This is a genomic window from Aidingimonas halophila, from assembly GCF_900106955.1.
GTDB classification, from domain to species: Bacteria; Pseudomonadota; Gammaproteobacteria; order Pseudomonadales; family Halomonadaceae; genus Aidingimonas; species Aidingimonas halophila.
In genome coordinates this window covers 1-115010 of the sequence record NZ_FNNI01000008.1, presented here as the reverse complement: position 1 = coordinate 115010, position 115010 = coordinate 1, and the positions used below count along the sequence as shown (strand labels likewise).

General features: G+C 60.5%; 108 protein-coding genes, 2 pseudogenes and 1 CRISPR repeat array (1 of these 111 running past the window's edge). Of the genes and pseudogenes, 57 read left to right on the top strand and 53 right to left on the bottom strand.

Annotated features, from left to right (window positions below; genetic code table 11):
• From BLW01_RS15845 to BLW01_RS15820, 6 genes are all read right to left on the bottom strand, one after another.
• Positions 1–247: the beginning of a TRAP transporter large permease gene (locus BLW01_RS15845; protein WP_092571468.1), read on the bottom strand. Its footprint begins 1034 nt before the window's first position; the window shows 247 of its 1281 coding nt (coding positions 1–247); its start codon is at positions 245–247; its stop codon lies off the left edge, out of view.
• Entirely contained in the window at positions 247–861 is a 615-nt protein-coding gene (locus BLW01_RS15840) for a TRAP transporter small permease (protein ID WP_092571466.1), read from the bottom strand. Before BLW01_RS15840 ends, BLW01_RS15845 begins: the two co-directional genes overlap by 1 nt.
• A gap of 83 nt (positions 862–944) precedes the next feature.
• Positions 945–1913 carry a TRAP transporter substrate-binding protein gene (locus BLW01_RS15835; protein ID WP_092571464.1) on the bottom strand — a complete coding sequence of 323 codons (969 nt, stop codon included), beginning with the start codon at positions 1911–1913 and terminating at the stop codon, positions 945–947.
• A gap of 68 nt (positions 1914–1981) precedes the next feature.
• Positions 1982–3004 carry a Zn-dependent oxidoreductase gene (locus BLW01_RS15830; RefSeq protein ID WP_092571463.1) on the bottom strand — a complete coding sequence of 341 codons (1023 nt, stop codon included), beginning with the start codon at positions 3002–3004 and terminating at the stop codon, positions 1982–1984.
• A 15-nt stretch (positions 3005–3019) separates the two neighbouring features.
• Positions 3020–4231: a D-mannonate dehydratase ManD gene (manD, locus tag BLW01_RS15825; protein WP_092571461.1), complete on the bottom strand. Its 1212-nt coding sequence runs from the start codon at positions 4229–4231 to the stop codon at positions 3020–3022.
• Positions 4228–4959, bottom strand: coding sequence for a GntR family transcriptional regulator (locus tag BLW01_RS15820; RefSeq protein ID WP_092571459.1), 732 nt, complete (start codon positions 4957–4959; stop codon positions 4228–4230). The genes manD and BLW01_RS15820 overlap by 4 nt, the downstream gene beginning before the upstream one ends.
• A 292-nt stretch (positions 4960–5251) precedes the next feature.
• On the opposite strand from BLW01_RS15820, the gene BLW01_RS15815 reads away from it, so the two are divergent.
• The 3 genes from BLW01_RS15815 to BLW01_RS15805 all read left to right on the top strand — a co-directional run bounded on the left by BLW01_RS15815 (position 5252) and on the right by BLW01_RS15805 (position 6819).
• On the top strand, positions 5252–5929 hold the full coding sequence (locus BLW01_RS15815; RefSeq protein ID WP_092571457.1) for an HAD family hydrolase: 678 nt from the start codon (positions 5252–5254) through the stop codon (positions 5927–5929).
• A gap of 61 nt (positions 5930–5990) precedes the next feature.
• On the top strand, positions 5991–6365 hold the full coding sequence (locus BLW01_RS15810; RefSeq protein ID WP_092571455.1) for a translation initiation factor Sui1: 375 nt from the start codon (positions 5991–5993) through the stop codon (positions 6363–6365).
• A gap of 25 nt (positions 6366–6390) precedes the next feature.
• Entirely contained in the window at positions 6391–6819 is a 429-nt protein-coding gene (locus BLW01_RS15805; protein ID WP_092571454.1) for a YbaY family lipoprotein, read from the top strand.
• A gap of 25 nt (positions 6820–6844) precedes the next feature.
• On the opposite strand, the gene BLW01_RS15800 is transcribed toward BLW01_RS15805, so the two are convergent.
• Positions 6845–7702, bottom strand: a complete 858-nt coding sequence (locus tag BLW01_RS15800; protein WP_092571452.1) for an NAD-dependent protein deacetylase — start codon at positions 7700–7702, stop codon at positions 6845–6847.
• A 102-nt stretch (positions 7703–7804) separates the two neighbouring features.
• On the opposite strand from BLW01_RS15800, the gene BLW01_RS15795 reads away from it, so the two are divergent.
• Complete coding sequence (locus BLW01_RS15795; RefSeq protein ID WP_092571450.1) at positions 7805–8719, top strand: nuclease-related domain-containing protein; 915 nt, start codon at positions 7805–7807, stop codon at positions 8717–8719.
• A gap of 10 nt (positions 8720–8729) precedes the next feature.
• On the opposite strand, the gene BLW01_RS15790 is transcribed toward BLW01_RS15795, so the two are convergent.
• The 6 genes from BLW01_RS15790 to glnA all read right to left on the bottom strand — a co-directional run bounded on the left by BLW01_RS15790 (position 8730) and on the right by glnA (position 15672).
• Positions 8730–9488 (bottom strand): ribonuclease T2 family protein, encoded by a 759-nt coding sequence (locus BLW01_RS15790; protein ID WP_092571448.1) that lies wholly within the window; start codon positions 9486–9488, stop codon positions 8730–8732.
• A gap of 3 nt (positions 9489–9491) precedes the next feature.
• The gene (locus BLW01_RS15785) at positions 9492–10829 is read right to left on the bottom strand and encodes a deoxyguanosinetriphosphate triphosphohydrolase (RefSeq protein ID WP_092571446.1); all 1338 of its coding nucleotides are present in this window, start codon (positions 10827–10829) and stop codon (positions 9492–9494) included.
• 87 nt (positions 10830–10916) lie between these two features.
• Entirely contained in the window at positions 10917–12332 is a 1416-nt protein-coding gene (glnG, locus tag BLW01_RS15780; protein WP_092571444.1) for a nitrogen regulation protein NR(I), read from the bottom strand.
• Positions 12325–13395 (bottom strand): nitrogen regulation protein NR(II), encoded by a 1071-nt coding sequence (glnL, locus tag BLW01_RS15775; protein ID WP_092571442.1) that lies wholly within the window; start codon positions 13393–13395, stop codon positions 12325–12327. The genes glnG and glnL overlap by 8 nt, the downstream gene beginning before the upstream one ends.
• A 183-nt stretch (positions 13396–13578) precedes the next feature.
• On the bottom strand, positions 13579–14163 hold the full coding sequence (locus BLW01_RS15770; protein ID WP_092571440.1) for a DUF4124 domain-containing protein: 585 nt from the start codon (positions 14161–14163) through the stop codon (positions 13579–13581).
• 102 nt (positions 14164–14265) lie between these two features.
• On the bottom strand, positions 14266–15672 hold the full coding sequence (gene glnA / locus BLW01_RS15765) for a glutamate--ammonia ligase (protein WP_092571438.1): 1407 nt from the start codon (positions 15670–15672) through the stop codon (positions 14266–14268).
• 580 nt (positions 15673–16252) lie between these two features.
• Between glnA and BLW01_RS15760 the strand changes: the two genes are divergently transcribed.
• The 11 genes from BLW01_RS15760 (at position 16253) to BLW01_RS15710 (ending at position 29286) form a co-directional block, all read left to right on the top strand.
• Positions 16253–16792: a glycosyltransferase family protein gene (locus BLW01_RS15760; protein ID WP_092571436.1), complete on the top strand. Its 540-nt coding sequence runs from the start codon at positions 16253–16255 to the stop codon at positions 16790–16792.
• Between the two features lie 71 nt (positions 16793–16863).
• A complete protein-coding gene (locus BLW01_RS15755; RefSeq protein WP_092571434.1) occupies positions 16864–17853 on the top strand; it encodes a polysaccharide deacetylase family protein in 990 nt (329 codons plus the stop codon).
• A gap of 100 nt (positions 17854–17953) precedes the next feature.
• On the top strand, positions 17954–19783 hold the full coding sequence (gene typA / locus BLW01_RS15750; protein WP_092571433.1) for a translational GTPase TypA: 1830 nt from the start codon (positions 17954–17956) through the stop codon (positions 19781–19783).
• Positions 19784–19966: 183 nt separating this feature from the next.
• The gene (locus BLW01_RS15745; protein WP_092571431.1) at positions 19967–21082 is read left to right on the top strand and encodes an efflux RND transporter periplasmic adaptor subunit; all 1116 of its coding nucleotides are present in this window, start codon (positions 19967–19969) and stop codon (positions 21080–21082) included.
• Between the two features lie 7 nt (positions 21083–21089).
• Complete coding sequence (locus tag BLW01_RS15740; protein ID WP_092571429.1) at positions 21090–24185, top strand: efflux RND transporter permease subunit; 3096 nt, start codon at positions 21090–21092, stop codon at positions 24183–24185.
• Between the two features lie 4 nt (positions 24186–24189).
• On the top strand, positions 24190–24816 hold the full coding sequence (locus BLW01_RS15735) for a CerR family C-terminal domain-containing protein (protein WP_092571427.1): 627 nt from the start codon (positions 24190–24192) through the stop codon (positions 24814–24816).
• An 84-nt stretch (positions 24817–24900) separates the two neighbouring features.
• Positions 24901–25218 carry a hypothetical protein gene (locus BLW01_RS15730; RefSeq protein WP_092571425.1) on the top strand — a complete coding sequence of 106 codons (318 nt, stop codon included), beginning with the start codon at positions 24901–24903 and terminating at the stop codon, positions 25216–25218.
• A gap of 212 nt (positions 25219–25430) precedes the next feature.
• Positions 25431–26207 carry an ABC transporter ATP-binding protein gene (locus BLW01_RS15725; protein ID WP_092571423.1) on the top strand — a complete coding sequence of 259 codons (777 nt, stop codon included), beginning with the start codon at positions 25431–25433 and terminating at the stop codon, positions 26205–26207.
• Positions 26208–26272: 65 nt separating this feature from the next.
• Positions 26273–26977, top strand: coding sequence for an ABC transporter ATP-binding protein (locus tag BLW01_RS15720; protein ID WP_092571421.1), 705 nt, complete (start codon positions 26273–26275; stop codon positions 26975–26977).
• A 24-nt stretch (positions 26978–27001) separates the two neighbouring features.
• Positions 27002–28006, top strand: a complete 1005-nt coding sequence (locus BLW01_RS15715; protein ID WP_092571419.1) for a branched-chain amino acid ABC transporter permease — start codon at positions 27002–27004, stop codon at positions 28004–28006.
• A complete protein-coding gene (locus tag BLW01_RS15710) occupies positions 28006–29286 on the top strand; it encodes a branched-chain amino acid ABC transporter permease (RefSeq protein WP_092571417.1) in 1281 nt (426 codons plus the stop codon). Before BLW01_RS15715 ends, BLW01_RS15710 begins: the two co-directional genes overlap by 1 nt.
• Positions 29287–29356: 70 nt before the next feature.
• On the opposite strand, the gene BLW01_RS15705 is transcribed toward BLW01_RS15710, so the two are convergent.
• Positions 29357–30556, bottom strand: coding sequence for an ABC transporter substrate-binding protein (locus tag BLW01_RS15705; protein ID WP_092571416.1), 1200 nt, complete (start codon positions 30554–30556; stop codon positions 29357–29359).
• A 149-nt stretch (positions 30557–30705) separates the two neighbouring features.
• Here BLW01_RS15705 and BLW01_RS15700 point away from each other — a divergent pair, with 149 nt between their 5' ends.
• Together BLW01_RS15700 and BLW01_RS15695 are read left to right on the top strand one after the other, a co-directional pair.
• A complete protein-coding gene (locus tag BLW01_RS15700; protein WP_092571414.1) occupies positions 30706–31491 on the top strand; it encodes a dienelactone hydrolase family protein in 786 nt (261 codons plus the stop codon).
• A 2-nt stretch (positions 31492–31493) separates the two neighbouring features.
• Complete coding sequence (locus BLW01_RS15695; RefSeq protein WP_092571413.1) at positions 31494–32522, top strand: C45 family autoproteolytic acyltransferase/hydrolase; 1029 nt, start codon at positions 31494–31496, stop codon at positions 32520–32522.
• On the opposite strand, the gene BLW01_RS15690 is transcribed toward BLW01_RS15695, so the two are convergent.
• Entirely contained in the window at positions 32497–32745 is a 249-nt protein-coding gene (locus tag BLW01_RS15690) for a hypothetical protein (RefSeq protein ID WP_092571411.1), read from the bottom strand. The two genes, BLW01_RS15695 and BLW01_RS15690, sit on opposite strands and share 26 nt — an antisense overlap.
• A 184-nt stretch (positions 32746–32929) precedes the next feature.
• On the opposite strand from BLW01_RS15690, the gene BLW01_RS15685 reads away from it, so the two are divergent.
• From BLW01_RS15685 to BLW01_RS15670, 4 genes are read left to right on the top strand one after another with little or no spacing between them, the layout of a single operon-like run.
• A complete protein-coding gene (locus BLW01_RS15685; protein ID WP_175529870.1) occupies positions 32930–33373 on the top strand; it encodes a GtrA family protein in 444 nt (147 codons plus the stop codon).
• Positions 33370–34548: a sulfotransferase domain-containing protein gene (locus BLW01_RS15680; protein ID WP_092571407.1), complete on the top strand. Its 1179-nt coding sequence runs from the start codon at positions 33370–33372 to the stop codon at positions 34546–34548. The genes BLW01_RS15685 and BLW01_RS15680 overlap by 4 nt, the downstream gene beginning before the upstream one ends.
• Positions 34545–35678 (top strand): glycosyltransferase, encoded by a 1134-nt coding sequence (locus BLW01_RS15675; protein ID WP_092571405.1) that lies wholly within the window; start codon positions 34545–34547, stop codon positions 35676–35678. The genes BLW01_RS15680 and BLW01_RS15675 overlap by 4 nt, the downstream gene beginning before the upstream one ends.
• Entirely contained in the window at positions 35675–36373 is a 699-nt protein-coding gene (locus BLW01_RS15670; RefSeq protein ID WP_092571403.1) for a DUF2334 domain-containing protein, read from the top strand. Before BLW01_RS15675 ends, BLW01_RS15670 begins: the two co-directional genes overlap by 4 nt.
• Here BLW01_RS15670 and BLW01_RS15665 read toward each other — a convergent pair.
• The 10 genes from BLW01_RS15665 to BLW01_RS15620 all read right to left on the bottom strand — a co-directional run bounded on the left by BLW01_RS15665 (position 36366) and on the right by BLW01_RS15620 (position 51149).
• The gene (locus BLW01_RS15665) at positions 36366–36839 is read right to left on the bottom strand and encodes a TspO/MBR family protein (protein ID WP_092571402.1); all 474 of its coding nucleotides are present in this window, start codon (positions 36837–36839) and stop codon (positions 36366–36368) included. The genes BLW01_RS15670 and BLW01_RS15665 overlap by 8 nt on opposite strands.
• Positions 36840–36915: 76 nt before the next feature.
• Positions 36916–38340 (bottom strand): APC family permease, encoded by a 1425-nt coding sequence (locus BLW01_RS15660; RefSeq protein WP_092571400.1) that lies wholly within the window; start codon positions 38338–38340, stop codon positions 36916–36918.
• 443 nt (positions 38341–38783) lie between these two features.
• Positions 38784–41861: direct repeats of the CRISPR family, unit length 29 nt; unit sequence CGGTTGAGCCCCGCGCCTGCGGGGATCGG.
• A 110-nt stretch (positions 41862–41971) separates the two neighbouring features.
• Positions 41972–42265: a type I-E CRISPR-associated endoribonuclease Cas2e gene (gene cas2e, locus BLW01_RS15655; protein WP_092571398.1), complete on the bottom strand. Its 294-nt coding sequence runs from the start codon at positions 42263–42265 to the stop codon at positions 41972–41974.
• A 2-nt stretch (positions 42266–42267) separates the two neighbouring features.
• On the bottom strand, positions 42268–43188 hold the full coding sequence (cas1e, locus tag BLW01_RS15650) for a type I-E CRISPR-associated endonuclease Cas1e (protein ID WP_092571396.1): 921 nt from the start codon (positions 43186–43188) through the stop codon (positions 42268–42270).
• A gap of 8 nt (positions 43189–43196) precedes the next feature.
• Entirely contained in the window at positions 43197–43889 is a 693-nt protein-coding gene (gene cas6e, locus BLW01_RS15645; protein ID WP_092571394.1) for a type I-E CRISPR-associated protein Cas6/Cse3/CasE, read from the bottom strand.
• The gene (gene cas5e / locus BLW01_RS15640) at positions 43889–44641 is read right to left on the bottom strand and encodes a type I-E CRISPR-associated protein Cas5/CasD (RefSeq protein ID WP_092571392.1); all 753 of its coding nucleotides are present in this window, start codon (positions 44639–44641) and stop codon (positions 43889–43891) included. Before cas5e ends, cas6e begins: the two co-directional genes overlap by 1 nt.
• Before the next feature lie 10 nt (positions 44642–44651).
• Positions 44652–45725 (bottom strand): type I-E CRISPR-associated protein Cas7/Cse4/CasC, encoded by a 1074-nt coding sequence (gene cas7e / locus BLW01_RS15635; protein WP_092571390.1) that lies wholly within the window; start codon positions 45723–45725, stop codon positions 44652–44654.
• Positions 45726–45770: 45 nt separating this feature from the next.
• Positions 45771–46430 (bottom strand): type I-E CRISPR-associated protein Cse2/CasB, encoded by a 660-nt coding sequence (casB, locus tag BLW01_RS15630; protein WP_092571388.1) that lies wholly within the window; start codon positions 46428–46430, stop codon positions 45771–45773.
• Complete coding sequence (gene casA, locus BLW01_RS15625; RefSeq protein ID WP_092571386.1) at positions 46427–48118, bottom strand: type I-E CRISPR-associated protein Cse1/CasA; 1692 nt, start codon at positions 48116–48118, stop codon at positions 46427–46429. The genes casB and casA overlap by 4 nt, the downstream gene beginning before the upstream one ends.
• 343 nt (positions 48119–48461) lie before the next feature.
• The gene (locus tag BLW01_RS15620) at positions 48462–51149 is read right to left on the bottom strand and encodes a CRISPR-associated helicase/endonuclease Cas3 (RefSeq protein ID WP_092571384.1); all 2688 of its coding nucleotides are present in this window, start codon (positions 51147–51149) and stop codon (positions 48462–48464) included.
• 145 nt (positions 51150–51294) lie between these two features.
• Between BLW01_RS15620 and BLW01_RS15615 the strand changes: the two genes are divergently transcribed.
• The 5 genes from BLW01_RS15615 (at position 51295) to BLW01_RS15590 (ending at position 56784) form a co-directional block, all read left to right on the top strand.
• The gene (locus BLW01_RS15615) at positions 51295–52161 is read left to right on the top strand and encodes a WYL domain-containing protein (protein WP_092571383.1); all 867 of its coding nucleotides are present in this window, start codon (positions 51295–51297) and stop codon (positions 52159–52161) included.
• 79 nt (positions 52162–52240) lie between these two features.
• The gene (locus tag BLW01_RS15610) at positions 52241–53194 is read left to right on the top strand and encodes a glycerophosphodiester phosphodiesterase (protein WP_092571382.1); all 954 of its coding nucleotides are present in this window, start codon (positions 52241–52243) and stop codon (positions 53192–53194) included.
• A 119-nt stretch (positions 53195–53313) separates the two neighbouring features.
• Positions 53314–53997, top strand: a complete 684-nt coding sequence (locus tag BLW01_RS15605) for a hypothetical protein (protein ID WP_092571380.1) — start codon at positions 53314–53316, stop codon at positions 53995–53997.
• Positions 53998–54143: 146 nt separating this feature from the next.
• On the top strand, positions 54144–55625 hold the full coding sequence (locus BLW01_RS15600; protein WP_092571378.1) for a PAAR domain-containing protein: 1482 nt from the start codon (positions 54144–54146) through the stop codon (positions 55623–55625).
• 775 nt (positions 55626–56400) lie between these two features.
• A complete protein-coding gene (locus tag BLW01_RS15590; protein ID WP_092571375.1) occupies positions 56401–56784 on the top strand; it encodes a hypothetical protein in 384 nt (127 codons plus the stop codon).
• A 251-nt stretch (positions 56785–57035) separates the two neighbouring features.
• Here BLW01_RS15590 and BLW01_RS15585 read toward each other — a convergent pair whose 3' ends face one another.
• The gene (locus BLW01_RS15585; protein WP_092571373.1) at positions 57036–57524 is read right to left on the bottom strand and encodes a PIN domain-containing protein; all 489 of its coding nucleotides are present in this window, start codon (positions 57522–57524) and stop codon (positions 57036–57038) included.
• Positions 57505–58572, bottom strand: coding sequence for a helix-turn-helix domain-containing protein (locus BLW01_RS15580; protein WP_092571371.1), 1068 nt, complete (start codon positions 58570–58572; stop codon positions 57505–57507). The genes BLW01_RS15585 and BLW01_RS15580 overlap by 20 nt, the downstream gene beginning before the upstream one ends.
• Positions 58573–58874: 302 nt before the next feature.
• Here BLW01_RS15580 and BLW01_RS18520 point away from each other — a divergent pair, with 302 nt between their 5' ends.
• The 11 genes from BLW01_RS18520 (at position 58875) to BLW01_RS15530 (ending at position 69627) form a co-directional block, all read left to right on the top strand.
• Positions 58875–59024, top strand: coding sequence for a hypothetical protein (locus BLW01_RS18520; RefSeq protein WP_175529869.1), 150 nt, complete (start codon positions 58875–58877; stop codon positions 59022–59024).
• Positions 59024–59749 (top strand): metal ABC transporter ATP-binding protein, encoded by a 726-nt coding sequence (locus BLW01_RS15575; protein ID WP_092571370.1) that lies wholly within the window; start codon positions 59024–59026, stop codon positions 59747–59749. The genes BLW01_RS18520 and BLW01_RS15575 overlap by 1 nt, the downstream gene beginning before the upstream one ends.
• Positions 59749–60639, top strand: a complete 891-nt coding sequence (locus BLW01_RS15570) for a metal ABC transporter permease (RefSeq protein WP_092571368.1) — start codon at positions 59749–59751, stop codon at positions 60637–60639. Before BLW01_RS15575 ends, BLW01_RS15570 begins: the two co-directional genes overlap by 1 nt.
• Before the next feature lie 43 nt (positions 60640–60682).
• Positions 60683–61666 carry a metal ABC transporter solute-binding protein, Zn/Mn family gene (locus tag BLW01_RS15565; protein ID WP_092571366.1) on the top strand — a complete coding sequence of 328 codons (984 nt, stop codon included), beginning with the start codon at positions 60683–60685 and terminating at the stop codon, positions 61664–61666.
• A gap of 133 nt (positions 61667–61799) precedes the next feature.
• A complete protein-coding gene (locus BLW01_RS15560) occupies positions 61800–62906 on the top strand; it encodes an SMP-30/gluconolactonase/LRE family protein (protein ID WP_092571364.1) in 1107 nt (368 codons plus the stop codon).
• A gap of 104 nt (positions 62907–63010) precedes the next feature.
• Complete coding sequence (locus BLW01_RS15555) at positions 63011–63676, top strand: ABC transporter ATP-binding protein (RefSeq protein ID WP_092571362.1); 666 nt, start codon at positions 63011–63013, stop codon at positions 63674–63676.
• On the top strand, positions 63673–66165 hold the full coding sequence (locus tag BLW01_RS15550) for an FtsX-like permease family protein (protein ID WP_229806524.1): 2493 nt from the start codon (positions 63673–63675) through the stop codon (positions 66163–66165). Before BLW01_RS15555 ends, BLW01_RS15550 begins: the two co-directional genes overlap by 4 nt.
• Entirely contained in the window at positions 66162–67349 is a 1188-nt protein-coding gene (locus BLW01_RS15545; protein WP_092571360.1) for a lipocalin-like domain-containing protein, read from the top strand. The genes BLW01_RS15550 and BLW01_RS15545 overlap by 4 nt, the downstream gene beginning before the upstream one ends.
• A 36-nt stretch (positions 67350–67385) precedes the next feature.
• A complete protein-coding gene (locus tag BLW01_RS15540; RefSeq protein ID WP_092571358.1) occupies positions 67386–68291 on the top strand; it encodes a LysR family transcriptional regulator in 906 nt (301 codons plus the stop codon).
• A 120-nt stretch (positions 68292–68411) separates the two neighbouring features.
• Positions 68412–68831, top strand: coding sequence for a DoxX family protein (locus tag BLW01_RS15535; protein ID WP_229806525.1), 420 nt, complete (start codon positions 68412–68414; stop codon positions 68829–68831).
• Between the two features lie 58 nt (positions 68832–68889).
• On the top strand, positions 68890–69627 hold the full coding sequence (locus BLW01_RS15530) for a DODA-type extradiol aromatic ring-opening family dioxygenase (protein WP_092571354.1): 738 nt from the start codon (positions 68890–68892) through the stop codon (positions 69625–69627).
• 27 nt (positions 69628–69654) lie between these two features.
• Here BLW01_RS15530 and BLW01_RS15525 read toward each other — a convergent pair whose 3' ends face one another.
• On the bottom strand, positions 69655–70461 hold the full coding sequence (locus BLW01_RS15525; protein WP_092571352.1) for a helix-turn-helix domain-containing protein: 807 nt from the start codon (positions 70459–70461) through the stop codon (positions 69655–69657).
• A gap of 161 nt (positions 70462–70622) precedes the next feature.
• Here BLW01_RS15525 and BLW01_RS15520 point away from each other — a divergent pair, with 161 nt between their 5' ends.
• From BLW01_RS15520 to BLW01_RS15510, 3 genes are all read left to right on the top strand, one after another.
• Positions 70623–72098, top strand: a complete 1476-nt coding sequence (locus BLW01_RS15520; protein WP_092571350.1) for an alanine/glycine:cation symporter family protein — start codon at positions 70623–70625, stop codon at positions 72096–72098.
• 79 nt (positions 72099–72177) lie between these two features.
• Positions 72178–73578, top strand: coding sequence for an aspartate ammonia-lyase (locus BLW01_RS15515; RefSeq protein ID WP_092571348.1), 1401 nt, complete (start codon positions 72178–72180; stop codon positions 73576–73578).
• A 2-nt stretch (positions 73579–73580) separates the two neighbouring features.
• Positions 73581–74597 carry an asparaginase domain-containing protein gene (locus tag BLW01_RS15510; RefSeq protein ID WP_092571346.1) on the top strand — a complete coding sequence of 339 codons (1017 nt, stop codon included), beginning with the start codon at positions 73581–73583 and terminating at the stop codon, positions 74595–74597.
• 16 nt (positions 74598–74613) lie between these two features.
• Here the strand turns inward: BLW01_RS15510 and gloA are convergent, their stop codons facing one another.
• The 3 genes from gloA to BLW01_RS15495 all read right to left on the bottom strand — a co-directional run bounded on the left by gloA (position 74614) and on the right by BLW01_RS15495 (position 77428).
• Positions 74614–75147, bottom strand: coding sequence for a lactoylglutathione lyase (gene gloA, locus BLW01_RS15505; protein ID WP_092571344.1), 534 nt, complete (start codon positions 75145–75147; stop codon positions 74614–74616).
• Positions 75148–75253: 106 nt separating this feature from the next.
• Positions 75254–76834 carry a GMC family oxidoreductase gene (locus tag BLW01_RS15500; protein ID WP_092571342.1) on the bottom strand — a complete coding sequence of 527 codons (1581 nt, stop codon included), beginning with the start codon at positions 76832–76834 and terminating at the stop codon, positions 75254–75256.
• Positions 76835–76846: 12 nt separating this feature from the next.
• Complete coding sequence (locus BLW01_RS15495) at positions 76847–77428, bottom strand: tat (twin-arginine translocation) pathway signal sequence (protein WP_092571340.1); 582 nt, start codon at positions 77426–77428, stop codon at positions 76847–76849.
• A gap of 258 nt (positions 77429–77686) precedes the next feature.
• On the opposite strand from BLW01_RS15495, the gene BLW01_RS15490 reads away from it, so the two are divergent.
• Together BLW01_RS15490 and BLW01_RS15485 are read left to right on the top strand one after the other, a co-directional pair.
• The gene (locus BLW01_RS15490; protein WP_092571338.1) at positions 77687–78001 is read left to right on the top strand and encodes a ribbon-helix-helix domain-containing protein; all 315 of its coding nucleotides are present in this window, start codon (positions 77687–77689) and stop codon (positions 77999–78001) included.
• Positions 78001–78513 (top strand): C40 family peptidase, encoded by a 513-nt coding sequence (locus BLW01_RS15485; protein ID WP_229806526.1) that lies wholly within the window; start codon positions 78001–78003, stop codon positions 78511–78513. Before BLW01_RS15490 ends, BLW01_RS15485 begins: the two co-directional genes overlap by 1 nt.
• Positions 78514–78520: 7 nt before the next feature.
• Here BLW01_RS15485 and BLW01_RS15480 read toward each other — a convergent pair whose 3' ends face one another.
• The 3 genes and pseudogenes from BLW01_RS15480 to BLW01_RS15470 form a co-directional block, all read right to left on the bottom strand.
• A complete protein-coding gene (locus tag BLW01_RS15480; protein WP_092571333.1) occupies positions 78521–79396 on the bottom strand; it encodes a DMT family transporter in 876 nt (291 codons plus the stop codon).
• 118 nt (positions 79397–79514) lie between these two features.
• Positions 79515–79781 (bottom strand): annotated as a pseudogene (locus BLW01_RS15475) (metal ABC transporter solute-binding protein, Zn/Mn family); the annotation flags it as partial.
• Positions 79769–80290, bottom strand: a pseudogene (locus tag BLW01_RS15470) (GTP cyclohydrolase, FolE2/MptA family); the annotation flags it as partial. The pseudogenes BLW01_RS15470 and BLW01_RS15475, both read right to left, overlap by 13 nt.
• A gap of 185 nt (positions 80291–80475) precedes the next feature.
• On the opposite strand from BLW01_RS15470, the gene BLW01_RS15465 reads away from it, so the two are divergent.
• Positions 80476–81339, top strand: a complete 864-nt coding sequence (locus BLW01_RS15465; protein ID WP_092571331.1) for an SDR family oxidoreductase — start codon at positions 80476–80478, stop codon at positions 81337–81339.
• 30 nt (positions 81340–81369) lie between these two features.
• Here BLW01_RS15465 and BLW01_RS15460 read toward each other — a convergent pair whose 3' ends face one another.
• The gene (locus BLW01_RS15460; RefSeq protein WP_229806527.1) at positions 81370–82782 is read right to left on the bottom strand and encodes a D-alanyl-D-alanine carboxypeptidase; all 1413 of its coding nucleotides are present in this window, start codon (positions 82780–82782) and stop codon (positions 81370–81372) included.
• 141 nt (positions 82783–82923) lie between these two features.
• Here BLW01_RS15460 and BLW01_RS15455 point away from each other — a divergent pair, with 141 nt between their 5' ends.
• Positions 82924–83508 carry an NADPH-dependent FMN reductase gene (locus tag BLW01_RS15455; protein ID WP_092571329.1) on the top strand — a complete coding sequence of 195 codons (585 nt, stop codon included), beginning with the start codon at positions 82924–82926 and terminating at the stop codon, positions 83506–83508.
• A 122-nt stretch (positions 83509–83630) separates the two neighbouring features.
• On the opposite strand, the gene BLW01_RS15450 is transcribed toward BLW01_RS15455, so the two are convergent.
• From BLW01_RS15450 to BLW01_RS15440, 3 genes are all read right to left on the bottom strand, one after another.
• Positions 83631–84062 (bottom strand): hypothetical protein, encoded by a 432-nt coding sequence (locus tag BLW01_RS15450; RefSeq protein ID WP_092571327.1) that lies wholly within the window; start codon positions 84060–84062, stop codon positions 83631–83633.
• 80 nt (positions 84063–84142) lie between these two features.
• Complete coding sequence (locus tag BLW01_RS15445) at positions 84143–85861, bottom strand: methyl-accepting chemotaxis protein (protein ID WP_139243943.1); 1719 nt, start codon at positions 85859–85861, stop codon at positions 84143–84145.
• Between the two features lie 240 nt (positions 85862–86101).
• Positions 86102–87577 carry a DNA recombination protein RmuC gene (locus BLW01_RS15440; protein ID WP_092571324.1) on the bottom strand — a complete coding sequence of 492 codons (1476 nt, stop codon included), beginning with the start codon at positions 87575–87577 and terminating at the stop codon, positions 86102–86104.
• A gap of 111 nt (positions 87578–87688) precedes the next feature.
• On the opposite strand from BLW01_RS15440, the gene BLW01_RS15435 reads away from it, so the two are divergent.
• The 3 genes from BLW01_RS15435 to BLW01_RS15425 all read left to right on the top strand — a co-directional run bounded on the left by BLW01_RS15435 (position 87689) and on the right by BLW01_RS15425 (position 89547).
• Positions 87689–87898 (top strand): hypothetical protein, encoded by a 210-nt coding sequence (locus BLW01_RS15435; protein WP_092571322.1) that lies wholly within the window; start codon positions 87689–87691, stop codon positions 87896–87898.
• Between the two features lie 172 nt (positions 87899–88070).
• Positions 88071–88826: an ABC transporter ATP-binding protein gene (locus BLW01_RS15430; protein ID WP_092571320.1), complete on the top strand. Its 756-nt coding sequence runs from the start codon at positions 88071–88073 to the stop codon at positions 88824–88826.
• Positions 88819–89547 (top strand): ABC transporter ATP-binding protein, encoded by a 729-nt coding sequence (locus BLW01_RS15425; RefSeq protein ID WP_092571318.1) that lies wholly within the window; start codon positions 88819–88821, stop codon positions 89545–89547. The genes BLW01_RS15430 and BLW01_RS15425 overlap by 8 nt, the downstream gene beginning before the upstream one ends.
• Positions 89548–89559: 12 nt before the next feature.
• Here BLW01_RS15425 and BLW01_RS15420 read toward each other — a convergent pair whose 3' ends face one another.
• The gene (locus BLW01_RS15420; protein WP_092571316.1) at positions 89560–90405 is read right to left on the bottom strand and encodes a helix-turn-helix transcriptional regulator; all 846 of its coding nucleotides are present in this window, start codon (positions 90403–90405) and stop codon (positions 89560–89562) included.
• Between the two features lie 105 nt (positions 90406–90510).
• Here BLW01_RS15420 and BLW01_RS15415 point away from each other — a divergent pair, with 105 nt between their 5' ends.
• From BLW01_RS15415 to BLW01_RS15390, 6 genes are all read left to right on the top strand, one after another.
• On the top strand, positions 90511–91740 hold the full coding sequence (locus BLW01_RS15415; protein ID WP_092571314.1) for an ABC transporter substrate-binding protein: 1230 nt from the start codon (positions 90511–90513) through the stop codon (positions 91738–91740).
• Positions 91741–91824: 84 nt separating this feature from the next.
• On the top strand, positions 91825–92709 hold the full coding sequence (locus BLW01_RS15410) for a branched-chain amino acid ABC transporter permease (protein ID WP_092571312.1): 885 nt from the start codon (positions 91825–91827) through the stop codon (positions 92707–92709).
• Positions 92710–92711: 2 nt separating this feature from the next.
• Entirely contained in the window at positions 92712–93707 is a 996-nt protein-coding gene (locus tag BLW01_RS15405) for a branched-chain amino acid ABC transporter permease (RefSeq protein WP_092571310.1), read from the top strand.
• Position 93708: 1 nt separating this feature from the next.
• On the top strand, positions 93709–94536 hold the full coding sequence (locus BLW01_RS15400) for a phosphoenolpyruvate hydrolase family protein (RefSeq protein WP_175529868.1): 828 nt from the start codon (positions 93709–93711) through the stop codon (positions 94534–94536).
• Between the two features lie 20 nt (positions 94537–94556).
• Positions 94557–94991, top strand: coding sequence for an SRPBCC family protein (locus BLW01_RS15395; protein ID WP_092571307.1), 435 nt, complete (start codon positions 94557–94559; stop codon positions 94989–94991).
• A gap of 72 nt (positions 94992–95063) precedes the next feature.
• The gene (locus tag BLW01_RS15390; RefSeq protein WP_092571305.1) at positions 95064–96269 is read left to right on the top strand and encodes a Tm-1-like ATP-binding domain-containing protein; all 1206 of its coding nucleotides are present in this window, start codon (positions 95064–95066) and stop codon (positions 96267–96269) included.
• Positions 96270–96341: 72 nt separating this feature from the next.
• Here BLW01_RS15390 and BLW01_RS15385 read toward each other — a convergent pair whose 3' ends face one another.
• The 8 genes from BLW01_RS15385 to BLW01_RS15350 all read right to left on the bottom strand — a co-directional run bounded on the left by BLW01_RS15385 (position 96342) and on the right by BLW01_RS15350 (position 104520).
• Positions 96342–96752 (bottom strand): PDZ domain-containing protein, encoded by a 411-nt coding sequence (locus tag BLW01_RS15385; RefSeq protein WP_092571303.1) that lies wholly within the window; start codon positions 96750–96752, stop codon positions 96342–96344.
• Positions 96753–96994: 242 nt separating this feature from the next.
• Positions 96995–97891: a CopD family protein gene (locus tag BLW01_RS15380; RefSeq protein ID WP_092571301.1), complete on the bottom strand. Its 897-nt coding sequence runs from the start codon at positions 97889–97891 to the stop codon at positions 96995–96997.
• Positions 97892–97894: 3 nt separating this feature from the next.
• A complete protein-coding gene (locus BLW01_RS15375) occupies positions 97895–98278 on the bottom strand; it encodes a copper resistance CopC family protein (RefSeq protein WP_092571299.1) in 384 nt (127 codons plus the stop codon).
• Positions 98265–99527, bottom strand: coding sequence for a M20/M25/M40 family metallo-hydrolase (locus BLW01_RS15370; RefSeq protein WP_092571297.1), 1263 nt, complete (start codon positions 99525–99527; stop codon positions 98265–98267). The genes BLW01_RS15375 and BLW01_RS15370 overlap by 14 nt, the downstream gene beginning before the upstream one ends.
• Before the next feature lie 71 nt (positions 99528–99598).
• Complete coding sequence (locus tag BLW01_RS15365) at positions 99599–99946, bottom strand: hypothetical protein (protein WP_092571295.1); 348 nt, start codon at positions 99944–99946, stop codon at positions 99599–99601.
• A 4-nt stretch (positions 99947–99950) separates the two neighbouring features.
• Complete coding sequence (locus BLW01_RS15360; protein WP_092571293.1) at positions 99951–100868, bottom strand: LysR substrate-binding domain-containing protein; 918 nt, start codon at positions 100866–100868, stop codon at positions 99951–99953.
• 68 nt (positions 100869–100936) lie between these two features.
• Positions 100937–102961, bottom strand: a complete 2025-nt coding sequence (locus BLW01_RS15355) for a CocE/NonD family hydrolase (protein ID WP_092571291.1) — start codon at positions 102959–102961, stop codon at positions 100937–100939.
• Between the two features lie 2 nt (positions 102962–102963).
• Entirely contained in the window at positions 102964–104520 is a 1557-nt protein-coding gene (locus BLW01_RS15350) for a BCCT family transporter (protein ID WP_092571289.1), read from the bottom strand.
• 235 nt (positions 104521–104755) lie between these two features.
• Here BLW01_RS15350 and BLW01_RS15345 point away from each other — a divergent pair, with 235 nt between their 5' ends.
• The 4 genes from BLW01_RS15345 to BLW01_RS15330 are packed head-to-tail and all read left to right on the top strand — an operon-like array spanning position 104756 to position 107908.
• Positions 104756–105667, top strand: a complete 912-nt coding sequence (locus BLW01_RS15345) for a beta-keto acid cleavage family enzyme (protein ID WP_092571581.1) — start codon at positions 104756–104758, stop codon at positions 105665–105667.
• Positions 105664–106620 carry an L-carnitine dehydrogenase gene (locus BLW01_RS15340; RefSeq protein ID WP_092571287.1) on the top strand — a complete coding sequence of 319 codons (957 nt, stop codon included), beginning with the start codon at positions 105664–105666 and terminating at the stop codon, positions 106618–106620. Before BLW01_RS15345 ends, BLW01_RS15340 begins: the two co-directional genes overlap by 4 nt.
• Positions 106620–107084, top strand: a complete 465-nt coding sequence (locus BLW01_RS15335; protein ID WP_092571285.1) for a thioesterase family protein — start codon at positions 106620–106622, stop codon at positions 107082–107084. Before BLW01_RS15340 ends, BLW01_RS15335 begins: the two co-directional genes overlap by 1 nt.
• The gene (locus BLW01_RS15330) at positions 107084–107908 is read left to right on the top strand and encodes an alpha/beta hydrolase fold domain-containing protein (protein WP_092571283.1); all 825 of its coding nucleotides are present in this window, start codon (positions 107084–107086) and stop codon (positions 107906–107908) included. Before BLW01_RS15335 ends, BLW01_RS15330 begins: the two co-directional genes overlap by 1 nt.
• A gap of 75 nt (positions 107909–107983) precedes the next feature.
• On the opposite strand, the gene BLW01_RS15325 is transcribed toward BLW01_RS15330, so the two are convergent.
• The 6 genes from BLW01_RS15325 to BLW01_RS15305 all read right to left on the bottom strand — a co-directional run.
• The gene (locus BLW01_RS15325) at positions 107984–108628 is read right to left on the bottom strand and encodes a hypothetical protein (RefSeq protein ID WP_092571281.1); all 645 of its coding nucleotides are present in this window, start codon (positions 108626–108628) and stop codon (positions 107984–107986) included.
• A gap of 224 nt (positions 108629–108852) precedes the next feature.
• Positions 108853–108975, bottom strand: coding sequence for a hypothetical protein (locus BLW01_RS18900; protein ID WP_268244673.1), 123 nt, complete (start codon positions 108973–108975; stop codon positions 108853–108855).
• A 366-nt stretch (positions 108976–109341) separates the two neighbouring features.
• Positions 109342–110079: a hypothetical protein gene (locus BLW01_RS15320; RefSeq protein WP_092571279.1), complete on the bottom strand. Its 738-nt coding sequence runs from the start codon at positions 110077–110079 to the stop codon at positions 109342–109344.
• Positions 110080–110149: 70 nt separating this feature from the next.
• Positions 110150–113500 (bottom strand): T6SS effector BTH_I2691 family protein, encoded by a 3351-nt coding sequence (locus BLW01_RS15315; protein WP_092571277.1) that lies wholly within the window; start codon positions 113498–113500, stop codon positions 110150–110152.
• Positions 113493–114416, bottom strand: a complete 924-nt coding sequence (locus BLW01_RS15310; protein WP_092571275.1) for a DUF4123 domain-containing protein — start codon at positions 114414–114416, stop codon at positions 113493–113495. Before BLW01_RS15310 ends, BLW01_RS15315 begins: the two co-directional genes overlap by 8 nt.
• Positions 114417–115010 (bottom strand): bacteriophage T4 gp5 trimerisation domain-containing protein (locus BLW01_RS15305; protein WP_425304345.1); only part of this gene is annotated, 594 nt, incomplete at its 5' end. It abuts the gene before it with no gap.

Sequence of the window (115010 nt, the reverse complement as noted above, 5' to 3'; positions counted from 1 at the left end):
CATTGGAAAACCGTACGATATGCTCGGTAATGTTACCCACATTCATCAGGTTGCCGGCCAGAATGAAGCCGGGGATGCATAGCAACACGAACGTGTCGATCCCCGAGTACATCCGCTGGGGCACCACCGTCAGCGACATGCCCTCGAGCAGCAGAAAGCTCATCGAGGCAATACCGAGCGAGAAGGCAATGGGAATGCCTGCCAGCAGCAGGACCAGGAAGACGCCGAACAGCAGGAGCATTTCCATCAGGACGTCTCCCTATCAGTAACGGAGGGGTGACGCATCGCAACGACACCTTCGATAAAGCCAATGACGCTGTAGAACACCACCACGGAGAACAGCACAACGGTGGAGAAGAATACGTAGATCATGGGAACCCGCAGTGTCGGGGAGGTCTGCCAGGCACCGTTTTCGGCATAGACCCAGGCATAAGGTATGGAGATCGCTGCAAAGCTACCGACCAGCAGGCAAATCAGCACCTGATACCCGGCTCGACCCCGCGGCCCCAGCCAATGATGGAACAATTCGACACTGACATTGCGTTGATGGCGGATCACCAGTCCGGCCGCCAACGCGACCATGTAGATAAATAGATAGCGCGATAGCTCTTCCGTCCAGGAAATGGCGAACGGCAATGCCAAACGCCCGACGATCTGTAATATGACGGTGCCGGCGATACCGACCAGCGCCAGTGTCGCCAGCCAAGCGAACAGGGTGTCGAACCATCCGATGACACGCCCGAAGGTACCCCCCAACTTGGGCACCGACGACAACACATCCAGCTCGTCGATCACCTGTCGGTCGGGCGTCTCGACACCTGCTCCCTCCACGTTCTGCTCCTGGCCTCGGCGAGAGTCCATAAACACTCCTCGTGACGCACGGCCCTTTCAAGGGCCACTACAAAGGCAGGTGGGCAGCCGTAGCCACCCACCTGCCAGCGGCATCAAAGCTCCTGAATCGCTTCGAACAGCTCGATCTGCTCATCATTCAGTGACTCTTCAACGACAGGGCGTGCTTTGTCGGCGAAGGCCTCCTGATCGACCTCGACGAATTCCATGCCACGTTCTTTCAGGTCTTCCTCGAGACGCTGCTGATCCTCTTCGAACAGCTCGGCTTCGTATTCCTGCATCTCCTGACCCGCCTCGAGAACCACCTCCTGCAGGTCTTCAGGCATCTCATCGAGCTGCTTCTTGCCGATCACGACATAGATCCAGCTACGTACGTGCCCAGTCTGGTTCACATAGTCCTGAACCTCATAGAAGCTTGCGCTCTCGATCAGGCTCAATGGGTTTTCCTGAGCATCGATAGTGCCTTGCTGGAGTGCGGTGAAGACCTCACTGAATGCCATCGGCGTCGGGCGAGCACCCAGCCCTTCCCAGGTATCGACGAACAACGGCACATTGGGCACACGCAGCTTGAGGCCATCGAGATCGTCAGGATGGGTAATCTCGCGATTGGAGGTCAGATGGCGCGTCCCCCGCTCGAACCAGGCGATCGGCACCAGGTTGGCCTGTTCGGTGATCTGTGCTTCGATCTCCTCACCGACCTCGCCTTCCACCGCTTCATGTAGATGCTCGGAATCCCGGAACGCGTACGGCACGGCCATCATGGCCGCCTTCGGCGCCCAGTTCTGCAGGCTTTCACCGGTAATCGTCATATCGGCATTGCCGAGTTGGATGCTGTCAATGACATCCATTTCGTCGCCGAGTTGCTCATTGGGATACAACTTGACTTCGATCTGGCCATCCGAGTTCTCCTCGACTTCTGACTTGAAGCGTTCCGCTGCCTGGTGCCATATGTTGTCTTCGTTGGCGAGATGGCCGAATTGCAGGGTGTAGTCAGCAGCCATAGCCGCCTGGGCACCGAACAGGGCGGTCCCGAGAACAGCACTGGTTATCATCGGTTTAATCATGGCGTTTCTCCTAGCACTGGTGATTTGTGTTGTTGACGTTCGTGCGTGGTTGCAGTGAATGTCGCCCGTCAGGCACCGATATCGATCAGTACCTTGCGAGCCTTCTCGGGCTGATGATCGAGCATCTCGATCGCCTCCGGCATGTCCGCCAAGGCAATGCGGTGGCTCACCAGCCCCTGCGTATCCAGGCGGCCCGTGGCCATGAGTTCGATCACCTCCGGAAACTTGCGGTTGTTCAAACGCGAGCCGACCAGTGTCAGCTCTTTCTTGATCACTTCCAGCTGGACCAGATCGCTGGGTGTCGGGTTGAAACCGAGCAACCCGATTCGGCCGGCCGCCGAAGCGATACGCAGCATTTGCGGCAACAGGGCAGGAACGCAGGCCGCATCCGCGATCAACGGCATGCCCTCCCCCTGGGTCAGCGTCTCGACTTCCGCTTCGACATCCTGCTGCTGGCCGTTGAACGTACGCGTCGCCCCCAGTTCCCGGGCTGTGGCCAGACGCGCCTCGAGCACATCCGTCACGGTGATATCCTCGATCCCCAGCGCCTGAGCCATTTGCAGAATGGTCAAACCGATCACACCGGCACCGAAGATCAGCAGGCGGTCACCGGACACTGGCTGCATGCGATCCAGCACATTGGCGGCAATCGTGTAGGGCTCCACCAACGCGGCCGCATCGAGACCCAGGTGCTCCGGCAAGCGATGAGCATTGGCCGCCGGAATGTTGACGACCTCCTCGAAACCGCCATTGCGATGCACCCCGACCACTTCCATATCGGTACAGACATTGGGACGCCCTACCCGGCAGGGGTAGCAGTGCCCGCAGTTCACCACCGGATCGACACAGACTCGATCGCCTACGGCAATGCCATCGACGCCCTCACCCACGGCATCGATGACACCGGCAAACTCATGGCCGGTGATCCGCGGGAATCGGACGAAGGCATTGTCGCCATGGATGATGTGCATGTCCGATCCGCAGATACCCGCATAGGCGACCCGAACCAGCACTTCACCAGGCGCCGCAACGGGGCGATCGACATCGGTGATGGCGTAATCGTAAGGGGCGGTAACCTGAAACGCTTTCATGGAAAAATCACCTCGTTACCAGTGCCAGAGCGTGCCGTCTTCCAGACGATTGACCGGCAGGCTGGCACGTTGATAGGGATAGCGAGCCGCGAGCGACTCATCGATATCGACGCCGTGCCCCGGAGACTCACCGACCAGGAAGTGGCCGTCCTCGAAGCGATAGTCATGGGGGAAAACCTCATCGGTGAGGCGGTCGTGGGGCATATACTCCTGCACGCCGAAATTGGGCACCCAGGTATCGAAATGGATCGCCGCCCCCAGACAGACGGGAGACAGGTCGGTCGGACCGTGAAAACCGGTGCGCACATGATAGAGACCGGCCAGATCGGCCAAGCGGCGCATGTGGGTGATCCCGCCGGTGTGAGTGAGCGAGGCGCGGATGTAGTCGATCCACTGGTTCTCGATCAACTCCTTGGCGTCATACAGGCTATTGAATACCTCGCCGACAGCCAGCGGCGTGGTGGTATGCTGACGAATCAGGCGGAAGCCTTCCTGATTCTCGGCGGGAACACAGTCCTCCAGCCAGAACAGGTGGTAAGGCTCGACCTCTTTCCCCAGACGCGCCGCCTCGATCGGTGTCAGGCGGTGATGAACGTCATGCAGTACATGCAGGTCGTCGCCAAACCGCTCGCGCACGGCGGCGAACAGCTTGGGGACATGATTCAAATACTTGGCGGTACTCCACACATGCTCCGCCGGCACATCCGAGTCGGCGGGTTCATAGCGCTCCCCCGCACGCTTGGCGACTCCATAAATGCTGGCGATACCCGGCACGCCCGCCTGCACACGCACCGCACGATAGCCCTCGTCGACATGTCGGGCGACTTCCTCCAGGCAGGCGTCGATGTCACGCCCCGTGGCATGGCCATAGACCATCACCCGTTCCCGGCTCTTGCCACCCAGCAGTTGATACAGCGGCATACCGGCAGCCTTGGCCTTGATATCCCACAACGCCATATCCACGGCGGCAATGGCGCTCATGGTCACCGGCCCTCGACGCCAATAGGCGCCACGGTAGAGATAATGCCAAATGTCCTCGATACGCTGGGGGTCACGTCCGATCAGCGTGGGCACCACATGCTCCTCGAGATAAGCGACAACGGCCTGCTCTCGACCGTTGAGCGTGGCATCGCCGATCCCGTAAACCCCTTCGTCGGTCACGATCTTGAGCGTGACGAAATTGCGGCCTGGCGCCGTGACGATGACGTAGGCCTGCTCGATCCTCATGACACCGCTCCTCGTTCCGGTTGGGCCGATACGTCGAACATGGCGGGAAAGCGCTGTACCAACTCCGGCAATGACTGCAGAATTTCGCGCTGATGCACACGCATGGCGGCTTCGGCGGCATCGCCATCACGACGGTCGACCGCCTCGACGACGGCAGCGTGCTGGTCGATCAGCTTACGAATCGGCGTACTGTCGGGAACACTGAGATAACGCACCCGATCAAGCTGTGCCTTGACCTCTTCAGTGACCTTCCAGGCCACCTGTTGATCGACGCCCAGCGCCAGCGTCCGATGAAATGCCTCATCGAGCAGGAAGAAGCGGTCGTAGTCTTCGGGATCGACACAGCGACGCTGACGCTCGATCAACTCATGCAACTCATCCAGCGCACGTGGCTTCATGCCTTCGACCGCCGCCTCGCGGGCAACCGCCACTTCAAGCGCTTCACGGACGAAACGGGCTTCCAGCACGGCTTGCCGGGAGATGCGAATCACGTACGTGCCGCGTTGCGGACGCACTTCCACCAGGCCGGCTTCCGAAAGGCGAATGAATGCCTCCCTTACCGGCTGACGGCTGATCGCGAGTGTATCGGCCAGCTCTTTCTCCGACAGTGCCTGACCAGGAGCCAACACCATCCGAATGATTGACTGTCGAAGCACCTGATAGAGCCGTTGGCGTACCGACCCATCATCAGCGCTGTCCTGCCACATGGCCTGCAAGGCAGAGTTCATGGCTTCCCCTCACCTCATCGAAAGGCAACAACGGTTGCCTCCCTCGATTTCTGATATGACTAGTATGGTAGTATGGCAACAAATCGCAACGCCATGGATATACCACTTTGGTCGCAGGTAGAATCACCGACCGAGTCGAGACGTTCGAGAGCGAAAAAGTTAGGGAACACTGTTCAAAAAAAGTGAAAATTGGTCTTTAATTATGGGCAAGGGCTGCCGATATCTAGCAATATAGGGAAGACAACGCAGGATAGAATGGCATGCGCCCACGACAGTGCAACGAGGCTTGTTGATGACCACTCCACGATGTCTGCTGTTCGATTGTGACGGCACGCTGGTCGATAGCGAACCGCTACTGGCCGCTGAAATGGCTGCCAGCCTCAACACCTTGGGCCTCCCCTTCACGGCCAACGACTACATCACCGAGTTCCGTGGCGCCCGCTTCAAGAACATCATTCACGAACTCCAGCAGCGTCATGGCAGCATTGACCCGGACCGTCTGCAACATACCGAAAGCGAAATGCGCAGCAACCTCGCCCAGCGCATGGCGACCGAGCTGACGCCCTTGCCCGGCGTCATCGAAGCACTCGACAGCCTTTCGGACTATCCGCGCGCCGTTGTCTCGAATGGCCCGGAAACGAAGATTCGCAACGGCCTGGAGGCGACCGGTCTCAGCCACTACTTCGGCGACCGGCTGTTCAGCGGTTATACCGCCAACTGCTGGAAACCCGACCCCTGCCTGTTCCTGTATGCCGCCCGAATGATGGGATTCGATCCCGAAGAGTGCATTGCCATCGATGACTCCATCGTCGGCGTGGAAGCCGCTCTGGCCGCCGGCATGATCGTGATCCACCTGAACCGCTATCCGGATGCCGAAGAAACACCGGATGGCGCCATCCCGATCAGCAACATGCATCAGCTCCCCACCATCGTCACCCATCTGGTGCGCACTGAAGCGGTGACGACCTGATATCGTGAACGGGCGTGACGCGCTATCATGCGCCCATCATGCCGTGAGCCAGGAGTCAGGTATGCCATCACTACAGGATCAACTGCGAGGCTTGGTCTATTCCACTGATGAAGGCCAGTTATGTCCGGACTGCCGCCGACCGGTCGATGAATGCGAATGCCAGGATCGTGCCGAGCAGGAACGGCTCGCCGACCTTGACGGTATCGTGCGGATTCGCCGTGAAACCAGTGGACGCAAAGGCAAGGGGGTCACGATTGTCGACGGTGTGCCGCTTCCCACCGAGGAGTTGAAAGCGCTGGCCAAGGCTCTCAAGCAGCGCTGTGGTACCGGAGGCGCCCTCAAGAATGGGGTGATCGAGATCCAGGGGGATCAACGCGATACGCTCAAGCGAGAGTTGGCAAACCGTGGCTTTACCGTCAAGCTGGCCGGCGGCTGACATCAACCCGCAACAGGAGAGCAAGATGCCCCGACGCCTTTTCCGCCTTGTGACTTTACTTTTGTCGTGCTGGCTGATGATCAGTCTTGCCGCCTGTGCCGGCGGGCCACGGTTCGAGACATTGGACGTGCGGGTCGACAGCGAGGAACCGATCGACACCGATGACGATGCCGAATTACGCATCAACCTGATCGACGACACCGAGAACGAGCGCCGGGTCATCGCCGAGAACCGTATGGAGCGCCTCGGTGATCCTCCCTACACCGCCACTCTGCGGTATGATGCCAGCGCCATCGACAGCGACAGCCGCTATGTGCTGCGTGCTGAATTGCGCCAGGACGGCCGATTGACCCACGCCGAAGATGAGCCGGTTCCGGTATGGGATGGCGGAGACGATCAACTCCCCACGATCAAGCTGGTTCCCTTGCCGCGCGACTCGGATGGCGGTAATTGACGACAATGGAGACCGCATCAGCGCATCATCCGGACCCGAGCATCCGGATCAGCGCGGACAACCCTCGTCCCGCCGGCGCTGCGACCTTGAGGGTGTAAAGGTCGTCAGCCCGTGTACGCCCCAGGTTCAGGCAGGCAATCGGTTTGCCGGCCTGGGCACAGGCACGGGCGAACCGATACCCGGAAAACACCATCAACGACGACCCCACGATCAACAAGGCATCGGCGAACTCCAGCGACCGGTAGGCCTTATTGACGACAGCCGACGGCACACTGTCACCGAAGAAAACGACGTCCGGTTTCCATATGCCGTGACTACAGTGTGAGCAATCGGGGACCAGAAAACCGGAAAAGTCGGCTTCCAGATCGGCATCGCCATCCGGGCCTGCCCGGGCCCCGGCATCAAGCCAATGCGGGTTGCGGTCAGCCAGTTCCGTATGCAGATCATGTCGCATACGCCGTGCACCGCAAGACATACAGCGCACGATATCGGCTCGGCCATGCAGGTCGATCACCCGCGTCGAACCGGCCTGTTGATGCAATCCGTCGACATTCTGGGTGATCAGGCTTCCTATGCGCCCCAGTTGCTCAAGACGGGCCAGGGCATGATGCGCCGGACCGGGACGAGCCCCTTGTAGTGCGCGAAAACCAATCAGCGCCCGGGCCCAGTATCGCTGTCGTGCCGCATGGCTGGACATGAACACCTGATGCGACATCGGCGGTGAACGTTTCCAGTCCCCCTGATCGTCACGATAATCGGGGATTCCACTTTCCGTGCTAACGCCGGCGCCTGTCACCACGGCCAGACGCGGATGACGTGCAACGAAGGCGGCGAGCGCCTCGATATCGGCATCGGCGATGAGCGGGCTCTCGGGCTGTGACATACATGATTTCCGACACGTGTTAACGACGATAATGGCCCCAAGCAGGCATGCTTGGCTAGAATGTAGGCTCACTGACATACTCTCGGGCAAGGAAACCCCGCGATGGCCTGGCTGGAATACCTATTACCGCTGATCTTCCTGCTCCCTCTGGGCGCCATGGCGGTCATCGTGGTCTTTCTGCGCAACCTTCACGATGCCAGAGTACGCTCCCCGTTCGATGCGCACCAGCTACGCGAGCCCGGCCAGGCACTGCGCGATCGCCTTGACCGCGCGTTCGCCGGCCTGTTTCTCGATGGCTCCCTCGGCCCGATCGTCATCCTGGCTCCCCTGGTCTACGGCATGGGTCGTATGCTGTTCGCCCGTGAGCAGGACTGGATCGAATGGGGGCTCTACGGCGTGCTCACCACGATTCTCGCGCTGGTCTTCTGTTTACTGCTGATCCGGGACTTCCAGCGCATCCGCCGTCTCAAGCTGGGGCTGGCCTGTGAGCTCGCTGTCGGCCAGGAGCTCGAGCGCCTGGTCCGGCCCGATGCGCACCCCTACGTCATTTTTCACGACATCCCGGCGGATACGTATACCATCGACCATGTCGCCGTGACGCCGCACGGCGTCTTCGTTATCGAAACCCGTGCCCGCACCCGCCCACTCGATGCCACCGGCCAGGAACGCAACCGGGTACGCGTCGAACGCGAACAGCTGCATTTTCCCGGCTGGAAAGAGCGCCGCCCGTTACGCAAGACCCGGCAAGCCACCCAGTGGCTGCGACAATGGTTGGCACGCGAATGCAGCACCAATATCCCGGTACAGGGGGTTCTCGCCCTGCCCGGCTGGGTCATCGATACGCGTCACGGCCCCGACGATCTACTGGTGGTCAGTGGCGACCACCTGGCCGATGATCTCCGCCGGTTACCGACCGGTGACATGACCGACCAGCTCCATGATGAGGTCATTCGCGCCCTGATGAAGCGCGCCGCTCTGGTTGACGAATTACGCCATCTCCAGACGCCATCGGTGTAACCCATCCGACTCACATCGATGCGATGCGGACACGTGGTGCACATTCACCGGGACGCAGCGGAACCAGTGACTCCGTGGCCGGAAACGCATCGAGCCGCTCGGCATCGATACCGATTCGAATCTCGCTGAGAATGCGATTGCCTCTTCCCCGACAGGCCAGGTGCAGAGCTTGACCGGTACCTTCGCCAAACGACGACTCGAACACGGCGATCAAATCGTTGATGGCAACGTCACTCCCCCGGTTGATCACGACAAAATCCACGAACGCACTGTCATTGAAGCGCGCCAGAAGTTCGACCGCTCGCGCGAAGTACGCCTCTTCGGGCAACGACAGGCAGGCCGCATGCTTGGCATATTGATAGTGATCCAGGCAGCTCTCGCGACCCGGCATGGCATCAGCCAGATCGTTGGACAAGGCGTCAGGCAGCGCCGGTGCGGGGTGGGCACAAAATCCCCCGTCGGGCCGTGAATCCTCGATGAAACAGCCATCCTGCCACCAGCGCCGGCGGTCGATGCCCCGCTCGGCCAGACGGGCCGGCAGTGACGGCCACAGGCCATGCAACACGAAACCTTCGGCACTCGATTCGTCAGGGTCACGACATTCGTCACGCGACTGCCCCTGAGTGGCGCAGAAGCCGGGATGCCAGGTCAATGCCAGGGTATAATGATCCACGCCCTCAACATCCAGCGAGCCGGTGCCGTCCCCCTGAACGGCCGAGCCCCATCCCCAGCAAAGCAGCAACAGAATGACCGGCAGGCCACGATGCATCGCTCAGTCTCCCTTGAGGCGTCCTCCCATTTCCTGAGCCAGATCCACGGCAAAGTGATCGGTCATGCCACCGATGAAATCGAGCATTCGCCGATAACTGTCATAGAGACTCCAGGAGGGACGCGGTGTATTTTCGCCGATCAGGGCGAGTACCCGCTGGTGTTTGAAGGAGGAGTGACCGGTATAGTGCAACTCGTGGGCGGCGCCGATGAAGGCTTCGAGCAGGATACCCAGTGTCGTGTAGGCACCGATCTCCAGCTTGGCCTTGCGCTCGTTCTGGAAGATACGCTCCCGCGCCAGCCGCTTGGCGGCACCGACCCCCCACCCGAGATCGGGATGGCACAGCTCCAGCAGGTCCTCCTTCAAGGCGCCATTGAGGAGCTCCTGTTCATGCTGCACGAACACCTCGGCCACATCCGTGACCGCGCGCTCCATCGCCGCCCCGCGTAGCGCCGCGATACGACGACGCTGAGAGACACCGTCACGTTCCATCGACTCGTAGTCCGCCGGCACCCCACCTGCGATGTGCATCAGCACTTCGGTGACTTCCTCGAAGCGCAGGATATCCATTTCCAGTCCGTCCTCGAGATCAAGCAACGCATAGCAGATGTCATCGGCCGCTTCGACCAGCCAGGCCAGCGGATGGCGACACCAGACCCAGTCACCGCGCGACTTGAGACCAAGCCGCCTGGCGACCTCGGCAAGCAGATGTTTCTCGGATTGATAACTGCCGAACTTGCCGGCGGCACCACCATACTCCACCGTCCAGGGATACTTGAGCAGCGTGCCCAGCGTTGCTCCCGTCAGACGCATTCCCCCGCGGAACTGGTTGTATTCGATCTGGGTGACGATACGGAACCCCTGCGCGTTCCCCTCATACGTCAGCAGGTCGGCACGCTCGGTGTCGGAGAGACCATCGAGCAGTCCGTCCGGCTCCTGATCGGCACGTTTGAACCAGTCGCGTATCGCGTATTCACCGGCATGGCCGAACGGGGGATTGCCGATATCATGCGCCAGGCACGCCGCTTGCACGATCACGCCGAGATCGGCCGGCGTGATCCAGTCGGGCAGACGATGACTGAGCCCTTCACCGACCATCATCCCCAGCGAGCGCCCGACACACCCGACTTCGAGCGAATGCGTCAGTCGCGTGTGGATATGGTCGTTGTCGGTCAACGGATGAACCTGGGTCTTGCGCCCCAGGCGACGGAACGAACCGGCGAAAACGATCCGGTCATGGTCCTTGTGGAACGGACTGCGTCCGATTTCTTCCCGCGAGCCCCGCGGTTTATCGTTGAGACGGGTCGGTGCCAGCAGCCGTTCCCATTGCATTTGGGTCATGAGCTTTCTCTCCTTGAGAGGCCCATTCTGGCACCGCTTGGCCGTCGTTTGCCACGGTCAATGCGCCCGAGTGAACGAGAGCCGCGTTCAGTCGCTGTCCGCCAGCGCCGGCAACAGCACCTTCACCTTACGAGTCAGGGTATTGCGTCCCCAACCGAGCAACTCGGCCGCCTCTCCCTTGCGTCCGCCGGTATGTTTGAGCGCCGTTTCGATCAGAATACGCTCGAAGTCGGGCACGGCCTCCTCGAGCAGATGCGTATGGCCGGCAGCCAGAGCGCGATCGGCCCAGTCGCGAAAGGCGGCACGCCAATCGCCGGCAGCAGCTTCCTCGTCATCGGCCTGGCGCAGCTCCGGTGGCAGATCGTCCACCAGGACTTCCCGGCCCGAGGCCATGACGGTCAACCAGCGGCAGGTGTTTTCGAGCTGCCGCACGTTGCCTGGCCAGGGAAGGCGGGTCAGATGCTGCTCAGCCTCCTTGGTCAACACCTTGGATTCGGTGGCCAGCTCCTTGGCGGCTTCGGCCAGGAAATGCTCCGCCAGCCGGGGAATATCCTCGCGACGTTCGGCGAGTCTCGGCAGGTGGACGCGAATGACGTTGAGACGATGGAAAAGATCCTCACGGAAGCGCCCCTCCTCGACCAGGGTTTCCAGATTCTGGTGAGTCGCGGCAATGATCCTCACATCCGCCTTGACCGACATATGGCCGCCCACCCGGTAGAATTCCCCATCGGCCAGCACGCGCAGCAGCCGGGTCTGGGTATCCGGCGGCATATCGCCGATCTCGTCGAGGAACAGAGTGCCCCCGTCGGCCTGTTCGAACCGGCCCCGCCGCTGCGCCGTGGCACCGGTGAACGCGCCCTTTTCATGGCCGAACAGTTCCGACTCCATCAGGTCCTTGGGTATCGCCGCCATGTTCAGGGCGATGAACGGCTTGTCGGCCCGCGGGCTATGCTGGTGCAACGCTTGAGCAACGCGCTCCTTGCCCGTTCCCGATTCACCATTGATCAGTACCGTGATATGAGACTGCGAAAGTCGACCGATGGCACGGAACACCTCCTGCATGGCGGGCGCTTCGCCGATGATTTCCGCCGACAATCCCTCCGGCGCCCGCGCCGGACTCTGTCGTTCACGAGCATGGGCCACGGCGCGCCGAACCAGCGACAGGGCCTCATCGACATCAAAAGGTTTGGGCAAGTACTCGAACGCACCGCCCTGATAGGACGCCACGGCACTATCCAGATCGGAATGGGCGGTCATCACGATGACCGGCAAATCCGGGTACGCCTCGCGGACCTGCGCCATGAGATCCAGCCCGTCCAGTCCCGGCATGCGGATGTCGGTGAGCAGGACCTCAGGCGGGTCCTTGAGCAAGCTGTCCAGCGCGGCATCGCCACGCTCGAAGCTCTCCACTTCCAGATCCGGCTGGGCCAGGGCACGTTCCAGTACCCAGCGAATGGCACGATCGTCGTCCACGATCACGATACGTGCGGTATCTTCAGTCATCAGAGCCTCCAGCAGCGGCAGTCCTCGGCGTCTCCAGGGGAATCAACAGACGAAACTCGGTTCGTCCGGGATGGGAATCGCATTCGATCAATCCTTGATGCTGATGCAGTATCGACTGAGCGATGGAAAGTCCCAGGCCGCTCCCTTCGGCGCGACCTGACACCATGGGATAGAACAACGTCTCACGCAGTGACTCGGGAATGCCGGGGCCATTGTCGATGATTGCGACTTCGCACACTAACCGATGACGTTCGGCACCCAGCGTGAACTGGCGTCGCGCGCGAGTCCGCAACATCAGGGTCGGCTGCTCGATCCCACTCTCTTCCATCGCTTCCACGGCATTGCGCGACACATTGAGCACCGCCTGGATCAACTGCCCTTCATCGCCGGAGAGCTCCGGTAGGCTGGGATCATAGTCACGAATCACTTCGACCTCGGCATGCTCGGCGATCAACAGTGTCCGCACCCGCTCCAACACCTTGTGGATATTCAGCGGTTCATGCTGTTCCAGCCGATTGGGACCGAGCATCCGGTCGACCAGATCGCGCAGGCGATCCGCCTCCTCGACGATGATATGCGTAAACTCGGCCAACTGTGGGTCAGGCAGGTCCCGTTCCAGCAATTGAGCGGCGCCACGTATCCCGCCAAGAGGATTCTTGATTTCATGGGCCAGCCCGCGCGAGAGCACCTTGATCGTTTCCTGACGGGCGATCAGCGCCTCCTCGCGGGAGATACGCAGCAAACGATCACGCGGCTCGAGCTCCAGCAACAACTCGTCATCGGAGAGCGGTGTCACGGTGAAATCGACAGTCACGGCGTCGCCCCCGGGAATGAGCAACTGTGCTTCCCGCTGGGTGAATGGATGAAAGTCGCGCCGGGCCTTGGCCAGCACAGACGCCACTTCACCTTCCAACCCGGCCAGACTGTCCAGCCAGGTACCCTGCACCCGTCCCAGACTGACCGCGAGCATGGCCTCCGCCGCAGGATTCATCCAGCGCACACGCAAGGTACCGTCGAGCAACAAGACAGCCGTGGTCAGATGTTCCAGCAAGCGTTGATACATGGTGCGTCCCGGTTAAATGGCATTCACTATTGATGTGCAAGAAGCGCGCCAGCATGGCCCCCTCCGACAATGGCGGGTTCATCGCGGTGCAACAACCCTCAATGCACCATTTTAGTGCACATGTAGGCGGCTATCGATCACGAACCGCGCATCCTGAACCCTCCATACGCTACCGGATGGCACTCACTTCAATGACCGATCGGGGTTGTTGGGATTGGCCGGTAGATTGATGCCGGCACGCTGCACATACAGCGTTACCGGTTTGCTCCGCTGCAACACCTTGCCATCGGCATCGAGCAGTTCTGCCTCGAGGGTATGCTCGCCACGCACCAGACCGGATAGAGACAATGACCGAGCATGCGCCGGGGAATGGCGGACCTCACCATCGAGTCGCAACTGGATACGATGCGATTCATGCAATGCCGGTGCGACGGCGAATTCCACCACGACATCACCCGCCTGACCGGTCGGCAGAGTCGCTTCATGCTCAGGCGCGACGATGCTGAATGCCGAGTAGGATGTTGGTGGTGGCTCGACATGTTCATCATTTTCAAGCCCACCGATAGCTACCCTGGAAACGGGCAGGACCGCCGACGGCTGGGGGATATCGACACGTTCACTGCCGCTCTGCGGCCGATCGGTGAACAGTACTCGCCCCTGTTCGTCGATGACTCGATAGATTGCGCTCTCGGCATGAGCCGACAGTCCATGGAGAGTGATCATCCCCACCATCACCAGGCGGCGATACGGTTCTCTTCCCAACGGCATTGACACCCTCCCTGGGTCAATCATCGCCATGCGTCCGTCCCATGCAAAGGGCCCCGCCAATGCGGGGCCCTTGACCATCGGACATGTCGATGCGTCAGTACATCAGCAGCTGTAGTACAGGTCGAACTCGACCGGATGCGTGGTCATGCGCAGACGTTCGACATCCTCGCCCTTGAGTTCGATATAGGCGTCGATCATCTCATCGGTGAAGACATTGCCTTCGGTCAGGAAGCTGCGATCATCGTCGAGCGCCTGCAGGGCCTGTTCGAAACTCTCGGCCACGGTCGGAACCGCCTTGCCCTCTTCAGGCGGCAGGTCATACAGGTTCTTGTCCATGGCGTCGCCCGGATGGATCTTGTTCTTGATACCATCGATACCGGCCATCAACATCGCCGAGAAGGCCAGGTAGGGGTTGGCGGTCGGATCCGGGAAGCGGAGCTCGACGCGCTTGCCTTTCGGACTCGCAGTATAGGGGATACGAATGGACGCCGAACGGTTGCGGGCGCTGTATGCCAGCATGACCGGCGCCTCGAAGCCTGGCACCAGTCGCTTGTAGGAGTTGGTCGAGGCATTGGCAAAGGCATTCAGGGCACGTGCGTGCTTGATGATGCCGCCGATATAATAGAGTGCCGTCTCGGAGAGGCCGGCGTACTGGTCACCAGCGAACTGGTTCTGGCCATCCTTCCAGAAGGACTGGTGGACGTGCATGCCACTGCCGTTATCACCAACCAGCGGCTTGGGCATGAAGGTCGCCGTCTTGCCGTACGCGTGGGCCACGTTGTGGATCACGTACTTAAGCTCCTGAACCTCGTCAGCCTTCTTGACCAGGGTATTGAACTTGACGCCGATCTCGTTCTGACCGCCGTTGGACACCTCGTGGTGGTGGACTTCGACATTCTGGCCGATCGCCTCGAGGGTGTTACACATGGCGCTACGAATATCGTGGAAGCTATCCACCGGCGGGACCGGAAAATAGCCGCCCTTGACGCGCGGACGGTGCCCCAGGTTACCACCTTCGACACTGCGGTCGGTCGCCCAGGCGCCTTCTTCGGAGGTCACCTTGTACATGGCGCCTTCGATATCGGCTTTCCAGTGCACCTCATCGAAGATGAAGAACTCGGGCTCGGGACCGAAGAAGGCGGTATCGCCCAGACCGCTGGACTGCAGGTAAGCTTCGGCACGCTTGGCGATGGAGCGCGGATCCCGCTCGTAGCCCTGCATGGTGGCCGGCTCGATGATGTCGCAACGCAGGACCAGGGTCGCGTCTTCGGTGAACGGGTCGAGATAGCCGGTCCCATCTTCCGGACGCAGGATCATGTCGGACTCATTGATGCCCTTCCAGCCGGAAATGGAGGAACCATCGAACATCTGCCCTTCTTCGAAGAATTCCTCGTCGACATCCCTGGCCGGAATGGTGACGTGCTGCTCTTTACCTTTGGTATCGGTAAACCGTAGATCGACCCACTTGATGTCATGTTCTTCGATCAGGGCGAGGGTCTTCTCAGACATGTTGTCCTCCACATTAAGGCTCAAATCGTTGGCTTGCGTGTCCAGCGTCGTTTGTAGCATGCCCCGGGCAACTTGCCCACGACGTTATGACAAACGCTATCGGATAGTGACGCTACCGAGTGTAATGCAGGCAACGTGCCAAAATGGCGCACAAGGGGGTAAAAACCCTTGTCAACACTACGTTTTCAACAAGTTACCGTCCGGCTCTCACGTCCGTAAATTCACTGTCATGCTTCCTTGAGTGCAGAAACGCACCAAGAATGAGCAAATCACTCCGAGACTGCACAAGATTAGTGCACTACATGTGCTGCCTGGTGGTTCAACTGCAGCATTCGAGGTCAACTCTCTGCATGAGGACAGGGCAAGCAGCATCAAAAAAATCATTCAGAAAACAATTGATACTTTATGAAACCAAAGACTACTATTTATTACATAAGCGGTTCGGTTTCCCATTCGATGGCCAGCACGAGCCGCACCACTCATTGCAACCCGGTTCATGAGGGTGGTGGCTGCAACTCATCGACGACGGATGCACTCAAATACAGTGATATTGCAACGTTTACACAAGGTGGCAACGTCGATGAATGGCTACTGCATCATCGTAGACACCGGGCTCATGGCATCCCGCTTGCCCCGGTGTCTAGCCACGCTCAGAAATGCCATTCAGCATTTCCCGGGGCGCACCGATGTGCGTGTCGTCAGCCACAGCCATAACGCGCGTCTTGCCACCTTGAGTCGGCGGTTCGGCGCCCGCTTCGAAGCCTTTGAACAGGGGTCTATCGGCGCCCGGGGCAACGCTGCCGTCAGTCAGAGTCCGGGCGAAGCCCTGGTCTTTCTTGCTCCACGCAGCAAGCTCGGCACCAACTGGCTCAGCGATGCTGACCGTCTGCTCAGCGAGCATGCCTGGGATGCCGTCGTGTTCAAGGCACCACGCCACGACAGGACGCGTGGCCTGAGACGCCTCTGGCGTACACCGTTGATGCCCGGCACGCTATGTGTTCGGCGGCAGTGGTTCGAGCGTATCGGCGGTTTCGACCCCACGCTCGACGATACCGCTTACCAGGATCTCATCGACCGTTTGCGGGCCTGTCAGGCTCGTGTGATAGAAGTCACCCTGTAACCCGATCGGCGCCTACCCATCACCACAATAACCGATACACTGGTAGAAAGACTCCCTAGAGGAGCAACGCCATGCAAGGACTCGAACTGACACGGGATATCGCCCAGCGACTGCGGGGCCATTGGCGACGTAGCATGACGGAGCCGCTGCGCGGTCGCAGCGCCATCCTGGTACTGCACCGGGTTCTCCCGGACGAACAGGAAGCGAGACGGCCGCATCGTGCGCCTTACTGCCTCGGCCCCGAGAGCTTCCGCCATTTGCTGATGAGTCTGGTCGAGGTCGCGCGGATCGTCAGTCTCGACACAGCGCTCAAAGCGCATCGCGATCCGCGTGCCTGTATTGCGCTGACGTTCGATGACGGTTGGCGGGACACGGCCGAGACCGCCGCCCCGGTCCTCGACCACTATGCCTTGCCGGCAAGTATCTTCGTCAGTACCGGCTTGCTCGGCAAGCCGCGAGGTTTCTGGTGGGAAGTGCTGGCCGAAGGGCTCTGGTCGCGGCAACGCCTCGACCTGATCCGCGATACGCTGGGCGATGCCGGCCTGCCACTGCCTCCCATGCCGCCGGCTCACCCGGATGATGCCTACAGTCGTGCCCTGCTGCGTTATCTGACGACCCTGCAACAAGCGCCGCCGACCAAGCTGGATGCCGCCACCGACCACCTGCACCGCGAACTCGGTCAAATACCGCATGGGCTCGATCCGTTCAGCGTGCGACGCCTGGAAGCCAGTGGGCTGTTCCGCTTCGGGGCACATGGCGTACGTCCTCACCCGCTCGACATACTCGATGACCGGGCGGCCAGCTTCCAGATCCGCCGCTCCCGACGGGACCTTGCCAAACTGTGTCGCGCGCCGCTGGATGCCTTTGCGTTCAGCGACCCACACCCCTCATCCCGCCTCAAGCAGTTGGCCGGCCGTTGCGGTGTCAGTACCGGCCTGGCGGGCAACGGTGGCTGGTTGAGCCATCATGACGATCCGCTGGCCCTGCCACGTATTCCCATCAGCCAGCCGGTCGCCCAAAGTCCCGGCCGTCTTTATGACTGGCTGTTGGGCCACTTGTAATCCGGGGTCGTCATCAAAAGCCATATTCCGCCTCGGGGTACTAGTCGAGGACGGGGCGCACACCCTATAATGCGCGCACTTTTCGCAGCAGGATCCCGACGTGATCGAGAAACTTCGCAACATAGCCATCATCGCCCACGTCGACCACGGCAAGACCACCCTGGTCGACAAACTGCTCCAGCAATCCGGCACCCTCGACCGCAAGGCCGAGGGACAGGAGCGCATCATGGACTCCACGGACCAGGAAAAGGAGCGTGGTATCACCATCCTGGCCAAGAACACGGCGATTCGATGGCAGCCCCCCGGCGACGACCAGCCCTACCACATCAATATCGTCGACACCCCGGGACACGCCGATTTCGGCGGCGAAGTCGAGCGCGTCATGTCGATGGTCGACTCGGTGCTGCTGCTGGTGGATGCCGTCGACGGCCCCATGCCGCAGACGCGCTTCGTGACCCAGAAGGCCTTCAATCAGGGGCTCAAGCCGATCGTCGTGGTCAACAAGATCGACCGTCCCGGTGCACGTCCCGACTGGGTGATCGATCAGATATTCGATCTGTTCGACAATCTCGGCGCCAGCGACGAACAGCTCGACTTCCCGATCATCTACTGCTCGGCCCTGGACGGCGTGGCCGGTCCGGACCCCGACCGATTGGCCGACGACATGACGCCGATGTTCGAAACGATCGTCGATATCGTCGAGCCCCCCAAGGTCGAACTCGATGGTCCATTGCAGATGCAGATCTCGGCACTGGACTACAACAGCTATGTCGGTGTCATCGGCCTCGGGCGGATCACCCGTGGCGCCGTATGTCCCAACCAGCAGGTCACCGTCGTCAATGCCGAAGGCCAGACACGGCGCGGCAAGATCGGCCAGGTCATGACTCACCTCGGCCTGGAACGGGTACAGACTGACCAGGCAACCGCCGGGGACATCGTCTGCATCACCGGTATCGACGACCTGGCGATCTCCGACACACTCTGTGATCCAGCGGCGGTGGACGCGCTGCCGGCCCTGACGGTGGATGAACCTACCGTCTCCATGACCTTTCAGGTCAACGATTCGCCGTTTGCCGGCCGCGACGGCAAGTACATCACCAGCCGCAATATCAAGGAGCGGCTGGAACAGGAATTGATCCACAACGTCGCGCTGCGTGTCGAAGAGGGCGATTCGCCGGAGAAATTCAAGGTTTCCGGTCGTGGCGAGTTGCACCTGTCGGTGCTGATCGAATCGATGCGTCGTGAAGGCTACGAACTCGCCGTGGGGCGCCCCGAAGTCATCATTCGCGACATCGACGGTGAAAAGCAGGAACCGTACGAGGAAGTGATCATCGACTGCGAGGAGCAGCATCAAGGGGCGATCATGGAGGAACTCGGTTATCGCAAGGGCGAGCTTTCCAACATGCAGCCCGACGGCAAGGGCCGGGTACGGCTGGATTTCATCATTCCGGCACGTGGCCTGATCGGCTTCCGTGGCCAGTTCCTGACCTTGACCTCCGGCACCGGCATCCTGACCAGCCGCTTCGACCACTATGGCCCGCTAAAGCCCGATGCGTCCATTGAACGTCGCAACGGGGTCCTGATCTCGATGGTCGATGGCAAGGCGCTGACGTATGCGCTGTTTGCCCTTCAGGATCGCGGCAAGCTGATCGTCGACCACGGCACCGAAGTCTATGAAGGCATGCTGGTCGGCATCAACAATCGTGCCGACGACATGGTGGTCAATCCCACCAAGGCCAAGAAGCTCGATAACATGCGCGCTTCCGGTAACGACGAGAACATGGTGCTGACACCACCCATCCGGTTCACGCTCGAGCAGGCCGTCGAGTTCATCGATGATGACGAACTGGTCGAAGTCACGCCCAACCACCTTCGCTTGCGCAAGAAGTATCTCAAGGAGCACGAACGCAAGCGCGCCAGCAAGAAGTAAGCTATTCCACTCATCACCGACGCCCTGCCAAGGGTGTCGGTGATGGGATTCGCGATATCGCCAAGCCGCTGTATACCTGCCGATCGGCCAACCCTCCAGGGCAACGATGCTATTGACTTGCAATTTAATCATTTGATTAATACGCTGACTCACAGCCCTGGATGTTCATTCCGAGAACCGCCCATGCCCATCGACAAACCTGTCTCGCTCACCTGCACACTACTGATGGGGCTCGCCCTTCTGCTCATGGGCTGTTCCCCCGAAACCACGTCGCCCCCCGACATCCCGACCGTGGTGGACAGTCATACGATCCAGACGGATGGCGGCCAGCGAATCGGCCGATTCTCGGGACAGGTGCAGGCCGCTGAGCAAACGACCTTGAGCTTCGAGATCGCCGGTGAACTCGAGAGTGTCGCGGTAGATGTGGGCGATGACTTTTCGGCCGGTGAGACGCTCGCCACCATTGACGACGAACGCTACCGCCTGGTGGCCCAGCAACGCCGTGCAGAAGCACGCGAAGCAGAAGCCTCGCTGAAGGAGAAGCGTCAGGATTACCAACGCCAGTCGGAACTCGTGCAGAAAGAGTATGTTAGCGCGTCACAATTCGATGCCGCGCAGGCGGCCCTGGACACCGCCGAGTCACGCCATGCCGCTGCCATCGCCGCCCGTGAACTGGCCGACCGGGACCTGACCTTGACCACGCTGCATGCGCCCTTCGACGGCTCGGTAAGCCAACGCCAGGCCGAACCCGCGGAGCGCGTCAGCGCCAGCCAGCCGATCCTCGAGGTGATTTCCGACCGCAACGGGTTCGAGGTGGAGGCCACCGTACCCGAGACACTCGTCGACGCGCTCGAGGTCGGCTCGACCCATCGTGTCAGCCTGCCGGCCCTCAACGGTGCCGAAAGTCCGGCGACGCTCAGTCACCTGGGCTCCCAGCCTCGTTCATCCAACGATTACCCGATCATCCTCGAGCTGGACATGCCGCCCCCGGGCCTGCACTCAGGCATGACTGCTCGGGTGGCCTTGTTCCTCGACACACCGACCGACGGCACACAGGCCTACCCCATCCCGTTGACCGCCCTGAAATACGACACCGACAAACAGGCACACGTGTTACGCATCGATGGTGATGAACGCCTCGAGCGAGTCGATGTCGAGGTCGTCGACATCGGCGACGGTCGCGCCAGGGTGAGCGGTGCCTTGTCCTCCGGCGATCGCATCGTCGCGCGAGGCGCCGAATTCCTCCATCCCGGGCAGCAGGTGAGCCTGCTCGGTGAGGGGCCAGAGCGCTACAACTGAGGCCATCATGAACCTGAGCCAGCTCGCCCATCGGCGCCGCCCCGTCCTCTACCTGGCCATCGTGGTGGCCATGCTTTATGGGATATTCAGTTACTTCGCCATGCCTGCCCGCGAGGATCCAGAGATCACCATTCGCGAGGCGCAGGTAACCACCGCCTTCCCCGGGCTGCCGGCGGAACAGGTGGAGGAGAATATCACCAAACCCCTGGAGGAGAGCGTCCGCTCGATCGGCGAGGTGGAGCGCATCGAATCGACCTCCATGCGCGGCCGCTCGATCCTGCACGTGGAGATCCAGGACCGCTATTTCGACCTCGACCAGATCTGGGATGAACTGCGCAAGAAGGTCGAGGAGGCCAAACCCGAGCTACCCGACGGGACCCACGACCCGATCATCAACGACGACTTCGGCGACGTGGCAGTCGTCACCGCAGCTCTCACCGCCGACGACTTTCCCCAACGCGACCAGCAGGAAATCGCCGAACACATTCGGGCCGAGCTGTATGGCGTCGAGGGCACCAGGAAGGTCGAACTGCTCGGTATCCAGGAACCCCGCGTCTTCATAGACATCGCCGAGGCACGGCTGGCCGAACTGGGGCTCTCGCCTTCCGACCTCGCCGATCAGATACAGCAGCGCAACATCTATCCTCCCGGCGGCATACTGGACACCGGCGAGCAACGCCTGGCCCTGGAGGTCAGCGGTGAATTCGACGACCTCGGGGCCCTCGGCGACACCGAGATCCGTCTTCCCGAGGGCGGCACCCTGCGGCTCCGCGATCTGGGAGAGATCCACCGCGGTTACCAGGACCCGGTCGACCGCCCCGCCTATTTCAACGGCAAACCCGCCATCGTCTTCGCCATCTCCATGCTCGAGGGAGAAAGCGTGCTCGATTACGGCCATGCGGTCGAGGAGCGCCTGGACGAGTTGCGGGGCACCTTGCCGGCGGGCTACCAGCTCGACATCATGACCTTCCAGCCCGAACAAGTCGCCAACTCCGTCTATGGTGTGACTGCCAGCGTCATGCAGACGCTGGTCATCGTCCTTGCCGTGGTGGTGCTGTTCCTCGGCCTGCGCACAGGCTTGATCGTGGGCTCGATCATTCCTGCCGTGATGCTGGTGACCCTGGCCATCATGGGGCTGACGGAAATGACGCTTCAGCGCGCAAGCCTGGCCACCCTGGTGATCGCGCTGGGGCTGCTGGTGGACAATGCCATCGTCATCGCCGAGGATTTCAAGACCCGTCTGGAGGCGGGTCACCATCGTGATCAGGCTCTCAAGGAGACGGGCAGTGAACTCGCTCTGCCGCTATTGTCTTCGACCCTGACCACCATTCTGGTCTTCCTGCCGCTGATGCTCGCCGAACACGTCGCCGGCGAATATACCCGCTCCATCTCGATCGTCATCACCATCACGCTGCTGAGCTCCTGGTTCCTGTCACTGACGGTGACGCCGACGCTCTGCCACCGTTTTCTCAAGGCACCGAACACATCAGGAACGGACAGCGGCCCCTCCCTGTCCGACCGGCTGTTTCGCGGGGTATCGGAACGTTATGCCCGATTGCTGGCCCACGTGCTCCATCACCGTGTCCTGTTCCTCATCGCCATGGGGCTCGCCCTGGTGGCCGGCATAGCCATGATGCAACTCGTCCCCCAGAAATTCTTCCCTGACTCGGACCGTAGCCAGGTACTGGTGACGCTCGACTTTCCCTCGGACATCGCCGAGAACGCCACCGCCCGGCGCATGCAGGAATTGAGCGACTCGTTGCGGCAGGCCCCGGCACTGCGCGACGACGTCACCAGTATCGCCGCCTACTCCGGCTTCGGCGGACCCCGCTTCGTGCTCTCGCTGACGCCCATCGACCCCGCCCCCAACAAGGGCTTCATGGTCATCAACGTGGCCGACCGGGAGCGGGTCGATGACGTCATCCATGCCGCCCGTGCCTATCTCGCCACCCATCAGCCGGACATCTCGCCCCAGGTCACGCGGATGTTCCTGGGCCCCTCCGACAGCACCCTGCTCCAGGTCCAGGTCAAGGGCCCGGACCGTGAGGTGCTGTTCGCAGCGGCCCAGGACGTGGAAGCCATTCTGGGCGGGCTTGATGGCGCTCAGGACATTCGCCATAGCTGGGAGGCACGGATTCCCGCACTGACCATCGATGTCGATCAGGCGCGGGCCCGCAATGCCGGCATCACCTCCGAGGACATCGCCCGCTCGTTGCAGGGCGCTATCGACGGTTACCACCTCAGCCACTATCGCGAGGGCGACGACATCATCCCGGTGATGATGCGCTATCCGGAACGTCAACGCGCCAGCGTCGAACGGCTCAAGTCGCTGATCGTCTATCCTCTGGAGTCGCCCGGCGATGGCGTCCCCCTCAGCCAGGTCGCCGAGGTGCGCCTGGACAATGGCTACTACCGGATCGACCGGGAAAATCTGGTACGCACCATCACGATCGAGGGGCGCAACCGTTACCTCACTGCCGAGGACATGGCCCCGCAAGTGGAGCCGGCACTGAGCGAACTCGAGGCGCGCCTGCCGCCAGGACACTGGATCGAGTTCGACGGCGTGGTGAAGGAATCGGCGGAGGGGCAAGCCGCCCTGCAAGCCAACCTGCCACTGTGCCTCGGATTGATATTCATCCTGCTGGTCGCCCAGTTCAACTCCTTCAAGCGACCATTGCTGATCATTACCACCATTCCGCTGGTAGTCGTTGGTGTCGCCCTGGGGCTGCTGGCCTCCAGGGCCGATTTTGGCTTCATGGTGATGCTCGGTCTCTACAGTCTGGCTGGTATCATCATCAACAATGCCATCGTGCTGATCGACCGCATCGATATCGAACGCCGCACCGCTGACGCGGAAACCACCGGACGCGACGCCGTGATCAAGGCATCGGCACGCCGTCTGCGCCCCATCCTGATGTCGACGATCACCACCGTACTGGGCTTTTTGCCACTGATCATCGGCAACGACCCGTTGTTCTACGGCATGGCTGCGGCCATGGTCTTCGGTCTGGGCGTCGGTACGATCATGAGCCTCGGCGTGATCCCGGTGCTCTACACGATGTTCTTCGCCATCGACACTCGAGCCCCCGAGAACGGAGCCTGATCCCATGACACCCGAGGACAGTACCCGCGACCGCCTGATTCACGCCAGTATCCGCCTGTTCGGCGAGCATGGTTACAAAGCCACCACCACGCGCATGCTGGCCGATGAAGCACGAGCCAACATCGGCTCCATCGCCTATTACTTCGACAACAAGCACGGCCTCTACCTGGCGGCCGCACACTATATCGCCGGGGCCATCCGCCAGCGCCTGGGCCTGACCAGGCCACTCGAGGCGCCACAGGATCAGACAGCGGCACGGGAACTGCTGGAAACCCTCGTTAGACGCATGGTCCGCACCTTTGCCGAAGACATCGAACTCCGCCAGTGGCTGTTGCTGGTGATCCGCGAACAGGTTCGGCCCAGCGACGCCTTCGATATCCTGCAGCAACAAGCCTTCGGTATCGTTCAGGCCACCCTGAGCGCGCTGATCGGCCGACTCACCGGCCGCGATACCGATGATCCCCGAACCATCATCGAAGTCCACACCCTGATCGGCCAGGTGGTCTTCTTCCTGATTGGACGCGAGCCGCTGTTGCGACGCCTGAATCTGCAGACCTTCGACACCGACACACTCGAGGCCATCGAAGACGTCGTCGCCTCGCATCTACGTCTCTACACCAGTCCAGGCTGAAATGCCTGGCCGGCTCCCGGGCCATTTTCGTTAGCAGTAAAACCGTCTAGGCTATAGGAATAAGAGGTAACGGAGGACGCCAAGATGCACAAGCATGTCGAATGGGATGATCCCGGCCATGACAGCGTCATCGAATACTATGCCAAGGATCCCAATGAGTATGCTCGCCCCTATGCAGGTTGCATCCTGTCAGCCCGTTTCCAGGGGAAAGTCGTACGTATCAAGGTTGCTGCCTACGTCGAGGACACCAGCATCGGTGATGTGGTTGCGTTGATCGACCCTAGCAATGGCGGTCGGTTGAACTCGCTGGGCAAACTCTCTCTGGGCGATACGGTACGCCTCCCCGATGAATACCGTGCCTTCGAGCCTCCCAAACCGGAGGATGACGAAGACGACGACTGAACGTCGCCGTCAACCGACATAACGATAGCAACACCTGGGAACACGCCGGACGACACACTAGCGCCCTACCAGAGCCAGTCGTTAACGCAAGCTAAACGTTTGTCCACTGGTCAAGGTGCTTCAGGTAGCGCAAAGTAGTGGCTGGCCGGTATCGGCTGGATACCGTGCGCCACGACCCCGAATCACAAGAGCGACAACCATCAGGGGCTTGAATGTCGTCCATTATCGAAGTCAGCCATGTCTACAAGGCATTCGGCGGCCCGACCATTATCAATGACTGCTCGCTGAGCGTCGCCGAAGGCTCGATCACAGGGCTCATCGGTCCCAATGGCGCCGGCAAGTCCACCCTATTCAACATCATCGCCGGCAACCTGGCCCCCGATTCCGGCCAGGTCCACTTCGATGGCGAAGAGATATCCTCACTCAGTGCCGATCAGCGTTTCCATCGCGGCCTGCTGCGAACGTTCCAGATCGCCCACGAGTTCACCCATCTCACGGCTCTCGAGAACCTGATGATGGTGCCGCCGAATCAACCCGGCGAAAACCTGTTTCATACCTGGCTGAAACCCGGTCTGGTGCAGGCCCGTGAACAGAAGGTACGCGCCAGGGCGCTGGAGGTCATCGATTTCATCGGGCTCGACCATGTCCGCAACGAGTTGGCCGGCAACCTGTCCGGCGGACAGAAAAAACTGCTGGAACTGGGCCGCACCATGATGACCGATGCTCGGGTGGTGCTGCTGGACGAGATCGCAGCCGGGGTCAACCGCACCTTGCTGGTCGATCTGGTACGGAACATCGAACGCCTCAACCGCGAACATGGCTACACCTTCCTGGTCATCGAGCACGACATGGATATGATCGCCCGGCTTTGCGATCCCGTGATCGTACTGACCCAGGGTAGCGTGATGGTCGAGGGCAGCATCGACGAGATACGCAATAACCCCGACGTCATCGAAGCCTATTTCGGCGCCGGGGCCACTACCGACTAACACGACATGTACCGTCATCCGGCAGGCGGAAATCCTACGCGATGCAGGGAAACGAGACACGATCAATGCCACTACTCGACGCACACGCTGTGCATGGCGGCTACGGCGGGATGAACATTCTCAATGGCGTCGACCTGTCGATCGACGCCCATGAGATCGGTGTCATCGTCGGTCCCAACGGCGCCGGCAAATCGACCATGCTCAAGGCCATCTTCGGTCTGCTCCAGGTCAGCCAGGGAGCGATCCGCCTCCGTGGCGAGGATATCACCAACACTGCCCCCAACAAGCTGGTTCAACTGGGCATGGGCTTCGTGCCTCAGGAATACAACATCTTTCCCAGTCTGACCGTGCAGGAAAACCTCGAGATGGGTGCCTATATCAAACCGCGCCCGCACGACCGGCTGATTGACCAGATCTTCGAGCTATTTCCCCCGCTGGTGGAAAAGCGGCGCCAACCGGCCGGAGAGTTATCCGGCGGGCAACGCCAGATGGTTGCCATGGGCCGGGCATTGATGACCGAACCCAGCCTGCTGCTGATGGATGAGCCCACGGCGGGGCTGTCACCGATGTTCATGAACGAGATTTTCGCCCGCATCAAGGAGATCAACGCCGCCGGTGTCGGCATCCTGATGGTAGAGCAGAACGCCAAACAGGCGCTCGAGATCGCCGACAAGGGGTTCGTACTGGCCGCCGGCCAGAATCGCTTCACCGACACGGGCCGGAACCTGCTCGACGACCCCGAAGTCGCCCGCAGTTTCCTGGGCGGCTAAACGATTTCTGCAAGGAGCCATGCTTTGAACGAGTTGGTGTTCTTCATAAACAACGTGGTGGTGTCGGGTATCGTGAGCAGCTCGATCTACGCCATGGGGGCGATTGGCGTGACGCTGGTCTTCAGCATCATGCGTTTTGCCCATTTCGCCCATGCCGACATGATGACGCTGGGCGCATTTTTCGTGCTGGGACTGACGATGCTGTTCCCGGAGATCGGCAATGCCATCGGACTGCCATCGGCCCTGATCCTGATGCCCATCGCCATGGTCATGACCGCCCTGACCGCCGTCGGCATCGACCGGACCTTCTACAAGCCGCTGCGCGATAACAACGTCAAACCCATCGTGCTGGTCATCGGTTCGCTAGGCGTCACACTGATGCTGCAAGGCCTGATCCGCTTGGTCGCAGGGACCGGGTCGCGCAGCATGTACATCGCCGAACGCAAGGATATCTTCCGCCTTGAACTGCCCGGCGAACTGGCCACCCGCCCCATCGTCATCACCGAGCCCCAGATCATCCTGTTCGTGTTTGCCGTCGGCGCCGTGGTCGCCCTGCACTGGTTCCTGACCCGGTCGCGACTCGGCAAGGCCATGCGAGCCATGTCGGATAACCCCGATCTGGCGCGCGTGTCGGGTATCAACACCAATACCGTCATCGCTGTCACCTGGATGATTGCCGGCGCCCTGGCCACTGCCGCCGGCACCCTGCTGTCACTGGATGTCACGCTCAAGCCCGACCTGAGCTTCTTCCTCCTGCTGCCGATCTTCGCTGCGGCTATCGTCGGCGGAGTCGGTCATCCTTATGGTGCCATCGCCGGTGGCTTCGTGGTCGGCTTTGCCGAGACGCTCGCCGTCTTCAACTGGGCCGTATTGCTGCGGCCGTTTCAGGACATGCTGCCTGCCGGGTGGGAATTGCCGACCTATCTGGCGTTCGTCGGTACCGAATACAAGATCACCGTGCCCTTCTTCATCCTCGTCGCCATCCTGGTCTGGCGACCCACGGGCTTGTTCAAAGGGAAGGTGCTGTAATGAAGCTCTCCACCATGTCACAGTCTCGTCGCGATCTGCTCCTGTTGCTGGCCTTGTCGATACCGGTCCTCGGTGTCTTCCTGACCATGGGGCCGGCCTACGGCGTCCGCATGTCGGTGGAAGCCGCATGTTACGCCATTCTGGCACTGGGCCTGACCATCCAGTGGGGATATGCCGGCCAGTTCAATGCCGGCGTCATGGGATTCGTTGCACTCGGCGGTGTGAGCGCCATGCTGATCAGCGTGCCGCCCAACCCGGATTTCTGGGACAGCGATCTGCCGGGAGAACTGGGGCGTGTCCTGCTGATTCTGCTGGCCGGTATCGCCGTGGTCGTGGCGATATCGCGCCTTCACCGGTTGGGTATCCCCAAGCAGCTGCGTACGGCACTGACGATCATCGCCGCCCTGATCGTTTATCTCACCTTCGTCAATCAACTCGCGCCGGTAGCCGGCGCCATCGAGTCACAAGCCGGTTTCGTCGGTGGACTGGGATTGCCCGCCTGGCTCGGCTGGATAGTCGGCGGTGCCCTGGCCGGCGGTATCGGCTATTTCATCGGCCATATCTGCCTCGGGCTGCGTAGCGATTATCTGGCGATCGCCACGCTGGGCATTGCCGAGATCATCAAGGCGTTCCTCAAGAACGTCGACTGGCTGACCCGGGGCACCGCTACCGTGTCACCGCTTCCCTGGCCGACACCAGGAGCCGGCGAACTCGGCTTCGTGCTGTCACGGTCGCTTTACCTGTCCATTACCGCCGTGGTGATCGCCGCGATCTTCTTCCTGCTCCACCGTGCCTATCACTCGCCCTGGGGACGCACCATCCGCGCCATCCGCGACAACGAGGTCTCGGCAGCCGCCATGGGCAAGGACATCAACAAGCGACGACTGGAAATCTTCGTCTTCGGCTGCATCCTGATGGGGATAGGCGGCGCCGCCCTGACCAGCTTCAACAGCATCTTCGACCCAACCGGCTACTTACCGCTGAACCATACCTTCCTGGTGCTGGCGATGGTGATTCTCGGCGGGCCGGGCAATAATCTCGGTACCCTGTTCGGCGCGATCCTGGTCTACATCATCTGGATCATGTCGGCGCCCTTGGCACTCTTCCTGATGGATACGGCCGTCGTCATCGGCCAATCGTGGTTCGGTTGGGAGGATCCCGGCAATCTCGACAGCCGCGCCCTGCAGGCCAGGGTCTTCGTGATCGGCCTGTTGATCTCGCTGGTACTGCGCTATGCGCCGAAGGGACTGATGCCCGAACGGGTTCCCCACCACCGTTAACCCGACCTGATAAAGAACAGGCCCCGGAGAACGCATCGCCGGGGCCTGAAGAGGGCGGGTCAGGAGGCGCTTAGAAGTCCAGCGTCCCCTTGGACACGAACTCGCCATCCTCGACCAGCATCTCGACGATGATACCCGGTACGTCACCGTTCTCATCGAACTCGTGGCTGCCGGAAGCTCCTTCGTAGTTGATCTCCTCACCGTCGGCGATCAACTGCTTGGCTTTCTCCCATTCACCCGGCAGGATCGTCTCGCCAGGCTCGGAGGCAACGTCACGCAAGGCGTCGGAGAGTCCTTCGCGGCTATCCGACCCGTTCTGTTCCACGGCCAATGCCAGCAGGAAGGCAGCATCATAGGATTGCGAGGCGAAGACGGCCTCGGGGTCCAGATCAACCTCTTCAGCCATCTCATCAAACATGCCGGCACCGGGAACGTCCGGTGTGCCAGGACGCGTGGCGATCATGCCTTCCAGCGCATCGCCACCGACCGCCTCGATCAGGCCGGAACCGACCATGCCATCGGCACCGGCAAACTGAGTGAACATGCCGCCTTCATAGGCCTGACGCAGGATCGTCTGCCCCGACCCATCGGCATAGGCGAGTACCACCAGGTTCTGCGAGCCACCGGAGGAGAGCACACCCAATTCACTGCGGTAATCGGCACGGCCATCTTCATGGGCTTCGTTGGCCGTGACGGTCCCTCCGTCCGCCTCGTAGGTCGCTTCGAAGGCGTCCGCCAACCCCCGGCCGTAATCGTTGTTGACGTAGGTGACGGCGACATCCTCGATGTCCTTGGAGAGCAGTAGCTTGGCCAGCATCTCACCCTGATAGGCATCCGAGGAGACCGTGCGGAACACCAGATCATCATCGTCCAGGTCAGTCACCGCCGGCGCCGTCGACGCCGGCGACACCATGACGACACCGCCGGGAATCGCCGCATTATTAGCCGCTGCGACCGTGGCCCCGGTACATAGTGCGCCGACGATCGCCGTCACCTCATCCGAGTTCACCAGTCGGTCGGCGGCGTTACTGGCTGCCGAGGAGTCGGAGCAGGTGGTATCCGCCGTGGGCATTTCCAGCGTTTCCCCATCGAAGAGGCCACCCTGTTCGTTGATTTGAGAGACCGCCAACTGAGCGCCTTCATGGATAGGCGGTGTCAGGCTCTCGATCTGGCCGGTGAATCCGCCCAGGAAACCAATCTTGACCTCCGCCTGCGCTGCGGTTGCCAATGAAGCCGCTGTAATGGCAGCCGTTAACAGAACTTTTTTCATGATTGTTCTCGCTGTTGCTTAACAAAGGAGTAACGATTTAACTCTGGAACCGTAACCGTCAAAACTCAAGTCTTCGCCACCAACGTTCGGCGTCTATACTAAACGCCATCGACAGGTATTTTGTCCACTAACAACAACCAGGAGCTCCCATGAATCAGGAAGCCCATTCCCCATTGTTCGCCTTCTTGACCACTCCACTACTTGGCGTCGGGTGTCTGTTACTTTCTACTGGCGCATTTGCCAACGGCCCGAACGGCGAATCGGTCACCTATGAAGTCGATGACGAAAGCTTCCAGGGGTATTACGCCAGCCCGGAGGAGGAAGCCAAAGGCACGGTCCTGATCATCCATGATTGGGACGGTCTAACCGAATATGAGCAACTTCGTGCCGAGATGCTGGCTGAACAGGGATACGCCGCCTTTGCCGTCGACCTGTACGGCAAGGATAATCGCCCCGAATCAATGGATGCCCGCAAGGCGGAAATGGAGAAGCTATATGAAGACCGTGAGCGGATGCGGCAGTTGACCCTCGCCGGGTTGGAGCAGGCACGCGAGAAAGGCGTTCCGGACAATACCGTCATCATGGGCTACTGTTTCGGCGGTGCCGTGGTTCTGGAGATGGCGCGTTCCGCCGATGCCGAGGGCATACACGGATACACGAGTTTTCACGGCAGCCTGGACACCCCGGAAGGGCAGGAGTGGCCGGATGAAATCGCGCCGATCCTGATCGCTCATGGGGGCGCTGACGAGTCGGTCACCATGGACGATGTCGCCACGCTCGCCGAAGAGCTCGAAGCCGCCGACGCCACCTATGAGATCCAGGTCTATTCCGGTGCCCCGCACGCCTTCACCGTTTACGATGGGGACCGCTATCAGGAACGTGCCGACAAGAAGTCCTGGAGTGCCTTCCTGGACTTCCTCGACAAGACGTTGTGATCATGCAGCTGACGGAACTCCACGGCGACCGCCATACCATTGGTGAAATACATGGCAGCATGCATGCCGATCGCATCCACCATGGCATGGCGGTCTACGACCGGCTTTTCCATGATTTCGTCGGCCTCGATTGGCAAACCGCCCGACACCAGGCCCGGCGCTTCCTGCCTGCCATTGAACGTCACTTCCCGGCGATTCTCGATGAAATCGAAGGCTTGGCACGCGGGGCGGGGGTCGATGCCGATGACATTCTGACGCTCAATTGCCGTAGCGAAATTTCGTTGACCCAGGCCGGCGGCTGTTCGGCCTTTTCCCTTTTTCATCACGACCAATGGCTCGCCCAGAACTGGGACTGGCGTGCCGACCAGCAGCACAATGTGGTTGCGCTACGTATCACGGTCGAGGGTATTCCGACGCTGGTCAGTCTTGGCGAGGCCGGCATGCTGGCCAAGATCGGCCTGAACGAGGCCGGTGTCGGCGTCGGCCTCAACGCCATCCGTTCACGAACCTGCGGAGCGGGGCTGCCGATCCATATCGCGCTGCGCAAGATGCTGGAAAGCCCGGATTTCGCCACTGCCAAGCGGGTCGCGACCCATGACCGGGTAGCGTCGCCGGCGCATATCCTGCTCGCTGGTGCCGGCGGCGACGCCGTCGGCCTGGAAGTCCATCCCGGCCTGCCCGGCGAACTCGCCCCCGATGACGGCGTCGTCACGCACACCAATCACCTATGTACCCCTTCCGGCCCGGCGGACTTCCCCCGCCCGGACTCGTATACGCGCCTGGAACGCCTGCGGAAACGCCTCGGCGAGATACCGGCGCGGGGAGAGTTCACGGCCGATGCCCTGTTCGATGTGCTCAGCGATCATGACAACGCCCCCATGGCCGTCTGTCGGCATCACAATCCGGCGCAGCCCGAAGCGGAACGCATGGAGACGCTATTTGCCGTGGCCATGAACCTGGACCGACGCGAGCTGCATGTCCGCCTGGGCAAACCGTGCGAGCCGATCAGCGTTCTACGGGTATCTCTGTAACCTCGCCCTTCAGATACTGCTCCGTCGTCAACAGGAACAGGCGCCGAAACAGTTCATGCACGGCTTCTTCCCGGCGCAGCGCCAACATGGCCTCATCCTCGGCGGTGAGGTCCGGTAATTCGCGCGGGTATTCCCATGCCAACCTCACCGACCCCGAAGAGGCATCACAGATTTGCACGACCGGGTTGCTGCCATTGAGCCGCGTTTCGATCTGGTAAGACATCGTTGACCTCCGCCATGTAACATCTATCTTCTCTTTGAATAATAATTATTGTTATTTGCATATGAGAAATTAGGATGCCTGCGACATTTTGTCAAGATACCTTGCTCTTCACGGCGACTGTTCACACGGCAGGAGAATCGGTAGAGTGCACGGCCAGGGTCGTTCGCAACCTATCATGGATCGCATGTTGAAACGCTTGCTTCATTCCACCAGTCGGCGCGCCACCTTTCTGCGTTTCGCTCTGGTCGGCGGGACCATCGCCCTGATCGACATTGCCGGCCTGTACACGCTGCATGATGGGGTCGATCTCAATCTTTACCTGTCTCGCGTCATCTCGTATGGCCTGGCGATGACGGTCGGCTACTTCCTGAACCGCCATTTCACGTTTCACTTCTACCAACGTCTGCGTGGCATCCTCGGTGACCTGATGCGCTTTTTCGCCGTCCACGCCACCGGCGGGGTTCTCAATTACGCCCTCTTTGCCCTCGTCATCCTGCTGGGTGGGCAAGCCGGCCTGAATCCGGACAAGGTCTTCTGGCTCCCTCTGCTGGGTATCTGGATCGGCGGCGTGGCCGGTATGTGCTTCAACTTCTTCGTCTCTCACAAGCTGGTGTTCCACCACTCATGACCACGGTCATCACCCTGCTCGAAAGCCTGGCCCTGCATCTGCGGTGGTGGGGTCGCGCCCTGGTTGCCTGGCGCGACCCGTGTGCCCCGATGCGCCCCCGACGCGCCCTGCTCCTGATGGTGGGATTTCCTCTGTTCTTGCTCGTCCAGACAGGACACGCCCTCTGCCTGTTGCTGGACGAGGTCCTGTTTCCGAGCTACCGGCGCGTCGAGGTCGGCCGCGCGCTGTTCATCACCGGTATTCCTCGCAGTGGTACCACTTTCCTGCATCGTACCCTGGCCGTGGACAGCCAGCGCTATACCACGGTCACCACCTGGGAGGCCCTGCTGGCTCCCTCGATCACCCAGCGCAAGCTCCTGAGCGGGCTCGGCAAGCTCGACCGAGCCCTGGGCGGTTGGGGTCGACGGATCGTGGACACCCTGACACGACGGATGACCGGCGACTTCGCCGCCATCCACGATGTCGGCCTCAACGCCGCGGAAGAGGATTACCTGACCCTGCTGCCCGCCGGTGGGTGCTTCATTCTGATGCTGATATTTCCCGGTAGTCCGGGGCTGTATGAGCTAGGCCATTTCGATCGCCGAATGCCCTCCGGCCGGCGCCGACGCCTGTTACGTTTCTACGAGCGCAGTCTGCAACGTCACCTGTACGCCGATGGTCAGCAACGACGCCTGCTGTCGAAGAACGCCGCCTTCGGGTCCTGGCTTGCCGGGCTGCACAGCCAGTTTCCCGAGGCCCGGTTCATGATCTGCGTGCGCGACCCCGCCACCGCTCTCAGTTCACAGCTCAGTTCCGTCGCCAGTGCCGGGCCGTTGTTCGGTACCTCCGTGGATAACATCAAATTTCAACAATATTTCCTTAATCTGTTCGCCGAGACGCTCGACCATCTGGGAGAAACCATGGCTAACTGGTCACTGTCGCAGGGGGTAGTCATCGACATGGACGACATGCGAGAACGACCGTCCATGATTATCATGCGGGCACTGGCTTGCATCGGGGAGCCCATGGGCCCCGAGCTGGCGGATCACATCCAGCGATTGCCGGCCGGCACCGCCAGTCAGCACCGGCACACGGTCGAGTCACTGGCGATACCGCATGATACGATGGAAGCCGCCATGCGGCCGGGTTATCAACAAGTCATCGCACTACCACAGCGAATCAGGATCACCGAGTGAACGATATCGCCACACTAGCCCAGCCTGAACCATCCATCGCCACTCATCGACTGCGTGTCGCGTTCTTCTCCGACTCCTTGGCCGAACGCAATGGCACCGGCGCCTACTATCACGACCTGATCGAACAGTTACGCTCACGCATCGATTGCGCCGACATCCTGCAGCCGCGGCTCTCCAGTGGTTTCCACCCCTTTCGTTTCCCGTTGCCGGGCGATGCCACCCAGCAACTCATGGCGCCGAACCCCATGGAAATCCGACGTGCCCTGTCGCGCATTCGGCCACATGTCATCGTCAGCGTGACACCCGGGCCCTACGGCCTGCTCGGCCCCTGGATGGCCCGTCGCAACCAGTGCGGCTTCATCTCCGCCTACCACACCCACTTCGAAGGGCTCGCCGACCTCTACTGGCGCCCCTTCAAACGGCATCTGATCTCCGGCTGCCTGAGCTCCGCCAATCGCTTCCTTTGCCAGAGAAGCAGTACGGTACTGATCAACAATCGCTCTCTGAGCGATACCGTCATGAAGCTGGGAGCCCAGCAGTACGACGTCATGGGGACACCGCTGGCGCGCAGCTTCGCGGACACGCCTCCGGCACCGCTGCCGGATAGCCTGCAACAGATCTGTTTCGCCGGTCGGCTGGCCGCGGAAAAGAATATCGACGCCATTCTCGACGCCGCTCGGCAATGGCCTTCGATCCGCTTCGTGATCGGTGGCGACGGGCCGTTGAAGGCCAGGGTCGAAGCCGGTGCGGCGGAACTGCCCAATCTCGACTACCGGGGCTGGCTGGATCGCGACTCCCTGCGAGCACTGATCGACGAGTCGAGTCTGCTGGTGTTGCCCTCGCACCAGGAGACCTTCGGCTCCATCGCCCTCGAGGCCATGGCACGCGGCCGCCCGGCACTGGTATCGGAGAACGCCGGCATCCATGACTGGACCCAACTGGCAGCCGGGCTTTACAAGATCAGAAACCAGGAGTCGCTGAGTGATGCCATCGCACGCCTGCAGAGCGACCCGCCCGGCTCAATGGCCACCGTAGCGGCCCACGCACGGAATGCCGCCTTGCAACTCAACGATCACACGCTGGAACAGTGGCTGAGCGTGCTGACCGAACAGGCCCGCAACCGCTCATGAGAGCACTAGTCTCGATACACGATGTCATGCCGCACACCATGCCTCGCGTGGCGGCGCTCATCGACAGCCTGCAACACCAGGGACACGACGCCATTACCCTGCTGGTGGTTCCCGGACTCGCATGGCAGGACGAACACATCGATACGCTCGCCCACTGGCAGCAATCAGGCATGGAACTGGCAGCCCATGGCTGGCACCACCACGCCTCACGCCTGGGCGGACTCTATCACCGTCTGCATGCCGCTTTGATATCACGCCGGGCCGCCGAGCACCTGGCCCTGGACGGCCCCCGCATCGACACGCTCATGCGACGCTCCGCCGCCTGGTTCAGTAAAAACGGCCTCGAAGCGCCAAGCACCTATGTACCGCCTGCCTGGGCGTTGGGCTCGATTCCCAGGTCCAGGCTCCGGACGCAGCCCTATCAGCGCATCGAAGTGACTCGCGGCTTGCTCGATCCACAGAGCGGCCATCTCGACCCTCTGCCGTTGGTAGGCTTCGAAGCCGACACCGCCTGGCGGGAGCATGCACTTCGACAATGGAACCGAGTCCAGGTCTGGCAGGCACGACACCGCAATCGCCCCTTACGCATCGGCATCCATCCCTACGATCCCGAACTGCGGCTGGCCGGCGACATGCAGCGGCTACTGGCGGGCGACTGGCAATCCCGGCGTTACGACCAGCGACACCTCAATTGAGCCACCACAGCGCCGTGTTGAGGTAGCCGGCGAAGACTACCCACAGCAGATATGGCACCAACAGCCACGACGCCAGTTTCGACACCCGCCGGAAACGACGGATCGACAGCCCCAGCAATGCCAGCAGCACGAACAGATCGAGCAGCGCCACCAGCATCCAGTGAAGGCCGAAAAACAGCAGAGACCACATTGCATTGGCCACCAACTGCGCGACGAACGGCCACAGAAAATGCACGCGGCCGCCCGGTGGCGACAAGCAGGTGACACGCCAAGCCGCCACCGCCATCAGTAGATACAGCAGTGTCCACGCGATCGGGAACAGCAGATTCGGGGGTGTGAAGGGCGGTTTTTCCAGGGCGGCGTACCACGCTCCCGGTGGCGTAGCGATCCCGCTCAGCGAGACCAACGCCACCAGCAGCAACCAGCCCAGGAAGATGGTCAGCGATTGGCGAGCCGATACCGTCATGCGACCTCATCATCGTCAACGTCCTTCAGGGTGCCGCCAGTATGACAGCAACGCGATGACGATGACTTGTCAGGAATCAATTCTTGCCCGCCAGTTCGCGATTCATCATGCGAGCACTGAACTCGACACCATAGCGATTGCGCGACCACGCATACATCGCCAGCCCCAGCAGCATCCAGCCGGCGAACATGCCCCACTCCAACGGCGCCAGTGCCGACGGGCTACCCGGCATATATAGCGCGATCATCCCCAGCGACAACAGGATCGACACCCAGCCAACCAACTTGCCGTTGGACACTTTGAACGGCCGCTCCAGCTCTGGCTCACGATGGCGCAGTACCAGGAACGACAGCGCCACGAACAGGTAAGCAATGACGATCCCCAAGCCACCGGCGACGACCAGCCACACCAGTGCCGGGCGACCGAGGAACGGCGCCAGACAGGACAGCGCCCCCATCAGGAAGATCGCATTGGTCGGCGTTTTGTGCTTCGGATGCAGCTTGGCCAGAAAGGCAGGCAACATACCGGCATGAGCCAGCGCGTAAATCGCCCGCGAGCCGCCGACATAAAAGGCATTCCAACTCGTCACGATACCGGCGATCCCCGCCAGCACCATCAGGTTGCCTGCCCAGGGCGCCTGGAACACCGCCTGCATGGCATCCGGCACCGCCAGCGAGCTTTCGCCCAGCGCCTCCGGATCGAGCATCAACGACGTTCCCAGAATGATCAGCGCATACCAGAACACCGCCAACAGCACCGACACCATCAGCACCCGGCCGATTTCCTTGAACGGCAGGTTGATCTCTTCCGCTGCCTGAGGGATGACATCGAACCCGACGAACATGAACGGCACCATGATGATCACCGCCATGATCCCGCCCATCACCCCTTCCGAGGTGTTGAACAGCGGCTCCATCGTCGCCTGCTCGCCCTCGAACAGCGCGCCGGTGATGAACATCACGCCCACGACCATGATCAACAGGGTCACCAACTTCTGGACCAGTGCCACGGTGCGGATACCGACATAGTTGATCCACGTCATGATCAGCGAACCGACCACGCCAACGGCCACCCAGGACGCATTCACTTCCCAACCGGCGATCGTCCAGAGGTATCCCACCGAATAACCGGGGAACAAATGTTCGACCACGGTCGGCAACGCCACCGCCTCGAATGCCACCACGCTGACATAACCCAGCGCAATCGCCCAGGTACATATGAACGACGCAAAATGGCCCAACGCCCGATAACTGTAGACATGCTCGCCGCCGACCTGCGGCATCGCCGAGGCCAGCTCCGCATACGTCAACCCGACCAGCAGGATGGCGATGCCGCCCACCACGAACGCCGTGATCGCGCCTGCACTGCCTGCCGATTGAATCCACTGGCCCGTCATCACGATCCAGCCCCAACCGATCATCGCGCCGAACGCCAACGCGAGAACATCCTTTCTGGCCAGCACACGGGTCAACTTCCCGCCCTGGGATACATCCGTTGTCATCGTCTCCGCCCCTATTATTGGTTCACATCAGGCCATCACATCGGTGATGTTCAGCCGACGGCATCGGTTTTATCAACACGGCGAGCAATATAATTGACAGGGTCGCCAGCCACAACCGGGTGATACCAACGGATGAAACGTGTCAGCTAAACGATTGACTCGACTGCGTGTGCGGCAAGAGAAGACGAATGTCGTCGAGAGCTTTAATGATATCTCGGAAGTGTGCTTAAAGAAGGGACTTCTCACATTGACGGAGTACCTAAAAATTAGTGCTTGTTGCGATGTGGGTAGATGAGTGCAACATGAAGCGCCACACAAGCCAATAGTGGGAGTGACATTAAGACTACGTTGGGATCAATCATCTTGCTCTTCCCTAGTATCTATTCTCGCCTTGATGAAAATACTGTAGACCACCATGGTGGTAACAACTATCAAACCAGTTTTAATTAAGCCCCGCACCTGCGGGGATCGGTCTTCATCGGCCGCCAATTTGTGCCTGGGGTACGGTTGAGCCCCGCGCCTGCGGGGATCGGCATTGACCTCAAACCCCGCTTGTGCAAGGAATCGGTTGAGCCCCGCGCCTGCGGGGATCGGGTGGCGTGCTCGATGCTGTGTGGCTGTACTGGCGGTTGAGCCCCACGCCTGCGGGGATCGGTTGGGAACCTGGGTGCTGAGGAACAGAGAGAACGGTTGAGCCCCGCGCCTGCGGGGATCGGGCCCGTGCCCGCGCCTTCGTGGCGGTGCGCGCCGGTTGAGCCCCGCGCCTGCGGGGATCGGACCCTCGCACTGCTTTCCTTGCCGATGACGGCCGGTTGAGCCCCGCGCCTGCGGGGATCGGGCTTCATCAGTCATCGCCAAAAGGCCATTGAACGGTTGAGCCCCGCGCCTGCGGGGATCGGCGGAAACACATTATTCCAGACTGAGACGCCGTCGGTTGAGCCCCGCGCCTGCGGGGATCGGCGATTCGTTGAATTTTTCGGCGCGCTTCTCGGCGGTTGAGCCCCGCGCCTGCGGGGATCGGGGGCTCGGCGTCGATTTCACTGACGCCGGCGAAGGTTGAGCCCCGCGCCTGCGGGGATCGGTCTAATGCCATCATCCCGCACCAACCGCCACCCGGTTGAGCCCCGCGCCTGCGGGGATCGGACGGGCACGACCTTTCGCTCGATCTCACGCGACGGTTGAGCCCCGCGCCTGCGGGGATCGGGGAAGGGCTATCCGTCGCCGGGCCCACCAAGGCGGTTGAGCCCCGCGCCTGCGGGGATCGGGGAGCGAAGGTGGTCGAACGCTTCGCGCGATACGGTTGAGCCCCGCGCCTGCGGGGATCGGTTGCATTCCATTGGCTGGTAACAGGAGGCGGGCGGTTGAGCCCCGCGCCTGCGGGGATCGGCCTGTAGCAGGGACAGTCCCTACGTCAATATCCGGTTGAGCCCCGCGCCTGCGGGGATCGGCATGGATTCTCCGCTAACGCGCAAAGCAAAAGCGGTTGAGCCCCGCGCCTGCGGGGATCGGTTGAGCCTAGGGGGCTCGGTATGTTCAGTGATCGGTTGAGCCCCGCGCCTGCGGGGATCGGAGTTGCGGATGGCCTGGCGCATTAGTCGATTGCGGTTGAGCCCCGCGCCTGCGGGGATCGGCGGATGCCATCGAGAACTGCCTGGAATGGGCGCGGTTGAGCCCCGCGCCTGCGGGGATCGGGCTGCCGTTCTTCCTCAGCTTCACGCTTGGCCGGTTGAGCCCCGCGCCTGCGGGGATCGGTACGCAAACCACGGCGCGATGCCTCGCGTCACTGGTTGAGCCCCGCGCCTGCGGGGATCGGCCTGCGTGGCTGTTCCCCAGCGTGGGCGGCACCGGTTGAGCCCCGCGCCTGCGGGGATCGGCGCTGACTCGCACCGGCGCCGCGCCCATGATCCGGTTGAGCCCCGCGCCTGCGGGGATCGGCCCAGAAAGTGGAGTATGGAGAAGTCAGGATACGGTTGAGCCCCGCGCCTGCGGGGATCGGCCGCAATTCCGCTATATGTCGTGCTGCGAATCCGGTTGAGCCCCGCGCCTGCGGGGATCGGTCCCGAGTTCCGCCCTCTACGACCTCGTAAAACGGTTGAGCCCCGCGCCTGCGGGGATCGGCTGTGAAGCGCAAGAAGCTATCGTTAATCAAGCGGTTGAGCCCCGCGCCTGCGGGGATCGGACACGCCCATGATTACGGCTGGCGCTCCAGGTCGGTTGAGCCCCGCGCCTGCGGGGATCGGTTGCTGTCGATCCCTGTATTTCGGTAGTCGTCCGGTTGAGCCCCGCGCCTGCGGGGATCGGGCGGGTGAAGGATGAATGAAGCCGATCGCATGCGGTTGAGCCCCGCGCCTGCGGGGATCGGGACAGAGACGGCGACGACCATTTGTCCGCTCCCGGTTGAGCCCCGCGCCTGCGGGGATCGGTGCAAACACCAGCGATCAGTTGCGTACCAAAACGGTTGAGCCCCGCGCCTGCGGGGATCGGCCAAGGTGCGCTGTTCTGTTGATGATATCATGCGGTTGAGCCCCGCGCCTGCGGGGATCGGTGTACAACGCCCTGCACCAGCTATACAGCGAGCGGTTGAGCCCCGCGCCTGCGGGGATCGGCAGCTCGAGGTGCTCGGTGGGCTCGATGAGGCCGGTTGAGCCCCGCGCCTGCGGGGATCGGCGTCGAATCCATAATGCTGAGTTCGCCAATCACGGTTGAGCCCCGCGCCTGCGGGGATCGGTGGCGTGTGGCAGACCACGTTCCGTGACAAGCCGGTTGAGCCCCGCGCCTGCGGGGATCGGTGGGGCTTGGTGTATTTCATGAAATCATGAATCGGTTGAGCCCCGCGCCTGCGGGGATCGGCCGAGGACATTGCCCACGGCACGCAGCGGGCGCGGTTGAGCCCCGCGCCTGCGGGGATCGGATGCCAAATCAGGGCGTATCGTCCACATTCAGCGGTTGAGCCCCGCGCCTGCGGGGATCGGCGTAATAATCCAGTGCTTCGGGACGCTGTAGGCGGTTGAGCCCCGCGCCTGCGGGGATCGGACTGCGCTGGTTGATCGCTATGGTAAGGAGTTCGGTTGAGCCCCGCGCCTGCGGGGATCGGGGCGGATCGATCATCTTGGCAACCGCCTGAGCCGGTTGAGCCCCGCGCCTGCGGGGATCGGCAGCCTGTTCTTGCTCATAGGTCTGGATCTCGCGGTTGAGCCCCGCGCCTGCGGGGATCGGCACGGCATCTTCCCGAAAGGATCTCAGGCTGGCGGTTGAGCCCCGCGCCTGCGGGGATCGGACGTTGATCGAGATTGGAAAGGATGGCGTCTACGGTTGAGCCCCGCGCCTGCGGGGATCGGTGCTGTCCCTTCTCCAGCAGCACCGGTCGATCCGGTTGAGCCCCGCGCCTGCGGGGATCGGGCTGGCCATGTCGACGCCGTAATGCCGGGGAACGGTTGAGCCCCGCGCCTGCGGGGATCGGATCGGTGTCAGGCTGTGCGGTCATGACGGTTTCGGTTGAGCCCCGCGCCTGCGGGGATCGGACTAATTGTAGATTATTGTTTATAAAGAACAAAATCGCCAGCAGAATTTCCACCAGCGATTTTGATCAAATTTCAATCAGCTTGATTTTTTAAAGAGCCTTCAAAAACAGCTAGATACTTTCTTGCGGTAAAAACCTCACCAAACGCAACCCATCATGGTCAATCGGCACACGGCGACTGTCTCCATAGGTCTGGAATTCGAAGCCTGATTCATGGTTACTGGCCCAAGCCATAGCGACATTCCCCTCCTCCGCCAAAACTTCCACTTGTTCCCAAACCATTTCGCGGATACGTTTGCTGACATCACCGACGTAAACACCGGCTCTGATTTCCAACAACCATACCGCAAGCCGTCCTCGAAGGCGCGGAGGCACTGCTTCAGTTACCACAACGAGCATTGCCATGATCACTGACTCCTGTGGCCTGCGTCGCCTACCGATTCGGGTTCAGGTATAGCCGGGGGAACCGCTTCCGGAGCAGGCGGCGGAGGCTCAATATCGCCTGCGGCCAGAACGTCTTCGATCATTGGAATCAGACGCTGCAGTAAATGCGATTGTTTAAAGGCATCGCGACAGGCGATACGTACTTCCCGTTCAGGCCTTGGTGGGTTACGTGCGGCTACTCGGAACGCAGCCGGCACGACTGTCTCGAATTTAACGATGTCGGCAATGTCATAGACAAAGCTCAACGGCTTGCCGGTATGCAAAAAACCAATCGCGGGGGCGTAGCCAGCTGCCAGGATTGCGGCTTCGGTAATACCGTAAAGGCAAGCCGTGGCGGCCGACAGACATTGGTTGGCCACGTCGGAAGCATCCCATTGAGTAGGGTCATAGCGACGACCCTTCCATTTAACGCCATATTGCTTCGCCAATAGCTGATAGGTCTTGCGTACCCGAGCCCCTTCCATGCCACGCAATTGATCGACACCACGCCGCGAAGGTGGTTCTTCGCCAAAGCGCATTTCGAACATCTTCCTGACAACCTTGAGGCGCAGTTTGTCATTCAACGCCAATTGCGCTTGATAAAGAAGTTTGTCCGAACGCGCCCCGCCAGGCTGGCCTGCACTGTATAACCGTACGCCGGCATCACCCACCCATATCAATAACGTGCCAACCACAGCCGCTAACTTAACAGCGGCATGGGACACACGAGTGCCGGGCTCGAGCAGCAAACAGGCCACCGACCCAACGGGAATGTGCATGCGTTCACCGTTCACCTCGTCGATGACGACGAAGGCACCATCGCGCACGTCGATCTGGCCCATCCCGACGAAGATCATCGACATGCGATCTTTCTCTGGAATGGGCTTCAAAGGAATGAAACCCATGGCGCCTCCTATGGCCTTCGCAACATTATCAGGCCACAGCCAAAGGCCTTGGCACGCCCGACCCCATGTGCCAACGTTTCGGTCAGGCGCCCTGGGTCGGTCACTTCCAGTAAGCCTTCATAATCGACGCTGGAAAAGCGAATGGGACGGCCCTCGCCTTTTGGCAAAGCATGCTGACGATAGCCCCCCACTTCGGGCTTGACCGGCAAACGGAATCCACAAGACTCGGCGCGTTCTGACAGCCACTCTCTAGCGGCCTCATCCATCGCCTCAATACAGGCCTGGCTGGTCCGTTCCTTGCCCGCCTCGAAGGGGTACTTGGCTGCCATCAAGACATCGGCGCGCTTACCACGCTTCCCCGCCACCGACTTCGCCACAGTGGGATTGGCACGCAACCGGAAAGCGAGTTGCTCGCCCGCTTCGAGCACCGGAGTGAACGGTTTGCACTGAGCCTCGAGCAATCCAGGGGGAGGAGCCGGTTCCCGATCGGAGAGCACATAGAACAACGGCAGGCCGCGCGGTGTCCCACCATTCTCGGGCTCTTCCATTTCCTGGCGAAACAGAAACGGCCTCGATCCCTGGTACTCTGGAAATAAACGCCAGAGTAGTTGGTGGGCAGCATAAGCACCACCGCCCATGATCTCGAACAAGGCTTCACGAGAGAGGCCGTTGAGATCGACCTTGACGCGAGATAGATACATCAGCGGCCCTCCTCTTGACCAACAATACGCCGGAACTCGGCACGTGGCCCGAATTGCCAACGCCGGCGATGGAGCGGTTCATCCCACACATCATTGGATTCGTTACCTTCCAAGGAGCCATCCAAATGTTTTGGATCGCCCTCCCAGGCGTACAACGTTTCGTCGGGGAGATTAAGCACGCGGCGCTCCTCATCCGCCGTTCCGCACAACGGGGGAAACGACGTATCCAAGGCATCAAGCAAGCATCCACATGTTTCTCGTCGAGGCGCCAAGGGCCCGGCAGGTGGGCATGCCTTGCGCCCTAGATAGAGCGGAAAATATGGCGTTTTCAATGCCTGCTCCATCTCGTTCAGAGTGAGCGTGGCCTGCGAAGTCAGCCACACGGCAACGGTCCACAAACCGTCGCAACGATAGTCACGACTGGAAAGAATGGTATTGATGACTTTGCGTGGAGCATTCAGCTCATCGCGCCGGGTATGGTATGTCACTTTCGACTGCGCCGCTGGCACCTGCGCCGTGTGGTAGTCGCGCAACAATGTTCCCGGCGAGCGCTGTTTGACCGCGATACAAACGCTTTCGCGCAATTGACGCTGTCGCTCATCGTCGTCGCGCCGCACACCTAGCGCCGCCCCAAGTAACCCGATAATCGCACCTCGTCCCGGATATGTGGCAGAGGGTCGCGACTCGCCCACCGCTGCCTCGCCCCAACTCGCGAGCGGCGCATAGAGCCGGAAGACTAGATATTCCGTCATGACGGCCCCCTTATCGGTCGTCGCCAAGGAAGTCGACCAAAGCCGAGAAGCTCCCCGTCGCTACGTTGCCCGTCAGTTGGGGAGCCGAATAATCGGGCTCTGCCGTGACAATGAAGCGACGATCGGCGCCGACATCATATGCTTCGTCGAAAGCCTTGGCCTGACGCTCTAGTCGATTGATGGCATCCAATGATTGATCCTGACCCATGACAGGACGCAGGAAAGCAGTCGAGAGTGAACGGGGTTGCTGGTCGCCCTTCTCGGCCAGCACATAGCTGGCATGCGCGCGGGAACCAAAGCTGTTCTGTTTGCCCTTGGGCGATGTCTTGACCGAGGCCTCCACCAATGCCGCGATGGCGCGGTCGGCAAGCTCTTCGTTACCCTGCAAGTTCTCGATCAATTGCTGACGGTCAATGCAGATATAGCTGTAAAACAACCCTGCGCCGAATCCCGCTTCACCAACGTGTGCCGCACCGCGGTGCTCATCGCCCGCGTTCAAGTCGTCTACCGCCGTAAAGTAGTCATCCTCGACCTCGGCGGCATGCACGGTAATCGCATGCGCGACTTGGCAAGCAGCCTCGACGTTGAATTTTGGTTCCGCCGCCAGCATGCGACCGAACAGCGCAATATCAACGGCCGTGGGCTTGTCACGAAGCAGGGTGAGATCTTCCTTCTCTGGCGCACGATTTTCAGCGGCCAGCGTCTCAACCAGCGCATCGACCGCGGCCTGCTCCTCGGGGCCGATGTGAACCAACTGACTAGTTTCCAATTCATTCTTGGGTACGTCACCGAAGACCTTGGCGATCTCCGTGGCCCACTCTCGCGCTTTCTTATCATCAACACCCTTTTCAATCAGCCGTTTTTCAGCCTCAATGCCTACACGCTTAGTGCGGTGCCCGCGATGCTGACCCACCGCTTCTTCGAATAAAGCAGAAGTGCGCCAAGTGCGCTTCAAACTTTGTGACGAGACACGTAGGCGTTTAGCGCCCCCCATCAAGGCGGTTTTGGGCCGGCCGAGATCATCACGATTGAGATTAGCGGGCGGATAAGACGTCAGCAGGTGAAGTTGAATGAAATGGCTCATGATTGGCTCCCTAGCGTTAGTAACTTGGATTCAGAAAATAATGTCTTAATCGTTTTCGTGGCGGTAACCCGCTGTGGCGCCGAAGTAATCGTTGGCCCAGATAAAACCCAGCCGACGAGACGGTTTCGCTGATGACATTCCGTGGTGTTCACGCCACCACAACGCGATGTTGTCAGCGAGATGCACGGCGCTTACACCTCGCCTGTCAACCAGCGCCAGCGCGCGGCGCAAACGCTGGACCAATTCTTCCGGCGTACGACAGGCCATCAGTTGTTGGAAACGCAGCTCACTCATGTGCGGCTTGCCGGTTTCACGCTTTTGCTCCCCGAGACATGCCCCCAGCGGTCTATCCGGCTTTTCTTCCCGAAGCTCGGCCACCACCAGCGCAATGCAGGCCCAAACCTGAAGTGACCTATCACGCTGCCACGAGTTGCTTTCGTCCCCGGTAGGAAGCTGGTTCCACAAATGACGGAAAGCCTCGGTCAGCATGGCCGCCTCGATGGTGTCGCAACGCCGCAAGGTGGCGCGTACCCCCTTGGGCCAAGGAGGCGCGTCGGTCTGCGCCTTCAATTCCACGGCAGGCAACGTCAAACGCTGCCACCAACGCCGCAGCGCGTCGGCCTCAGGACGCTCGATGGCAAACAACCGCTCGGGAACGCGCGGTGGCGCTTCTTGTTGTGCGGCTGTAGTCTCCGTTTCTGTCATGACATGCCCTCTTTATTGGCGACCGCTTCAGCGGCTGGCTGCTTCAATGCAAAGCCACCGTCTGCGGCAAATTGACGAATGGCCTTGCTCCCCTTGCTATGCCCGCCCAGAAAGCTCAACAACTGGCGATGTGCCGCCGTGGCACGCTGCAAGTCCATGGCTTCCAGCGCACCACTCAAGGCTTGCGTTTCAAACTGTGCCAGCGCCTGGTGCCTGAGCGTTCGAAACCAACGCTCGGCAACGCCGGAGGGCATATGTGCGGTAGGTTCAGGGCTCTGAAGCGCCTGCTGCAGCTCTAACAGCACCTGATAAAATGCGCTCTGCGTGGCGTCATAGAACTGTTGGTCGATATGGCTCATATCACCTTTGGCCTCGGAAGGACGAGCGAACCAGGCGTTCTTGACCTGAGTACGCACCATCCAGGCGATCTGACGTGCTAGTTCGGTGAAACGCTGCACCCAGTCACGCAGCCGCTCCTGTTGCGCGGGCGGCACAGCCACCAATGGCATCTCGACGCTGTACCAGCCCCGGGGTTTCATGTTGTCCATGTCATAGCCGAAGGCCCATAGACGAGCATGCTTGAGCAGTGCGGCAAGGTTCTCTCCTGCACGACGCTCCTCATCAACCAACATCACTTTTTTAGCGATATAGTCCTGCACTACCCCGGCAGGGAGTGCACCACTAGTGTCGGGGTCGTGCAGTATCAGGTTCGGCCAATGCTGATATCCCAAGCCGCCCGGCTGCCCCTTGATGGAAAGTGGCGGCTCGTCCGGCTTTTTGGGATCACGGCGATACGGGGTCAGTGGATGCAGCCAAGGCCCGTCGTAGTTGGCACCTTGTTTTTTGGCACGGATACGATGTACAACGCGAGTGGCATCCCGCCCACAGATATCGCAACGACACGGGGCATCCTCGAACAGCAGCCGGAAACGGCGCGGCATCGACCAATAAGGATGCAGTGGATGCATGCCGTCGGGCAGGACTTCCGTGCCCTTCTTGTCACTGACTCGGGTCGGTGCCATCCACAGGAACAAGGCGTCATCATCAACGTGTGGTGCTTGCCATACTTGCCCGGACCGCGTCAGCGCCTTGGGCGTCAACACATTCAGCCATAGACGAGACCACAGGCTAGCATCGGCTGCCTCCGGCAATACCAGTGTGGTCAATGGTCCGCCGCCTCGCAGACCGACGCGAATGCCCGCCCCACCAGCCGGTGCATTGATCTGCATGGTGAACAGCGCCAAGGCGGCGCAGTCCTCGCACATCGTCTCGACCCGCCCACGTTTGACGAAGAAATCAGTGTTGTTCTTGATACCATTCGCCCCAGGCGCATCGATCAATAGCCCACTGACAGTGGCCTCCTTAACGTCATCGAGCGAGTCTAGGTCCTGCATAAAGCGAGGGCCATCGCCTTTCAGCTCGAAGGCGGCAGTAAGAGGCGCAAAAGCCGCCGTCAACTCATCGGCGCCGGGTGGCTCAATAAAGCGATCCAGCCATTCGCCGTTGTCTTGCGGCGGCAACGCGGTTTGCAACAAGCCAATCAGGAACTGGTAGGCGGCCCCCTGGAAATCCGCCCGGGGCAGCGCGAGATCGGTAATCTCGGGGTCGGCTACTGCGCAAGGCGGTCGGTAAACGGTGGCGCCTTCCCTGGTCAGGAAAGGCAGCCATGGATCGTTGAGCAGGTTCATTACCTCTTTTCCCTCCTTTTAATGAGACGAACAACCACTCGCGGGATAGAGAAACAGGCAGTCTTCACGACGATGCTCACCCAGTCCCATTCGCCAATCTTCCAGAACGCTTCCTCAAGCCAGTTACGCACGACCAGAGCTCCTCATAAGCACATAACAGCCTGAGGATAACCTCGACCAACAACTTAATGCAAGTTACTAGCCTAAACCTAAAAACACGTAGAGCATGATCTAAAAGACTCTCGCGTGGACGCTCAAACCCAAAGAGTGAGATCATCGGCACGGTTCCTCATCTAAATGGGGATGACCCGTTACTGGCCTATACGCCAACCCGTTCCCCGCGTCAGCGGGGATTTTCTCCTTCCCTTGAAAACCTCACGCCCCACTGGGCGTCATAGGTACAGTTGGAATCGGCTGCGACCAGCCAAGGCTGGGTGAAGCGCAGCGCCTTGTAACGCTCCTGAAGGGTTTCCCATTGAGACTGGAAATCGCACGGTAGCTCCGCCAGCTTTTGCGCCTGGCTCTGGCGCAGTTTGACCTGGCTGAGCATGTCGGCGTGACGCTCGTCCTCGGCCCAAAGCGATAGCTCATCACCGGGCGTGTACTTGAGTAGAACGACATTGACCGTCGGCTCATCCACCAAGCGCGTGCCGATTTCCTGCTCTTCTTGCCATTGGTCGAACTCAGGGTGCCGAAGATAGCCCTGCGCCAGATCGAGTGCATTGAAGTTGGCCATCGAGACCGCTACGCCTTGCATTCCACGCTGCTCCCAACGTGCCTCCTGCAAGTCATCCGGCACTAGGCCGGCGACCTTCCCGTAAACGCTTTCGATCAGGGCACGTGCCTCGTCGGGCATCCGAATCGCGCCCAACTCACGCAATACACGCTGGGTCAGCCACAGTAGAGATGTATCGCGGTACACAGCCTGCGTACCTGGTAGCACACGCTTGAGCCATTGAGCATCCGGCGTTTCGCACCACTCAGGGGCAAGGATGGAAACCTCTGGTGTACGACGCACGCCCCGCTCATGACGCTGCAAACGGCCAGCACGCTGGATCAGCAGGTCGATGGGCGCCAGGTCGCTGACCATATGGTCAACATCACAATCGAGCGATTCCTGGAAGACTTGCGTACTGATCAACACCTGCCCCTGGCGCTGGCCGGCGGTGGAAGGTTTGCCCAGCCGCTCAATAACACTCGATTCAATGCGCTGACGGTCCGCCATGGCGAATCGGCTATGAAACAATAGGCACCGCTCGGGATCGGGATGGCGCTGACAGAGCTGCTCGTAGGCTCGGATGGCGTCATCCACGGTGTTGCGTACCCAGGCGACGCATTCTCCCGAGTCCACCGCTGCCATCACCATCTCAAGCGCCTGCTCCTCCGTGGTCAGCCAGTCGATGCCGACCTCCCGCGTTACCTCCGGGCGCGTGGCGAGCGGGACTTCGCGCTGGCCTTCCGGGCCAACTTGAGTCAGCAACGGGAACTTATCCGCCTGAAGCGACGCCGGCCCTTGTCCCAGCCCCTGGCTCCATGCCATCGCGAGCTCTTCGCGCATGCCGCGTGGCAAGGTCGCTGTCAGCAAAATGGCGCTACCGCCCTGCCGGGCATGATGCGCCAGCAGTTGGCTGAGCAGCGTCTGCATGTAATGGTCGTAGGCATGCACTTCATCGACGATTAACACCTTGCGCGCCAAGCCATAAAGACGCAGCGTCTGATGGCGAAAAGGCAATAGTCCCATCAATGCCTGATCGATGGTGCCTACTCCAACATCGGCCAGCAGTGATTTTTTACGTGAGTCAGCCAACCAGCGATTGCAGCGCGTGGTAGCCGTCATGTCATCGGCCGCGTAGTCCTGATCCCCCGGCTGCTCCGCTGCCACGGCCTTCACGAAGGTATCGTTCAGTTCACGGGCGCCATGGGCCAGCACGAAGGAAGGCCGAGATACCTCGGCATAGAAGCGTTGATGCAAATTCCCCAATCGTTCATACATGGCATTGGAGGTCGCCATGGTCGGCAAGGCGAAGTACAGCCCCTCACCGTGACCCGCTGCCAGCAACCGCTGGGCGAGGATGCAAGCCGCCTCGGTCTTGCCAGCGCCAGTCACGTCCTCGAGGATGAACAACTGGGGGCCATCACCGATGGGCAAGGTTTCGGCTTCCCGCTGAAGCGGGGTCGGCGTAATCGACTTTCCGTCAAACCAACTGGATAGACCCGCATACGCTACCGGCTCGGGAGTCTGCGCAAAGCCACTTTCCTGGAGCGCTTGCTGCGCACGCTCCAGGGCCATTGGCCAGTAGTCACCCAGCGGCATCTCATCTTGGCAATACGCGAAATGATCGCGATTCGACCCCAGCCAATCGCTGAGGGTAGCCCATCCCGCAATGGTCCAACTCAAGGCACGCAGAGTGTCACACCACGCCTCGGATACCAGTTTTTCCACTGGCCATGACGGAGGCATGAAAGCCGCCCAATCGTTGACGAACTGACGTGCGGCCTCGATATCATCGGCAACACCGTCATGACCGAAAAATGCTCGCACCTCACTATTACCGGCTTCCACTGGCTGGCCATGGTGGCCGAACATCGGCGCCAGCAATACACGCAAGGTCTCACTCAACTGATGACGTTCACGACGTGGAGGAATATCGCCAGGCCATTGCAGCGTGTCATCACGCAACCATTCCAACCAGTGGGCTTGCCATAGTACGGCCCCCAACTGGTCATGGCGCGCGGTATACGCGTAGCGCTCAAGTGCAGGCACCAGACTGACGCCCTCTGGGCTAGCCAAACCTTGAAATGCCCGCGAAAACTTGCCGATATCATGCAAGCCGAGTAAGAAAACGAACAAACGCCGAAGTGTTTCGGGAGGCAAATCGAGGCGAGCCGCCAGCAATTGCGTCAGTGGGCGCTCCGGTGCCAGAAGCAGCCAGCCCACAGCAGCCACGTCCAGACTGTGGTAAGGCAGCAAATGGCATTGTGCTCCCTCGCCTCCTGGTTTGGCTTTTGCCCAATACCGATATTGCAACATTTCACTTCCCTGCGGTTATTATTGATTAGAAACATATAAGCACTCTGTGTTGTATCCTGCCAACGATGTATATCGAACCAGCACAGTTTTCAGCCCGGTTCATGGGCCCGAGAGTGAATAATTCAGGTACGGCGGGGAATCATATATGACGGAAACAACGTCGTTGCCATGGGACATACTGGCACGTTATCGGCTGATAGAAATTCTGGCGTTATGGGAAGGACGTATCACGGCATCACAACTGGGGACTGCCTTTGATATAGGGCGACAGCAGGCCCAGAAGATGATTCGCCAATATCGTAAGCAAGCGCCCGCTAACCTGATATACGACAATTCACGGAAAGGCTTTATTCCACAGGATACTTTTCAACCCTGTTATACGCTGGGCAAAGTGGAAGAGTATTTACATTTCCTGGGGTCCAATACACAACTCGACTCTCCGTTTGCCGGATTGGGAATCGGCGTCGCCAACACCGAATCGCTGCCGTTACCCAGTCGCCAGTTATCACCGGCCGTGGTTCGCGCCCTGGTCAAGGCAGCCAGGCAAAACGAGCGGTTGGAAGTGAATTACGCCTCGTTTCGGGCTCCCGAAGGGGAAGACCGTATCATTGTGCCTCACACCTTGGTGTTTGCCGCCGGGCGCTGGCATGTTCGCGCCTTTTGCGAAAAACATCAGGATTACCGGGATTTCGTACTGAGCCGCTTTCGTGACATTCCCGAAGCCTGTGGTGCGATGTTAGGAACGCACGATCAAACTCATGACCAGGATTGGCAAACCTATGTCGATGTCTGTTTGATCCCTGACCAACGCTTGCCTGAAGCCGAACGACGACTCATCGAAGCCGATTACGGCATGGAAGCCGGTCGTCTGGTGCTGAACTGCCGAGGCCCGCTGGTCCTTTATGCCCTGCTGACGATAGGCGTGAACCCGAACCATTCAGAACCCGAGCCGCGCGCGCAACAGATCGAGATCGCCAACCGTGCCGAGCTCTCTGAGTGGATCCATTGGTAGTCCATCAACTCCCCCATTTGCTTCCCCTCCTTGTTCCACGTAGGTTGTTATATAACCATTCAATAAAAAGGAGGTCGTTATGTCTGTATCACATCGCCAAAGGACACTGGGGCTGGCTACCATGACGGCATTGGGCAGCATAGCTCTGCCCGGGCCGGTCGCGGCCGACGCCGGTCCGATTCAGCAGCATCTCGATGACCTGCAGTCGTTTCAGGTGATCGCGCACCGGGGCGCCAGCGGCCACGCGCCCGAGGCGACCTGGCCGGCGTTCGAGCAGGCTGTGGAGATGGAGGCGGACTACCTGGAGATGGATGTCCAGATGACCGCCGATGGCGAACTGGTGGTGTTCCACGACGAGACCATCGATCGCACCACCGATGGCGAGGGGGACCTGAAGGATTACACCCTGGAAGAGCTCAAGGCCCTGGATGCCGGGTCCTGGTTCAACGACGAGTTCCCGGACTACGCCGACGACGAGTACGCTGGGAACGAGATTCTGACGCTCGACGAGGTCATCGAGCGATTCGGCACCGACGAGCGCTATTATCTGGAAATCAAGTCGCCCGAACTGTATTCGGACCTCGAGGAATCGTTGGTCGAGGCGTTGGAAGATCACGGCCTGGTGGAGTCCGGTTCAGTGATCATCCAGTCGTTCAGCGACGAGAGCCTGAAAACGGTTCATGAACTGAATGCCGATATCCCACTGGTACAGTTGGTATGGTACTACCCCGAAGAGGAAGGCGATGACGAGCTGGTCGAATGGACCGGCGTCACACCGGGACCGGAGGAGACCACCGACGAGGACTTCCAGGCGATCCGCGAGTATGCCGTCGGTGTCGGCACGAACTTGACCTACGGCGAGGAAGAGTTGCAGGTGATCGATGCCGATTTCGTCGAACAGGCCCAGGCCAACGACCTGCTGGTGCATGTCTATACCATCAATGAGGAAGAAGGGATGCAGCGGCTGCTCGATTGGGGCGTCGATGGCATCTTCACCAACTTCCCGGATCGTTTGAACGCGCTGGTCGAATAACACTCACTTCCACATGATGGCGCGGGCCGGTCGGGTCCGCGTCCGGGCAACTGATGGGCGAATTCGTGTGCAAGTGCTATCTTTTGGGCGGATCGCTCAACGCCGACGGAAATATGCCCATGCCTACTTCTCGCGCCCTATGGCTCACCTTTGTCGTCAGTTTGCTGTTGGTGTCGTCTCCGCTCGCCATGGCGCAGTCCGCCGAGCAGGAGTGGCATGCCTATCAGGATGCGCTGGAACGGGGCGAGCGCCATGCCGACTACTGGCAGACCGGCTGGACGACGTTCTACGCCGGCAGCCTGGCCTACAATGCCTGGCAATCCAGTGAAGGCAACAGCAGCGACGATCGCTTCGATGCACGCGTCGGCGCAGTCAAATCGGCCCTGGCGCTGGGCGGCATGTTGCTCGATCGACAGCCCCATCCCGAGGCCCGCCGTAAGCTGGAGCAAATCAGCGGCCAGGACCCTGACGATCGGCTGGCCCGCGCCCGCGACGTGATTCAAGAAACCGCCGAGGAAGAGCGCCGCCGCCGTGGTTGGCGCGCCCGCCTGGGTTCCCTGGCGGTGAACACCGTCGGCGGCCTGGTGATCGGCGTGGGCGACGACCGGCCGGATGACGGCGCCATCAGCTTCGCCACCGGCATGCTGGTCAGCGAGCTTCAGTTATGGAGCCAACCCGGCCAGGCCGGCCATGCAATCAACCGCTTCCAGCCGGCGGAACTGTCGTTCGGCGACATGCAGATCGACTACGAGTACGCCTGGGTCATGGGGCCGGATCAATTGGGCGTGCACCTGCGTTACTGATCGCTCCTCAATGACAATCCGCTGTCCGCATAAGACATCACCGACACGTCATGTAAGACATCCATGACACTGGCCTCTTGCCTCTAGCTCCCGGACGCGTCGATCCGTAGGCTGACATCGTCGTGGACAACGGAAAGAGATCAGGGATGGATCAAGCAAAGCTCGGCGATCGTGTGAACTGTTCCTGCACGGGCGGCCCCCACCGTATCGTGACCGGCGCCTCGAGCGTCTTCGTGGATGGCGTGCCGGCCGCTCGGGTCGGCGACAAGAGCTCCTGTGGTGCCACCATCACCACCGGCCTGGACTGGTACAGCGTCGAGGGCGCCCCGGCCGCCATGCGTGGCAGCGCCACCTCCTGTGGCGGTGTCGTCGAGGCGAGTTCTTCCGTCAAGACGGGGAGTCCGTCGCAGGTGGGTCGCTTCGACCTGGGTGGGCAGGGCGCGGCGGCGAGTACCGGTGCCACTCCCTCGGAACAGGCGTCGTCCGGCAAGCACGAGACGGCGCCCCGGAATCCTGATTCGGCGAGTGAATCGAACGGCCCCCGTGACGATGCTGACGATCACGAAGTCAGCCGTGACAAGGAGGGGGTGGATCCCGGCTTCGTCATCGTCCGCAAGCTGACGTCCCGAGCCGAACTCAAGCGTGATCTCCTGCCCGCAGCCACTCCCGATGTGGACGCCATGTTCGAGCGCCTCAACGGCCATCTGGGCGATGTCGTGCTGCCGGGCTCGATGGTCGTGCTCAGCGATCCCGACAACCAGCAGTGTCAGGCCGACGAAGCCCGACTGATGGATGAGGCGCGCAAGGTGCAGGACACGGTTCAGCGTCTGGAACCGCCGCAGGCGCAAGCGATGGTCGATCATTGGGGCGCGTTCGAGGATATCGCGCTGACCAGGGAGTCCGAGAGCACCTCGTCCGATGCCTCGCTGTCATCGGCATCGACCGCCGTCGGGCTGATCTCGTCGGCGGGACAGAACCTGTTCAACCGGGTACGTAGCGAACTCGACGATTTGGCTGACCTGTACCAACGCACGCTGGATCCGGCGGTTCGCCAGTCGCGAGAGGAGTTCCACAGCCTTCGCCAGGCCGCCTTTCAGCGCATCGATGCCGCCGTGCCGAGCTGGCTACGCCGTCCACTGAATCTCCCCGCCACCGGCGAAGCGTTGAAGCAGAAGATCGGTGTCGAAGCCCGTCAAACCGTTCACCACTTACGAACGGCGACGGAAGGTTTCCAGAAATTCGAGATTCCCACCGTGTCCGAGGCGGTAGTTCGTGTCGGATTGGCCTCCAAGCTAAGCAGTATCGGAAGTGCCGTTGGCGTCGGATTGGATATAAAAGCGACTCAAGAAACAATCGCCAATGCCTGTACCCAGGATCGTGAGCAGGAATGCCAGCGTATCCAATATATCGAATATGGGAAGCTGGCGGGGCGGGTGGCAGGTGGTGCTTTGGGTAGTGGTGTCGCGGTCAGTCGTGGAGTGTGCTTTATCGTCAGCTTTGATTTTCGAGGTAGGTTGACATGTGGTGTAGCCGTTGCTGGTGCAGGTTCCTATGGTGGGGCAAAAGCTTTAGAACTTATTGGTGGAGAAGTAGGTAATTATATATACGAAGTGGCATATCATGAATGATATAATAGATCAGGTTACCAACGTGCTTGGGTGGACAGGTTCTCTACTCGGTGTAATTGGTTTTTTTCTGTTGGTGATAGCTTGCCTCGTGTCATTATTTAAAATCGATGAGGCTGATGATTATTTTGGACAACTGGCCTCACCTGAACAGCTTCATCTCAAGGGCCTACCATTCTCTTTTAGCAGGATGGGGGTATATGGATTGGCTATCCTTTTTTGGGAAACAAGAATCGCAAAAAAAATGTTTTCCCACGCTGATAGAAAGTTGATTCATGATTCACCTTTGAGGCTGAGAAGGCTGTTGGTCTACCTATACGCCAATTGCTTTATATGTTTATTGTCCGCATCTTTTTTTATATCGCTTCGCATTGTAATCAAGATGCTATAATCACTCTAAGTGAATGCTAAGGTTATTATGATAACAATCAGCTGGTTTGAATATTAAGTAAATATCTTGATTCCTAAAGGGCACTTAATTAATGGTGGGACGCAATAGCGACTCGGGAGAATATTACTGACGCCTGCACCCAAGGTCGTGAGCAGGAATGCCGGCAAATTAAGTATATCGAATACGGGAAGCTGGCGGGGCGTACATTCGGTGCAGCTATTGGAGCGGCCGCTGGTAGTGAAATGTGTATGGTCATCAGCATGACCCCCTCCGGCAGGATTGTGTGTGGTGTTATTTCCACAAGCGTAGGTACATACGGAGGCGCTAAATCATTGGAACCGGCAGGTGAAGCCGCCGGGGAGTTTATATTCGAATCTTGGGGGAGTGATGGCAATAGTTGAATCTACCCTAGGCTGGATAGGAACTTTCCTGGGAGGGCTGGGTTTATTATTGCTCATTGCCGCCTGTATTATTGCTTTGTTCAAAATCGACGAAGCTGACTACTATTTTGGCGAGTGGTCTGCTCCCGAGAAGAAATACTTTAAGGGCTTGCCTTTTTCGCTTTCCAGAATGACCTATTATGGGATGGCGATATTATTCAAACGAAACCAACTTGTAAAGCGATTTTATATTAAAGACAAGGAACACCTTATTGATGAGGCACCTAGAAAAGTGAAGTTGATATTGGTTTGGGTATATACAAGCTGGATATCTTTAGGAGTGTCTAGTGCTATAGTCATCTACCTCAAGATGTTGGTTGAAAAAATCTGAACTGTTGGTAAAAAAACTGTCTCAAAGAAATTATGAAGCGAACAATATACAGTATAGATCAAAGAATTGATTATTTGCCGGATGATCAGTGTAGTCGGCACGGTTCTTTGGGAACCCCAGGATCCGGACGAGTGAACTTGGTTTTTTCGCTAGTTCCGAGAGGAAGGCTCACTTGTGGAGTGATTGCTGTACCAGGTGGAGTTATTGGTGGACAAACAGGTAGTGAGAAAGCAGGCGAACCATGGTGTGACTTACTGCCCCATCAATTCATCTAGACTGCGGAATGCCAGCTCCCAGGGAAGACGTCTGCCGTTGGTGCGCATGCGTTCATACGCATCCTTGGCGTCTCTGATTGATAGGTACTGATGTTGCACCAGTTGGTTGATAACCCAGATCGTGCCCATCACCACTACACCTTCTTGCTCTGCTACACCTCGGAGTCGCTGGTCGCCGGTAAGTAGTGGACACTGTTCTTGCTTGGCGAGGGCCAGTGCAAAACAGTCATTGCTGCTGACACCGGTGGCATGGGCAATCAATCCGGCAGCATATTGAAGTGACTGAGGGCTAAGTTCGCGCTGCGATAACCCCATCTCCAACAGGTAGCCATGCTGGTTCTCCAACTCTTCGGCAAAGAGAACATCGGGGACGCTGAAATGGTAGGGAAGCTGGAACAACCTCTCCAGCACCCTACCCTCTTCCAAGTCAATCAGTATGTTGGCGTCACTGATCAGCAACTGCATCCAGCTGCTCCAGCTTCCGCTCTTGATGGAACTGCATCAGGGGCATTCCTATCAACTCTGCCGCCTTGGACTCTCCGATAATACTTTCACCGAGCGCTCGGTAGACGAGTTGCTGGAACGTTAAGGTGGTTTCCGGCGGATAAGGACGACCTGGTTCAACCTTATTCCAGCGGTTTTTCGAGAACTGAATCACCATGCCGCGATGTACCGCCGGCGAAATGATGCCAAGATCCTTGGCACGGAAGAGACAGGCTTTCATGCTCAGCCCATATTCCATCTTCAACAGATAGAGCTCCTTTGGCTCTAGACGATGGCGTGTTTCGCCGAGCTGCAGGCGCATCGGCTCCCCAGGAAGCAAAAATGCGCCGGCAAATCGGTTACAGGCTTGCTCCTCATCCAGCGTAGCCGCCAATCGTCCCTGCAACAGTAGGTGCCCTAGTTCATGTGCCAGAGTGAAGCGCTGACGATCTCCCGGCCAGTTGGTTGAGACGACGATAACGGGCAGTCCCGCAATCTGCGCTTGGAGACCATCGAACTTAGTGTGTTCATCGACATCCGTCATGATGACGAGGATACCTCGGGCCTCGAGTTCATCAACGAGGTCCGGGATAGGATTTTGACCTAGCTGCCAGCTTGACCGCACGCCGTCGGCGATGGCTTCTATCTCGTCGAGGGTGTCAATCCGCTCTGGCAATCCATCTGGTAACACAAAATCGGCTACCGGGAAGTTCGGCCACAGGTTTGCGAGCTCATGCCAACGCTCCGCCTGGTCCAACACATCTGCGTGGACACGCTTGAGAATACCTGCCGGCATCGATGAGCGCTTGCGATACTCCACCTCACCGAGCTCGACCTGCACCGGGCGGAAGAAATACTCAGTGCGAACGCCAAGCGCCTTGGACAGCTTTATCAAAACACTGGAGCCGGGCATGTTTTCATCATGCTCGTACTTCTTGATCATATTGGCACTGACGCCGGCATGCTGTCCCAGAGCCAGCATCGATAAACCAGCAGCGGCGCGGGCGCGTTTCAATCGCTCTCCGATCATGCTGACCTCCAGGGTTTATGAATTTTATTATTTTATAGTATATGTAAACCTTTCCCTACTCAACCTGCGAGATGGTCAGAGCGAGCAATCTTGGTCTGGGTCAAACGCGTACTGCTCCCCAGCCGTTGACCGGGGCTCGTTCCCGATGAGATCAGCACCGAAGGGGGCGCGAAGGCATCGCACATAATCTGCCGCTGGAAGTTCCATGGATGATGCCCCGATCGCCAAGCTATCAAGACGCGATTGCTCGCTCTAGTTTTGTTATGTTATAACTTACACCGTTTTATCGGAGGTTCATCACCATGGTGCACCGCACTCACCGGCATCGCCCCGAAGGGCCCTGCCACTTTTCACTGATGTCCCTGTCGGCACGCCGCCGGCTGTTGCTGGTGCTGGCGCCACTGGCACTGCTGTGGCTGGCCGTCGCGTGGGCAGCAGGATGGTTAGCCTGATGTCACATTTGCAGCTTCACGACCTGCAGTTGGCGCAAGGCGGTCGCACGGTACTCGAACACCTCGAGGGCACCTTCGAGGATGGCGCGATCACGGCGTTGATCGGCGCCAATGGCGCCGGCAAGAGCACACTGATCCAGGCGATCATGGGGATGCTGACACCCATTGCCGGCCGGATCGATTGCGATATCCCTCGCGAACGTCGCGCCTGGCTGCCGCAGGAATTGCCGTTGGATCTGACCTTCCCGATGAGCGTGGAAGAGTTGATCATGACCGGCACCTGGCCCAGTCACGGCGCGCTGAAGGGCTATTGCGGGCCACACTATCGCCAGGCACGCGACGTCATGAGCCGCCTCGGTATCTCGTCGCTGGCCCACCGCCCGCTGGGCGAACTCTCCGGCGGCCAGCGCCAGCGGGCTCTGCTGGGCCGCACCCTGATGCAGGAAGCGGAATTGCTGCTGCTCGACGAACCGTTCGCCAACGTCGACCGCGAGACCGTCGAGGTCATCACCCAGGTACTGCGCGACATGGCCGCCAATGGCACCACCATCATCGTGGTACTGCATGATCTGGAACAGCTCGCCCGCCTGGCCGACTGTGTGCTGGTGCTGGCCGACGGCCATGGTCGTTGGAGCACACCCGCGGAGCTTATCGAGCGTCAGCATGGCCATCCCATGCCGCAGACCAAACCCATCCTGCCCTTTGCCTTTCCGGACCCGAGCTGATGCTGGCATTGCTTGATTCTGTCTTTCTGATCCCCTTCGACTACGGCTTCATGAAACGCGCCCTGATCGCCAGCCTGGCGCTGTCACTGGCTGCACCGCCACTCGGCGTGTTCCTGATGATGCGCGGCATGAGCCTGATCGGCGATGCCATGGCACACGCTATCCTGCCGGGCGTGGCGCTCGGCTTCCTGTTGGCTGGTTTCTCATTGCCGATGATGAGCCTGGGAGGTGTACTCTCCGGGTTATTGGTGGCCGGCCTGGCCGGCAGTGTGTCGCAGATGACCGGCCATCGCGAAGACTCGGCCATGGCCAGTTTTTTTCTGATTTCGCTGGCTGCCGGGGTCATGCTGGTATCGGTGTGCGGCAGCAGTGTCGACCTGACCCACGTACTGTTCGGCTCGATCCTCGCGGTGGACACCACCGCGCTGGTGCTGATCGCCGGCATGAGCAGCCTGATCGTGATCCTCATCGCGGTGATGTTCCGGGCCCTGGTCGTGGAGTGTCTCGACCCCTTGTTTCTGCGCGGTCAGGGCATCAAGAGCGGTCGCGTACATGGCCTGTTCCTGGGCTTGGTCGTCCTCAATCTCACCGCCGGTTTCCAGACCCTGGGCACGTTGATGGCAGTCGGCCTGATGATGCTACCCGCGACCACGGCCCGGTTCTGGAGCAAGCGTCTGGAAGGGCTGATCGGCATCGCCATCGGTGTCGCGATCATCGCCAGTCTCGGCGGTCTGCTGCTCTCTTATCACCTGTCGCTGCCGTCCGGCCCCGCGATCATCATGCTGGCCGGCATCGGTTATGTGCTATCGGCGTTGCTGGGACGCCACCACAGCCTGCTGGCCAAACGCCGTCGTACCGCCACCCCGCTCGAGGCTCAGGAACCAGGTTGACCCGTTCCCTCATATCCATCAGTCATCTCAAGGAGGAATCTCCATGTCACACCGTCCTACAGCCACGTCCCTGCTGAGTGCCGGGCTGCTGGTTCTGGCACCGTCGATGGCCAGTGCCGACCTCAAAGTCATCGCCAGTTTCAGCATCCTGGCGGATATGGTCGACAATGTCGGTGGGGAACATGTCGACGTCGACCCGCTGGTGGGCGCGGAAGGCGACACCCACGTCTTCTCGCCCAGTCCACGCCATGTCCAGGCGATCGCCGATACCGATGTCGTGGTTTTCAACGGCCTGCAGTTCGAAGGCTGGATGGAGCGCTTGATCGATTCCAGCGATTACGATGGGATATTGGTCACGGCCACCGACGGTATCGAGGCATTGGACTACGATCACCACGACCACGGCGACCACGGCGACCACGATGATCACGACCATGGCGATGTCGATCCCCACGCCTGGCAGGATCTGTCACTGGCCACGACCTATGTCGAGAACATCCGCGACGGCTTGATCCAGGCCGATCCGGACAACGAAAGCGACTATCAGGACAACGCCGAACGCTATCTCGACGAGATCGAGGCGCTGGATACGGATATCCGTGAGCGCCTCGGTGAGCTCCCCGAGGGCAGCAGCGTCGTCACCGGTCACGACTCCTTTGGTTATTTCTCCGATGCCTACGGCGTACGCTTCCTCTCCCCGGCGGGGCTGTCCACCGAGGCCGATTCCTCCGCCTCGGACATGGCCGAGTTGATCGACCTCATTCGGGAACAGAACATCCAGGCCCTTTTTCACGAGAGCATGACCAACCCATCCACTCTGAATCAGGTCGCCGAAGAGGCCGACCTGACCATTGCCGGTACTCTCTACGCCGATGCCCTGGCCGAAGAGGGAGACGCCAGCACCTATCTCGGCATGATGCGCCACAATGCCGAACTGCTGCATGCAGCACTGGCCGATGCCGAGCCCGCCCCGGAGCATGCGGATCACGGTCATGATCATGGCGGCGGGCACGATCACGAGCATTAAGCAAAGTTCCGGAAAGCCAACTACGCTACTAAGTCGACTCGCATCCCTGGCACCTAAGTCATCTCCTAAGCATCAGCCTTGCCCGGCGACGTCTTCGCCGGGCCATGACGACCTATGACAGGAGGCAAGAATAATGACGGATGCACCTCGGCTCGCCATACAACACGCCAACCTGAGCCGCCGTGGCTTTCTCGGCGCCGCTGCTGCCACCGGCGCTGTCGCCGCGCTCAAACCCAGCGGGTTGCTTGCCCAGGACGACAGGCCCTGGGATGGCTCGCTGGTTTCCTATCCGGATCCCGCCTTCGAGATCATCGATGACCGTTTTGCGCCCTACCGGTTGGCCAATGCCGCCGTCGAGCGGCTGGCCACCGGCTTTCGATGGGCGGAGGGGCCGGTCTACTTCGGCGACGGCGGCTATCTGGTCTGGAGCGACATCCCCAACAACCGTCAGATGCGCTGGCTGGAAGCGACCGGTGAAGTGAGCGTATTCCGCGAACCCTCGAACTTCTCCAACGGCAACAACCGCGACCGCGAAGGCCGGTTGTTGACCTGTGAACACGACACGCGCCGGGTCACCCGCACCGAGCACGATGGCAGCATCACGGTGATTGCCGAGGAGTACGACGGTAAGCCGCTCAACGCCCCCAACGATGTCATCGTGCATCCCGATGGCGGTATCTGGTTCACCGACCCGGGTTACGGCATCCTCATGAATTATGAGGGGCATGTGGCCGAATTCGAGTTGCCCGAGGCCGTCTATCGGATCGATCCGGACAGCGGCGATGTGGAAAAGATGGCGGAAGTCGAAAAGCCCAACGGTATCGGCTTCTCCCCTGACTATTCCCGGCTTTATGTCTCTGATACCGGCGGCACTCACAAGGAGGATCACCCCCATCAGATCCTGATGTGGGACGTCGTCGACGATGGCGCCCGCATCACCAACGAACGGCAATTCACCGATGTCGGCGCTGGGTTCGTCGATGGATTGGCCGTCGATGTGGACGGCAATCTCTGGTGTGGCGCGATCTTCGGCGGCTTGTTCGATGCCGACGACCATGACGGTGTCCACATCTACGCTCCCGATGGCGATCTGATCGGCAAGATCCACCTGCCCGAACCCTGTGCCAACGTCTGCTTCGGCGGCAAACGCCGTAACCGGCTATTCATCACCGGAAGCCAGTCACTCTATTCGGTCTATGTCGAAACACAGGGGGTCGCAGTATGGGCCAACGATAACTGAGCCCGTTCGGCAGTCTCGCCGGCCGAGAGGTATTGGGCGCTGCCTTCGGGTGGCGCCTTTTTTATGGGACCATGCCGGTCACGAAACGCATGCAAGGAAATGCCATGCTCGAGTTGCGTGATGTCAGCAAGTCCTATGCCACGCCCCAGGGCCCGTTGTCAGTATTGCGTGGCGTCAGCCTGCAATTGGCGGCCGGCGAGAGCCTGGCCTTGATGGGTGAATCCGGTTGCGGCAAGTCGACGTTGTTGCATCTGGCCGCTGGACTCGACACACCCGACAGCGGGCGTATCTGGCTTGCCGACCGGGCGCTGGACGCCATGAACGAGGCACAACGATCGGCATTGCGTCGTCATCGCCTCGGGCTGGTATTCCAGGCATTCCATCTGGTGCCGACACTGACGGTCAGCGATAACCTGCGACTGCAGGCACGATTGGCAAAGCAGGAAGTACCGGACTGGTCCGTGGAACTCCTTGAGCGCCTGGGCCTCGCCAAGTACCGGGACCACTACCCGGAACAGCTCTCCGGCGGGCAACAGCAGCGGCTTGCCATTGGTCGGGCACTGGCGGTACGCCCCAACCTGCTGCTGGCCGACGAGCCCACCGGCAATCTCGATGAGCGCAATGCCGACGATGTGCTGGCCTTGCTCATGGAATTGGTCGTGGAGACGGGCTCTGCCCTACTGCTGGTGACACACAGTCCGCGGGTGGCCGACCCCATGAACCGCTGTCTGCGATTGCACCACGGGCGACTGGAGACGATCGAGCCGTGAGCCTGTCCGCCTATCGCACCGCCCTCCTCACGCTGCTGTCGCACTATCGCCGCCATCCCGGCCAGCTAGTCATGCTGGTGATCGGCCTTTGGGTGGCCAGTGCGCTCTGGAGTGGCGTGCAGGCGATCAATGCCTCGGCACGCGACAGTTACGCCCGTGCCGATGCCCTGTTCAGCCAGCAGCTTGACCGTGTCGAGCGGCGGGACGGCCAACCACCGAGCCATGATGACTTCCTGGACCTGCGTCGCGACGGCATCCCCGTTTCACCAGTGGTCGAAGGCGAGGTCACGTTGAAGGATGGTCAGCCACTCACGGTGATGGGCATCGACCCGCTGACGTTGCCTGGCGATGCCGGCATGGCCGCCGGCCAGCGCAGCGATACACTGACGGATTTCCTGCGCCCGCCCTATCGGACCCGTCTGGCGCCGGAGACGCTATCTGCCTTCCCTGGTGGCACGAACGCCACGCCCGAGCTGGTGTCGGGCCGGGAGCTGCCTCCTCTGACCCCCGACCGCACACTGCCACCGGAACTCGCGATCATGGATATCGCCGCCGCCCTGGCACTCCTCGACCGATCAGAGCCGAGCCATCTCGTCATCGCGCCGGAGGCAACGGTGACCCTGCCCGACACCTGGGTACGACAGCGAGCCGACAATCTGGCCGCGCCGGGGCAATTGACCGACAGCTTCCACTTGAACTTGACGGCCATGGGCTTGCTGGCGCTCGTCGTCGGGCTGTTCATCGTCCATGCCGCCCTCAGCCTGACACTCGAGCAGCGTCTGGGGCTGCTGCGCACGCTACGGGCACTCGGTGTGACAGGACGTGCGCTGGTGATGCTACTCGCCGCCGAGCTGCTGTTACTGGGGCTGGTCGGCGCGCTTACCGGGATCGTCAGCGGGGTCTGGCTCGCCCAATGGCTGTTGCCCGATGTCGCCGCCAGTCTTCAAGCGTTGTACGGCGAACGTCTGGGCAGTGAACTGACCCTGCCCTGGCATTACTGGCTGGGCGGCCTCGCGGTAACCCTGGGCGGGCTGCTGACGGCCGGCGCCAGCACGTTATGGCGCGCCGCTCGTCTCGACATCCTGGCCTTGGGGCAATCGCAGGCATGGCACGGCCGCTTTCGTCGTCAGCTCGCTGCCATGGCGTTGGCGGGCAGCTTACTGTGGTTGACGACGACGGCACTCTGGTGGTGGCTGCAACAGCAACCACCCCGCCAGGGATTGACGCTCGGTTTTGTCATGATTGCGACCCTGCTGCTGGGCAGTGCCCTGTGGCTGCCGCCGTTATTGTCTGCCATCTTGACGATAGCGGCCCGTGGCCTTCGACATCGCCCTTTGGCACAGTGGGGGCTGGCCGATCTGAACTTGCAACTGCCTCGACTGTCGGTCGCGATGATGGCTCTGATTCTTGCATTGTCTGCCAACCTCGGTGTCGGAAGCATGGTGGGCGGGTTTCGCCTGACCTTCCTCGACTGGCTCGACCAACGTTTGGTGGCCGATCTGTACCTGCGTCCGCCGGCTGAAAAACACGGAGCGATCACCGACTGGCTCACTGAACAGGATGCCGTAGTGACACTCCTGCCCACCCGACGCAGCGATACCCAGCTACTCGACACGCAGGCTCGGTCCGTGACACAGTCCGTTGGCTTGTACGGCATTACGCCCGAGCCGCAGTTGAGGGAGCGCTGGCCATTGCTCGACACACTGGCAGACGACGATCCCTGGCGGGCCTTGCAGGCGGGTGCCGTGATGATCAACGAGCAACTCGCTCTAACCACCGGGCTCTCCCCCGGCCAGCAGTTGACCTTGCGCACCCCACAGGGACCGGTGGCGTTTCCGGTCGCTGCAGTGTATGCCGATTACGGCAACCCACGCGGAGAGATCATGCTGACGACCACACGCCTGACCGACCAGTTTCACGCCCCACCGGGGGCGATCGGCATCCTGCTGACACCGAAAGGTCAGGCAGAGATCGAGGCACTGAGCGATGCCCTGGGGCAGCGGTTCGGTCTAGGCCGTGACAGCCTGACCGATCAGAAGGCCCTGAAACAGCAATCGCAAGCGGTGTTCGAACGGACCTTCGCGATCACACGCGCCTTGAATGGGCTCACGCTGGCCGTTGCCGGTATCGCCCTGTTGACGAGCCTGCTGGCCCAGGCGCCACAGCGTCGCCGACAACTGGCTCCCGTCTGGGCGGTGGGAGTCCCGCGTCATACCCTGATCGTGACCGGCCTGTTCCAACTCGGCGGTGCGGCATGCCTGACGGCCGTGCTGGCCGTCCCCCTGGGGCTCGCGCTAGCCTGGAGTCTGGTGACGCACATCAATGTCGCCGCCTTTGGCTGGCGGCTACCGCTGCATATCTTTCCCGGACAAATCGCCACGACCCTGACACTGGCACTGGGCGTGACACTGTTGGCGGCTCTGCTACCTGCCTGGCGTCTCCGGCGTCTGCCACCCAGGCACTTGCTGAGGGAGTTCGACGCCTCATGAGGTTCGGTGGATTCAAGCGACTCCGTCGTTTCAGCACCTCTCGCCGACTCTGGGTCGCCCTGGTATTGCTGGCGCTGCTGGCTGCGGTTCTACTGCTGCAACAACGCAGCGAGCCACCCGACGAGGACAGCGGGAACGGTTATGCCGGTCTGGGCGAAGACGCCATGGAATACGCTCAGGCAGAACCGAGCCACAGCCTTCAGTTTCCCGGGGACCACGGGCCGCACCCCGACTATCGGATCGAATGGTGGTATCTCACCGCCAACCTCGAGGATGAAAATGGTGAACCGCTGGGCATCCAGTGGACACTTTTCCGTCAAGCGCTGGCCTCACCGGATGACGAGGACGATGACAGCGACTCCCCTTGGTCCACCGACCAGTTGTGGATGGCCCATGCCGCCCTTTCCACACCACAGGACCACTGGTTTGACGAACGTTTCGCGCGTGGTCGCCCGGGTCCGGATCAGCAGGGGCAGGCCGGTGTCACTACCGAACCGTTCTCGGCCTGGCTGGATGACTGGCAACTCATGAGCCGCGACAGGGATAGCGGCGATCTGGATAGCTTGAGCGTCACTGCGCGTGGAATCGACGATGACAACACCTTCGGCTATCGGCTCGACCTGACCGCCGAAGGACCACTGGTACTGCACGGCGTCGATGGTTTCAGCCAGAAGACGGCCGATGGCCAGGGCTCGTTCTATTACAGTCAGCCGTTCTACCGAGTCGAAGGGCAGGTCGAAATCGACGGGGAAATGCGCAATGTCAGCGGACGCGCCTGGCTCGATCGCGAATGGAGCAGCCAGATCATGGGGCCAGCCCAACAAGGCTGGGACTGGTTTTCGCTGCACCTGGCGGATGGCTACAAACTCATGGCCTTTCGCCTGCGGGGCGGCGGAGAGGACGGTGGTGATTATCTCTCCGGTAGCTGGATTTCGCCCGATGGCAACGTTACCAACCTGGATGACGACGCCATCGAACTGATCCCGACCGAACATAGCGAGATCGAAGACCGCGAGATTCCTACGCAATGGCGGTTACGACTCCCCGGCCAGGATCTCGATGTGACGGTGAAAGCCCGTCACCCGGACCGCTGGCTGGACACTGTCTTCCCTTACTGGGAAGGGGATGTCACGGTCGAAGGCAGTCACTCGGGTATCGGCTTCCTGGAAATGACCGGCTATTGATCTTTTTACACACTGACACGGAAACACCACGGACCCATGCAACTGCTGGATGCCATTACCGCCTTCATCCGTGTCGCTGAACAGGGCAGTTACACTCGTGCCGCCGAAGCACTGGATCTATCGCGCACTCGGGTCTCCCGCCAGGTGATGGAGCTGGAGGAGCATCTGGGCGTGCGATTGATTCAGCGCACGACTCGGCGGTTGCACCTCACCGAGGCTGGAGAGGTTTACCTGGCGCGAGCTCAGGGTATTCTTCAAGCGCTGGAGGAGGCCGAAGCGGAAGTGGGACGCGGCACTACGGAGCTCAGTGGTCGACTGAGAGTCAACGGCCCGATGAGCTTTGGCACGCGCCATTTGGCGCCACTGGTGGCACGTTTCATGGTCGAACATCCGGAACTGGAGGTACGGCTCGACCTCAACGATCGCCGAGTCGACCTGCTGGAAGAGGGTTATGATCTGGCGATTCGTATTGGCAGCCTCCCCGACTCAAGCCTGGTGGCACGTCGTTTGACCCGCTGCCGTCTGCTCCTATGTGCCTCGCCCGGCTACCTGGATATGCATGGCGAACCGCATCGCCTGGAGGATCTAGAGCATCACCGCTGCCTGCACTACCGTACCGGAAGCAGCGGTGGCGACTGGCAGTTTGGTGGCCGGCAACTTCCCACCCGTGGTCCCCTGGAGAGCAACAACGGCGATGTCCTCACCCTGGCCGCCGAGGCCGGGCTGGGCATCGCCCAACAGCCCAGCTTCCTGGTCACCGAGAGCATCCGGTGCGGCCGTCTGGTCCCCCTGCTCACTCGGGAATCTCCGGTGTTCCTCGACGTGCACGGTCTCTACCCCGCCCGCAGTCACCTTCCAGTCAAGGTGGAGCGTTTCCTGGACCGGCTTGCCGAGGCCTGGGGCGATCCACCGAGTTGGGAGCGCGAGTTAGGCCTGGCGTGACATTCATTGTCGCGTATTTCGCAACACTCATTTGCTTTTACAAGAGATTATCTCGATTCATATCACAGCTAGAGTGGCAACCATCAAGACACACACTGATATCTGATGGAGATCACGACCATGACCACTCAAGCCACGCACCTGACGACCGACAACCTCCAACCCCATGCCATCGCCCTGCTGCGCATCGCGCTGGGTGTCATGACCTTGGCCCACGGCTTGCTCAAGGTATTCGTCTTCACGATTCCCGGTACCGTCGGCTACTTCGAATCCCTGGGCCTGCCCGGCGTCCTCGCCTACCTGACCATCCTGGCGGAAGTCGGTGGCGGCTTGGCTCTGATACTGGGCCTATTCACGCGCTGGGTCAGCCTGGCGCTGGTGCCGGTGCTTCTCGGGGCAGCCTGGGTCCACTTGGGCAACGGCTGGATGTTCTCCAACGAAGGGGGAGGCTGGGAGTTCCCGATATTCTGGGCCCTCGCTCTGCTCGTGCAAGCGGGACTCGGCAGCGGTAATCTGACGGCAATCCGCCGCTTTGCCTGAAACGAACGCCAACGTCGCGCCTGCCTTGGGTGGGCGCGCCTTTACCAGGAGGGTCACCATGCTACCCAGCCTCTTCATCTCCCATGGCTCGCCGATGCTGGCCCTGACCGAGACACCGGCACACCACTTCCTGCGGCACTTTGGTCAGGAACTGCATCCCACGGCAATCGTGGTCGTCTCGGCCCATTGGGCCAGCCGACGACTCATGGTCAGCACCAGCCAACAACCGGAAACCATTCACGACTTCGGCGGCTTTCCGCAGGCGCTCTTCGAGTGTCAGTACCCGGCCCCGGGCGAGCCCGAGTTGGCAAGACGGCTGGCACGGGAACTCAACGCCGCGCCGGTGGAGCGCGGCCTGGATCACGGCGCCTGGGTGCCGCTGTCATTGATGTTTCCGGAGGCGAATGTGCCGGTCGTCTCACTGTCATTGCCCACCACATGGTCCAATGCCGAGTTGGCGACCCTCGGTGACCGACTGACCACCTTGCGTGACGACAACATCCTGGTGATCGGCTCCGGCAGCCTGACCCATAACCTTCACGAACTGCAGGCTCAAGGTGCCGACATGCCGGCCTGGGTGAGCGAGTTCACCGACTGGATCGAAGCACGCCTGGCCGAAGATGATCGCGCCGCCTTGCTCGAGTGGGAGCAGGCGCCCCAGGCTGACCGGAACCACCCCACCCCCGAGCACTTTCAGCCGCTTCTGGTGGCCATGGGGGCCGGTGGTCCAGCCCGGCGCGTCCATCACAGTGTGGAGCATGGGGTGCTGGCAATGGACGTCTACGCGTTCTACTGATTTGCACGGCGACGCCCGTGCGTCGCCTTAGTGACGTGCACGAAAGAGCTGCTCCCCGGGTGCAATGTCGTTACGGAGCCTATCGCACAAGTCCGAATCGAGTTCAGGGTCGTCCGGGGACAACAACCCACATGTCTTGAGCGCTCGCCGCACGCTCATCTTTTCATCCAGACGTTCATAAACGACGCGCACGCAGCTAGGCATACGCTCGCTATTATCGGCAACTCCGAGTTTGAGTCCCGTCAAACGATGCACCTGGCTTCGGAAGCTGGGGAACAGGATGGTCTGGGTCACCTCGTTACCGTTGAGCGTCTCGTGATCGATCAGGAAAAGACGGTCCGCCAGGCGGAAAGCGAGACCGTGATAGCGGTTGTGGCAGGTGCGAGCACCAGGACGCACCCGCATGCGCTCGGTTCGTTGGTAGACCACGCCATGCTCGCGGGCCTCCAGGCAGACCAGCGTACGGATCAGGTGACCGGGCCGGGACATCGAGTGGTAGTACTCGAAGTAGCACCCCAGATAGCGCCCCATGTCGTTCTGACCTCGGGTCAACAGCTCACTCGGCCACTCCGGGGGCACCCCGGAGGCCGCCGCACGGGCATCGCGGCCCGCCTGGACCAGTGTACGAAATTCCGAATGGGGCAGGTAGAGCTCGTGCTCCTCGACGCCGAACAGGGCGCAGATGCGCTGCATGACGACGTGACGCGGGCGGTAGCGACCGCTGAGGTAGCGGTTGAACTGGGAACGATTGATATGCAGGCGCCGGCAGACCTCGGCAATGGAGGGATAGTAACCACACAGCAGGCGCAGGTTCGCCACGAAATCGTCTTGCATGCCATTGGCTCCGGGCCACTACACCAACCGGTATGGTGCAGTCTGATGCACTTTGGTATGCCAAGTATGCACCGCTATGCATCAGTGCGCCAAGTTTCCTCAATACGATCAACTGTTTCAATCAAGGAGCGCTATCACTAATACAATATCGGAGACCCATAATGCTTGAACTGCTCAACGAGCTCCTCTGGGGCAAAATCCTTCTCGTCCTGCTGGTCGCCGTGGGCATCGGCTTCACCGTGGCCTCGCGCTTCGTCCAGTTTCGCTACTTCGGCCGCATGTTCCAGATACTGGGGTCCGGCCAGGCCTTCCGTCATGACAAGCATGGCCACCTCAGCAGTTTCCAGGCGCTGGTGCTGTCCGTGGCCGGTCGCGTGGGTGGCGGCAACATCGCCGGCGTCGCCGTGGCCATCACCCTGGGGGGCCCGGGGGCGGTGTTCTGGATGTGGCTGGTCGGCCTGATGGGCATGGCCACGAGCTTCCTGGAATGCACCCTGGCCCAGACCTTCAAGCAGCCCCAGGGTGACGGCACCTATCGCGGCGGACCGGCCTATTACATCGTCAAGGGTCTTGGCCGCAACTGGCGCTGGCTGGCCGGCTTCTATTCCGCGCTACTGCTGTTGACCTTCGGCTTCGCCTTCACCGCCCTGCAATCCTACGCCGTGTCGACCTCTTTCAACGACGCCTTCGGCGTGCCGGTTCTCTACAGCGGTATCGCCCTGGCCATGCTGGTCGGCCTGATCATCTTCGGCGGCATCAAGCGGATAGCCCGCATCTCCGAAGTGCTCGTGCCGTTCATGGCCGTGGGCTACCTGACGATCGCACTGATCGTGGTTGGCATGAATGTTGAGCGCCTGCCCGAGGTGGTAACGCTGATTGTCCAGAGTGCCTTCGGCCTCGAACCGGCCATCGGCGGTGGTATCGGTGCCGCGCTCATGATGGGACTCAAGCGCGGGCTGTTCTCCAACGAAGCCGGCCTGGGCAGTGCGCCGAATGTGGCTGCGGTGGCTTATGTACCGCACCCCGCCAACCAGGGTGTCGTTCAGGCCTTTTCGGTGTTCATCGACACCCTGATCATTTGCTCCTCCACCGCCTTTTTGATTCTGCTCAGCGGTGCCTATGAACCGGGAGCCAGCGGCAATGTCGAGGGAATTGCCCTGACCCAGGCAGCGTTGGCCGACCATGTCGGCGAGTGGGGGCGCTCCTTCGTCAGCGTGGCGCTGCTGCTGTTTGCCTTCAGCACCATCCTCTATAACTACTACCTGGGCGAAAACAGCCTGAACTTCTTCAGCCGCGATAACCAGAACCTGTTCAACGCCTTCCGCGTGGCGATCGTGCTGCTGGTGTGCTGGGGTGCCACCACCAACCTGGACTCAGTATTCGGTTTTGCCGATGTGACCATGGGCTTGCTGGCGGTCACCAACCTGGTTGCACTGATTCTGCTGTTCAAGAAGGGCCTGCGCATCCTCAAGGACTACGACGATCAGCGTCGCCAGGGCGTGGCCCAGCCGATCTTCGACGCCAACAAGCACCCGGACCTGAACCTCTACCCGCAGGCCTGGGATCTCGAGCCAGAGGACATGGAGCGCCTGCATGCCAGCAGCGCCAAGGCGACCCGTGCCCCCATCGCTGAATGATCTACGCCTGTCCTGCTACCGCGCCGGTCCGCCCCTTGGAAGGGCCGGCGTACTTATCTGACGCAAGAGCGCTTACGCCATGACCACACGCATCGAACATGATCTGTTGGGCGAACGCGCCCTCGCTGCGGACGCCTGGTACGGCATCCAGACCCAGCGCGCGCTGGAGAACTTCCGCATCACCGGCATCCCGATCAGCCACTTCCCCGAGCTGGTACGGGCACTGGCCATGGTCAAGTCGGCCGCAGCCCACGCCAACCGAGAACTCGGCGTGCTCGAGCCCCGCAAGGCCGAGGCGATCCAGGCTGCCTGCGCCGACATCCAGGACGGCGCACTGCACGACCAGTTCGTGGTCGACCTGATCCAGGGCGGCGCAGGCACTTCCACCAACATGAACGCCAACGAGGTGATCGCCAATCTGGCGCTGGCCAAGCTGGGCCACCCCAAGGGGGCCTACCAGCATCTGCATCCCAACGACGATGTCAATCGCTCCCAATCGACCAACGACGCCTATCCCACCGCCGCCTGCCTGAGTCTGCAGTTCGCCGCACAGCCCTTGATTACGGCCATCGGCGAGTTGGGCGAGGCCCTCCAGGAGAAGGCCGTGGCTTTCGCCGACGTGGTCAAGATGGGGCGCACCCAGCTACAGGATGCAGTGCCGATGACACTGGGCCAGGAGTTCGAGGCCTTCGCAGTGAACCTCGGCGAGGACATCGATCGCCTGCAGGAAGCCCAGCGGCTACTCTGCGAAGTCAACCTGGGTGGCACCGCCATTGGCACCGGCATCAATGCGCCGGCACGCTACCAGGCGTTGGCCGTCGAGCACCTGGCGCGGCTGTCCGGCCGACCGCTGGTGCCGGCATCACACCTGATCGAGGCTACCTCGGACATGGGCGCCTTCGTCTTCCTGTCGGGGATGCTCAAGCGCTTCGCCATCAAACTGGGCAAGCTGTGCAACGACCTGCGCCTGCTCTCGAGCGGGCCGCGTACCGGGCTCGGGGAAATCACTCTGCCCCCCGTACAGCCTGGTTCCTCGATCATGCCCGGCAAGGTCAACCCGGTGATCCCCGAAGCGGTGAACCAGACGGCCAATCAGGTGATCGCCAGCGATCTGGCAGTGACCCTGGCCGCCGAGGCGGGGCAGTTACAGCTCAACGCCATGGAGCCGATGATCGTCTACAACCTGCTCAACGCCATGCGCATGCTGGGCGAGGCTTGCCATATGCTGCGCAGCCGCTGCATCGTCGGCATCGAGGCCAACCGCGAGACCTGCGCCCGGCACGTCGAACACAGCATCGGTGTAGTGACCGCGCTGGTCCCGCACATCGGCTACGCCAACGCCACGCGCATCGTGCGGCAGGCCCTGCACAGTGGCGCCACGATCCGCGAGCTGGTGATCGCCGAAGCGTTGCTGGATCCCGCCCGGGTCGATGCGCTGTTGAGCCCCCAGGCCATGCTGGCCCCCTCGACGGAGGCCTAAGCATGTCACGCCTGTTGATCCTCTACACTGGCGGCACCCTGGGCATGCAACCCTCGTCAAAGGGCTATGTGCCCTCACGACGGTTCGCCGAGCAGTTGGATGCAGCACTGGTAGCCCAGCCGGCCAACCGCCTGCCCAACCACGATCTGCAGACCCTGCATCCGCTGATCGACAGCGCCGACCTGGCACCTGTGGCATGGAATCGGCTGGTTGCCACTCTGGCCGAGGTCTGGACGAGCTACGACGGCTTCGTGATCCTGCACGGCACCGACACCCTGGCCTACACCGCTTCGGCGCTCTCCTTCCTGCTCGGCCCGCTGGACAAGCCGGTGGTGTTGACCGGCGCCCAGATCCCGTTGGGGGAACCACGCAGCGATGCCCTGAACAACGTCGTTCTGGCCATGCAGGCAGCCGGGCATTCGCGCGCGCCCCGCGAGGTATGCATTGCCTTCCACGACCGCCTGCTGCGCGGCAACCGCGCACGCAAGTGTCGCACCCAGGGTCTGGATGCCTTCGACTCACCCAACGCCCCCTGGCTCGGCGAGGCAGGCATCGCGCTACGCCTCAACGGTCTCCCGCCACTCCCGGTCGGTACTCCCGACCTGACCCCGGCCGACTTCGAGGCGGGGCGCACCGCCGTACTGCACTGCCACCCCGGACTGTCACCGCGACAGGTCACCCGGCAGCTCGACGACCCACAGCTCCAGGGCCTGGTGCTCATGACCTACGGTGTCGGCAACCCTCCCGGACTCGACGGCCAGTTGCTCACCTGCCTGCGCCAGGCCACCGAGCGCGGCCTGGCTATCGTCAACGTGACCCAGTGCGGCCAGGGCATGGTGCAGCAGGGAACCTACGCGACCGGCCGGCAACTCGAGGACGCCGGTGTCATCGCCGGACGGGATCTCACCCCCGAGGCGGCGATCACCAAACTGGACGTGCTTCTGGCTCGCGGGCAACGCGGCCAGGCACTGCGTGACGCCCTGTCCCGCCCGCTGCGCGGCGAGATGTGCGCGCACTAGTGTCAACGCTGTTGCGTCAATCCCCCATGTGGCCCAGCAAGTCGGCTTGTACGACCTCGATCCAGTAGCCGTCGACGTCCTTGACGAACACGACATTCTGCATCTTGCCCTGATCGGAGCGTTTGATGAATTCGACGTCATTGGCATCGAACCAGGCTTCGGCCGCTTTCAGGTCCGGCACCGAGAAGCAGATGTGCCCGAAGCCCTGGGGTTCGGCGTTGCCATCATGGTATTGCAGATCCGGATCGTCCTCGCTGCCCCAGTTGTGGGTCAGCTCCAGCAGCCCCTTCTGGCTGAAGGTCCAGGCGGTGCGCTGGGCGTCGTCCTCGGGCACATCGTCGTCGGCTTCCAGCTTGGCCAGGAAATAGAGCGTGAACTGCATCTCCTCGAAATCCAGGCGGCGCACCACGCTCATGCCGAAGACTCGAGAATAGAAGGCCAACGCCTTTTCAGGGTCCTTGATACGCAGCATAGTGTGATTGAGCCGGAACCCTTGCGATTCGGCAGTCGGTTGCTTCACGCCGGGATGCTGTTCTCCGTTGAAGCTCATTCGGACTCTCCTCGTGTCAGTTGAAAGGTGATGCCATCAGCGACGACTCGCCAGGAAGATGGGGATGATACCTGCCGGTTACCACCCCTATCATCGTGATACCGATCTATACCGTGCCCTCCTTCATCAGTTCACCGATATGCTCGGCCTGACGAATCGCCAACGAGACGATCGTCAGGGTCGGGTTCTCCGCCGCCGAGGTGGTGAACTGGCTGCCATCGGAGATGAACAGGTTGGGGATATCGTGGGTCTGGCCATAGCTGTTGCATACCCCCTCCTCGGCCTTCTCGCTCATCCGGCAGGTCCCCAGGTTGTGGGTCGAGGGATAGGGCGGCACTTCGTAGACATCCCTGGCGCCCACCGCCTTGTAGAGGTTGCTGCCCTGACGGTAGGCATGTTCCCGCATGGCGACGTCGTTGGGGTGATCGTCATAGTGGACATTGGCCACCGGCAGGCCATGCGAATCCTTGGTCTCGCTGAGTGTGATGCGGTTGGTCTCGCGCGGCATGTCCTCGCCCACCAGCCACATGCCTGCCATATGATCGTATTGATCCAGTGCGTTGGTGAACTTGTGCCCCCAAGCACCGGGGTCGAGGAAGGCGGCCATGAAAGGCAGGCCCAGGGACAGCGTCTCCATCTCATAGCCGCCGACGAAACCACGCGCGGGATCATGACCGGATTCGTCGGCGATGATGCCGGCCATGGTCGTACCGCGATACATGTGCACCGGTTCATCGAAGGTCGCGTAGACCGAGCCGGTCATGTGGCGCATGTAATTGCGCCCCACCTGACCGGAGCCATTGGCCAGCCCATCGGGAAACATCGAACTCTCGGAGTTGAGCAGTAGACGCGGTGTTTCTATCGAGTTGCCGGCCACCGCGACGAGACGGGCTTTCTGACGCTGTTCGTTGCCATCGGCATCGAAATAGACCACTGCGGTCACCTTGCCACTATCGTCGTGTTCGATCCTGGCCACCTGCGCCTCGGGCCGCAGCTCCATGTGGCCGGTTTCGATCGCGGCCGGCAGTTCCGTGTAGAGCGTCGACCACTTGGCGCCGGTCGAACAGCCCTGGAAGCAGAATCCCCGCTGCTGACAGGCCGCACGGCCGTTGCCACTCACGGTGTTGATCGCCATGTGGCCGGTATTGCAGTCATAGCCCAGTTTCTGGGCACCGGCATACATCACCTTGAAGTTATTGTTGCCGGGCAGCCCCTTGTTGCCATGAGTCCGCGTCACACCCATGCGCTTCTCGGCGTTGTCGTAATAGGGGGCGAGATCGTCATAGCTGAGCGGCCAATCCAGCAGGTTGGCGTCGGCCACTTCACCATAGTGCGACAACGCTTCGAATTCGTGAGGCTGGATGCGCAGGCTGGCGCCGGCCCAGTGCACGGTGGTACCGCCGACGGCCTTGACGATCCAGGCCGGCAGGTTGGGGAAGTCCCGAGCGAGACGAAAGCTACCCGAGGTGGTGCGCCCATCCAGCCAGGAGAGCTGGCTGAATGCCGCCCACTCATCGGCGACGAAATCCCCACGCGTATGGATGGCTCCCGCTTCCAGTACCACCACATCGATGCCCTGCTGAGCCAGCTCGTTGGCCAGAGTGCCGCCGCCGGCGCCCGAGCCGATGATCACCACGACATTGTCGTCATCATGATCGAAGGTCTTTTGATTGTCGGTCATGGCCATGATGGAATCTCCTCACGTGTTCTGGGCTTCAGGCTCTTCATCCGGCAGGTAACCACCCTCCGGCTTGGGTGGATCGGGCAGCCAGGTCAAGTCATTGAAGCCATTACGCAGATAACCGGCATTGCCTTCCTCGCCCTGATAACCGAAATGGGCGAAAGCCAGTTCGTTGTCGTAGAGGGATACCACGGCATTGGCACGCACCTGTTCGAAGAAGTCGCTCTCGGCCAGCGGGGCCAGTACGGCCATGCGCGCTTCCTCATCCAGGGCCAGCCAGTCACCATCGGCCTCGTCATCCAGTACGGCCAGACCGTCACTCAAGAGGGTATGGACAGCGTCATCCTCGCCGGCCATCCGGTCGAGATCCTTGACTACATAGGCGTAGACGGCATCTTCCAGTCCCCGGTGAGGGAAGATGTGCCTGGCGACGGCCAGCAGCATGTCGCCTTGGCGTGAATCGAGGGTATCCAGTGACATTGCCCAACTTCGCGACGGCGCGAGAAGCGCTATCGGTCCTGAGGCGAATGCCAGGGTTCCGGCGATGACCCCGCCACTGCTCTTGAGGAAGACGCGGCGGGATAGCGGTGTTGTCAGCATGGCGGGTTTCTCCCATCTCGGCACGCCGCATGGACGTGACGATTATTGTTGTGTCCACGAATGCCACGATGTCACGACGGCATCTGATTCGAGCGTATGCCCGGGGAGGAGCCAACAGGTAACAATGGGTTACTACTTAGCCTAAGGTCTGATGACATTGATCTTGCGAGCGGCGTCCGGTCGCTCTTGGCTCTGGCCCGATCGGTCGGATGAAGCTAATGTAAGAAGTGAGTCCCGCTGAGTCGAAGAGTGTTCGCCATGTGTCATGTGTATGCCTCTACTGATCCCAGCCGCTATGAAAGCACCACCCGCTCGGTGCGCTTGCAGGGCTGCGTGACCAGTGTGCGTCTCGAAAACGAATTCTGGGAAATTCTCGACGATCTGGCCGCTGATCAGGGAATGTCGACCGGTCGTTTCATCAGCAAGCTTTACGGTGAAGTCATCGAGGACAAGGGCGAAGTGCCCAACCTGGCGTCGATGCTGCGGGTCGCCTGCGCCGTACACCTGCATCTGCGTGCTGGATCGACGCCGGAACCCGACGCCACGGCATCCCTGAGTCAGCAACTGGCCTGATGCCACGCTCCACGGAGGCGGTCATGCAGGCCAGGGACTGGCAACTGTGGTTATTCCTGATGATGCTCGCGCTGCTGACCGGCTGTGCGGGCCAGGCCACCATTCCGCGCGATGACAGCCGCCACGCCGAGGACCTTTCCATCGAGCGGGCACTGATTCTTTCGCGGGCCAAACGGGCCATGGGGACTCCCTACCGCTGGGGTGGCACGAGCGAGTCGGGATTGGACTGTTCCGGCCTGGTCCAGATGAGCTACCAGGCTGCCGGCATTGCCGTACCGCGCTCCTCCGACGCGCAGTACCGTGAACTACCGAGTGTCGAGACGGCACGGCCGGGCGACCTGTTGTTCTTCGCGACCGGGAAAGGACGCGGCAAGGCCAATCATGTGGGCATCTATCTCGGTGACGGACGGATGATTCACGCCCCGGGCCGAGGCCGACAAGTCACCACCACCTCGCTGGACATCGATTATTGGCAGAAACGCTATCTCGGCGCTGCCGGCCCGGCCCCGTGACACCGTTTCATGAAGTCGGACGGCGTTTCAGCGTCGTGCGTCGCTCATGGTAGGCGATTGCCAGCCCGCTGCCGATGATGACCAGTGTCCCGACATACACCCACAGGTCCGGTACTTCGCCCCATAACCACCAGCCGAGCAGCACCGCCCAGACCATGGCGGTGTAATCGAGCGGTGCAGCCAGCGCTGCCGGAGCATAACGGAATGCCAGGGTAATACAGGCCATGGCACTGACACCGAAGATGCCGGAGCCCAGGAACCCCAGCCAATGGATAGGCCAGGGTATGGTCCAGACCCAGGGAAGTAGCACCGCCGTGATGAGCAACGGCACCAGGGTGACATAGAACACCATCGCCCAGAGGTATTCACGCACGCCGTACCGACGCGCCGTTATCATCAGCAGTGCATAGCACAGCGCCGCCCCGATCACGACGAAAGCGCCCGGATGAAACCCCGCCACACCCGGACGCACCACGATCAGCACGCCCAGGAAACCGACGATGGCGGCGATCAAGGGCAAACGGTCGACCTTCTCTCCGAGCAGGGGCACCGATAACAGTGTCACGAACAACGGAGCCGCAAACGCGATGGCCGTCGTCTCGGCCAGTGGCAGCATCGTCAGGCCGAACACGAAACAGAACATGGTGCCGGTCGCGATCAGCCCCCGGATCAGGTGCACGCCGGGTCGACGCGTCGTCAACTTACGCAGGCCGCCGTTGAAATGGGCGATCAAGGCGATCAGCGGTACCGATATCAGGGTACGGAAGAAGATGATCTGAACCGGCGAATGCACCTCGCCCAGCCACTTGGAGATGGCGTCCCCCACCGACAGGCAGAACACGCCGGCACACATCCACAGAATGCCCCGCAGCGACGGTGACATCGGCCCCTCCTTGCTGCTCCGAATGAATGACCGTCGCCTAACATAACTGACCCGGGACGTCCTGGCGATGCCCGGGACCTGTCCGATAGCAGGAGAGGAGCCATAGGCTCGTCAATGGTCAGGAATTGACGGCGCAGCGAGCGATGGTATCCGCCAGTTGATCGATCAGCCGGGGATACAGCGACGGCCCCAACTCTAGATCCACACCCAGCGGATCGATGACTTCGGAGGTGCTGACGTCACTATCGCCGAAGACCGTCTCGACCAGCTCCGGATTGAACTGAGGCTCGCTGAAGATGCAGTCGACATCCATCGCGTCCACACGCTGTTGCAGTTCCTTGATCCAGGCCGGGCTGGGATCCGAAGCGTCACCTAGCGAAATGGCACCGACTGCCGATACCCCGAAGCGGTTCTCGAAATAGTGGTAAGCGTCGTGGCTGTGGCACTCAAGGTCGTGGGGGTACTGCTGAGCGCGGCGCTGCTGATCATCCCCGCTGCCGCGGCATCGTGGGCGTGCAAGCTTTCAGCATGTACGACACGTATCTGAAAGCCATCCACGGCAGCGTGGTCACGTAATCCATGGTGGAGGCGGCGTACCGCATCCTCACAGAACATCAGGTTGTCGCCAAATTCGTCGCCGTGCAGCAGCGCGAAAAATTTCTCTGGATGGAAGGGACGTCGGGCACGATACGTGAAGCTCGAGATACCATACTCTTCGGTCTCGGGAACATGCTCGCCTCGCATTTCCGGGAGCCATCCCGGTGCCTGACTGGCATACTCGAAACTGAAGCGACCGGTATCGAGGACCTTGTCCAACGGCACCTCACCGTGGCTCATGGAAATCACTTCCGCCTGCGAATTGAGCGAACGCAATATGGCCTCGAGTGTGGCTAGCGGCTGGATGATGACTGACGTAATAACGACAACTGTACCTGTCGACACGACTGGTATGTCGAAAGGTCGAGCCTACCATCAAGGTTAGCGGAGCACCCTTGGAGTTGCCGAACCCTCTGTCGAGTCATATCGTTCGGGTACGATACGCCTACCCCCATCCCCTTCAAGGCCGAGTGGAGAGACACATGGTGGAACCCCCAGCGAACTCGACACGAAACCTGCTGATCACCGGCTGCTCGAGTGGCATTGGCCATACCGCGGCCCATGCTATGGCGGCACGCGGCTGGCGAGTGTTTGCCACCGCCAGGAAGGACCACGACGTCACACGGCTCAAGGAAGAAGGACTCGAGGCACTGCAGTTGGATCTGGCAGATAGCACTTCGATCGAAGCCGCGGTGGCAGCAGTCAGGCAGCAAACCGGTGGAATACTGACGGCACTGTTCAACAATGGCGCCTACGGCCAGCCCGGCGCGGTGGAAGATCTGACACGAAACGTATTGCAAGCGCAGTTGGAGACCAACCTGCTCGGCACCCATGAGCTAACCACCCGCGTGTTGCCGATGATGCGCGCCCAGGGCCATGGCCGTATCGTGCACAACAGCTCGGTACTCGGCTTCGCCGCCCTGCCCTATCGTGGTGCCTACGTGTGCTCCAAGTTCGCCCTCGAAGGTCTCACCGACACCCTGCGCCAGGAACTCGATGGCAGCGGAATCCATGTCAGCCTGATTCAGCCCGGCCCGATCACCAGCCGCTTCCGCGAGAATGCCCATCGCGCCTTCAAGGCGAATATCGACACGACAAACAGCGCCCATGCAAAGACTTACGAGAAAGTGGAAGCACGGTTGGCCAACCCGGCCGGCAAGGCCCCCTTCACGCTCGATGCCGACGCCGTGGTGGAAAAACTCATTCACGCCCTGGAACACCCGCGCCCGAAGCCCCGCTACGCGGTCACCGTTCCCACCCACTTGTTCGCCGCACTCAAGCGAGTATTAAGCACCCGAGGAATGGACCGGGTGCTCCTGCGCTCGACACGGGGTGAGCGGGAATGAGCTCGACTCGCATCGACCATCGCTGAACGATTACCTGACGACCATGCAGTCGATGCCCTGCTGGAAGAGTTGTTCACAGGCCTGGCGCGCTTCCCGCTCTTCCATGTCGACCAACCGGGCACGGAACACCTTATGCTGATCGGCAGCCCCTTCCGTGATATCCACGGTCGGCTGCAGTGAATCCTGCAGGTAATCGGCCGCCTGTGACGCCGTGTTGCGGGCCCGGCCGGGATCCTCGAAGGCACCGACCTGAACGGCCCAGTCACCACCGACGGCAGCCTGGCTCTCCGATTGGGAAATCAGGGCCATGATCGGGTCATCAGAGAGGCGTGTGTCACTCCCGGTCATGATGTCGTCAGCCGCTTGGGCATCGCTGCCACTTGCCGCAGCGAAGGTATCTTCGTCATCAACGGAGGTGGCGCCTTCGCCGGCCAGACCATCATCCGTGTTCCGCGCTGCGTCAGAATCGGAGACGCCGGCCGTTGCTACACTGATGGGATCTTCGGCGTCGATCAGTTCGGCCATGCGGACGGGCGCCGACGCCGGTAACGGTTCGACATTGCCCGAGACATCGGCACTGGCAACCCAGTCATTCCCGGTCGCCATAGACGCTCGCATGAAGCCACGATCGAGCAACTCCGCCATGTGGGCATCGCGTGACTGGGCGGTGAATCCTCCCATGACGACAGCAATAAGACGCCGTCCTTCGCGAACCGCGGACGTGGCCACATTGAAGCCTGACGCATTGATATAACCGGTCTTGAGCCCATCGGCGCCGGCGTAGTTCTTGAGCAAGCGGTTGTGACCGTTATGGGTCTTGCCCTTATAAACGAAACTGGTTCGGGAGAAATGGTGGTAGTACTGCGGGAAGTCGTTCATCAACCGCACTGACAGGATCGCCATGTCACGTGCCGTGGACACTTGCTCGGGATCGGGGAGACCGGACGGGTTACGGAAATGCGTGGATATCATATCCAATTCCCTGGCCTTGGCATTCATCTGGCGGGCGAAACCCGACTCGCTGCCGCCCAGGGCCTCCGCCACGACAGTCGCCACATCGTTGGCCGAACGAATCACCAACGCAGGAATCGCCTCGCGTACCGTAATACTGCTGCCCGCCGGTAGCCATAACTTGGACGCCGGCTTGGAGGCTGCATAGCTCGAGACCGGCAGCGCTTGATCGGGGGTGACTCGCCCCTCCTCCAGGGCCTCGAACAGCAGATACAAGGTCATCATCTTCGTCAGCGATGCCGGATAGCGTGTCGCAGTGGCATTCTCGCCATGGAGAACTTCGCCGGTGGCCGCATCGACTACAATGGATGCATAACGCGGATTCGCGGCCTGGGCCGATGTCGCCAGCCCGAGCATCAACGTTGTGATCATCAATAGCATGAAGGGTACCGCTGTCAGATACCCGACGCGCGAACGGGGTCGTCCTTTCATCTTTTGTTATCTCCCGATCGTTCCCTGCTGCATCAACACCATGACGCATAATAGAAGCATTATGGGCATGTATGGCAATCTGTCCAGCGAAAGACAGGACCAATACGGCTCCAGTTCTCCCGTTCACGAAGGAATCATGCCATGAGCGATACCCCGCAACTACTCTGTTTCGCCGGCAGTGCCCGTCGTCAGTCCTTCAACAAGCGCCTGGCGCACCTTGCCGCCTCCCGCCTGGAAGCGCATGGCGCCGACGTGACACTCATCGATCTGGCCGACTACCCCATGCCGCTCTACGATGGCGATCTGGAAGCGGAACAGGGAGTCCCGGAACCGGGGCAGCGACTGAAGGCCCTATTCCGTGACAGTGACGGCTTCTTGATCGCTGCTCCTGAATATAACAGCAGTCTTGCCCCGTTGCTCAAGAACACTCTCGACTGGATATCGCGGCGTGAAACGGCCGAGGAACCGCCATTGGCGGCGTTCCGTGGCAAAGTGGCCGGGCTTTGCGCAACGTCTCCCGGCGGTTTTGGTGGCCTGAGAGGACTGGTGCCTTTGCGGATGATGCTTGGCAATATCGGCGTACATGTTCTGCCGCAGCAACTCGCCGTGGCTCACGCCAGAGACGCCTTCGATGATCAGGACAGTCTCGCTGACGAGCAGCACCGGCAAACGCTGGACGCTCTCTGTGCCGAACTGGTCCGCGTATCGCATCAACTCAGACAATGATGCGCTTCCCCGTCAGACAGACGACCTTCGCATCAATGGGTGCACCATTGCCTCGTGCTTATCGGCCAGCAACTTGCGCCACTCAGCAACAGAAGCAACCGGCAAGCTCTCGACTCGTAACGTCAGAGCGTGTCATCGATGGTCAAGGTCACCCCGTAATCGCGGTCGATATTCCGGCAGTTCCACTCGGAATTGCAGCCCAGTCCATCATTGACCCGCAGGTACCAGGTACCGGCGGGCAACTCCGTCTCGATGCGGAAGTTTCGCCCTTCCCCGCTATGCCAGTCACGCGCCACGACGTCACCCTCGTCATCGAGCAGCTGACCATTGGGCGCCACCGAAGCCATCCGGCCCAGGGGAATATAACTTTCCAGAACGATACTGGCCGGTTCGTCCAGAGTGAAAGTGAACACCTCGCTCCCCGGCCCCAGCATACCCTCGTACGGTTCACCGGGCATCAAGGGGGTCGCCCGTTGCTCTAGCGATCCGGAGGCACACCCCGCCAACCCTACCGCCAACAGAATCGATATCGTGACTCGTGCCCAGCGTGGCATTTTGGCTCCTCCTCATGATGATAACCGCTCCCCATGAGACCACGAGGAGCGGTTGTCGATTCAGAAGCTCTCCGAGGGTGTCAGAAGGCTTCCCACTCCGATTTACGCGATGCCGCCATCGGTGTACTCGGTGCCGTCAGGGCCGGGCGCGATGCAAACGACGATCCAGTGCCCTGTCGTGCCATCGCCCTATCGATTGACTGATGGGATGCCTGCTCATCAAGCCGGAAGCCGGCCATGGCATCCAGCAACCGACGTGCCTGCTCACGCAGGTTATCCGACGCACTGGTACTCTCTTCGACCAGTGTCACGTTCTGTTGAGTGACCTGGTCCATCTGAGTCACCGCTTCACCGACCTGTTTCACGCCGACACTCTGTTCCTGGTTGGCGTGACTGATCTCGTTCATGATCTGTGTGACACGCTGGGCCGACGCCACCATTTCCTGTGTGGAATGGCCGACCTGCTCCGCCAGGCGCGCCCCTTCCTCGACCTGGGCCACACTACCGCTGATACGCTCTTCCACTTCCTTGGCAGCCTCGGCACTGCGCTGGGCCAGCTGGCGCACCTCACCGGCGACGACCGCAAACCCGCGTCCCTGTTCACCGGCCCTTGCCGCTTCAACCGATGCATTCAGTGCCAGAATGTTGGTCTGAAACGCAATGCCATCGATCGTGGAAACGATGTCGGAAATCTCTTTGGAGCGTTCGTTGATCGCACGCATGGAATCGACCATCCGGTTGACGACATCGCCGCTTTCGTCAGCGGTCCGGGATGTGTTGACCGCCAGTTCATCGGCCTGACTGGCATGTTCCGCATTCTGAGAGACCGTCGTACTCAACTCTTCCATGGCCGATGCCGTTTCCGCCAGCGCACTGGCCTGCTGCTCGGTCCGCGAGGAGAGTTCGTGATTGCCTTGGGCAATCTGATCGCTGTTACTGGCCACGGCCTGAGCGGAGGCCCGCACCCGCATCACGGTCTGCTGGAGCTGTTCGGACATCGTCACCAAACTTGCCATGATACTGCGGGTATCGCCTTTCTTGAGGCGTGCGCGGGTCATCAGGTCTCCCTGACCAACCGCCTCGGCGAACGCGCGGACCTCATTAGGCTCGGCCCCCAACTCACGCTTGAGCTGGCGAGTCTGCAACCACGCCACTCCCATGCCGATCACTAACGCACCACCACACAGGGCCAGCATGAAGATCTGAAAACCTTCGGCCAGATCGCGGGCCACCGCGGTTTCCGCCTGGTTCATGTCTTCCTGCAGGTCGATGAAGACATTGATGCGATCCAACCATTCGCTGAAGGCGGGTCCGGCGCTGGACAACAGGACCTCACGAGCCTCATCGGTCTCACCCGCCTCACGCAGATTCACGATCTCACGTGCCAACGGCATGGCCTCACTCTGGATGGACTGGATAGCTCCCAGCGCGTCGCGTTCGTCACGGGTGATATCATCACGCTCCGCGAACATCGTCTCCATGCCCTCGGCAGCCTCGCGATAGTCCGCTTCCAGTGCCTCGATATCGGCCAGCAGCGCATCAACGCGTTGCTCATCCTCGACCAGCGTGAGATCACGGAGGGCGATGGCACGGTCGTGCACACTCCCGCGGAAGTTGATGGCAAAACGCTGTTTGACCGCATTCACGTCATTGATCATCTTCATTCCGCGGTCGATCTCGTTGACCTGATAGACCCCGATAGCGGTCACCAGGATCATCAGTGCCAGCAGGATGCCAAAGCCGCTCATCAAGCGAGCACCGACGCCCATGTTATTGAATCTTGAGCCAATCCAGTTCACGTCTGCGCCTCCACGTCAGGTTATTATGACCCGACAAGGGCGCACATGCGGCCAACCTGGCGGGTATGGGAGACAGGTTGTACCAGAACGCTACAATTGTACAACTTTAGTGCGTAACAATTTGTTCTCCTTGTTTTCATTACACCGAAAACAAGGAAATTATACAATAATAATCAATTAGTTAATAAAAAAACGCCAACACCATTATCGAAAATCGAACTTGTACAAAAATGGACGCAATCACTCTCGTGTCCCTTCGCCATCATCCGTATCGTGGTTCAATTCGAGGTTGGCGCGCTCGACCAGCTCATGGGGTAACTCCTTCTTGACAGCCACGCCCAGATCCTTGAATTCAGCGGTCTGTTTGATGAGGTTGCCGCGGCCATTGACCAGTTGTCCCAAGGCTTTGTCATAACTCTGGCGTGCGCCATCGAGCTTCCTGCCGACATCCTCCATACTGCCGAGGAACGTGGTCAGCTTGCTGTAGAACTTTTCAGCCCGATTGGCGAGTTCGGCGGTATGCTTGCTCTGATCCTCGAACCGCCAGAGCTGTCGCACGATATTGAGACTGGTCAGCAGGGTGGTGGGGGTCGCCACCAGGACATTGTTTTCGATGGCACGCTGATACAAACCTTCATCGTGCTTGAGCGCCTCCACGTAGGCCGATTCCACCGGAATGAACATGATCACGACTTCCGGGGAGTTCAGGCCGGGCAGATCATAGTAATGACGGTCCGACAGTTCACGGATGCGGTCCGATACGGCCTGGCTGTGCTCGGCCAGTGCTTGACGCCGCTCTTGCTCGTCCTCGCTGTTCACATAACGCGTATAGGCCGCCAAGGACGTCTTGGCATCGATCACCATGTGTTTGCCTTGCGGCAGATAGACGATCGCGTCCGGCCGCTGGCGCCCGTCCTCTGTGGAGAAACTGACCTCTCGCTGATAGTCCTTGCCCAGGCGCAGGCCGGCGCCATCGAGCACGTTCTCGAGCATCAATTCCCCCCAATTGCCCTGCAACTTTTTCTGCCCCTGCAGCGCTTTGGTGAGCTTGTCGGCCTGGTCGGTGATCTCTCGGTTGAGTGACTGGAGGTTCTTGAGCTCGGTGCGTAGTGCCACCCGCTGCTCGGTCTCCTGATGATGGATCGACTCGACTTTCTCGCGAAAGCCTTTCATCTCGCTCTGGATCGGTTGCAGCAAGCCATGAATATTCTTCTGGGACAACTCAGAGAAGGCCTTGCCCTTGCGATCGAGGATATCGTTGGCGAGATTCTCGAACTCCTGCTTGAGTTGTTCGCGGTTACGTTCGAGCAGAGCGAGTTGCTCCTGAAAGTGGGCCTGCTTCAACTCCAGCGTCTCCGCCAAGCGGGTTTTCTCCTGCGCCATTTCCTGGGCACGCTTCTGCTCGGCGGTGAGTTGCGATTGCAGCGTTTCACGCTCCTGCCGAAGCTGAGCCAACGTTTGATCCCGTGCCTCGAGTTCGGACTCCAGTTTGGCAATACGCACACGATCATCCGACTGCGCCGCTTCGGCCGTCTTCAACGCCTCACCGAGCCGAGAGACTTCCGAGCGCTGCTGCTCAAGTTGTTCGCGCATGACGGCCGCCTCCGATTCCAGCGAGCGACGACGCCGCGCCCCGAACCAACCGGCCAGCGCCCAGGCCGCGACAGCCGCCAGTAATGCGGTGGCAAGCACGTAAATCAGTGAATCGAATGGCATTCGGTGCATCCTTGTCGATCGGCAGTGATATTGCAGTCATCAATGGTATCCTGAGGGGATACAACGTATCCATCGGATGCCACTCATGCTCATGCTGACCGGGAGCCTTTCATGAATGCACCCAAATCACTGGCGTTGATCGGTTTGACCGCCGTGCTGCTGGCCACAACCGGACTGACGGGCTGTACCGTCAACACCTATCCGGACGGCAGCCGCGAAACGGTGTGGGGCACGCCGCAGGATGACGACCCGGATCGGGCCGGCACCATTCGCGATGAAACCGGCGAGACTCGCCCGCAGAACGACGCACCGGACCGCTAGCACTTTCGTTTCCCTGAATCAGCCGACATGCCCCGTCCTGACCGACTTCATGTGGTTTTTGGACAGGGCTTGGTGTGCTCCGGCCATGGTATCGCCTGGCCCTTTACCGCATAACTGGTCCTCAGGACGGTGACCCAACCGCACGATAACAACAATCCTGGCGGAGCATGCGATGGCTGAGCCAATCATCGAAACATCTCACCTGACCAAGAGTTTCAAGGGATTCAAGGCGGTGGACGATATTTCCCTGCGGGTCGAAGCAGAGTCGATCCATGCCCTGATCGGGGCCAATGGCGCCGGGAAAACCACCTGTTTCAATCTACTGACCAAGTTCCTCAGACCCAGTGACGGCACGATTCACTTCAAGGGGCGGGATATCACCTCACTCAAGCCGGATCGCGTGGCGCGCCTCGGCATGGTGCGTTCTTTCCAGATATCCGCGGTCTTCGGCCAACTCACCGTTCTGGAAAACGTCAAACTGGCCCTGCAGCGTCATCGTGGCGAGTCTTATGATTTCTGGAGCTCCGTGCGACGCCTCGATCATCTGCGTGGTCGTGCCATGGAACTGCTGGCGGACGTCGGCCTAACGGATGCCGCCGACACGCCCGCTGCCGAGTTGCCCTACGGTCGCAAGCGTGCGCTGGAGCTCGCCACCACCCTGGCACTGGACCCTGAAGTCATGCTGCTCGACGAACCCATGGCCGGCATGGGGACCGAAGATGTCGGACGCATTGCCGATCTCATTCGCTCTGTGTCACGTGGACGTACCGTATTGATGGTCGAGCACAACCTCGGTGTGGTCGCGGAACTGTGCGACCGGATCACGGTTCTGGCCCGGGGCGGTGTGCTGGTGGAGGGTGACTATGCCACCGTTTCACGTGACGAACGGGTGATCGAATCCTATATCGGAGGAGCACAGCATGCCTGAAGCCGCCCGCGACCCTATCGATGAACCGCTGCTGGCCATTCAAGACCTGCACGCCTGGTATGGCGAGAGCCATGTACTGCATGGCATCGATATCACGGTCCCCCGAGGCAGTGTCGTCACTCTGCTCGGTCGCAATGGCGCGGGGAAATCGACCACCTTGAAGTCGATCATGGGCATGGTGCCGCAACGACGCGGGTCGATTCGGATCCAGGATACCGAGATCATCGACCTGCCCCCCTATGAGATCGCCCCCCAGGGGGTGGCATTCTGTCCCGAGGATCGCGGTATCTACGCAACGCTGGATGTGAAGGAGAACCTGGAACTGCCACCCCGCATCAACCGATCGGGACTCAGCACCGATCAGGTACTGGATCTGTTCCCGAATCTCCGTGAGCGGCTGCACAGCCCTGGCTCCAAGCTCTCCGGCGGTGAGCAGCAGATGCTGGCAATCGGCCGCATCCTGAGGACCGGCGCCAATCTGCTGCTCCTCGACGAGCCCACCGAGGGGCTGGCTCCCAGTATCGTCGAGCAGATCGGCAGTACCATCGCCCGCCTCAAACAGCAGGGATATACCATTCTGCTGGTCGAACAGAACCTGAAATTCGCCATGTCGGTCGCCGACTATCACTATCTGATCGACCATGGCCGGGTCGTCGCCAGCTATGACCGCCGGACCATCCAGCACCACGCAAATGATGTCCTGGAACGGCTGGGCGTTTGACGGGTTGCCGCGTCACTCACGGGAATGGTGGCGAAAGTGGGAGGGTGAGACACCCTTCATGCGCTTGAATGTCTTGGAAAAGGCAAAGGGGCTCTGGTAACCCACTCGTACGGCGATTTCCTCTACCGGTTCATCGGTCGTGGCCAACAGGTGGGCAGCATGCTGCATGCGCAACTGCGTGAGCTGCTGCATTGGACTGCGCCCGAACACCTTGAGGCTGATACGCCGCAGATGCTCGGTACTGACATGGGCGATGTCGGCCATTTCTTCGATGGTCCAGTGCTTTTCCAGGGTCGGCATCACGGCATCGAAGACCGCCACGATACGGGGATCGCGCCGCCATGGATCGGCAAAGCGCGAGATGTAGCGCTCGATGGTGTCCACCCACATCACGCAGCTAGCCGTATCGCCCTGCCCATGGAAGACCTCGCTGTAAAGCCCGAGAATGGCGTGCTTCATCGGTTCCGGATCGAAATGCTGCATGATCGGGGCGATCGTTCCCACCACGGAGCGTGGCGCACTCGGCAGGTAACGCAGCCAACAGTATTGCCAGCGGCTTTCCGGTACCGCATGGAACGCATGCAAGCCGTGCGCGGGCGCGAACGACATCATGTTACGTCGCATGGTTCGCCAACGCCCGTCGAGCAACATCCGTCCCTCACCTCCCAATGACCCATGAATATACGAACCACTCAGGCGGGTGCGAACGATGCGATACGGCACGGCCGCATCGCCGACTCCCACATGGGAGATATGTCGCTGTTCGAGCGCCGGGCAGTCATCCACTCGCACGATCCACTGATGGGTGTCTTCACCAATAATGTGTGTTTCGGATAGGTAGTCGTGCTCTGAAGCCATGGCGCAAGTGTCTCATTTAGCCCTAACTAGTAACGGAGACATAAACACAAGATGCCATCGACGCCAACGATAACAACAGCTCAACAAAGCGAGCAGGAGAGAATCATGCCAGCCAAGAACGCTTTTACAACGATCGCGTTGTCCTCCGCAGTGCTGGGAATCGGCGGTATTTCCAGCGCAGTGGCGGATGACGGTTACACCGACGACGTAGTGCGAATCGGCGTGCTGACCGACATGTCAGGCATTTACAGTGACCTGTCCGGCGAAGCCGCTGTCACGGCCGTGGAAATGGCAGTGGAGGATTTCGGTGGCGAGGTCAATGGGGTACCTATCGAGGTCATCCATGGCGACCATCGCAATGAAGCCGATACCGGTGCCAGCCGCGCCCGCGAATGGTACGACAGCGAAGGCGTGGACATGATCAACGACCTGTCCAATTCCGGGGTCGCGCTAGCGGTGGCTGCCGTCGCCGATGAACGCGAGCGTCACGCCATCGTCAACTCCTCCTCCACGGTGGATCTGACCAACGAGTACTGCTCCCCTTATGTCACGCACTACACCTACGATGCCCACTCGCTGGCCCACGGAACCGGCAAGTCGATCGTCGAGGATGGTGGAGAATCCTGGTTCTTCCTGACGGTGGATTTCGCCTTCGGTATTGGTCTTGAAGAGCAGGTATCCGAGGTGGTGCGCGATGCCGGCGGCCAAGTGGTCGGTGCAGCACGGCATCCGCTGGATACTTCCGATTTCTCCTCTTACGCGCTGCAGGCACAGGCCTCCAACGCCGAGATCATCGGTATCGCCTCTACCGGCGCCGATGCCATCAACGCCATCAACGCCCTGGCCGAATTCGGCGTCACACCCGATCAGCAGCCCGCCGCCCTGCTGCTGTGGTACGACGACATCGACAGCCTCGGACTGGAAACCGCCCAGGAACTGCTGCTGACCAATGCCTTCTACTGGGATGCCGACGAGGACACCCGCGAGTTCTCGGAGCGTTTCTATGAGCGCACCGATCGCATGCCCAACATGGCGCACGCCGGTAACTACTCATCGACCATGCACTACCTGAAGGCCATCGAGGAAGCCGGCAGTGATGATTCCGCGGCGGTGTCCGAGGCGATGCGTGAGATGAAGATCAACGATTTCTTCGCGTCGGATGGCTATATCCGCCCCAACGGCCGCATGGTACACGACCAGTACCTTTGGAAAGTGAAGTCACCCGATGCATCGGAATACGACTACGATTATCTGGAACTGGTGACGACCATTCCCGGCGAGGAAGCCTTCCAACCGCTGGAAGAGAGCACCTGCCACCTGCTCGACGATGAATGACAGGCAATCCTTTCCCGCTGCTCCACGACCTTGTGGAGTAGCGGACGCTGACCGACCTCATTTCCGTTGTGTGCAGGTGATTCCATGCTCTTCGGTGTTCCACTCCAAGCCTTGATGGGCCAACTCATGCTGGGCATCGTCAACGGCAGCTTCTATGCCGTTTTGAGTCTCGGCCTGGCGATCATCTTCGGCGTACTGAAAATCGTCAATTTCGCCCATGGCGCCTTCTTCATGCTGGGTGCCTTCACGGCGTTCCTGCTGGCGCAACATCTCGGTGCCAACTATTGGTTCGTGCTGTTCCTCGCTCCCGTGTTCGTGGCGTTGGTAGGCATGCTGTTCGAATGGCTGTTCCTGCGGCGACTGTACGGACTCGACCCCATCTACGGCTTATTGCTGACCTTCAGCCTGGTACTGGTACTGGAAGGCGGGTTTCGGGTCGCATTCGGCTCATCCGGCCAGCCTTTCTCCACGCCCGACATGCTGACCGGCACCATCAATCTCGGTTTCATGGTATTGCCACTCTATCGTGCCTTCGTCATCGTGGCGGCGCTGTCGTCCTGCCTGGTTACCTGGTATGTCATCGAGCGCACTTCGCTGGGCGCCAGCCTGAGGGCAGCCACGGAGCGTCCGGACCTCACCCAGGCCTTCGGTATCAATGTGCCACGCCTGGTGACGCTAACCTACGGTGCCGGTGTCGGCCTGGCGGCGTTTGCCGGCGTGCTGGCCGCCCCGATCTTCCACGTCAATCCCTCCATGGGCTCCAGTCTGGTCATCACGATATTCGCGATCGTGGTCATCGGTGGGCTCGGCTCCATCAAGGGCGCAATCATCACGGGACTCGGCCTGGGTGTCGTTGAGGGCCTGACGCGGCTTTTCTATTCGGAATTCTCCTCCACCATCGTCTTTCTGATCATGGTGCTGGTGCTCATGTTGCGGCCGGCAGGCCTGTTCGGCAGAGAGGAGGGCTGATCATGCGACGCTGGCTTCTCGTCTTATCCACAATCGGTTTGGCGGCATTGTTGCTGGTACCCTTCATGCCGTCCCTGGTCTACGACATATTCGTCATGAAGGCGTTGTGTTTCGTACTGTTCGCCTGTGCCTTCAACCTGCTGCTCGGTCACACCGGTATCCTCTCGTTCGGCCATGCCGCCTTTTTCGGCACCGGCGCTTATGTCACCGGGCAACTGGTCAAGGAGTACGGCGTGCCCACCGACCTGGGAATCCTTGCCGGTGGCCTCGTGGCAGCACTGTTGGGCGCGGTGATCGGAGCCCTGGCAATCCGCCGCAGCGGCATCTACCTGGCAATGATCACCCTGGCGATGTCCCAACTGGTTTACTTTTTCTTCCTGCAGGCGCCGTTCACCGGTGCGGAGGATGGACTGCAACGCATCCCGCGCGGGGTCTTCCTGGGCATCATCGATCTCCGCAACGACACCGCCCTCTATTATGTCGTACTGGCCATCATTGGCGCCGGCCTATGGGTCATCTGGCGCACGGTCAATTCGCCATTCGGACACGTGCTTCGCGCCATCCGCGAGCACGAGCCGCGCGCCGTGTCGCTGGGCTATCCGGTCGCTCGTTACAAGGTGATGGTCTTTACGATATCGGCAGGCCTCTCCGGCATCGCCGGTTCGCTCAAGGCCATCATCTTCCAGTTGGCCGCCCTCAGTGACGTGCACTGGCACACCTCCGGCGACGTTATCCTCATGACCCTGCTGGGCGGGATGAACACCATTTTCGGGCCCGCCGTCGGCGCCGCCATCATTTCGACGCTCGGCCACTATCTGGATCCCTTTGGCGGCTGGGTGACGGTCATCACCGGCGTGGTGTTCATGACCTGCATCCTGGTATTCCGCCGTGGTGTTCTGGGTCAGATCGAGCAGCGTTTCCAGCACCGATCCGAGCCCTCGACAAGCACTGAGGTCCACGCAGAACCCGACACATCCAACTCACCTAATGGAGCATAATATGGCCCAATTCGACAGAGCCGGCCTGATGGCCAGATTCCAGGACATGGCCAAGCGAGGCCAACCGATCATCGGCGGTGGCGCCGGCACCGGGATTTCCGCCAAATGCGAAGAAGCCGGCGAAATCGACCTGATCGTGATCTATAATTCCGGCCGCTATCGCATGGCAGGACGCGCCTCATCTGCGGGCCTGCTCGCCTACGGCAACGCCAACCAGATCGTTCAGGAAATGGCTCTGGAAGTCCTGCCGGTGGTCAAGCACACCCCCGTACTGGCCGGAGTCAACGGTACCGATCCTTTCGTCATCATGCCCAAGCTGCTGCGTGAGTTGAAAGACCTGGGGTTTGCCGGGGTCCAGAACTTCCCTACCGTGGGACTGATTGACGGTACGTTCCGCATCAGCCTGGAGGAAACCGGCATCACTTATGCGTCCGAAGTGGATATGATCGGGCAGGCGCATGCGCTGGACATGCTGACCACGCCCTATGTCTTCAGTGCCGACGAAGCCGTCGCCATGACGGAAGCCGGTGCTGACATCATCGTACCGCACATGGGCGTCACGGTCGGTGGCACGATCGGGGCCGCCTCCGCCAAGACGCTCGATGAATCGGTACGCCTGATCGACGAGTGGGCCGAGGCGGCACGACGCATCCGCAAGGATGTGCTGGTGATCTGCCACGGTGGACCGATCGCCACCCCCGAAGATGCCACCTACGTGATGCACCACAGCGAGCATTGCAACGGTTTCTACGGCGCCAGCAGCATGGAGCGCCTACCGACCGAAATCGCACTCACTCAGCAGATCCGCCATTTCAAGGCCATTCAATAATCAACAAGAGGAGGCACGCCATGGCCAGGGTCTACATCAGTGCCGTCATGCCAGTCACGCTCGAGCAGGCCTGGAGCGTACTGCGAGACTTCAACGGACTGCCTGACTACCACCCGTTCTTCGCCCGAAGTTACATCGAGGACGGCAAGCCCGCCGACCAGATCGGCTGTGTACGCCACTTCCATGATCACGACGGCAATGCCATTCGCGAGGAGCTGCTGTCCCTCTCCGATCGGGATCATCTGTGCTGCTATCGCATCCTGGAGGCTCCCGCACTCCCGGTTCGGCACTATATCTCCGAGATGCGGCTGAAACCCGTCACCACCACCAACGAGTGTTTCGGAGAATGGTGGGCGGAATTCGAGGTCGACGACGTGCATTACGAGGATGTCATGCAGCGGGTTTCGGATACCTTTCGTCTGGCTTTCGAGGGAGTGACCGAACGCCTGTCTTGAGCCCGACTCACGGCCCCAACGCGATAGACAACAACAAGGCCCCGCACGACGAGGACCGCACAGGAGCACGCCATGGCAAACATTGCCTATCTGATCGGTACCTGCGATACCAAGGCCGACGAACTTGGCTATGTGCGCGACCTGCTACGAGCCGACGGTCTGACAACCCGAGTCGTGGATGTCAGCACCGGCGGTGCAGACAGCAGCTGCGCCGACATCCAGGCCAGAGACGTTGCCGCCTGTCATCCCGAGGGACCCCGGGCGGTCTTCCTCAACGACCGTGGCCGTTCGATCGCCGCCATGGCCGACGCCCTGCAACACTACCTGGCCCAAGCGCATGATATCGGGGGCGTGATCGGCCTCGGTGGTTCCGGCGGTACCGCCCTGGTGACCCCCGCCATGCGTGATCTCGCCATCGGCGTGCCCAAGGTCATGGTCTCGACGGTTGCCTCCGGCAACGTGGCACCCTACGTCGGGCCCAGTGACATCGCCATGATCTACTCGGTGACCGATGTCGCCGGCCTCAATCGTATCTCGCGACGCGTGCTGGCCAATGCCGCCCATGCACTGGCCGGGATGATGCAGGGCAAGCTGCCGCCTAATGGCGATGACAAGCCCTCCATCGGACTGAGCATGTTCGGCGTCACGACCGACTGTGTCAGCCAGGTGACTCGTGCATTGGACAACGACTACGATTGCCTGGTATTCCACGCCACCGGAACCGGCGGTCAGTCCATGGAAAAACTCGCCGACAGCGGCATGATCAGCGGCCTGCTGGATATCACCACCACTGAAGTCTGCGACCTCTTCATGGGGGGCATCTTCAGTGCCGGCGACACCCGCCTGGATACCTTGGCTCGGCAGTACATTCCTTATGTCGGTTCCTGCGGTGCGCTGGACATGGTCAATTTCGGCCCCCGCGACACGTTGCCGGCTGCGTATCAGCAACGCCTCATCCACGCACACAATCCGCACGTCACACTCATGCGTACGACCGTCGACGAGAACCGTCGCATGGGCGAATGGATCGGTGCCAAGCTCAATCGCAGTCAGGGACCGGTCCACTTCCTGCTACCCGAAAAAGGCATCTCCGGCCTGGATGCTCCCGGACAACCGTTTCACGACCCCGACGCTGACGCCGCACTGTTCGACGCCCTGGAACAGACCGTCGAGCAGACCGATCAACGACGCATCATCCGTTATCCATACCACATCAATGATCCGGAATTTGCCGCGATGCTGGTAAAACACTTTCGGGAGGTGATGGGGAAGGAATAAGAATACGACCGGCGGATGCCGACCTGATCGGACCACCCGGAGGGTGGTCCGATGGCTCCATCGGCGAGCGGATTACAACTGCGTTTCGAGCACGTAGCTGTTCATGCCTTCACGCGTGCCACCCAGAGACTGGCCGTTCACTTCGAGGACATAATCGCCGGGCTGTACCGATTGATCCAGGGCGATCTGTCCGCCTACCTGATCGGCCTCAGCAACCACATTGCCCTGGTCATCCAGCAACACTCCCTGCAAGCGGTAGTATGCCGCGTCACCGCTTCCGAGGTCCCGACTACGAATTTCCAGTTGCGACGGTTGATCGACCTGCAACGTATAGCGCTGTGTCCCGGCGACCTGTTGCGAGCTTGACGTGCCGGCTTCCAGCGTATGAGTGTTGACTCCACCCATCGCAGAGGCCTGCCCAATCACTCCCAGAACCAGAGCGCTGCCTGCGACTGCCTTCACCATGGCGGTTGCATATTTCATGGGTCTATCTCCTTTCCTCTCCTTGCCCCTTGGGTCCAAGGGGCTTCCGATGGTTTGTAAGCTATCATATTATTAGTTAGCTAACAAAATAGTTGACTTGCATTGTAGAGATAGCGAGTGCTTATCACCATGAAGAACTCAAAGGGCAGGACTATTTGTTGATGAATTGCCGGCCAGCAACACACCAAGGCGTCAACACCTCAGGTTCGGGAGTCGAGTCGGGGAGGAAAGATGGTCATGCTCTATGCCATCGGCGCCCTGGTATTCATCAACAGCGCTGCAGCGAGCAGGACCAGTATCATCAATACTCCTTCGCCAGCGATACTCAGGCGCAAGTGCCGACGGGCATGACGCTCGCCACGCGCCAATGCAGGCACCAGCCGCCATCGGTTGAGTCCACCCAGCATCAACAGCAGCGCGATCAGGGCCAACTTGAGTGACAGTACTCGGCCATAGTTCGAATGCCATAGAGCCGTGGCTTGACCACCCAACAGCCAGGCAGCCAGCACGCCACCGGCCATCAGCAAGACGGCGATCATGACGGCACCGAGACGGCTGAAACGCTGTAGCTGGCGCGACGGCAACGGATCCTGCGAGGATTGGTGCAGCAGACGAAACAATGGTGGGAGAGCCGCCAGCCAGAATGCCGCCATGGCCAGATGCGCGATCAGCAACCCGCTCAGGACAGGCTTCCCGTGGGTATGCCCCACCAGCGTAAAGGCAACCAGTACCAGGAGGATGCCCAGAATACCAACAGTGGCACGCAGGTGGGGAAGCCGGCTCCCTAGCAAGGCCACCTGTAGCAATAGTAGGCCGGCCACCGACAGATACAGGCGTTCACCTTGAGCGCTTTGCAACACGATCCGTAACAGCATGTGATCGTATGCAGCCGTCAGCGAGCTGCCCCCGAGATAGGCTGCATGCAGCGGGCAGAGCAACAAGGCCAGGGCAATCCCAGACCAGGCTGCCACCAGACTATTGCGCTCCAGCCTGGCCTGTTGAGCAACCGGCAGCGCGGGAAAGGCGGCACGAAACAGGACGCCGCCCACGGCCATGAGAGTGGCGACGTAGAAACCCACCGTGGTCAGCTCACGGGCAATCACCCAGATATCCCAGCCACTCAGCAGCATATCGCCCATCGGCTATTCGTCGATCGTAAAGCCGAAGTCACCCGACGTGTCATGACCGTCTTCAGCGAGGCCCCGCCACTCGACCTGATATTCTCCCGGCGCCAGAGGCTCGGCCGGCACGCCTTCGTGCTGCGTTGCCATTGAGCCGATCGAATCCTCTCGCAACTCGACCTTTCCCTGGGAACCGGCGATCTCGAACTGGGTCATCCGCAGCGGAGAGTCGAACTCGACCGCAATGCGTTCCGGTGACTCCTGCAGCACCTCACCATCGACCGGGTGCGTCGCGGTGACATGGGTATGCGACCAGGCCAGGGAACTGACAGTCAACAAGCCGACCGCAACGACCGACCGCCAATGCCACCCGTTGTAACCGGTCGTGCCATCAGTGATCGTCATATGTCTTCTCCTCGTCGGGCTTGTCCGAGCCCTGGTGGGCCAGGGAATTCGCCTGATCGAGACGCGGATGGTTATCGAGGAATTGCCGATGCGGGTCCGCCATGCCGTCCAGCGCTTGAAGCGTGTAGGTCAGGGCGTAGATCGCAGCCATGACATCCTGGGTATTCCCGGCCTCGGATATGGTGTGCATGTTGCGAATGGGGAAGCCAATGGAGGTGGCGGCGCAGTCGATAGCCGCCAGCACACCGGCCATACCGTCGGTGCCGGTGTCGATCCCGACAATGTCACGTTGCATGGGGATCTCGTGCTCCTTGGCCGTGGTCTCGATCAGGCGATTGAGCTGCTCGCTGGCAATGGCACCTACTGACATGGTAAAGCCCTTGCCCATTTCCAGGGGTTGCATGCGCCGGTCGCCGATACCGGGGGCCGCCACGTAGTCGTGGTTCACGTCCACGCCGATGAGTACGTCCGGCTCGAGCTCGCCGGCCAGCACGCGGCTGCCGAAGCGCCCGATCTCCTCGTAACTGGCGATTGCGAACATCACGCGTACCTGCTGCGTGCCACCCGCTTCGGCAATCAGGCGCGCTATTTCCGCCGTGACGAAGCAGCCCAGGCCGTTGTCCAGATAGGCACCGTAGAAGGTGTTGGGGCTGAATCCCGGGCGAATGGGGCGATCGAGCAGGATGGCGTCGCCCGGCCTTACCCCCAGGTTCTCGACTTGCTGTTTCTTGTTGTCGCCATGAATCTGCAAGTCCAGGTAGATCTGCTCTTTCTTGATGCCCTTGTCGCCCGTGCGCACCGATGGATCGGAGAAGTGGATGGCGCCCAGCGCCTCGACCGTGCCGCCCTGGATAACACGATAGTTGCCGGGATTGTCCGGATCTTCGCTGAACAGTTTGACCTCATGCCCGATCAGCACCGTGGGCAGGAAGGAGTCGGTATTGATCCAGATCTTGCCGTCCTCGCCGATGGAGCGCACCTGCATGCGAATCTTGTCGGCATGGCCGACGATCATCACCTTGAACAGGTCGTCCCTGCCCGGATGGGTGTCCAGCACGACACCGGCATGGCCCTTGAACTGATGCAGATGCCAATCCTTCGGGGCGAAACTCTCGAAATACGGTTTGAGCACCCCATAGGTCATGGCCCCTTCGATCCCTACCGGACTGGGGGCATCCAGGATCTCGCGCATCAATTCGAATTGCTGCTCCGGCATGGGTTGTGTCCATGGCTGCTTCGTCTCGCTCATGTCGCTCCCTCTTCATGGTTTCGGAAAAGATGCGCCTAGTCTGCCAGAATTTGCAACCGCCAGCTGGCCGACTAGCGTGCCCGCAACGCTCGATGATACTCGGTATGATAGGCATTGATCTGCTGTGCCGGGTCGGACGGGAATCGTCCCAGTTCGACGGCAAGATCGAAGAACCCTTGAGCGGGCCGAGGCTCTCGGCGGCTGATCACCAGGGTCGCGATGAATGGTCGCCCCCGTGCAGCATCCTCGCGCATCAGGGTCTCCAATGCCTGGGCAACACGCTGAATGGTACGCGGCGGCTGTAGACCCAGCGCTTCGGCGAGTTGTTGGTAAGTCATCGGCAACGCCGTCTCGGGTGCTGTCTCGAGGATCCGACGCGCACGCGTCGCCAGGGACACATCAGAATCACATGCCGACATCGCTTTATTCTCCCTGCCTGATGAGCAACCATGCTCGAAATGCCCGCATCGCAGGCGTCAGGTGACGGTGCCGGGGGCTGAACAACGACAGCTTGCCTCGACTGGGCAGCCGATACGGCAATACCTGCACTAGACTGCCTTGCTCGATATCATCGGCCAGCAGCCGCGCCCAGCCCAGAGTCACGCCCTGCCCGGCCAAGGTGGCATGCATCAGCAATTGATAGCTGTTGGCACGCAACCGATGGGTCGGCGATTGCCAGGCCAGCCCCAGGGCCCGATACCACGCCTCCCAGGTCAACCAGTCATGGAAATGGTCCTCGACCACCAACAGTGTGTGATGCGCCAGCAGGTCGGCCGCATCTCGCACCTCACCCTGGCGTTCGAGGTAGGCGGGGCTACATACCGCGATGACATCCTCTTCCTGGAAGACCGGTTCGGCCAGCATACCGGGCGGATCGACCTCATCGGCCACATAGTAATAGAGACCCAGGTCGAATTCCGCGAGATCGAGACGGTAGGGATCTTCGACAGTGAGAATGCGTATCTCGATATCCGGATGCGCACATTGAAAATCCGGCAGATGCCGGGCCAGCCAGATCGAGGCGATGGTCGGACTGGAGGCCAGTGTCAGTTGAAGATCGTTGCCGTGGCGGCGCAGGCGCGCACTTTCATCACTGATGTCGCGCAGGGCTCGCCGCACCACCCGGTAGTATTGCTCACCGGCCGGGGTCAGTCGCAACCCTTCGATACTACGTTCGAACAGCGGCCGCCCCAGATCCGCTTCCAGCCGTTTGACCTGGCGGCTCACGGCGCTTTGCGTCAGGCTGAGTTCCACTCCTGCCTGGGTGAAGTTGCAGTGACGCGCCGCGGCTTCGAAGGTCCGCAGGCAAGACAGCGGTGGCAAAGCATCGCGGCTGGGCATGACACTCCCCGGTGACAAGATAGCGTCACCGAGGTTAACACGTGCCGGGCGCCGCGACTTAGCACCGCTCATAACGCAGTACGCGGCACCTGTCGCTGCCAATGTCGGCGATGAATTTCCTCGTCGCCTTCATGAGCGACCTGTCGTGCTTCCAGATAAAATCGCTCGGCATCCGCCCTCAACCAGTAACGGCTCTCCACGGCGACCTGAAACTGCCCCTCGCCTTCGTCTCGCCCGGCGCGATAATGCCAGACGATCTCGGCCCGCGTGGCATCGGGATCGTCAGGATGTGCCGTATAGGTTTCCCGGCAGTGTTGATCGACCCACAATCCATGATCGAGAAAACGCATGTAACCCAGGTCATCCTCGACGATGGTGGTGACCTCGCCACTGCCCACGTCTTCCTGAAGCGTACGCCGAGGCCGGGCGTCCCGCAGCGATTCCAGGCGTTCGGGCGTCGCCGATTCCGGCGGTTCAAAGGGCGTCTCGGCCAGCGGTTCTCCCCGGAAAACGGGCAGTTCCAGCGACTGTTCGCCGGGCAGCAGTGTCAGTGCGGCGCGTTCGCGACTCGGCCAGAGCAGCGGGAAATTGGCCGAAGCAATGGAGACCCGCAGGCGATGGCCGGCCGGCAGACGATAGCCGATCATGTCGAGCTCCAGGTCGATTTCCATGGGCTCACCGGGGACCGGCGGCTCGAGAGAGCCCAGATCGTTACGCAGTGCCAGATTGAGCACGCCGTAGGTGATCTCGGCGACCCGCCCATCCGGCCCGACGTCATTGAGCCGCACGGTCAGCTGGCCGCAGTCCGCATCGCTGGCCAGACGCAGACGTACACGCGGCTTGCCGAGAATCGGCAGCGGTTTCGCCACCGGTTCACCATCGAAACACAAGGCATCGACATCATCGCGTCGCTGATCCGCCGGCAGGTCGGGTCCGAACCAGATCGCGCAGTACTCGCCCTGATAACGTCCCGTCGTCAACGGCGAGTCGATACATTGCGACGTTGCCAGTGCCGCGTTGTCTTCCACCAGTCCTCGTTCGGTCAAGGACAGACAGCGGGATTCCACCTCACGACTCGGCCAGCCTTCCGTACGTACCCATTGCCCCGGCCGTTCGCGATACATCGGCTGAGGCGGCAGGCCATCCTGCAGGTAGAACGTGCCGGCGGGCTCATCCATCACCCCGGTGTCGATTCCCTTGAGCCAGTAATCCCACCAGCGCAGTGCCTCCTGGAGGAAACCAATGGCCGGATCGGGAATCGCGAAGTGCGGGTACTTGTGAATCCAGGGCCCGATCAGGGCCTTCTTCGGACACTCGAGGTGCTCCATCAACCGCGGTACGCTGTTCTTGTAGGCGTCACCCCAGCCGCCGACACAATAGACCGCCGCCTCGATATCGGCATAGTTCTGCCCCACCGACCCATGCTTCCAGTAGTCGTCCCGCGTCTGATGGAACAGCCAGGTCTCCGCCATCAGCGGCATGTTTTCGAGCCGGTGTTGCCACATCTCACGCCAGCGCTCTCCTACCAACGCCGGATCGGGTACCGCTGCAGAGAAACTGAGCATGGTCGCCGACCAGCCCATGTTCTCGAGCAGCAGGTTGCCGCCCTTGTAGTGAATGTCGTCGGCGAACCGGTCGTCGGTGGAGCACAGCGTGATGATCGCCTCGAGGGGCTCGGGACGCAGGGCAGCCAGTTGCAGGGAATTGAAGCCGCCCCAGGAGATGCCCATCATGCCCAGCTTGCCGCTACACCAGGGCTGGCTGGCGATCCAGTCGATGACTTCCAGGGCATCGGCCTGCTCCTGCGGCAGATACTCATCTTCCATCAACCCATCGGATTCACCGTTTCCCCGCATGTCGACTCGAATGCAGGCATACCCGTGACCGGCGAAATAGGGATGGGTAAGCGCATCACGCACCGCCGTGCCGTCTCGTTTGCGATACGGCAGATATTCGAGAATCGCGGGTACCGGTGCCCGCTCGGCGCCTTCCGGCAACCAGAGCCGGGCCGCCAGACGCGTCCCGTCGGCCAATGGGATCTCGGTATGTTCAATCTCGCGAACGGCGTAGGGAAAATCCTCTTTGACGCGCATGGTCAGTTGGCTTCCTTTTCAGACGATGGTAGAGACGAGGACGTCGGGACCGACAAGCGTTCCGGGTACTTGAGCCATATCCAGAGCGAGCTACTGGCCGTCAGAATGATCAGCATCGCCGGCAAACCGCCCAGGTTCGACAGCATCTTGACGCCGTCGATACCCACGAAGCTGACCATGACCCAGGAGACGACGCCGACGATCACGCCCCACAGCACCTTCATCGGTAAACCGGTGTTGAGGTCGGAATCGGCCGTCAGGCCACGGGTGCAGAGATTGCCGATGGCGTCGGTATTGGAATCGGCCACGGTGACGTAGGAGATGTAGGCAATGAACAGCAGCAGTGGAATCCAGACCACCGCCAGGGGCAGTTCCCGGAACAGGGCATAGAGCACATGCTCGATGCCGCGGTCGTCGAGAATCGCGTGCAGATCGACGCCGGTGCGCATCTGGAAGTAAAGCGCCGCACCGGAAAAGATCGTGATCCAGATCACGGCGAACAGTGCCGGATAGAGCAGGTTCACACGCAGAAACTCGCGTACCGTATAGCCACGGGAAATCTTGCCCAGGAAAAGGGCCGCTACAGGCGCCCAGGCGAACCAGATCGCCCAGTAGAAAATCGACCACCAATAAGGCCATTGATCGTCACCGGCGGCCCCTGTGAACAGGCTGCGGGTAAAGAAATTGTCGAGATAGACCCCGAACGACTCCACGCCCAGTTGCAGCATGAAGACGGTGGGCCCGAAAACGAACACGAAGAGTCCGAGCGCCAGCAGCAACCAGGCGTTGAGCGACGACAACCGAGCGATACCACGTTGCAGGCCACTGGCGGCAGAGATCACGAACGTCACGACGATGATCGCGATGATCACGCCCAGTCGCACCGGATTGGTATCGCCGTCGATGTACTGCCCGGCACCGCCGGCCAACGTCAGAGCCCCGGTTCCCAGCGTGGACGCCATGCCCGCCACCAAGGCATACAACGCCAAGGCGTCGATCAAGCCGGCGAAACGCTTGACCCGCTCCCCCAAAAGAGGCTCGAGCATGCTGGAAATCGAAAACCGCTGACGTCGATTGTAGAACGCCAGAGCGAAAATCAGGGCCGGTACCGCATAGATCGCATAGGGGGTGAATGCCCAATGCAGAAACATGGTCGACATGGAAAACAGCGCCGCCTCGCTGGATCCTTCCTCGAGGCCCAACGATGCCGGCGGTCCCATCAAGTGGTACAGCGGTTCGGCCGTCGTCCAGAACAGCACACCGACCGCCAGCGTGGTACACAAGGTGATCGAGAACCAGCGCAGTGGTGTCAGTAGTCGCGTTGCCTGATCGCCACCAATACGAATACGCCCCAGCGGCGAGAAATACACCACCACGGCCAACACCAGCAGATACACGCTGCCCAGACTGAACAGCCAGGAAAACCGGTCGAGAATGGCATCGTTGAGTGCACTGGTAGCGCCCAGAAATGCATCGAGATCGATGTAGCTGGCAATGACCGCCGCCACCAGCACCAGAAAGGTTGGCCAGAATACCAATGGCCGGAATTGCTCTCGCATGGGCTTGTCTCCCTCTATCGTTATTGGTGGACGCAATGCGCCATGAGCATGGCGGCCTACTCTAGTGCCAGTTGGCAGTCGGTTACCAAGCGATGAATCGGTATAGGGGCATGACACAGGGGAATACCCCCCAGACACTATGGCCAATCGTGTCGATTTCATGGCGGCAAATGAAAAGTCGGAGATGACCAACTCGTCGACACTGGGCGCAAATTCCCTCGATGAGGCCCAGCCCATGAACCGCAACGTTATCCTGACCTGCGCCGTGACAGGTGCCGGCGATACCGTCGACAAGAATCCCAATGTCCCGGTCACACCGAAGCAGATCGCCGATGCCGCCATCGAGGCGGCCAAGGCCGGCGCCAGCATCGCTCACCTGCACGTGCGCGATCCCGATACGGGCGCTGTCAGCCACTCCACCGAGCATTTCCGCGAAGTCGTCGAGCGGGTGCGGGAATCCGGCACTGACATCGTTCTCAATATTACTGCCGGCGGCGGTGGTGACTGGTTACCGGACTCGCAGGACCCCACCCGTGGCGGTCCGGGCACCGATATCCAGACCCCTGCCGAACGTCATCACCCGGTCGGTGAACTACTGCCGGAGTTGTGTACGCTGGACTGCGGGAGTCTCAACTTCAGCGACATGGTCTACATCAATACTGCCGGCTGGCTGCGCGAGCATGCCCGTCTGGTGCAGGCCGCCGGCGTCAAGCCAGAACTCGAGTGCTTCGATCTGGGCCATGTGTGGTTCGCTCGCCAACTCCAGCAGGAAGGTCTCATCAATGGCGATCCACTCTATCAACTTTGCCTGGGCATTCCCTGGGGCGCTGAAGCCGACACCGAAACTATGTTGGCCATGCGCAACAAGTTGCCGGAAAACGCCCATTGGGCGGCATTCGGTATTGGCCGTCATCAGATGCCGATGGTGGCACAGGCAGCGCTGCTCGGTGGTCACGCACGGGTCGGTCTGGAGGACAACCTTTATCTGGAGAAAGGCGTGCTGGCGACCAACGGCCAACTGGTCGAAAAAGCCGGTGGCATCATCGATCAGTTGGGCGGCCGGGTCATGACGCCGTCGGAAACTCGCTCCCACCTGGACCTCCGTGATCCGCACACCAGCCAAGTCGCCAATGGAGGTGCCGCATGAGCCAACGGCTCGCTGTCATTGGAACCGGAGTGATCGGCAATGGCTGGATCGCCCGCGCGCTTGCCAACGGTTGGGATGTCACGGCCTTCGATCCTGCACCGGATGCAGAAGCCAGGACGCGCGACTTCGTCGATAACGCCTGGCCCTCGCTCGAACGGCTGGGACTGGCCGAAGGCGCCGATGCCTCCCGACTGCGGTTCATGGAATCGCCTGAAGCCACTGTCGTTGGGGCCGACCTCGTCCAGGAGAACGCCCCCGAACGAATCGAACTCAAGCGCGAAATCCTGGCGACTCTGGATGCCGCAACCGAACCGGATGTGATCATCGGTTCGTCCACATCCGGCTTCAAGCCCAGCGACCTGCAGCGTGATTGCAGACAGGCCCCCGGCCGGGTGATCGTCGCCCACCCCTTCAATCCCGTCTATCTGCTGCCCCTGGTCGAGTTGGTCGGTGGGGAAGCAACGACCCCGATACATACCGAGACCGCCCAGTCGCTCTATCAGGGTCTGCACATGCGTCCTCTGGTAGTCCGCCGCGAAATCGAAGGGCATATCGCCGACCGCCTCATGGAAGCGTTATGGCGTGAGGCGTTGCATCTGGTCAATGACGGTGTCGCCACCACCGAAGAGATCGATGCCGCCGTGGTTTATGGTTGCGGTCTGCGCTGGTCGCTGATGGGCACCTTCCTGACCTTCCACCTGGCCGGGGGCGATGCCGGCATGCGACATATGCTCGAGCAGTTCGGGCCGGCCCTGAAACTGCCCTGGACCAGGCTGGAAGCCCCGGAGCTCACCGATGAGCTCATCGACAAGGTCGTCGAGGGGTGTGAACACCAGGCCGCCGGTCGTTCCGTCGCCGCACTGAACCGACGCCGCGATGACTTCCTGGTCGAGCTCCTCGCTCTGGTGCAGAGATACTGGCCGGAAGCCGAAGGGCTGGAGGGCCGCATCTGATGCGGATTCTCGATACCCGCGTGGTTCAGGAATGGGTCGATTACAACGGCCACATGAACGACGCCGAGTACGCCAGGGTCTTTTCCCTGGCGGTCGAATCACTGATGGACCATATCGGCCTGGATGCCGCCGGCCGCAAGCGTCATGGCTATACGCTCTACACGCTGGAAACCCATCTCTGTTACCGTCGTGAAGCGCACGAAGGCCAAGCGCTCGGGGTCGGGGTTCGTCTGCTCGACCGCGACGACAAGCGCTTGCACGTTTTCCTTGATCTCGTCGATGATGACAACACCCTGTTAGCTACCAGCGAGCAGATGCTGATGGGAATGAACATCGACAGTGGCCGCCCCGGCGCCCTCCCCGCGCCGGTCGAAGCGAAGATCGATACCCTGCCTCATGCTGAGGCCGATGCCTGGCCTGAAGTCGCCGGACGTCGCATTGGCATTCGTCGGAGTGATCGTTGATGGGGCTCACCACATTCATCGAGCGTTTCGAGGCGGGATTGGCGGAACTCGAGGGCATGCCCCGCACACAGGCACGACATGCGTATGAGAGGCTGTGTCAATCATTCGCACCGGCCGATCCCGAAGATATGACAATCACCGATGACACGCTCGATGGCGTTGCAGTGCGTCGTTTCGTACCTGCGCAGGCCGAGCCGGGCACCGTCGTCTATCTCCACGGCGGCGGCTGGACCCTGGGCTCGGTCGTCAGCCACCACGGCCTCACGGCCAACCTCGCCGAACGGCTGAAGCGCACCGTCATCAGTGTCGATTATCGCCTGGCGCCGGAGGCCGATTACGCCGAGGCTCTCGATGACTGTCTGCGTGTCATCGATGCCTGCGCGCCGCGTGCCGTGGTGGGTGACAGTGCCGGCGCCACCCTCGCCATCCATGCTGCCCTGGCGTATCAGCGCCCTATCCCGCTGGGACTTATCTACCCTCCAGTGGGCCAGCCCAGCGACACTACATTAGGGCCTGACGCCCCGCTGCTCTCGCGCGCCGATATCCTCGCTCTGTGGAAACAAGTCGCCACTCAAATCCCCATTACCATGGATACCTCGACCACACCGCCGACTGCAACTATCGATGTCCTGGCAGTGGAACACGACCCTCTGACGGCGCCACTGGAACGCGCCGTTTTCGCCTGGCAACAAGCCGGTGCCGATGTCACCTATCGGATCGCGCCGGGCATGGTTCACGGTGCCCTGCACGCCCATGACATCCTGCCCGAAATGCGGGAGGCCTGGCAGGATTTCTGCCAGGCGCTAGAGAAGCGTTTGGGATGAGGAGATAGTGTGATGTGATGGTGTTAACCTGACAGTGGGTCACTGATGGCGAAGTGGTCGTAATGTGCCCCGCGACTATCCCTCTGGCCTACCAGTGCGATCGACACGAAATGTGTCATTGAGCTTTCCCACTTGATAGATGTCATACATGTATATATCAAGTCTATATACGAGATAATTTACCAGTATCAGAGAGTAGATAACAAACATCAATACGAGCTCATCATTCGTCCAAGCGAGAAAATCCAACGTGACTTCATAGCCTACGGTGTAAACACTCAACCCACCTAAAAAAATTGCCAACAAACAGTTCGTCACAATGACCGAAAGCATGACTCCTCTTATATCTTTTGAAGGAGGGTCGGTTTTCCAACCAGGCATGTGCACCAGCCTTATCTTATCGTCAAAGACGATATTATGCTTTCGGCGTAACAGTGATTCCAGGCTAATTTCTCCCCCACCCTCCGCGACAGAGGCCAGCGCAACTCGATGATCAAAGTTGTCACCAAAAATTCGTTCTACCGACTGAATGAAGCCCGATGCATCGCCCGTTTCTTCATACTGTCTCGCCTTGAGACACAACTCCCTGCACTCTTGACTCTTGCCATCTCGCCGTTTGTCATAGTCGCCAAAATTCTGATTATAGTGCGCCTGATACACTTGATAGATGGATATCGTGATGCCAGCATAAATCATGAAAAAAACAAGATAATTGAACACGTCAACTCATCCTACTGACTTTTCCAGAACATTAAAAATCAAGACCTTGACCATCAACATAGTGTACCGATACTGCTCCCCTGTACTGCCAGAATCAACCATTACTACACCAAATGCGGCCTTTTACCGCACCGATGATTCTTACCTCACGAATTGTCGAGCAATGCTCGGATAGATTGATAGCCTGTACAGTCAACTTGCACCCGCTCCACATCGGAGCTGCCCTATCTGGGCTGAGCCAAGCCAATCATTACCATGACCAGGAAGACGACGATGGGACGCACATAGGCCGTCCACGACATGATGAAACGCTCGCCGGGCTCGTTGGGTCGTTGCATGGATTCCATGGTGTTTTCCTCCTTGAATCAGAAGCCGAGAGTGACGATCCCGTCATCCTTGATGGGTGGCAAAGGGCACACTGGGATAGGCCGCCTTCGGCGCCTCGCCGGCACTGGATTGCCCGAAGCACGCCTCCACCGGCCTGCCGTCGATCATCACCGAAGGACTACCAGCCGGTCACCGGCGAGGGTGGACAAGCTCTGCCTAGTCGGTGCCGAGCTCCCAGTCCAGGCACGCTACAGCCGGGGCAGACGACCGGCCACCTTCCCTAGTGGAAATTGATAGGCACGGCCTCCTTGCCGTGCGCGATATGTCTTTCGGTGGATGGCTACCAGTGCTCCTGCACGACGGTGGAGCCCCGCCGATACTGCCTCCTACTGGGCAGAAATCTCGTTAACAATCAACTTTCGCTCCAAAAAATCAACATCAGGTGTCGCGCTTTTAATGAAACCCAGAACTTTTTCGACATCGCCCTTTTTACAATAAATCTTCTGATAGCTTGAATGTGGACCAAATCCATCATCAAATGTCATCTTCAACCCTATAAGGCGACGCTTATTCCAAAGCACGATTTCTTCTACAGCATCCCAGCCTCGATTTTCATGCCGCTCTCCCCGAACCAATGACTGATATCCTTTCGAGTTCCCCATCGCCAATGCTATCAGGCCAAATCCCGCTGGCCCCACCGCACCAAGAAGGAAATAGGGATTAAAAAAGGAGGCAACCAGGACGGCAATGCCGGAGATAATGGCCGTCCACTTCATCACCGGCTTGACCGAGTCGATTTGAGGCTTCCATGAAATCTTCTCATAGCCTTTATTCGTCAAGCGGTAGACGATAATGGAGGTCTGATGGGTCATGCTCATGGCGACAGGTATCATTAAAAAGAACATGACTATAGAGGCTTTCTTGATAAATTCATCCTCCCCAGCAACAAAACCCAAAAAAAACCACAGCCCCCCCATAAATAATAGCATTATAAAAAATCCAACATTTGCTACGTAGGTATTATAGTCTCTTACCCGAACCTGCCAGCTCATTAGCTCAGGCTCATCAGTGCGCTCCCAGGGCATTTCGGGCACATAATTCTTCCTTGGCTGAACAAACCACATGTTGCATATCCCTTTTAAAAAACACGATAGCTCGGTACCTATCGGAAAGAAATCTCACGCCTTCGCTATATCAATTTGGGACCGTCAGGCTGAATAAACGACCTATCGGCTGGCAGACCGCGGTATTGTCGCCTGGCTCCAGATCGAAACTGCCCTCATCAGCCTGAGGCTTATGGAACACATAGTCCGCGCTATGAGGAGAGCGTAATGTCGTCTCCGGGTAATCGATCGAGAGCGTAAAAGGCGCTCCTGCAGCCTGCTCATCAGTGGGCAGCCAGGCCTGCCAGATGCGTGGCTCCTTGGGGTCATAGTCTGTCGGCGCTGGCAGCGTACCGCCCGACCGGTCAGCACGCTCTTCAAGGCTAGAGGCCGGCGCCCAGAATCCGCGGCTCGCGTTTCGGGACAACTTTATCGTTTCGCCCGCCAACATGGAGGGCAGTGCAATCTTGAGCCAGAAGCCCTGATGGACTTGAGCGGCTCGCCGCCCTTGATAGCCCAGGCTAGTGACCGGTTCCAGGCGTACCGTCGGCTGGTAGAGCGCTTCCAGCAAAGCGCGCCATTCAGTAGCCTGCCCCTCATCGTCATCGGCCCACCTCGGGGACTTCCCCCAGCCACTTCGATACAACCAGAGGCGAACCCCCTCGCGGTGATAGTAATCAACGAAGAATGAGGCAAAGAGATATACTACCCCGGCGATGGCCAAGGTCCAGGCGGCCCAAGGCGCCATGATCCAGGCGAATGGAACCAACCTCCCCATCAGCGCCCCAATGAGCTGTAATCCTGACACAGTTGCCATTACTGATGTGCTCAGCCGCTTGGTTTCCAAAGCTACTCGTTCTTCGTTACTCGTGGCTGCACTAATCTGTCCAGAAATCTGCCACGCTTCTACCACTCCGGCAATAGTCCCGAAAACCGCCATACCCGCCACCCGGGTGGTGAGCTTGGCCGCCGTACGGGCAAAAGCTGCCTGCCCTGCTCCGCTCCATTGGCGAACGCCGGCTTTGGCCAACTTGGTGGTTACGCCTTCGATCTTCGCTGCCTGCGACAACGCATGCTTATTCCAGTACGGCATCACCCATAACGCCATCACCGCATTGGTCGTGTAACCCATGCCGCTGATCAGGGATTGTTTGGCGTTCTCGTCCATGCCATCGCGCTCGATGGTCGCAAGGGTCGTGCCCACGTTCAGCAGGTTGAGCCCGGCGACCAGCAGCGGCAACCCGCCCCCAAAGCGGTTCATCCAGCCGCGCATGCGGGCCTGGGCGGCGGCAGCCCCCTGCTCGAGCTTGAGGCGATTCTGCTCGCGCAGTTCGTCATAGCCCAGTGTCTCGGCCGGCCCACCAGAGCTCCCTCCTTGACGGGCGACAATGCGCTTGGGCTCGCGGGTCATCAGTTCGTCGATTGCTTGCTGCTCAGCATTGAGATTCCTTATCTGGGCGGCACGATCATGTGGCGCAGCAGGCCGTTTGAGTGCCTCTCGCAGTCCACGTAGAAGACTCTGGCGGCGTACGACATCACGCCGCCAGCGACGATGCCGGGACTCATAGCCGCCATCACGGACCAGTTGGGTGTTCCTGGCCGCATTATCAGGATGCACGAACGCCGCCTGCATGGTCTGCGACAGCCCCTGGCCGAGACGCTCGGTGGTGACTGTCGCTCCCGCCCCCACCGCCGGCAGAAGTTGGTAGGCCAGTCCCTCCCAGGCCAGCTTGGCCGGGCCTTGCACGGCCGTGATCAGGGTGTCCAGGGACTCCTGAACATGCGGCGCCAAGGCCTTGAAAGCCCGGCTGTCGCGAACACCGTCGAGATCGAGTACACCCTTGATCTCGTTGGCCCGTGAAGCAACGCTCGTCGCATCCGACACCGATGGACCCTCGGCCTCTCCTGTCTCGATAAAGTTCTTCGCGACTGCGGTGAGGGCCTGTTCCAGCTCGGGCGAGAAGTTGAACAATGCCAGCCCCACCAGGTTGTCACGCCGACGCGCCCGCTCGATGAGCCACTGCTGCCCCTCCTCGCTGGCACCGAGCGCCTCGCTCACCATCCGGGTGAATTCGATAAGTGCCCGAGTCTGCAACACGTTGCAACCATCGAAGCACAGCGCCTGAGCCGATGTCGGGAGACGATCCAGCCAGGCGGTCAGGTCTTCACGACTGTGCCGACACTGTGCCTGCAAGTGCTCCAACTCAGGCTGCCGTTCCTGAATGAAATGCAGCGCCCCATCGTAGTCCACGTCGTTGCGCCAGATCGCCTTGGCGTTCCACTCCTGGAGGTCATCATCGTCGCGTGGATCGATACCTAATTCAGCCAGTTCGGCCTCATAGGCCTCCAGTTGCGCCTGACGACTGTCGGCATTGGCATTCGGGCGGATCGCCGAATCGAAGGGGCTCCCCCGGTTGATCGCCGTCGACAACTCATCGCTCCGCCTAAGGCGATAATGTTGATCCAACAACGCGATCGCCCGGCGTTGCTTTTCTGGATCGTCACGCACGGCATCGGGAAGATCGCTCTCGTCGATACCACACAGCCGCTGCACCATCAGCGCAGTGTTGAGACGATGTCCGTGCTCGTCCTCGAACTGCTCGAGCGCCATTTCCACGCCCAGCAACTGCATGGTCAGATCATTGGCAATTCCCAAAGGGTCATCCAGGGCCACGAACAGGGCTTCGTCCTGGTTCGGTACCTTGGCCAGCACGGTGTTCTGATCGATCTCGGGCTTGAAGGCCAGGGTGACGTATGCTGACTCGCCCTCATCTTGCTGTTCTTCCTCACTGAGAGGGCGTGCCATCACCGTGGCCGAATCGAACTCACGGACTGCGCCCTGCGGAGTAATATCCGCCACATGCTCACCCAGTTCGGTCAACGGCCCCACATGCGGGGTGTCTTCGGGCGCTTCAATAGCTGCGCTCAATCTGAGCGAGCGCATGAAGCGGCGACGGGCATCCGCATTCGAGCGCATATGCTCGCAGATGCGCCAAGTCCACTGCACGGGAGAGTAGGCAATCGACAACCGGCTACGGCAGGAGTACAGCAAGTAGGGCTTGCTCTCTTCACCTCCCTGACGTTCGTCGGGCTGGGTCTCGGTGACGTCTTCGGGCCAGGGAATCCGCGTGAACTGGTGTCCTTCGATGCGGTACTCGTGGAAGGTGCGATCCACCTCATCCCAGACATACAACCAGCCATCGCGAAGCTGACGCAGGCAGTAGCTACGCGTCTGCAGCTCGGGATAGCCATGCGACGCCCATGATTCGGCCAAGGGATGCGGCCCCTGGGCATTCTCCTTCTCGCTCGATGCCTCATCGATGGCATAGCGAACCGGAAAGATGGCGATCTCGAGATTCAACGGGCACATGCCGGTCGCCCCAAAGGGCGTCTCATCGAACTCGGCATCACGCGCATCCTGCTGGGCTTGTCGATCAGACATCGTATGACGTCCTTGTTGTCGAGTTTCCATCCACTGGGGCCACCTCAGCCGAGCGACACCAGGCATCGAGCTCGTACAGCTGTTGCTGACGAGGCAGTCCGCCACGGGTGGCGTCGCACTCCATCCAGCGAGCATAGAGCCCGCCCGGCGCCGTCATGAAATCCTCTCCCCAGCGCAGGCTGAGCTCCATCCAGATGGCAAGCTGGCGTTCCGTCTGAGCGCCCCAGGCCAACGCCTCATCCAGGCGCGCATCCAACCACGTGCCTCGCACCTCGGTAGACACTTGCGACCAAGCGTCGCCGATATAGTGAGAAAAATATGCCGACAAGCGTTCCTTGAACTGCCAACGGGCCACTGCGTCCAGGGCATCCCGTTGTGGCTTGGCGAAGTCATCGGGCGAGTGCGATGCCCAACCACCATCAGGCGTTTCCTGTTCGGATGCGTCGAACGTTCTCCAGGTCAACGCTTCTTGCTTGTCCCAGGCCGGAGCCCAATGCGGCACGTGCCAGGAATCAATAGGCCCCATCACCTTAGCCGGCACGCGCTCGCCATAGCTGGCCAGCCAATGCCTGAGCACCAGCGGGTCGGCAAACCTCAGTAACCGAGAAGCCCCATTGACCTCGATCTCAGCGAACCCCAGCAAGTGCTCTCCCAGTGATTCCGTGGTCGCTGAGCTCGAGAGCAACGACATGGCGCGCGTCCGCTCGCCCTCATCTTCGGCCAGGATTTCGTCCACAAAATGGCGTCCCCGGGGCATCACCAGGATGGGGCCTTGCTCGGCCACCTCCTTGAAGCGTGTCAGCAGATAGAGCGGCTCGATCTCGGCCAGATCATCTCGCGCATACAACCGCCTGAGCGCATCCGGATAGCGCACCCCATCCACCAGCACATGCGTAACGCGAGCCGGCCACCCCATTTAGCCACGCTCCGGATCACTGCTCGACTCGCAAATCTCGCAATTGGCAGGTGCCTTTACGAGCGAGGTGAGTTGGGCACGACGCCGGATTGGCGCTACCACGGTATGGCTCTCCCCTGTTGCCTCCCTCGGCAGTTCGGGTGCCTGGGCGGCTTGCCCGCTGCCCGAGCCAGGGCTCCCACCGGCATTGACCTTGACGCCGGGGCCGCTGAGGGTCACGCCACTGGGGTCGAGCTTGACGAAGCTGCCGCCGGCCTTGAGGGTGATCTCGGCGCCGGCCTCGATGACCACCTTCATGCCGGCCTGGTGATGCACTTCCCGGCCCGCTTCGATGAGCTGCGCCCGGCCGATCTTTTCGTGACGTGTACCGCCGACGATCCGGTGGTCGTCACCGTCGACCCGGGTGTAGTCATCCCCGTGCACGGTCAGGTGATCGTTGCCGTCGATCTCCATCAGGCGGTCGTGGCCGACGCTGAGGTGGCTGTCGTGGCCGATGGCTTCGGTGCGGTCGTGGTTGATCAGCAGTTCCAGGTCACGCTCGGCGTGCACCCAGATCTGTTCCCGGCCGCCCTCGTCCTCGAAGCGCAGCTCGTT

Bases quoted from the DNA above. Each gene is read 5' to 3' on its own strand.
- glnG (WP_092571444.1), bottom strand. From the start codon at position 12,332: ATGACTGAAGATACCGCACGTATCGTGATCGTGGACGACGATCGTGCC.
- BLW01_RS15685 (WP_175529870.1), top strand. From the start codon at position 32,930: ATGTTGAAACGCTTGCTTCATTCCACCAGTCGGCGCGCCACCTTTCTG.
- BLW01_RS15450 (WP_092571327.1), bottom strand. From the start codon at position 84,062: ATGCCACGCTGGGCACGAGTCACGATATCGATTCTGTTGGCGGTAGGG.
- BLW01_RS18520 (WP_175529869.1), top strand. From the start codon at position 58,875: ATGGTGCACCGCACTCACCGGCATCGCCCCGAAGGGCCCTGCCACTTT.
- BLW01_RS15620 (WP_092571384.1), bottom strand. From the start codon at position 51,149: ATGTTGCAATATCGGTATTGGGCAAAAGCCAAACCAGGAGGCGAGGGA.
- BLW01_RS15585 (WP_092571373.1), bottom strand. From the start codon at position 57,524: ATGCAGTTGCTGATCAGTGACGCCAACATACTGATTGACTTGGAAGAG.
- BLW01_RS15330 (WP_092571283.1), top strand. From the start codon at position 107,084: ATGGGGCTCACCACATTCATCGAGCGTTTCGAGGCGGGATTGGCGGAA.
- BLW01_RS15590 (WP_092571375.1), top strand. From the start codon at position 56,401: ATGGCAATAGTTGAATCTACCCTAGGCTGGATAGGAACTTTCCTGGGA.
- BLW01_RS15840 (WP_092571466.1), bottom strand. From the start codon at position 861: ATGGACTCTCGCCGAGGCCAGGAGCAGAACGTGGAGGGAGCAGGTGTC.
- gloA (WP_092571344.1), bottom strand. From the start codon at position 75,147: ATGAGCTTCAACGGAGAACAGCATCCCGGCGTGAAGCAACCGACTGCC.
- BLW01_RS15720 (WP_092571421.1), top strand. From the start codon at position 26,273: ATGCCACTACTCGACGCACACGCTGTGCATGGCGGCTACGGCGGGATG.
- BLW01_RS15695 (WP_092571413.1), top strand. From the start codon at position 31,494: ATGCAGCTGACGGAACTCCACGGCGACCGCCATACCATTGGTGAAATA.
- BLW01_RS15315 (WP_092571277.1), bottom strand. From the start codon at position 113,500: ATGTCTGATCGACAAGCCCAGCAGGATGCGCGTGATGCCGAGTTCGAT.
- BLW01_RS15465 (WP_092571331.1), top strand. From the start codon at position 80,476: ATGGTGGAACCCCCAGCGAACTCGACACGAAACCTGCTGATCACCGGC.
- BLW01_RS15370 (WP_092571297.1), bottom strand. From the start codon at position 99,527: ATGAGCGAGACGAAGCAGCCATGGACACAACCCATGCCGGAGCAGCAA.
- BLW01_RS15430 (WP_092571320.1), top strand. From the start codon at position 88,071: ATGGCTGAGCCAATCATCGAAACATCTCACCTGACCAAGAGTTTCAAG.
- BLW01_RS15565 (WP_092571366.1), top strand. From the start codon at position 60,683: ATGTCACACCGTCCTACAGCCACGTCCCTGCTGAGTGCCGGGCTGCTG.
- BLW01_RS15540 (WP_092571358.1), top strand. From the start codon at position 67,386: ATGCAACTGCTGGATGCCATTACCGCCTTCATCCGTGTCGCTGAACAG.
- BLW01_RS15810 (WP_092571455.1), top strand. From the start codon at position 5,991: ATGCCATCACTACAGGATCAACTGCGAGGCTTGGTCTATTCCACTGAT.
- BLW01_RS15835 (WP_092571464.1), bottom strand. From the start codon at position 1,913: ATGATTAAACCGATGATAACCAGTGCTGTTCTCGGGACCGCCCTGTTC.
- BLW01_RS15660 (WP_092571400.1), bottom strand. From the start codon at position 38,340: ATGACAACGGATGTATCCCAGGGCGGGAAGTTGACCCGTGTGCTGGCC.
- BLW01_RS15700 (WP_092571414.1), top strand. From the start codon at position 30,706: ATGAATCAGGAAGCCCATTCCCCATTGTTCGCCTTCTTGACCACTCCA.
- BLW01_RS15830 (WP_092571463.1), bottom strand. From the start codon at position 3,004: ATGAAAGCGTTTCAGGTTACCGCCCCTTACGATTACGCCATCACCGAT.
- BLW01_RS15575 (WP_092571370.1), top strand. From the start codon at position 59,024: ATGTCACATTTGCAGCTTCACGACCTGCAGTTGGCGCAAGGCGGTCGC.
- BLW01_RS15805 (WP_092571454.1), top strand. From the start codon at position 6,391: ATGCCCCGACGCCTTTTCCGCCTTGTGACTTTACTTTTGTCGTGCTGG.
- BLW01_RS15820 (WP_092571459.1), bottom strand. From the start codon at position 4,959: ATGAACTCTGCCTTGCAGGCCATGTGGCAGGACAGCGCTGATGATGGG.
- BLW01_RS15485 (WP_229806526.1), top strand. From the start codon at position 78,001: ATGCCACGCTCCACGGAGGCGGTCATGCAGGCCAGGGACTGGCAACTG.
- BLW01_RS15690 (WP_092571411.1), bottom strand. From the start codon at position 32,745: ATGTCTTACCAGATCGAAACGCGGCTCAATGGCAGCAACCCGGTCGTG.
- BLW01_RS15460 (WP_229806527.1), bottom strand. From the start codon at position 82,782: ATGAAAGGACGACCCCGTTCGCGCGTCGGGTATCTGACAGCGGTACCC.
- BLW01_RS15800 (WP_092571452.1), bottom strand. From the start codon at position 7,702: ATGTCACAGCCCGAGAGCCCGCTCATCGCCGATGCCGATATCGAGGCG.
- BLW01_RS15320 (WP_092571279.1), bottom strand. From the start codon at position 110,079: ATGTGGTTTGTTCAGCCAAGGAAGAATTATGTGCCCGAAATGCCCTGG.
- BLW01_RS15380 (WP_092571301.1), bottom strand. From the start codon at position 97,891: ATGGGCGATATGCTGCTGAGTGGCTGGGATATCTGGGTGATTGCCCGT.
- BLW01_RS15570 (WP_092571368.1), top strand. From the start codon at position 59,749: ATGCTGGCATTGCTTGATTCTGTCTTTCTGATCCCCTTCGACTACGGC.
- BLW01_RS15435 (WP_092571322.1), top strand. From the start codon at position 87,689: ATGAATGCACCCAAATCACTGGCGTTGATCGGTTTGACCGCCGTGCTG.
- BLW01_RS15545 (WP_092571360.1), top strand. From the start codon at position 66,162: ATGAGGTTCGGTGGATTCAAGCGACTCCGTCGTTTCAGCACCTCTCGC.
- BLW01_RS15755 (WP_092571434.1), top strand. From the start codon at position 16,864: ATGCAAGGACTCGAACTGACACGGGATATCGCCCAGCGACTGCGGGGC.
- BLW01_RS15555 (WP_092571362.1), top strand. From the start codon at position 63,011: ATGCTCGAGTTGCGTGATGTCAGCAAGTCCTATGCCACGCCCCAGGGC.
- BLW01_RS15310 (WP_092571275.1), bottom strand. From the start codon at position 114,416: ATGGGGTGGCCGGCTCGCGTTACGCATGTGCTGGTGGATGGGGTGCGC.
- BLW01_RS15455 (WP_092571329.1), top strand. From the start codon at position 82,924: ATGAGCGATACCCCGCAACTACTCTGTTTCGCCGGCAGTGCCCGTCGT.
- BLW01_RS15735 (WP_092571427.1), top strand. From the start codon at position 24,190: ATGACACCCGAGGACAGTACCCGCGACCGCCTGATTCACGCCAGTATC.
- cas7e (WP_092571390.1), bottom strand. From the start codon at position 45,725: ATGAGCCATTTCATTCAACTTCACCTGCTGACGTCTTATCCGCCCGCT.
- BLW01_RS15745 (WP_092571431.1), top strand. From the start codon at position 19,967: ATGCCCATCGACAAACCTGTCTCGCTCACCTGCACACTACTGATGGGG.
- BLW01_RS15500 (WP_092571342.1), bottom strand. From the start codon at position 76,834: ATGGCCATGACCGACAATCAAAAGACCTTCGATCATGATGACGACAAT.
- BLW01_RS15730 (WP_092571425.1), top strand. From the start codon at position 24,901: ATGCACAAGCATGTCGAATGGGATGATCCCGGCCATGACAGCGTCATC.
- BLW01_RS15490 (WP_092571338.1), top strand. From the start codon at position 77,687: ATGTGTCATGTGTATGCCTCTACTGATCCCAGCCGCTATGAAAGCACC.
- BLW01_RS15335 (WP_092571285.1), top strand. From the start codon at position 106,620: ATGCGGATTCTCGATACCCGCGTGGTTCAGGAATGGGTCGATTACAAC.
- glnA (WP_092571438.1), bottom strand. From the start codon at position 15,672: ATGTCTGAGAAGACCCTCGCCCTGATCGAAGAACATGACATCAAGTGG.
- casB (WP_092571388.1), bottom strand. From the start codon at position 46,430: ATGACAGAAACGGAGACTACAGCCGCACAACAAGAAGCGCCACCGCGC.
- BLW01_RS15535 (WP_229806525.1), top strand. From the start codon at position 68,412: ATGACCACTCAAGCCACGCACCTGACGACCGACAACCTCCAACCCCAT.
- BLW01_RS15580 (WP_092571371.1), bottom strand. From the start codon at position 58,572: ATGATCGGAGAGCGATTGAAACGCGCCCGCGCCGCTGCTGGTTTATCG.
- BLW01_RS15480 (WP_092571333.1), bottom strand. From the start codon at position 79,396: ATGTCACCGTCGCTGCGGGGCATTCTGTGGATGTGTGCCGGCGTGTTC.
- BLW01_RS15785 (WP_092571446.1), bottom strand. From the start codon at position 10,829: ATGACCCAAATGCAATGGGAACGGCTGCTGGCACCGACCCGTCTCAAC.
- cas6e (WP_092571394.1), bottom strand. From the start codon at position 43,889: ATGTATCTATCTCGCGTCAAGGTCGATCTCAACGGCCTCTCTCGTGAA.
- BLW01_RS15760 (WP_092571436.1), top strand. From the start codon at position 16,253: ATGAATGGCTACTGCATCATCGTAGACACCGGGCTCATGGCATCCCGC.
- cas5e (WP_092571392.1), bottom strand. From the start codon at position 44,641: ATGACGGAATATCTAGTCTTCCGGCTCTATGCGCCGCTCGCGAGTTGG.
- casA (WP_092571386.1), bottom strand. From the start codon at position 48,118: ATGAACCTGCTCAACGATCCATGGCTGCCTTTCCTGACCAGGGAAGGC.
- BLW01_RS15400 (WP_175529868.1), top strand. From the start codon at position 93,709: ATGGCCCAATTCGACAGAGCCGGCCTGATGGCCAGATTCCAGGACATG.
- BLW01_RS15600 (WP_092571378.1), top strand. From the start codon at position 54,144: ATGGATCAAGCAAAGCTCGGCGATCGTGTGAACTGTTCCTGCACGGGC.
- BLW01_RS15710 (WP_092571417.1), top strand. From the start codon at position 28,006: ATGAAGCTCTCCACCATGTCACAGTCTCGTCGCGATCTGCTCCTGTTG.
- BLW01_RS15515 (WP_092571348.1), top strand. From the start codon at position 72,178: ATGACCACACGCATCGAACATGATCTGTTGGGCGAACGCGCCCTCGCT.
- BLW01_RS15405 (WP_092571310.1), top strand. From the start codon at position 92,712: ATGCGACGCTGGCTTCTCGTCTTATCCACAATCGGTTTGGCGGCATTG.
- BLW01_RS15680 (WP_092571407.1), top strand. From the start codon at position 33,370: ATGACCACGGTCATCACCCTGCTCGAAAGCCTGGCCCTGCATCTGCGG.
- BLW01_RS15610 (WP_092571382.1), top strand. From the start codon at position 52,241: ATGTCTGTATCACATCGCCAAAGGACACTGGGGCTGGCTACCATGACG.
- BLW01_RS15390 (WP_092571305.1), top strand. From the start codon at position 95,064: ATGGCAAACATTGCCTATCTGATCGGTACCTGCGATACCAAGGCCGAC.
- BLW01_RS15410 (WP_092571312.1), top strand. From the start codon at position 91,825: ATGCTCTTCGGTGTTCCACTCCAAGCCTTGATGGGCCAACTCATGCTG.
- BLW01_RS15770 (WP_092571440.1), bottom strand. From the start codon at position 14,163: ATGCCGTTGGGAAGAGAACCGTATCGCCGCCTGGTGATGGTGGGGATG.
- glnL (WP_092571442.1), bottom strand. From the start codon at position 13,395: ATGTATCAACGCTTGCTGGAACATCTGACCACGGCTGTCTTGTTGCTC.
- BLW01_RS15340 (WP_092571287.1), top strand. From the start codon at position 105,664: ATGAGCCAACGGCTCGCTGTCATTGGAACCGGAGTGATCGGCAATGGC.
- BLW01_RS15345 (WP_092571581.1), top strand. From the start codon at position 104,756: ATGAACCGCAACGTTATCCTGACCTGCGCCGTGACAGGTGCCGGCGAT.
- BLW01_RS15815 (WP_092571457.1), top strand. From the start codon at position 5,252: ATGACCACTCCACGATGTCTGCTGTTCGATTGTGACGGCACGCTGGTC.
- BLW01_RS15495 (WP_092571340.1), bottom strand. From the start codon at position 77,428: ATGCTGACAACACCGCTATCCCGCCGCGTCTTCCTCAAGAGCAGTGGC.
- cas2e (WP_092571398.1), bottom strand. From the start codon at position 42,265: ATGGCAATGCTCGTTGTGGTAACTGAAGCAGTGCCTCCGCGCCTTCGA.
- manD (WP_092571461.1), bottom strand. From the start codon at position 4,231: ATGAGGATCGAGCAGGCCTACGTCATCGTCACGGCGCCAGGCCGCAAT.
- BLW01_RS15420 (WP_092571316.1), bottom strand. From the start codon at position 90,405: ATGGCTTCAGAGCACGACTACCTATCCGAAACACACATTATTGGTGAA.
- BLW01_RS15530 (WP_092571354.1), top strand. From the start codon at position 68,890: ATGCTACCCAGCCTCTTCATCTCCCATGGCTCGCCGATGCTGGCCCTG.
- BLW01_RS15425 (WP_092571318.1), top strand. From the start codon at position 88,819: ATGCCTGAAGCCGCCCGCGACCCTATCGATGAACCGCTGCTGGCCATT.
- BLW01_RS15355 (WP_092571291.1), bottom strand. From the start codon at position 102,961: ATGCGCGTCAAAGAGGATTTTCCCTACGCCGTTCGCGAGATTGAACAT.
- BLW01_RS15665 (WP_092571402.1), bottom strand. From the start codon at position 36,839: ATGACGGTATCGGCTCGCCAATCGCTGACCATCTTCCTGGGCTGGTTG.
- BLW01_RS15440 (WP_092571324.1), bottom strand. From the start codon at position 87,577: ATGCCATTCGATTCACTGATTTACGTGCTTGCCACCGCATTACTGGCG.
- BLW01_RS15705 (WP_092571416.1), bottom strand. From the start codon at position 30,556: ATGAAAAAAGTTCTGTTAACGGCTGCCATTACAGCGGCTTCATTGGCA.
- BLW01_RS15725 (WP_092571423.1), top strand. From the start codon at position 25,431: ATGTCGTCCATTATCGAAGTCAGCCATGTCTACAAGGCATTCGGCGGC.
- BLW01_RS15365 (WP_092571295.1), bottom strand. From the start codon at position 99,946: ATGTCGGCATGTGATTCTGATGTGTCCCTGGCGACGCGTGCGCGTCGG.
- BLW01_RS15795 (WP_092571450.1), top strand. From the start codon at position 7,805: ATGGCCTGGCTGGAATACCTATTACCGCTGATCTTCCTGCTCCCTCTG.
- BLW01_RS15510 (WP_092571346.1), top strand. From the start codon at position 73,581: ATGTCACGCCTGTTGATCCTCTACACTGGCGGCACCCTGGGCATGCAA.
- BLW01_RS15740 (WP_092571429.1), top strand. From the start codon at position 21,090: ATGAACCTGAGCCAGCTCGCCCATCGGCGCCGCCCCGTCCTCTACCTG.
- BLW01_RS15360 (WP_092571293.1), bottom strand. From the start codon at position 100,868: ATGCCCAGCCGCGATGCTTTGCCACCGCTGTCTTGCCTGCGGACCTTC.
- BLW01_RS15560 (WP_092571364.1), top strand. From the start codon at position 61,800: ATGACGGATGCACCTCGGCTCGCCATACAACACGCCAACCTGAGCCGC.
- BLW01_RS15385 (WP_092571303.1), bottom strand. From the start codon at position 96,752: ATGAAATATGCAACCGCCATGGTGAAGGCAGTCGCAGGCAGCGCTCTG.
- BLW01_RS15350 (WP_092571289.1), bottom strand. From the start codon at position 104,520: ATGCGAGAGCAATTCCGGCCATTGGTATTCTGGCCAACCTTTCTGGTG.
- cas1e (WP_092571396.1), bottom strand. From the start codon at position 43,188: ATGGGTTTCATTCCTTTGAAGCCCATTCCAGAGAAAGATCGCATGTCG.
- BLW01_RS15395 (WP_092571307.1), top strand. From the start codon at position 94,557: ATGGCCAGGGTCTACATCAGTGCCGTCATGCCAGTCACGCTCGAGCAG.
- BLW01_RS18900 (WP_268244673.1), bottom strand. From the start codon at position 108,975: ATGGAATCCATGCAACGACCCAACGAGCCCGGCGAGCGTTTCATCATG.
- BLW01_RS15525 (WP_092571352.1), bottom strand. From the start codon at position 70,461: ATGCAAGACGATTTCGTGGCGAACCTGCGCCTGCTGTGTGGTTACTAT.
- BLW01_RS15520 (WP_092571350.1), top strand. From the start codon at position 70,623: ATGCTTGAACTGCTCAACGAGCTCCTCTGGGGCAAAATCCTTCTCGTC.
- BLW01_RS15375 (WP_092571299.1), bottom strand. From the start codon at position 98,278: ATGACGATCACTGATGGCACGACCGGTTACAACGGGTGGCATTGGCGG.
- BLW01_RS15615 (WP_092571383.1), top strand. From the start codon at position 51,295: ATGACGGAAACAACGTCGTTGCCATGGGACATACTGGCACGTTATCGG.
- BLW01_RS15415 (WP_092571314.1), top strand. From the start codon at position 90,511: ATGCCAGCCAAGAACGCTTTTACAACGATCGCGTTGTCCTCCGCAGTG.
- BLW01_RS15605 (WP_092571380.1), top strand. From the start codon at position 53,314: ATGCCTACTTCTCGCGCCCTATGGCTCACCTTTGTCGTCAGTTTGCTG.
- BLW01_RS15790 (WP_092571448.1), bottom strand. From the start codon at position 9,488: ATGCATCGTGGCCTGCCGGTCATTCTGTTGCTGCTTTGCTGGGGATGG.
- BLW01_RS15670 (WP_092571403.1), top strand. From the start codon at position 35,675: ATGAGAGCACTAGTCTCGATACACGATGTCATGCCGCACACCATGCCT.